Origin of the sequence: Labrenzia sp. R5_0 (assembly GCF_017743835.1) — a bacterium.
GTDB classification, from domain to species: domain Bacteria; phylum Pseudomonadota; class Alphaproteobacteria; order Rhizobiales; family Stappiaceae; genus Roseibium; species Roseibium algicola.
The window spans coordinates 1-91,297 of record NZ_JAGHRK010000011.1 but is presented as its reverse complement, the minus strand read 5'-3'; the positions used below and the strand labels follow the sequence as shown (position 1 = coordinate 91,297).

The window sequence follows — 91,297 nt, the reverse complement described above, 5'->3', positions numbered from 1 at the left end:
CCATCAAGCCCGGCCACTAGGACCAATTTTCTGGAATTAAGGTCACAAAACCCTGTCGCCAGCGACGTTGCCGCCGTCGATGAACCGGGTTATACGCAGACCAACCCAACCCGTCAACACCGGTTTTGATTTTTTTTGAAAGAAAATTCGCCCCACTTTCGTGGCAGTGGATATTAACCATTCGCTAACCATGAAATCCCAAGGATTTCCTCAATTTCATCCGATTGGCGCGTTTCCGAAGCCCATCAGCCGCTGCCCGGCATCCACCACCAGCGTGTGTCCGGTCACCTGTTTGGCCCCAACCAGATAGATCACCGCATCAACCACATCATCAGGCCCGAGGCCCGGCCCCATTGGCGTCAGCTTCTGCCTAGCGTCAAAGTTTTCCTGGGTCTGGTCACTCGGCAGGATCAGGCCCGGAGCGACCGCATTCACGCGAATGCCCCTGGGTCCCAGATCGTAGGCCGCCAGACGGGTCGCCCCGTCGAGCGCAAACTTTCCGCAAAAATAGCTGAACCGTTCCGGGGACGCCGACAGCATCTGGGTGTCGAGCATGTTCACGATCGCGCCGCCTTCCGGCAAGGGATCCTGGTTGGCGAATGCCTGCATCAGGAATACCGGCGCGGCCGCATTGACGTTCATCAGGAACTGCCAGGTATCGATCGTCAGGTCAGACAAGCTGTCTGTGTTGAATGCGGATGCGGAATTCACCAGCACCTCGACCGGTCCACCCAGTGCAGCGGCCGCGTCCTCGATCAGGCCACCGGCCGTTTCCGGCCGGCTCAGGTCTTTCCGCAAGAGTGCGGCCTTGCCGCCCTCGGCGATAATCTCGTCATGAAGCTCCTGCGCACCCTCGGCAGAAGAGTTGTAATGCAGGCCCATGGCATAACCCTCATTCGCCAGCCCCCTGGCGATGGCCTTGCCGAGCCGTTTGCCGGCCCCTGTCACCAGTGCGATCCTGTCGGTTGCCATATGCACTCCTCCGGTTGGCTCGGGTTTGTCTCGGCTTGCTTCTCAAGAAGCAGACTCTAGGAAGCGGCCTGCGCCTCAGGCAAAATCTTGCAGGTTCAGGACCGGCTGCACGCGTGGCACTTCATGGCTGCGCACCAGGTTTGCCCTCGACATGACGGCCAGAGTTGCCGCGCTGGTCTGCGCCACCCGAACTTCATCACGGAACAGATACACTGCCCCGGTCAACTGCACGGTCACCGGCCAACCGAGTTCCCGCAGGCGGAACGACTGGAGAATACTGTCGGTCTGATACCGGATCCGGTCCGGCCCGTCTGGCAAGTGCAGCGCAAAGCCGAAGCCGGGGTCAACCCACAGCCGCTCGATCCCGGCTTCCGTGGCCAGATGGACCCTCTCGCGGAAGAATGTGAGCTGGTGATCGAAGATATCTTCAGCCGGCGGCAGGTAATCGTCGGAACGGGCGTTCTTGCCCGGCGTGTAACACAAAACAATACCTGCTTGATGCTTCGCAATCGCCTCGTAGAAGGCCGGGTCGTCAACGCGTCCCGTAAGATTGACCACTCCTGCTCCGGCCTCCAGCAGGGCGACGCCCACTTCCGGATGATAGGTTTCAACGGAAACAAGAATGCCTTCGTCGGCAAGAGCCTTTACGACCGGACGCATGCGGTCGATCTGCCGCTCGGCCGCGACGATGTCCGCAGTCTCGCCGGTCGACTCCGCGCCGATGTCAACCATCGCCGCCCCCTCCAGCGTCATGCGCCGACCACGATAAAGCGCCGCTTCGAAGGTATGGCAGACCGTTTCGCGATAGGTGCTGTCCGGTGACAGGTTCAGGACGCCCATCTGATAGGTGCGGTCCTCGAACCGCCGGCCGAACTTTTCAAATTCGAAGGTTCGGATCGGTGCTTCGAGAGCATCGCGATATTTGAGCCAGAGAGGCAGCAGGCGATCGGCGGAAATCATGTGAGGCGGGGCTCCCGGTGTCGAACCTCTTGCCCGGAAATGCCGGGCGGGATCAGGCAGGTTTCAGGGCAGATAGGAAAATGCGGTGAGAGGGCAAGGTCAACGGGACGGCCGGCGGCGCTTGATGCGAATGCCGACACCCCCGGCTTCCTCAAAGATGTCCGGCTTGGTGACCTTCACGCTGACGCCTTCAACCAGCTCATTCGTCAAAACGAAATCCGCAACGGCTTCAGCCCAATCCTCGACCAGGTCGATATGACCGCCGGAGGCAGCCTTCTGCAGGATGAATTCGACCGCGTCGGCATAGGAAACAAACGCACCCGTTTCGCGCACAATCCGGCGATAGCCGGTAACGGTCTGCATTTCGATATCGAAGCAGACGGTTTGTGTCCGGTTTTTCTCGCTGTCCAGAATGCCGATCTGCGTCGCGACTTTCAGTCCTTCGATGAGGATGACATCGTGCCCGTCCTCTTCAAGGGTATCGACATTCTTTTCCATTCAGGTCTCCGGGATCTCGGGCATGACCGGTGCCATCGCCATTGCCGTGAAGTTTCTCAGCAGATGGATGTAATCGGATACCGCGCCCGGTCAAGGTTGTTGCCTTGCCCGAATGACCTATTCAGCCGCCGCTTCGACTGTGTCCAGAATATCAACCGCCCGGGTCACACCGCGCAGCTCCGCCAGTCCCCGCAACCGGCCGATCGCCGGATACCCGGGCGTCGAGGTTCCACTGAGATCGTTCAATATGCGATGCCCATGATCCGGCCGCATCGGGATCCACTTACCCGTTTGTCGTTCCATGCGCCGCAGTGCACGAATGATGGCGACCATATCGACGTCGCCCTCAAGATGCGCATCTTCGCGGAAACTGCGGGGATCCTGCTCGCGCCTGGTTGCCCTCAGATGGGCGAAATGGATCCGCTCACCCAATGCATCGATGATTTCGGGAATATTGTTGCCGGCACTGACACCAAGCGACCCGGAGCAGACGGTAAAGCCGTTTGCCATTGACGGGTTCATGCCGGCAATTCGCTGCAGATCACCGAGCGATCCGACAATTCGCGGCAAACCGAAGAGAGACCTCGGCGGGTCATCCGGATGGATGGCCAGGACGGCACCCTCCTCCTCGGCGGCCGGCACGACGATTTCAAGGAAGTTCTGAAGGTTCCGGAAAAGCTCTTCCCGGCCGATACCGCGATAAGACGCGAGGCGGTCCCGGAATGTCTCCAGCGTGTAGCTTTCTTCCGAACCGGGCAGTCCTGCAATGATATTGGCGGTCAGCCTGTCCCGCTCCTCGATGGACATCCGGGCAAAGCGTTCCTCGGCAAGCGCAATATCGGCAGCATCATAGTCCGCCTCAGCGCCCTCCCGCTGCAGGATGAACAGATCGAAAGCGGCATAGGCCGCGAACTCGAACCGCAGGGCGGTTGCACCGTCTTCCAGTTCGTAGTCGAGATCCGTCCGGGTCCAGTCCAGCACGGGCATGAAATTGTAGCAGATCGTCCTGATGCCCTGGCGCGCCAGGGCGCGAACCGTCTCCGCCCAGTTTACCGCCCACTTTTCCCATCCGGGCGCCCCGGTCTTGATGTCCTCATGCACCGGGATGCTCTCGGTGACGACCCATTCCAGGCCGGCTGCCTCGATCATGCGGCGGCGGGACGCGATTTCCTCTTCCGGCCAGAAGGTGCCGTTGGGAATGTCATGCAGGGCGGTGACGATGCCGCGTGCACCTGTCTGGCGGATATCCCTCAGGGAGATGGGGTCCTGCGGTCCGAACCAGCGCCAGCTTTCGATCATCGCCTGAAGTCTTTCTTGTTGTTATCGCTGCAGCGTTTTGTGTTTGGGGTCTTGCGTCTGGCGCACATGATGCCCGGCGTTCAGGGCGCGGCCTGTGCCGGGGTATAAAGGTAACCGTCGAAATCAGGGTCGCCGACGTCGGAAAGCTCAAGCAGGGTCAGGCGGACGTTTTCCAGGTGCTGCCACATGGCAAGGCGCGCCTTCTCGGAGTTACGGTGGCGCAATGCCTCCAGAATTTCGGCGTGATCATCCAGCCATTTGGCCCGGTAGCTGAGATCGAAGATGCGGTCATGCAGCCGAGCCCACATGGAACTGTTTTCACGCTTGTTCCAGAGGTCTTCCACCTGGTCCACCAGAACACTGTTCTGGGTTGCTTCGGCGATCTGCCGGTGGAACTGCCGGTCGGCGGTGTAATCTTCCTCACCGTGCTCGATCGCCCTGCGCTCCAGATCAAGCGTCTCCCGCAGATGAATGATGTCGCTTTTGGTGATCGTGTTGGCGGCAAAGCCGGCAATGCTGCTTTCCAGGAGTTGGCGGGCCTGCAGCAATTCGAAGGGGCCGTAGTCTGCTTTCGGAATATGAAGCGAAATCTTCTCGCCGGCGGCCACATAGCTGCCGGACCCCTTGCGCACATCGAGATAGCCCTCGATTTCAAGAACGATGAAAGCTTCGCGCACCAGGGAGCGGCTGATACCGAGTTCGACCGAAATCTGTCGCTCGGTCGGAAACTTGTCGCCGGGCCTGTAGCCCTCCTCCTCGATACGCCTTGCGAGAAGTTCGGCAATTTCCTGGTACCGGCGCTTTGCAGCATCGCTGGTCATGAGGCCTTCCTTGCACCCTCCCCGGCAGCTGCAATCTCGCGATAATAGTCGGCCAGGATATGGAATGCTTTTTTCTTGGTTTTCTTGTCGGCGGCAATCAGCCCCTTGTGGTTATAGCCGTTCTGGAAAATATTTTGGCGCCGCTCAACACGAAAATCGTAAAGTATCCACGGCGACATGCCTTTGATATATCCAAGTTCGCGCAGAGTTGCGATCTGCCTGATATAGACTTCGGCCATGTAATCTTCGCTGAAGAGGCCAGACTTCGGACCTTTCTCACCGATAACGCCGTCAGCACCCGTTTCCGAAATCACCACCGGACGGTCCGGGTCCGAGTTCTCCCCGATCGCGGCAAGGTCATCGAAATTCTCTTCATACCAGCCGTAATATTCGTTGAGGCCGATGATATCGATATGCGCCGCGAGCCTGTCCTCGATCCGGTTCCGGGCGTGGTTCACCAGACAGGCTGCGGAAGTCAGGCGGGTCGGGTCGAGACGTTTGCAGGTTTCGGCAAGGCCTTTCATGAAGGTAAGCCGGGCATCCGTGTCAGGATTCTCGTTTCCCACGGACCAGATGACGACACTTGCCCGGTTGCGATCCCGCTTGATCAGTTCCGACAACTGGTTTTCAGCATCGCGATAGGTTGCCGGATTGGCAAAATCGATGGCCCAGTAGACCGGGATTTCCTCCCACAGCAAAAAGCCGAGTTCATCAGCAATCTGAGCCGCCCGTTCGTGATGCGGATAATGTGCAAGACGCAGATAGTTGCAGCCCAGTTCGCGCGCATGGGCAAAGCGGCGGCGCAAATCATCCTCATTTGTCACCTTGCCGAGGATTGCATCGTCCTCGTGGACGGAAATCCCGCGAAGGAACAGAGGCGCCCCGTTCAGCAGAATATCCGTGCCGCGGCGCTCGATCTGGCGAAAACCGATCCGGTCGTACACACGGTCTTCGCCGCAGGTGACGCTGACATCATAAAGGACGGGCGTTTCCGGGCTCCATAACTGCGGCCGGGTTGAAATGTCGAGCGTTCCCTTGCCGTCCGCATCCAGCACAATTTCTTTTTCGATGCCAAGCCCGGGAATGGAAAGCGTCACATCACCAGCCGGCACACCGTCGACGGTGACTTCGGCTCGCAGCGTGGAATATGTGCCGTCCGGCACAAGGTGAAGAAAGAAGTCCTTGATAAGGGTCTTCGGTGTTTCGAAGAATGACACTTCCCGATAGAGACCACCGTAGTTGAACCAGTCGGTATTGCGCATCGGCACCCGGTCGCGTGTCCGGGTGTTGTTGACGCAGGCCATGATCCAGTTGCGGCCGGTCTTCAATTTGCCCGTCAGCTCGACGCAGAAAGGTGTCGACGCACCGTAGTGGTTGCCAAGGAACTCGCCGTTCAGGAAGATCTTGCAGTCATAGCTCGCGGCACCGAACCTCAGAAACTGGCGCTTGGAACTGTCCACCGTCTCCATGTCGAGAGCCCGCGTGTACCAGGCACTGCCTTCGAAGAAGTACCACTTCTCCTTCATCATCGCCCAGTTGGACGGAACCGGCACCGTTTCCCCCATGTAGGGATCATAGTCCCAGGGTTCAGTGCGGTTTTCCGGCGCCTCCGGCAGCATGGCGAACCATTTCTGCCGGAGGCCGGTGTCGAGCAGATCGACACAGAAAGTCCAGTCGCCATCAAGGCTTTCCGATGCCCGCCCACCCATGAAGATCAGGCCGTCATGACACAAGGACTGCGTGTTGAAGGGCACGTCATAGTCTTCGTCATGCAGCGCCTGCAAGGCGTTGTCGGCGAGATGGGAGCGTTCGAGCATCGGTCAGGTCTCCGGCGGGACTTTCAGGTGTTTTCAGATGTTATTGCGCAGCTGCCTTGATGCGCTTGATCAGGTCGGCAACGACCGGAGACTTGGCCGCCGCTTCCTCATGCATCGGCAGGACCGCTTCGATGAACGGGCCCTTTTCCACTTCAACGAATTCCACACCGAGTTCGCTCTTCGCGGTCTCGACCGCTTCCGCACTCATGGCATCCCACTGCTCGCGGTGGAAATCCATGGATTCACGTGCGGCCGTGCGCATGGCTTCCTTCTGCTCGTCGGTCAGATCGTTCCAGGAGCTGGTGGAAATCATCACGACGGACGGGATCATGGTGTGGCCGTCGTCGGAATAGAACTTGGAAACCTCGCCGTGACGGGCGGAAGTAAGCGCGATCGGGTTGTTTTCAGCGCCATCGACAACACCCTGCTGCAGGGCGCTGTAAAGCTCGCCCCAGGCAATCGGGGTCGGGTTGGCACCGAGCAGCTCAACCATGCGAATGGCGGACGGGCTCGGCTGAACGCGGATCTTCATGCCTTTCAGGTCGGCCGGGGAATGGATCGCCTTGTTGGCGTAGAAGGAACGTGCGCCCTCGATGTAATAGGCAAGGCCGATGAAGCCCTTGTCCTCGGACGAGGCAAGAATGTCCGCGCCGATGTCATTGGTCAGAACATCGTAGTAGTGGTCGGCACTGACGAAGATGTAGGGCAGGTTGAGCGCACCGTAGGATTCCTCGAAGGCCTCCAGCTCGGATGCGTTGGAACGGGCCATGTCCAGGGAACCGTTCTGCATCAGCTCCATGGATTCACGCTGGGTACCAAGCTGGGCGTTGGCATAGATGCGGATTTTCAGATCGCCGTCTGTCAGCTCTTCAACGCGCTCGGCCATGAACTGCATCGACTTGTGCAGCGGATGGTCTTCCGGGTTGTTGTGGTTGAGGCGCAGCGTCTTGGCGCTGGCGGCAGAACCCAGAGCGACGACACCCGCGGCAAGAACAGCCGCCAGCTTAACGAATTTCGACATGATTTCCTCCCAATTGCAGCCTTGGCCGCAGGACTTGCGTTCCGTGCCGGAACGGATCGGTTGGCCGCGGGACTTGCAAGGCCAGACCGCCGCGGATGAGGAATTGTTCGTCCAATTTTCAAAATCAGTCAACCTTTTTTGGAAAATTGGTTGACCAATTTAATTTCCTGACGCATGTCTTAAAGTGTCGGAGCCCACGCCGCGCCTGTTGCCGCGGCAAGAACGAGGCCTGCGCGGGAGGAATATCGTGACAGTCATCACCAGAGGCGTGGACATGGTCCTGCGTCTCGTCATCACCATCGCCTTCGCCGTCCTGGTTGCCTGTGTCGTCTGGCAGGTCGTCTCGCGCTACGTGCTGCAAAGCCCGAGCACGGTGACAGATGAAATGGCCCGCTTCCTGTTCATCTGGGTTGCTCTGCTGGGCGGGGCTTACACCTTCGGCCAGCGACGACACCTTGCCATCGACCTGCTGCCCGTCATCACCACCGGCATCCTGCGCCTTCTTGTCAATGTCGGCATCATTGCCGCCATCGCACTCTTTGCAGGGGTCGTGATGGTCTACGGCGGGCTCGACCTGGTCAGCCGGACGCTGGAAACCCAACAGGTATCCCCGGCGCTGCGCCTCCCCATGGGCCTCGTCTATATCGCGATCCCGTTCTCCGGGCTCTGCATTCTCTACTACTGCCTGACATTTCTGGCCGACCTCTTTCGCACTGGCCGCGGCCCGAACGAACAGAAAGGTACCGCCAGCGTCGGCGGCCCTCTGGACTGAAACCTGACCGGGAACGAGTAACTTCATGGATATCCAATCTGTCCTCGTCCTGTTCGGGACATTCGCCTTTCTGATGATCCTGGGCGTACCGATCGCCTTCGCCATCGGTCTTGCCGCTTTCGCCACCTTCCTGCTGTTCATGTCGTTCGACCAGTCGGTCTATATCGTCGCGCAGCAGGTCGCCTCCGGTCTCGACAGCTTCACCCTGCTGGCCATTCCGTTCTTCATTCTGGCGGGCAACATCATGAACCGGGGCGGCATCGCCATGCGCCTGATCGAGTTCGCCAAGGTTCTGGCCGGCCGCCTGCCCGGCGCGCTTGCCCACTGCAACGTCATCGCCAACATGATGTTCGGCTCCATCTCGGGCTCCGCCGTTGCCTCGGCCGCCGCTGTCGGCGGTGTGATGTCTCCGCTTCAGAAGAAGGAAGGCTACGATCCGGCGTTCAGCGCGGCGGTCAACATCGCCTCCTGCCCGACAGGCCTTTTGATCCCGCCGAGCGCAACCTTCATCGTCTATTCGCTGATTACCAACGGCACCTCCATCGCGGCCCTGTTCGTTGCCGGATACATTCCGGGCATCCTGATGGGGCTCAGCCTGATGGTCGTCGCCGGCATCATTGCCAAGCGCAGGGGATACCCGGTTGCCGAACGGCCCAGTGGCCAGGAAGTTATCGCCAAGACGCTGGACGCCATGCTGCCACTTGGCCTGATCGTGATCGTCATGGGCGGCATCATCGGCGGCATCTTCACCGCAACCGAAGCTTCAGCCGTTGCAGTTGTCTATACGCTCTTCCTGGGCGTGATCTGGTACAGGGAAATCTCGCCGCGCGAACTTCCGGGCATCATCCTGGAAAGCGCGGTGACAACATCCATCGTGCTGCTGATGATCGGCTGTTCCATCGCCATGTCGAAAGCGATGGCCTTTGCGGATATCCCCTATTCGATCTCCGACACGCTGCTGAGCCTTTCTGAAAATCCGCTCGTCCTGCTGCTGATCATCAACCTGGCGCTGCTTGTGGTTGGCACCTTCATGGACATGACGCCCGCATTGCTGATCTTCACCCCCATCTTCCTGCCGGTGGTGGAAGATCTCGGCATGGACCCGGTGCATTTCGGCGTCGTCATGACCTTCAACCTGTGTATCGGAATCTGTACACCGCCGGTGGGGTCGGCACTCTTTGTCGGCTGCTCGGTCGGCGGGGTGAAGATCGGCCAGGTACTCAGACCCATGCTCGGCTTCTACGCGGTGCTGGTCGCTCTCCTGCTGCTGGTCACTTACGTGCCTGCCCTCAGCCTGTTCCTGCCGCGCGTTCTCCTCGGCTACTAGGATCTGTCATGAAAGCCCTCAAAAACTGGCGTTACCTGGGCCGCTCCAGCGCCGGGATCGCACTTGAAGTCGAGAACCGGCACCGCCTGGTGGTCAAGGTTCTCGAAAATGCGCTCATCCGCGTTGTTCTTCTGAAGGACGGGACCTATCGTCTGGACCGGACCTGGGCCATCGCACCGGAAGGCGACGTGCCGTTCGACGGCCGCGCGCGCGACGACCTCGCAGGTTTTTCCTGCCCCGACTTCATGCTGGAAGAGCAGGGCGGCAGGCTTGTCTTGGAAACGGAAAACCTGCGCCTGACCATCAATACCCCGCTTGCCTTCGTCTGGGAAAGCCGGCCCGCTGCCGGCGAACCCTGGCAGGAGATCGCCCGCGACCGGCCCCAGGACGCCTACATGATCGGGCGCCGCGACCATCGCAATCATCATTTCATGCGGCGAAACCCGGATGAGCGTTACTACGGTCTCGGTGAAAAGGCCGGTGGTCTGGAGCGCACCGGCAGGCGCTTCGAGATGCGCAATCTCGATGCCATGGGCTACGACGCGCAAACCACCGACCCGCTCTACAAGCACATTCCCTTCACCATCACCGACAGGGGCCGGCTCGGCGCAGTCGGGCTCTACTACGACACGCTGGCTCCCTGCTGGTTCGACCTCGGCAACGAGAAAGACAACTACCACCTGCCTTTCCGCGCCTTCCGCGCCGCCGATGGTGACCTTGACTATTACTTCAGCTGGGCACCGAGCGTTCTGGATATCGTCAAGCAGCATCACCGGCTGACGGGCGGCACCGCCTTCATGCCGCGGTGGGGGCTTGGGTACTCCGGCTCGACCATGGCCTATACCGATTCCGAAAATGCACAGGAACGGCTGATGGAGTTCCTTGGCAAGCTGTCGGAAGAAGACATGCCATGCGACAGTTTCCAGATGTCGTCGGGCTATACAGCCATCAAGGGCAAGCGCTACGTGTTCCATTGGAACACCGACCGCTTCCCCGATGTCGAGACCATGACCCGGGCCTATGCCGAGGCCGGCATCAACCTCATCGCCAATATCAAGCCGGTGCTTCTGGACGACCACCCGCTATTCAAGGAAGCAGCCGAGGCCGGGCTCTTCATTCGCGACAGTGAAACCGGCACACCCGAGCAGTCACCTTTCTGGGACGGCTATGGTTCACACCTTGACTTTACCAACGAGGACACCGTCCGCTGGTGGCAACAAAACCTGAAGGACAAGCTCTTTTCCAGGGGCATTCCCTGCACCTGGAACGACAATAACGAATATGAGGTGTGGGACGACGAAGCGGTCTGCGCGGGTTTCGGAAAACCGATACCGGTCAATCTGATCCGTCCGCTGCACAGCCAGCTGATGACACGGGCCTCGTTTGAGGCCCAGGTTGCCCACCAGCCGAAAAAGCGGCCCTATCTGATTTCCCGCTGCGCCTGCCCCGGCACGCAACGCTATGCCCAGACCTGGACGGGCGACAATTTCACCAGCTGGGACACGCTGCGCTGGAACATTCCGATGGGCCTCGGCCTCAGCCTCTCCGGCTTCTACAACATCGGCCACGATGTCGGCGGCTTTGCCGGCCCGCGGCCGGAGCCGGAGCTGTTCCTGCGCTGGGTACAGAACGGCATTTTCCATCCGCGTTTCACGATCCATTCCTGGAACGACGACGGCACCGCCAACGAAGCCTGGATGTATCCGGAAATAACGCCGCTCGTACGCAACGCGCTGAAGTTTCGGGCGCAGCTGATCCCTTATCTTTACGGCCTGCTGCACCGTGCCGTGACCGAAGGCGAGCCGATGCTGCGGCCTCTGTTCCTGGATTATCCGAACGACCCTGCCTGCCGGGAGGCTGAATTCGACTTCCTGCTGGGCAGGGATCTTCTGGTCGCGACAGTGGTCGAGGAAGGCGCAACGTCGCGGCGCGTCACGCTGCCTGCCAACGAAGAAGGCTGGTGGGCCTTTGACGGCAGCAACTGGTATGAAGGCGGCCAGATGGTCGACGTTCCGGTGGCTCTCGATACCATTCCGCTGTTCGTTCGAGGCGGTACAGTGCTGCCGATGGCAGCCGAAAACCTGAGGTCGACACCGTCTTCCGACACCTTGCGCACGTGGCGTATCTACCCACAGCCGGAAGAAACATCGGACAGGCACTCGCAGTTTTATGACGATGACGGTGACACGGTGGACGCACTGGCTGGCGAGAGCTGTTTGACCCGGCTTTGCCTCTCCCGGACAGGGGTCTCAGTCCATCTGGATTGGCAAATATCCGGCAACTGGCAACCCGCCTTCGACAAGGTCACCCTTTGGCTGGCCGGTGCCGGCACGTTGACCGCCAACGGAACCGAGCGAAAAACGGGCGATACAATCGACTTCACGGTGAGCCAGTCATGAGCAGCGTCGGTCACTTGGTTGAAACGGTCGACTACGACCGGACAAAGCTGCGCATCCGACTGCTGCACATCGGCTTTGGCGCCTTTGCCAAGGCACATGTTCTGGTGTTTCACGACGAGATGCTGCGCGGAATAAAAAGCGACTGGGGTGTCGCGGTTGCCCGGCTCAACTCCGGTGCGGACGAACTCACCGGTCTTGACGAGGCGGACGGACTTTTCACTGTCGGCGAGATGTCCGGTGACGACCTCTCATTGCGCCAGGTCGGCGCTATCTGTGCGACGGTCCACCCCAAGCGTGATGGCGTCGATGCCTTGCCGAACCGGATCGCCGATCCGGATCTCGCCGTGATCACACTGACAATCACCGAGAAAGGGTATTGCCTGAAGGACGGCAGGCTGGATGAAGACAACGCCGGCATCCGGCAGGACCTTGCAACGCCAGATGCCCCTTCCACGGCCATCGGCGTGCTGGTGGAAGGTCTGCGGCGGCGACAGGCAGCAGGTCTCGCCGGTTTGACGATCCTGTCGTGCGACAATCTTCCCGCCAACGGCGAGCTGTGCCGCCGTGCGGTTCTGGATTTCGCCGCGCGGCTCAACCCGGATTTGGCAGAATGGATCGAAGGCAATTGCACTTTCCCCTGCTCCATGGTCGATCGCATCACACCGGCAATGACCGACAGTTCGTTCGCAACGCTTGACGACGCACTAGGTCACGCCGACCGGAACGGTATCCTGTGCGAGACCTTCCGCCAGTGGGTAATTGAAGACCGGTTTGCCGGCCCACGTCCGGACTGGCATCTGGCAGGTGCTGAATTCGTTGAAGATGTGGCGCCGTTTGAAAACATGAAACTTCGGATGCTGAACGGCAGCCATTCGTTTCTCGCCTATCTTGGGGCGCTGGCAGACAAGGAAACGATTGCCGACTGCATGGCCGATCCGGCCTTCCGGCAGGCAGCCCTCACCCTGATGCTGAACGAACAGGCCCCGACGCTGTCCGTGCCGGACGGTGTCGATATCAAGGCCTATGCCGAAGCCCTGATTGCCCGGTTTGAAAACACCGCGCTTCATCACAAGACCACCCAGATCGCTTCTGACGGCAGCCAGAAACTGCCGCAACGGCTGTTGGCACCGATCCGGCAACATCTGAAGGGCAACAGCCCCTGGCCGCTATCGGCACTCGCCGTTGCCGCATGGATGCTCTATTGCCGCGGTGTTTCAAGAACGGGCGCCTCGCTGCCGTTGAACGACCCCCTGTCCGCAAGGATTGGCACCATTGTGCAGGAAACGGACGGCAACGCGTATGTCGACAGGATGCTGTCGCTCTCGGAGGTTTTCGGCGACGACCTGCCAGGATCAGCGGCCTTTAGCAGCACAATCAGATCCGCTTACCAACGGCTGCAAACCTCGGATATAGCCTCAGTTCTGAAGGCCTAGAGACCTGCGGAAGAGCCAGGCGGCTTCTGCAGGAAACCGCCACTAGTCCCTGACGAGCCGCAGGGTCCTGGGCTGCTCGGCAGGTTTCAGTCCGGACAGTTCCTTGCAGCGCTCGGCAGCGGCTTCAACCGTGCGGCGGGCGAGATCCTGAATGCCGTTCTCGTCAGCCATGAACTCCAGCATGCCTGCTTCGGTCGTGCCGCCTTTGGACGTCACGGCGACGCGGAACCCGGTCGCATCCGCGTCCGGCTGCGCAAGCATGCGCCCGGCGCCGGCCACTGTGCGCACGGCCAACTCATGAGCAAGGTCCTCCGGCAGACCAAGGCGTGCCCCTGCCGCGGCAAAGGCCTCGGCCATGGCAAACACATAGGCAGGCCCTGCACCGGACAAGGCAGTAACCACCGGCAGCAGGTCTTCGTCCGGCAATTCAACAACCGAGCCGAAGGCGGCAATCAGCTTGAGGGCTTCCACCTTCTGGCTGGCAGTCAGCGCCTCGTTGGCAACAAAGGTCGAGACAGCAGAGCCGACCGTTGCCGGCAGGTTGGGCATCGCGCGAATGATTGGCGTTCCATCCGGGAATTGCTTTTCCAGCACCGAAATCGGTTTGCTGGCCGCAATCGACAGGATCACCGTTTCGCCACCCCCGAAGGAGCCGAGCGGTGCCAGAACCTTCTCCACGATCTGCGGACGAGTGGCGATGACAATCGCGGCCGGAGACGCCGGGAAAGGCTCGTTGATGTTGACGCCCGCCTGGCTTTGCAGCCAGCCGGATGGTCGGGGATCGCGCACGTAGATGGAACCGGCAGGCATTCCCTTTGCCAGCCAGGCTTCCACCAGAGCCTTGCCCATGAAACCGCAACCAATGAGGCAAACGCCTCTTTTCGCCAATTTGTCCATAATCATGCGTTCGCAAATATTCAGGTCTTTGCGCTAATAGAATGCTTTCCTGCACCACTCACAAGTCTTAACCGGTCGATACTGGTAATTTTTCCTTTCCTCCAAAATTCGCTTTAGAGGAATGGAGTTGAGGAATTCAGTTTACTTGACGTTTTTCCTTATAGACGAATGACGTAAGGAAGCTTGCCAGTAGAGCAATATCGATATTTATGACAAGCCCCGCTAGGGAAACACCCCAACAAGACCAGTCATTCTCTACGTCACCTCAGCCGACAGTCACGCACCCCAGGTGTCGCTGAGCTTGTAGCCGCCCGGCCAGGGGTCGCTTGGGTCGAGCATGTGTTGGTGAATGCAACTGAAGAGACAGTCTTTAGAATGCAAAGAAAAATAATCTTAATCGAGACACACCAGCATACTTTCGATGACCAGCTGCTGAAGTGGCTTATTGAGCATACTTGGCTGGCAGAGTGCCGTCTAATGCTTCGGCGATGGACAGAAAGGACGCAGCCTTGGCTTTAAAACTCATCTTGTTCGCCAAAATGTAAGCCTGTTTCAACGTGGCATGCGCATCGTCCACAAAACCTAGCTGAACCTGTTTTGCACCTATGCCGCACAAGCGGAAAACATCATAGCCAGTTCGGCTTGCTGTCCATTCGAAATTTCTGATCCTGTGATTGCTTCTGGCCCATTCATGCAGTTCATTTAGCAACCTGCGTGCTTCTGAAGTCGACGTTTTGCTGGCAACGGCAAAGACACCTCTTGCCCTGACAACCCAGGTATTTGCGCTTTCAGCGACTTGTTCAGCGCGTTCGAACTTTCCGGCTTCAATGTCTTTTTCGATAAGAGGCAACATCAGATCATCGGTAACATTGTATCGGCGCTCATTTGCATCAAGCGCAATGATCGCCTGATACATTTCCTCGTCGAATCCAGCATCGAGCAAAGGCTTCACTTCGGACAACAGAGATCGCTCAAAAGTCTTCTCTGTGCGAAGGATCCTGTAGATGACTTCCCGGTCGGATTGCGTGGCCTCACGAGGCCCGGCCAGAACCTTGTTAACATGAAATGCCATGCGGGCCTCCAGCCCCTTGGCACTTCGACCCAAAAGAAGTTGTTCAGCCTGCTCAAAGGCGGCACGCCCTTTATCAACCATGCCAGACCAAACGAGAAAGCGCCCCGCAACGGCCAGACGCCGAACTTTGTCATCATTGGGAGTCCCTGTTGTCTGCTTTGCTGCCCCAGAAGCTCTTAATGCCATAAGCTGAGCAGATTTCCTGTTGCCAAGCTTTAGCAGCAAATCTGCGGCCTCTACGAAGACTTCAAACTCTGTGTCTGTTGCCTCGTTGAGGTCGGGAATCATACCCATCGTTCGTTTTGAGGCGGTGACGTCCCCTGCTTCCAGCTGGCCACGCGCTATAGCGAGATAAGCCTTATAAGCACGGGGCAAAAAATGAGGATCAACCAGCGCCAAGGTTTTTAGCGAATGCGCCACTCTGAGTGCCGCCTCAAATTCCTTCCTGAAAACGAGCCTCACCAGGATTTCGCTCCGAACAACCGCTCTATGAAAATGGCGGGTAAGGTTGTCAGCAATTTTCAGAGCCTGCTCATGATTGCCGCGATCAAGCAGGTGCTTCACTATGATCAGATGAGCTTCCAGCCGCTCATTCCAAACATCGCCAAGGCTTCCAGCAGCCTGTATCGCCAGCTCGATTTCTCCCTGCTCAAGTTGAGCGAGTATCATTTGTTTTATGAAGGTTCCCCTCGGCGATCCGAACTCAAAGATCGTACTTTTATTGTATTCAAGAAATAGCTTTTCGGCTTCTGCCCATTGTCCGGCATCAAGCAGCGTTTCCACCGTTGGCGGGCTCATATCCCTGAGTTGCTCGGAGCGAATTTCGTCGTCTGCATAAATTCGCCAAAGGAACGCCTTGAACAGCTTGCTCGAACCGGTACGCAGGTCTTCCTCATGAGCTTGACCCAGTGCCAAAGTGTGCAGACAGTCTTTCGAGAGCGCTAACTCACATTGAAATCTGGCATCTTCAACCTCCTGAGCGAAAGGAGGATCAAAGTCCTTAGCCTGGACATGTCCGCAAACCAGACCGAGTGAGATGGCAAAAAATAGTGTCTTAACAAGTCGCATATTGCTTGCTCGGAAGAGACGGCACACCAACAGCTAATGCTTCAATCGAGCCAATTTGAGGCCACCGTCCGCAAACTGAATTTTCGGCAAACTCTCCGATCAATATTGGCACTCACGCTTCACCAGTCTTCAGCCGTCACGCACCCCAGGTATCGCTGAGCTTGTAGCCGCCCGGCCAGGGGTCGCTTGGGTCGAGCATGTGTTGGTGAATGCCGGTGACCCAGCCACGCCCGGAAACTTCCGGAACAATCCCGGCCCGGTCGCCCGCCATCTGTTGTGAAACGATGCGGCCGGTGAAGGTGGACCCGATGATGGAAACGGCTTCGAAGGTGTCGCCGACGTTCATTTGCCCCTTCGCCGCCATCAGCGCCATCCGGGCAGAAACGGCCGTACCCGTTGGGGAGCGGTCGACCTTGCCCGGCTGGATGGCAACAGCGGACCGTCCGGAGAGGCCCGTCGGCGTCTTCGACAGCGGGCCGCAGAAGGCGCAGAAGGAGATGTGGTTCCAGTCGGCATTTTCCGGATGGGAAAAGCCGAGCTGTTCGTTGGCTGCATCGGTGATCCGGACACCCAGGCGGGCAATGTCCTTGGCCTCGTCTTCGACGATCCCGAACCCGAGCGCCTCGGCGTCGACAACCACGAAACTGTCGCCGCCATAGGCGGTGTCGACTGTCAGCGTGCCGATGCCTTCCACTTCCAGCGGCACTGACAGTTTGTCGGCAAAGCTGGTGACATTCTGGACGAAGATGCGCTCCGCCTTGCCATTCCGGCATTCGGCCTTCACCCGCACCAGTCCACCGGGCGCTTCCAGAACCATCTCCGTGACCGGTTCGACCATCGGAACAATACCGCCGTCAAGCAGTACCGTGGAGACGCAGATGGAGTTGGATCCTGACATCGGCGGCGTGTCTTCCGGCTCCATGATGATGAAGGCGGCATCCGCCTCCGGATGTTTGGGCGGGACAAGCAGGTTCACATGACGGAACACACCTCCACGCGGTTCGTTCAACACGAAATTGCGCAGCGTCTGGTCCTTCGCGATGAAGCTTCTCTGTTCCCAGAGCGTTTCGCCCGGCGGAGGGGCGACGCCGCCGACGATCACGTCGCCGACCTCGCCTTCCGCGTGGCAGGAAATCACATGGATGGTCTTGCTGCTGCGCATGTCTCTGCCCTTGAGGTCAGCCGGTTCAGGAATAGCGAGCGACAGGTTCGCCCAAAGCATCAAAGATCGGCGTGATGCCGAGGCCCGGCCGCTCGGAAGCCGTCATGCGGCCATTGACACGCTTGGGTGCGCCTTCCGCGATATCAATCGTGCCGTAGCTGTTGAAGTCCGTTGCCGAGAAAGTGAAATCCGATGGGGTCGAGCGCGCCAGATGGGCGATCGCCGCCGTGACAATGTCCCCGCCCCAGGTGTCTTCGATCGTCATCGGAATACCGTGGGCAATGCAGAGATCACGCATCAGCTTGGCCTTGGTCAGGCCACCGACCTTCGAGATCTTCAGGTTGATGCAATCCATCGCGTCTTCGGAAATGCCGCGCACCAGCGTGTTCGGACCGTCGATCACCTCGTCCAGAACGAAGGGCAGCGCCGTCCGGCGGCGAATGGAGACGCTTTCCTCATATGTGAGGCAGGGCTGCTCGATATAGACATCAAGCGAGGACACTGCCCCGACGACGCGCGCGGCTTCATGCCGGGTCCAGCCGGTGTTGGCGTCGGCCACCAGCAGATCCGATTTCTTCAAAACTTCGCGTGTGGCGTGGATGCGGTCGATATCGTCATTGGCATCGCCGCCGACCTTCAGCTGGAACTTGGTATAGCCTTCGGCAGCATAACCTTCGATCTTCTTTGCCATGATCTCCGGCGCTTCCTGGCTGATCGCCCGGTAAAGCACCACGTCGTCCTGGGCTGCACCGCCAAGCAACGTATAAAGCGGCTGGCCCGTCGCCTTGCCCAGCAGGTCCCAGCAGGCGATGTCGATCGGCGCCTTGGCATAGGGATGACCGCGCAGCGCAGCATCCATCACCCGGTTGATTTCACCGATATTGAGCGGATCCTTTCCGATCAGGTGGGGCGCCAGTTCCTGAAGCCCTGACCGCACCCCAAGGGCATAACTCGGCAGATAGGCAGACCCGAGCGGGCAGCATTCGGCATAGCCCTTGAGGCCTTCATCAGTCTCGATCTCGACAACGGTGCTGTCGAAGACTTCCACGAAATTGCCGTTGGACCAGCTGTAGCGCCCTTCTTTCAGGGGAAGGTCGACCTGAAAGACGTTGATGGCCGTAATTTTCATGAAGTTCCTCCTCCAAAAGAGTTTAGAAGCGCCGCGCGGAAAAGGCGGCCATATCGACGGGGTTTTGTGTATCGGATACGAGATTGGCGACCAGTTCGGCTGTCCCCGCGGACTGCGTCAGGCCGAGGTGACCATGCCCGAAGGCATAGACGACCCGGCGGTCACCGGGTGAGCGGTCGATGACGGGCAGGCTGTCGGGCATTGAGGGCCTGAAGCCCATCCATTTCTTGCCGCCGTCCGTTTTCAGGGCAGGCAGGAACCGCCGGGCCTTGTCCAGCAGGATGTCGGCGCGCTTGAAATTCGGTGGAAGCGTCAGCCCGCCCAGTTCGACGGCCCCACCGACACGGACGCCGCCATTGATCTTGGTAACGACGAAGCCGTGACCGGAAAAGGTCAGGTGGGTTTTCAGGTCAAAGGAGCCTTCCGGCAGCGTCGTGTTGTAGCCGCGTTCGGTCTCAAGAGGGATGCGGTCGCCGATCGTCTTTGCAAGGCGGTGCGACCAGGCACCTGCGGTCACGACGACCTGTTTCGCCATCCAGGCTCTACCGGAGGCGTCGATCTGGACACTGTCTTCACTCGGCATCAGACCTGATACGTCAGCGCTTTCGATCCGTCCGCCCCGCTGCAGGAAGACAGACGTCAGATGCGCCAGCCAGCGGGCGGGATCACAAGTGTTGGCCCAGTCCGGCGTGAAGGCGGCATGAGTGAAGCGACGGTCAAGACCCGGCTGAACGGCGGCGATAGCCTCCGGGCTCTCAAGCAGTTCGAAGCGGATGCCATGTTGCTTGCGCAGCTCCCAGCCGGGCAGGCTGGCACGGAATTCCGCTTCGCCTTCATAAAGCTGCAGCTGCCCTTCGGCCTGGATCAGGGAGGCTGCTCCGGTGTCCGCAACCTGCCGGGCAAGCGCCTCCTGCGCCAGCTTCATCAAGGCGGCCTGTGCCGACATCGACGCCTGGTAGCGATCCGGCCAGCTTGCCCGCCAGAACCGCAGCATCCAGGGTGCGATCTTGAGGGCATAGGCGGGCGGAACGGAGAGAGGACCAAGCGGATCGAGCAACCATTTCGGTGCCTTGCGCATGATGCCGGGCGTTGCCAGCGGAACGATATCGGTAAAGGCGAAAGCGCCGGCGTTCATCTCCGATGCGCGTGCCGTTTCTGCCTGCCGATCCAGCACAAGCACCTGCCGCCCCCTTGCCTGCAGGGCAAGCGCGGAACTGATGCCGATGATGCCGGCGCCGATCACGATGATATCCTGGACGGTCTCGTCCGCCATTTTCAAAGTCTTTCAAAAAAGGCCTGCGAGGCAGGGCGAAGTGCCCCGCAGGCAGTTTGCTGCCCGTTGGCCACACTTTAGGGGAGCGTGTAGGCAGTCTTGACCGAAGTGTAGAATTCAGCGGCGTAACGGCCTTGCTCGCGCGAGCCGAAGCTGGATCCTTTGGTGCCGCCAAAAGGCACGTGATAATCGACACCTGCCGTCGGCAGATTGACCATCACCATGCCGGCCTCGGCATTGGCCTTGAAGTGGCTGGCATATTTCAGCGACTTGGTACAGATACCAGCGCTCAACCCGAATTCCGTATCGTTGGCGACAGCCAGCGCTTCCTCGTAATCCTTCACGCGAATAACGGATGCGACCGGGCCGAAGACCTCTTCGGTATTGATCCGCATGGCGTTGTCGGTTTCGCTGACCAGGGCCGGCGCCATGTAGAAACCTTCCGTGTCGCGGTTAAGCCGTTCCCCACCCTGCACCTTGCCGCCTTGCTTTGCCGCGATATCGACATAGGAAAGGTTCTGCTGCAGTTGCCGCTCATCGACCACCGGCCCCATCTGCACGCCATCTTCCAGGGCGTTGCCGACTTTCAGCGCCTGCATGCGCTCGGCAAGGGCTTCGACGAACCGGTCGTGAATGCCCTCGGTCACGACCAGCCGCGAGCTTGCGGTGCAGCGCTGACCGGTCGAGAAGAAGGCACCGTTGAGCGAAGCTTCGACGGCGATGGCAAGGTCGGCATCGTCCAGAACCACCATCGGGTTCTTGCCGCCCATTTCCAGCTGTACCTTCTTCAGGTGCTGACCACAGGCCGCAGCGATTCCCCGCCCTGTCGGCACCGAGCCGGTAAAGGAAATCGCCTTCACCTTCGCACTTTCCACCAGGCGCGGACCAATCTGCGAGCCGCGTCCCATCACGAGGTTGACCACGCCTTCCGGCAAGCCGGACCGGGACAGGATCTCGATGAGCGCATGCGCGCAACCCGGCACCAGTTCTGCCGGTTTCAAGATGACTGCGTTGCCGTAGCAAAGTGCCGGAGCAATCTTCCAGGCAGGGATCGCAATCGGGAAGTTCCAAGGTGTAATCAGCCCGACAACCCCGATCGGAAACCGGGTCACGTCAACTTCGATACCGGGCCTGACGGATGCCAGTCTGTCGCCAGCGAGGCGCAATGCTTCGCCGGCAAAGAATTTGAAAATCTGCCCGGCGCGCGCCACCTCGCCAATACCTTCCGGCAGTGTCTTGCCTTCCTCACGCGAAAGCAGACGGCCTAATTCGGCCTTGCGAGCCAGAAGTTCTGTCCCGACGAAATCCAGCACATCAAAACGCTGTTGCGGCGTCGACGCCGCCCAGCCGGGTGCTGCCTGATGCGCTGCATCGATGGCCTGGTCCAGCTGATCGACACCGGCCTTCGCCGCGTAGCCGAGGATATCGCTGATATCGGACGGGTTGACGTTGGGCGTGCTGTCGGTTGTTTCGAGCCACTGCCCGCCGACAAAATTCCTGTAATCCATGACTTGGTTTATCCGGGGCTTAAAGGCGTATCCCTGCGCGGTAGGGGTCCGCCGGATTGAAAATCAGGTTGGCATCGGACGTGACGAAGGCCTGTCCGGTGATGGTCGGAATAACGCCGCCGCCCGGGCCGGGCTGGTAGCTGATCTTGTAGGTGCTGCCGATGACGCTTTCCTGCAGATAGTCCTCATCCGGTGCCAGCGCACCATCGGCGGCAAGGCAGGCCAGCTTGGCCGAACAGCCTGTTCCGCAGGGCGAGCGGTCATACGCACCACCCGGGCACAGCACGAAGTTGCGGCTTTGCGCGGACGGGTCTTCGGCCGGCCCGAACAGCTCGATATGGTCGATCCAGGCACCGTCCTTACCGGTAACACCGGCCTTTTCCAGCGCATCGCGGATCTTCAGCGTGAGGTCGGTCAGCGGGCGAATATTGGCACCCGTCAGGGCAACCGGGCTGTTCTTGACCAGGAAGAACCAGTTGCCGCCCCAGGCGACATCACCGGTGACCGGACCAATGCCTTCGACCTCGACGGTGACATCCTTCGCCAGCCGGTAGCTCTCGATGTTGACCACCGACACCGTGTTGGCGTCGATCAGATCGATCTCGACCACGCCCACCGGCGTTTCGAACTTGTGCCGTCCCGGCCCGATCCGGCCGAGGTGCGCCAGGGTGACACCAAGGCCGATGGTGGCGTGGCCGCACATGCCAAGGTTCTGCAGGTTGTTGAAGTAGATCACCCCGGCAACACAATCCGGATCGGACGGCGGCACCAGCAGCGCACCGATAATGGCATCGTGACCGCGCGGTTCCAGAACGACGGAAGCGCAGAAATCGAGATGCTCGGCTTCCAGCCGGGCGGCGCGTTCCGCCAGTGTCCCCGATCCGAGATCGGGGCCACCATCGAGCACGACGCGGGTCGGTTCACCCGCGGTATGGCTGTCGATTACGCGCATTCGGCGATCACGCCGCCTTGCGTGCTCCAGTCGGCGTACCAGGTCTTGAACAGCTTGTACTGCGCTTCGACATAGTTGCGCTGCGCATCGTTGAGGGCATCGGTCTCGTTAAAGTGCAGCGTGTATTCGGTGTCGCCGTTCAACACCATCAGGTGCTTGTAGTAGAGCACCAGGTCCGGGCCTTCATCGAAACTGGACAGAACAGCCAGCGCCTCTTCCAGTTCCTTTGCCCGCAGTCGCGCTTCCGCATGACCTTCTGCGGCCTTCTTGCAAAGCGCCACCAGATGCAGGACTTCCTTGGGAATGGCATTGCCGATACCTGTGATCGCACCGGTCGCACCACAGTTGATGAAGCCGTGATAGACAGCGGTGTCGACACCGACCATCAGCGTCACCTGGTCGTCCTGCGAAGTGATGTTTTCAGCCGCATAGCGCAGGTCTGCAAGGCCGCCGAATTCCTTGAAGCCGATCAGGTTCGGGAATTCCCGGCGCAGGTCGAAGAACAGGTCGGCGCGGGTGGCGAAACCGTAGTAGGGGCTGTTGTAGATCACCGCCGGCAGGTTCGGAGCCGCCTTCAGGATATCGCTGAAATGGTTGCGCTGCGCCGACACGGAGATGCCGCGAGACAGAACGCGCGGGATGACCATGAGACCATGCGCGCCAACCTTTGCCGCATGAGCGGCATGGGCAACAGCGGATTTGGTGTTGACCGCACCGGTTCCAACGACCACCGGTACACCTGCCTTCACCAGACGCTCGACGCCTTCCATGCGCTGCTCGTCCGTCAGGAGAGGCCAGTCGCCCATGGAGCCGCAATAGACGACGGCGGACATGCCGACTTCGATCAGTTCCTTGCCCTTCTTCACGAGGGCATCGAAATCGGGCGAACGGTCGGCCTTGCACGGGGTCATCAGGGCAGGCATGCAGCCGGAAAAGATATTGGACGTCATCATTCACTCCTGGATGGGTCGGGCCTGTCGGTTGGCTCCCACGTGCGAAGCACGGGCCTTGAGGCCTGACGGTAAGGTCTAGTTGCGCCGGGTCAGCGCACGTTAGCAAGAAATTTTCGGGTGTTCTCGGATTCAGGCTGACCGAAGATCTGGGCCGGCGGGCCGATCTCCTCCATTACGCCCTTGTGGAAGAAGGCGACCCGGTCGGAGACGTCCCGGGCAAAGCCCATTTCGTGGGTAACGCAGATCATCGTCATGCCTTCCTCGGCCAGCAGGCGCATCGTGTCCAGCACTTCGCCGACCAGCTCCGGATCGAGAGCGGATGTCGCCTCGTCGAAGAGCATGTAGGTTGGCTCCATGGCCAGTGCCCGCGCAATCGCGAGACGCTGCTGCTGCCCGCCCGACAGATTGTTCGGATACACCTTCAGCTTGTCCGCAAGGCCGACATGGCGAAGCTGCTTTTCCGCAATCGCCTCGGCTTCCGCTTTCGATTTGCCTTTCACGATCCTCGGCGCCAGCGCAACATTTTCCAACGCGGTCAGATGCGGAAAGCTGTTCCATTGCTGGAACACCATGCCGAGCTTCTGGCGCAGCTTGTTGATGTCCGTCGTCTTGGCGTGAACGTCGGTGCCGTCGACCACCACCGATCCCTTCTGGATCGGCTCCAGGCCGTTGATGCAATAAAGCAGTGTCGACTTGCCCGACCCGGACGCGCCGATGACGGAAAGCACTTCGCCCTTTTCGACATCAAGGTCGATGCCCTTGAGCACCTGAAGAGCGCCGAAATATTTCTCAAGGCCGCGTATCTCGATCATTGGGCCCACCTTTTTTCCAGTTTTGCGGCATAGCGCGAGATCGGGAAGGACAGCGCGAAGTAGAACGCGCCGGCGAGGGAGAGGATCAGGAAGGGTTCCTGTGTCCGCGTGATCAGGATCTGGCTGGCCTTGAGCAGCTCGACATAGCCGAGCACCGACACCAGCGCGGAATCCTTCATGACGCCGAGCGCAACACCGACCCAGGCCGGAAAGACGGCCCGCCCGCCGATGGGCAACACCACGTAGCGCATGTCCTGCCAGTAGCTGAGCCCCAGCGAACGCGCCGCCCGGCGCATCGGCTTGCCGACAGCTTCGATGCCGCCGCGGGCAACGTTGGCTACCAGAGAAGCGGTGTAGGCGGTCAGGATCACCACGCCCGACGCAAACGGATCGAAATCCAGACCGACGATGGGCGCAAAATTGTAGAACAGCACAAGCTGGATAATCAGCGGCACGGAGCGGAACACATCCAGCACCGGCCCCAGCAGCAACGTCGCCGCCAGCCGGCCCTCGTAGAGCATCCAGCCGAACAGACCGCCGAGCACGGTCCCGATGGTAATCGACACAGCCGAGATCCAGAGGGTCCGGAGTGCAGCTTCACCGAGGAACCAGAAATCGTGAATGTTGAAGCCTGAAAAGAAGCTGATGGATTCTTTCATGTCAGCCCCCTCAGTACCGGAACAGGCGCATGGCAAGGAGCCGGGACGCCGCCAGGATGAATTTGACGATCACGTAGTAGATGACGGCCGTGACCGCGAAATATTCGAAGATGCGGAAGGTGCGGCTGGCGAAGAACTGGGTCTCGCCTGACAGTTCGCGGAACCCGACCAGCATGCCGAGTGAAGACATCAATACCGCCCAGACCATCTGGTTGGTGACCGGGTGATAGACGATGCGAAAAACCTGCGGGATGACGATGCGGGTATAAGCCTGCCAGGAGGTCATTCCCAACGACCGTGCCGCCCGCAGCTGTGTCTCGGGCACTGCCTGAAAGCCGCCGCGAAAATTCTCCGCCAGATAGCCGGCACAGTTGAAGCTGAGCCCGGCAAGTACGATGAAAAACGGCGTCAGGTGAATGCCGAAGGCGCCGAGCCCGAAGCCGAAGAAGAACAGCTGGAACAGCGCAGGCGTATTGCGCGCCAGTTCCACCCACGTTGTCGCAAGCCAGTAGAGTGGCCCCTTCAGCTTCAGCCGGATCAGCGCCAGCGCAAGACCGACCACGATGCCGATCACCATCGACAGGGTCGCGACTTCAAGCGTCAGCAACCCGGCCTCCAGCAGATCGGGCAGGCTTTTCAGCACCGGCCGCCAATGGAAATTATAGTCGAACATTTGTTACGAATTGCTCCGGCTATCCCGCCTTATCGGGGCAAGGCATACGCATTCGTGAGATCCCGTCAGACAAGAGCACTGCCGAGGTTGGTATTCCGGGTGTCACCCCGGACAAGCGCGGCGCAGATCCGGGGCCTTCTCTTGGTGAAACTTGCTGAAGCCGCGGATCTCTTCGCCGAGGATCAGCACACGCTTCAAACTTTCCGGGGGTGAGTGAGCCCCGGGTCTCCCTTCGGTCGCCCGGGGTGGCACTGTATTTGTCGCAAGTAGCAGGTGACCCCACGCTCATCCGAGGAGGATAGGATCACCCGTCACGGCATCACCCTCAGTACATCACGCCCGGGATACGCAGTTCCGGAGCTTCGCCACCGACATATTTGCCCCACAGCTCGGCATAGCGGCCGGAGCGGACCTGGTGGGTGACGAAGAGGTTGAGGAAGTTCAGCCAGGTCACGTCTTCGCGCTTGGCGACAACGGAAGTGTAATCCGTGGTCCAAGGCATGCGCGGGCCGGGCTCCAGCGTTTCAGACTGGTCGGTGACCGGCTTGACGGCGGTGTTGGTGGTCAGGCCGATATCGGCCTTGCCCTGGGCAACAGCAAGAAACACTTCGTTTTCGGACTGATAGCCCTGGTAGAGATGCTCTTCGCCCCATTCGGCCGCGATCTTGAGCCACTCCTGCTCCGGCACGGTACCGATGGCAGCAGCGACACGCTTGCCGCGAATATCTTCGAATGCGCTGATCCCGCTTTCCGTGTTGACCACGCCCTGCGCGTAATAGATCGCGTAAGGAATGGTGAAACCAACGGTACGGGCACGGGCGAGACTGTCGGAAGTTGCGCCGAACACCACATCCGCGCGGCCGGTCACGATCACCGGCAGGCGCTCGGCCCAGGTTACCGGATAGATGATCGGCTCGACTTCAAGCGCTGCGGCGAGGTCATTGCAATATTCCACGTCGAAACCGGCCGGCTCGTTGTTCTCGTCCCGATAGCCGATCGGCGGAAAGTCCAGCACGACGCCGCATTTCAGCTGACCGCGATCGACAACATCGTCCAGCGTGTCGGCTTTGACCGGCAGCGCGGCGGCGAATGAAAGGGCTGCGGCAGCCACGAATTTCCTGATCATGAGTTCCCCTCTTCCTTCTGAAGCATTCTGGCCCCGGTGCTTGCACGCTCCGGGTCTTTTCCTGCCCGGTCGGCGGGTTTCCCGCTCGATCCGGACCAGGTCTTTGCCCGGCAGCCTCCCGAGCTGTCGGGGTATTCCGGCTCAGCCGCCGGACGGCAGATGCGCCTCCCGTCGGACTTCGCTCATCGTGCGCCGGGCCTTACAGCCCTCGGTGCACCGCACCCGGACCTCGCAGCACCAGCTGTTCCGTCAACTGCTGCCTGCTGCGTTCCTTGGGCTCGAGATTGATAAACCAGATTGGATCCAATATTCAATATAAAATATTCGAAATCATTTTCGCTTCACCAATCAAGGGCGATCCCGTAAAAGGTGGCTTCAGGGAGAATTGGTCCTATGAAACTGAAAACGATGGATATTTCCGCGACTGCTTCGGCATCGTCGATTGTGTTCGACGCGCTGCGGAAAGCCATTATCGAGGGCCAGCTTGAAGAAGGCGAACCTCTCCGCCAGGACGAAATCGCCCGCCTGTTCAACACCAGCCGCATTCCGGTGCGCGAAGCGATCTCCCGCCTGGAGGAACAGGGCCTCGTCAAGACGCAGCGCTACAAGGGGGCCGTCGTCGCCGGTCTGTCACCCAGGGAAACGGCGGAAATCTTTGACCTGCGTGCGCTGGTCGAACCGGAAATCATTCGCAATGCCGTTCCGCTGATGTCGAAGGAGCTGCTGGCAGACGCAAGGCAAAAATGCGCGGCGTTCTCCTCGGCCACCGATCCGATGGCCTATGGCGACCTCAACCGCGATTTTCACGAAACACTCTACAGCGCCAGCGATCTGAAGTTCTTTCAGGAGATTGCCGACAACGCCATCGACCGGGTGGAACGACAGATCCGGGCCCAGCTGGTCATGTCCAACGGCATGGAACGGGCGGGACGCGAACATTTCGCCATCCTGGAAGCCTGCGAAAAAGGCGACGCGAACCTCGCCTCCAACCTCACCCGGGAACACATCCACGGGGCCAAGGCTTCACTCTTGAAGCATCTGCCGGAGGCCTGAAGCCGCCCGGCTCTTCCTTAAACGCGATTGATCGACTGGACGGTGCCGGCTTCGTCAATTACGCAAACCGCTTGCCCGCCATCGAAGGTCAGATTGACCTGATAGGCGTTTTCGCCCGAAGGCATGGAGCTGACGGGCAGAACATTGCCGCCGGTAACCTGCAGCTCTTCGGCGGCCTTCGAGGCACAAAGCAGTTGCAGGTCGGTTGGTGCGGTTTCGCCTGACGAACGCACGGCACCGGCGGTCGGTGTCTGGTTGGAGCTGGTGTTGCAGCCCGCGACGACGGAAAGACAAAGCCCGGCAGCCAGTCCCGCAGCAACCCTGTTCGATACCCTGATGTTCATTTCAAGTTTCTCCCACCCTTCACCGACAGGTCTCAGACGCCCTTGTAAAGGGCAGCCCCCTGCATCAGCACAATCACCTTCGCGCCAACTTCCACGCGGCTGTAAAGGTCCGCGACATCCTCGTTGTTCAGGCGAATACAGCCCGATGAGATATTGAGACCGATCGTCCAGGGCTGGTTGGTGCCATGGATGCGGTAGATGGAATCCTTGTTGCCGATATAAAGATACATCGCACGGGCGCCGAGCGGATTGTCGGGCCCGCCTGGCATGCCGCCCGCCCACTGGGCGGATTCAGGATCACGGGCAATCATTTCCGGTGGGGGTGTCCAGGTCGGCCATTCCTGCATGCGGCCGATCTTGACGATGCCGGCCCAGCCGAAGCCGTCGCGGCCCACGCCAATACCGTATCGGATCGCCTGAAAGTTGGGCTGAACCAGGTAAAGGAAGTGCCTGTCTCCATCGATGATGATGGTACCGGGCTTTTCAGCCGTGCGGAACGGAACCACCTGCCGCCGGAATTCTTCAGGCGACTGGCCATGCCGGTTATAGAACTTCGCCGCCGCGCGCGGGGTGTAGTCCACCCATTTGCGTGTCGTCGGATCGTAGATCTGCGTCTGGAAGGATTGCGCCAGCGCCACGCCGGCAAAGGCCAGCACCGCAATGGCCGGCACCCAGTTCAAGACAGTGCGAAATGCGCTCGGCAGCCTGATCATTTGGTCCACTCCCCGATCCTGTCCGCATTCGCGGCAATCCAGTCCCTTGCAACATCTTCTGCCGGTTTGCCCTCGACAACGACGGCATAGCTCATCCCGGTGACATCGGCCGGTGTCAGTTCCATGGCTGACAGGAACGAGGCCACTTCGGGCATGCCGCTTTCAAGGGAAGTCGCAAAGGCAATCTTGAAACTGGACGCGTCCCAGGCGGTGTCGGCGTGTGACTTTTCCAGCCAGTCGTTGTCCTGGGCGCGGGTGACGATTGTCCAGCGTGCCGGGTCGTACGCTGGCTCTTCCAGCTTCACGATGTCATGAAGTTCAAAAACATGGTGCGGTCCGTAGCAATAGAAGACCACGGGCTTGCCGAAGGACACGGCCGCATCAACGGCGGCCATGGCGACATCTTCCGGCATTTCCAGCAGCGTCATTGTCTGGTCGTAGCCGTAGGAATGCGCCCTGATCTTTTCGATCTCCGTTGACGACCAACTCGGGGCGCCAATCCAGATCTCGCCCTTGCCATCGCCGTCACTGTCGAATTGCGCGGCCATCTCGGGCTTCACGAGGTCAGCGACCGCCTTGATGCCGGTTTGTTCAACCGTTGCGCGTGTCGCGCAGATATTCTGCGTCGCAGCGACGCTCTTTGGGCTGAGCGACAGGACATGCTTTTCCTCGCTCAACCGCCCTGCCATTGCAGACAGGTTGGGGAACCAGACTTCCGGATGTACCTGGACCTCGCCCCGACCGATATCGGAGAGAATTGTCAGGGTGCCTCGATCACGCAGTTCCGTCTCTACACCGAGGCGCTCTTTGAGAATATCATCGATGATGTAGGCGGTGACCTGAGCCGAGGGCCAGGCGGGCACGCCGATCACAACGGCATCGGCCCTGGCAGACGTGACGGCGGCGACCGCCATGATCGAGGACATGAGAACAGAACGCCACACAGCCAGTACTCCCTACACACCTTGGCCCCTACCTTAAACACTGCGACAATTCTGACGCAACGGCAAATAGCAGAAACAATTATTTCCAGTGCCTTGCAGGTTTCGATATCGGCATTCATTCCTGCTGTACGGAAGCTGGGAGAAGGAGCGCTTGGCGATCGTTATTCCAGTTCAACGTCTTCCCGGTAGTCCGGCAACCAGCACGGCCAATCCAGCTCGCTCTCGATCCTGTAGCGCAGGGCGTCGGCGGCATCCGGTTCGCCATGCGTGATGTAGGTCATCTTTGGCGGCCGCTCGAAGTTTCCCAGCCATCGCATGATTTCGTCCGCATCCGCATGCGCTGACAGCATGTGCAGGTTGCCGACCTCAGCCCGAATCGGCACGTCGGAGCCATGGATCCGGACACTTGCCGCACCGGACGTTATCGCCGCGCCTCTCGTCCCCCCCGCCTGAAACCCCGCGAACAGGATCATGTTGCGATGGTCGGGCGCATAGTGTTTCAGGTGATGCAGCACCCGGCCGCCGGTCGCCATGCCGCTGGCAGAAACGATGACCTTGGGCATGCGATTGCGATCGAGATCCTTGGATTCCTCCACATCGGCCACATAATGCGCCGCCCCGTTGGACCAGTCGCATTCTTCCGCCGTCAACCGGTGGTCGTCCGGGTGCTTGCCATAGATGTTGGAGGCGCTGACGGCCATGGGACTGTCGAGAAAGATCGGCAGGTCGGGAATTCGGCCTTCTTTCTTCAGGCTCTGTATATGGAACAGCAGTGATTGCGCCCGGCCGACCGCAAAGGAGGGGATAACAACGGTGCCACCGCGCCGTGCGGTCTTGGTGATGGCTTCGGCCAGGATGTCCTCGGCATCAAGGTTTTCGTGCCGGCGATTGCCATAGGTGGATTCGACCAGCAGGTAATCCGCCTCGCGGATCGGCGACGGATCGAACATCGTCGCATCACCGTAGCGCCCGAGGTCTCCGGAAAAGACGATCCTTGTGCCACCCCAGGTCAGCTCCACAATCGCCGCCCCCAGAATATGCCCGGCCTTGCGGAAGGTAACGCTGAAAGCGCCCAGCATTTCATGCACGTCATCGAAGTCCACTGGCCGGAACCGGTCCAGCGACACTTCCGCATCCTTTTTCGTGTAGAGCGGCAGGGCCGGACGGTGCTTCGAGAACCCGTGACGGTTGGCGAATTCCGCGTCCTTTTCCTGCAAGAACCCACTGTCCGGCAGGAGGATCGTGCACAGATCCCGCGTCGCCCTTGTGCAGACAACCGGGCCCTTGAAGCCGTTGCGAACCAAGAGGGGCAGATAGCCGGAGTGATCCAGATGGGCGTGTGTCAGGATGACCGCGTCGATTGTTTTCGGATCGACAGGCAAAGGCGCCCAGTTCTTGAGCCGCAATTGCTTGTAACCCTGGAACAGGCCGCAATCGACCAGCACACGCGTGCCGTCTTTCTCCAGCAGATATTTCGAACCTGTAACAGTGCCGACGCCCCCGAGAAAAGTCAGTTTCACGCTCATTGCGCTGCATCCTCCCGATCGTCTGCACAAAGTTTCAGCCAAAACGACATCACCTGCCCGCACATTCCGGGAAGGCATCTGAATTCAGACATGGAATCAGGAACTTGCGCAAGTCTCCCTTTTGTCACGCAGACTTCGAAACATTGCATCGCAGCAGTACTTTCCCCGCGGAAGGCTGCCGTTTCTCACCGTAAAAGTCTGTCGAAACACGTGCACGCATTGAAAGATGCTGCATTGCAGCATATCTTAGTCTTCCGATGCACCGGCAGGCCGTAAAATGGTTTACCGCCGAAATCCGCTCACCAGCGGCCGGGCACGAAACTCAAGCAAAAAATATCACGAGGAAACGTTTCGGGGCTGGACACTACTTCGTGGAAAGGAACCCGGACCTTGAAACATACTGTTTCACATAGCGCCAAAGGAGCGCGCAGGACACGTGTGAACCTGGCGCTCCAGGGTGGCGGTGCCCATGGCGCCTTCACCTGGGGCGTATTGGACCGTCTCCTGGAGGAAGAGACACTCGAGATCAACGCCCTTTCGGGCACATCCGCCGGCGCGATGAATGCGGCGGCTCTGCTGACCGGCCTAATGAAAGGCGGGCGCGAAGAAGCGCGCACGTCACTGGAGGGCTTCTGGAAAACGGTTTCCAAACGAAGCCGGTTTACCCCCTTCAACATGACGACATCGAGAGCAGTGCTCGGTGGATTGGGAATAGATTTCGAAAGCCTGCCGTTTCTCTTCGGCGCGGGAATGAACTTCCTGTCGCCCTACGATCTCAACCCGGCAGGCTTCAACCCTTTACGGGAAATCATAGACGAAACGATCGACATCGACGCCATTGCCCGCTCGGCCATACCGCTGCATGTGACTGCGACCCATGTCGGTTCGGGTGAAGCGCGCATCTTTTCCAACGGCGCCGTCAGCACCAATGTGCTTCTGGCATCCGCCTGTCTCCCGTCCCTCTTTCACGCGGTCGAAATCGACGGCGAGCATTACTGGGACGGCGGCTATACCGGCAACCCCAGCCTGATGCCTCTGGTTCTGGAGCCGGGTGATGCGGATCTGTTGCTGGTCCAGACGAGCCCCACCGAACGAGCTGCCCTGCCGCAGGATGCCCAGCAGATCGCCGCGCGCGAAAAGGAGATCTCCTTCAATGCGCCTTTGATCAAGGAACTGCGGTTGCTGGCGGAATTGCAACATCAAGCTGGCGCTGGCACACAGTCGCCCCGGCAAGGTTTCCTGCCGAGCCTGACAGGCCTCAACGCCAATCGTGCCGCCAGCCCGGTTTCCAATCCGGTCGCCAACCTGCGGATCCACCGGATTGCAGGTGCCGGCATGAATGGCCGCAGCGGTCAATCCAAACTCAACTCCACCTGGCCGTTCCTGGAGGAACTGCGCGAGGAAGGCCGCACTGCTGCCAATGAGTTTCTTGAAAAGAACCGTGCAGAACTTGGTCAGCGGTCGACGCTGGATCTCGGCCACTGGCTGCAAAGAGCCGATCCCGCCCCTCTTCGCAAGGCCAAGGCATCCTGAAGCATCCCTCCTGAACGGTCAGCGTGGCAGCAGGCCGTTCAGGATGAGCTGGATCGTGTGATTGAGGTAGGTGCGAATATCCGACAGGCCCGTGATCATGTCGGGTGTCTTCGGGCGGAACAGCCGAGCCGCAATGAGGACATCCAGAAGATACTTTGCCGTGTCGCGCGAAGACTGGACCACGATCCGGCCTTTTGCGACCTCGTCCTCCACCCAGGCAGTCACCACATCATGCAGTTCGCTGCCGCAGTGTTTCCTCAAAAGCATGCCCAGCTCTTCGTTCGCGACGGCCTCCACGTAGAACAGACGCATTTCGGCAGCCTGCTGATTGTGTTTTTCATCGCTCTGGTCAACCTTGAAGACCGCCCTCAGGGCTTCTTCAAGGGTTTCGGCCTTTCGGCCTGCCGGCACATCAAGAAGATTGGCACGGTGGCGTATCGCGAGTTCCGCGAAGAGCTCGATTTTCGACGGAAACAACTCGTAAAGCGTCCGCTTGGAAATCCCGGCATTCTTGGCGACCAGTGCCATGGTCGTGCCGTTGTAGGAATGCTTCTGGAACGTGCCGAAGGCGACCTCGACAACGCGCGCCTTCAGCGTCGCCTCGTCATGAACCTTCTGCCGTCCGCGTTGCCGCTGCTCGTTACAGTCATCAAGTCCGCCTGGACAGGAACCCGTTTGCACAATTTTTGTTCTTGAAGAGCTCATTTTGTCTCCTCCCCGTTACGAACTGATACCGAAATTCGATTGACGAGGGAACCTTGAAGCGAATAATGGTACCCGAGAGTTTTCTAATACTCCACAGCATTCGCTTCCAAAGAGGTTCCTCCCGGAAATGACGTGTACCCCTCTCGGTTCGAGCACTGCGTACCTGTGCTCTACGAAGAAGCCGTTCCGTGCTTTTCTCATCGCTTTCCTGATTTCCACCAGCCTGGGGTCCGGCATTGCTCAAGCCCAGCAGATGCGAGGCGCCGCGCCCAAACCGGAAGTCGGCGTTGTCGAACTTGAGCCCGAGTCGGTCGCGATCACGGCCAAGCTTTCGGGCAGGATCGCAGCGTCTCTGGATGCGGAAGTTCGGCCCGAAGTCGGCGGCATCATCAAGGAACGCCTGTTCAAGGAAGGCACGGAGGTCACCGCCGGAGACGTGCTCTACCGGATCGAGGACGATCTCTACAAGGCAGCACACGACAGCGCCCAGGCAGCTCTCCAGAAAGCCGAAGCGGCCCTGCCGAGCGCCCAGACCAAGGTTGAGCGCTACGAGGAACTGATCACGCAGAACGCCGTGGCCAAGCAGGAGCTGGACGACGCCAAGGCGGCGCTCGCCCAGGCAAAGGCGGACATCGCCTCCGCAAAGGCCAGCGTGCAGACTGCAAGGATCAATCTCGACAACACCGTCATCAAGGCACCGATTTCGGGCCGCATCGAAGCCTCGACGCTGAACGTCGGCGCATTGGTGACCGCCAGCCAGTCGGCCCCGCTGACCATCATCCGTCAGCTTGACCCGATCAATGTCGACGTCACCCAGTCGAGCACCAACCTGCTGAAGCTGCGAAAGGCCGTGCGCGAAGGCCGGATCAAGTTATCCGGCGATAACGTACAGGTGCGCCTGCTGCTGGAAACAGGGGAGGAATACTCCGAAACCGGCAAGCTGGAATTTTCGGAAGCCCACGTTGACCCGACAACCGGCACCTACACGCTGCGCGCCGAATTCCCGAACCCCGATCGTTTGCTCCTGCCGGGCATGTACGTCCAGGCGATCGTCGAGGAAGGCATTGCGCAGAACTCGTTCCTCGTGCCGCAGCGCGCCGTATCGCGCAACGCCAGAGGCGAACCGACGGCATTGTTCCTCGACCAGGACGGCAAGGTGGAAGAGCGCGTCCTGAGGGTCGAAGGCGACATCGGCAACAACTGGCTGGTCAACGAAGGTATCTCGGAAGGAGACCGGGTCATCGTTGAAGGCTCGCTGTTCGTGCGGGCCGGCCAGGAGGCAACAGGCACTCTGGTGACCATTGACGAAGCGACGGGTGAGGTGGAAAGCCGCGGTGAGGCGGTGTCGAACACAAGTGAGACTTCCGACTGATGTCAGCTTTCTTCATCGACAGGCCGATCTTTGCCTGGGTCATTGCCATTGTCACGATGCTGGCAGGCGCACTGGCCATCACGACGCTTTCCGTTTCGCAATATCCGCAAATTGCACCGACCACCGTCAACATCAGCGCCAATTATCCGGGCGCCGATGCGGCGACGGTCGAAAACTCGATTACCAAGGTGATCGAACAGGGCATGTCCGGGATCGATTACCTGGACTACATGACCGCGACGTCTTCGAACTCCGGTTCAGCCCAGATTTCGCTGACGTTCTCCTCCAAGGCGGATCCGGACGTTGCCCAGATGCAGGTGCAGAACAAGCTGCAGCTCGTCTCCAGCCAGCTGCCGCAGATCGTCCAGAACACGGGCATCACCGTCACCAAGTCGACTTCCGGCTTCCTGATGGTGCTCGGCTTCGTTTCGACGGACGGACGCCTGACTTCCACCGACATTGCCGACTATGTCGACAACACGCTCAACGACACGCTGAAACGCGTCGAGGGCGTCGGTGAAACCCGGCTGTTCGGCTCCGGCTATGCCATGCGCATCTGGCTCGACCCGACGAAACTGCTGAAATACAACCTGATGCCGAGCGATGTCAGTTCCGCAATCCAGGCCCAGAACACCCAGGTTTCCGCCGGCCAGCTTGGCGGTCTGCCGCAGGCCGAGGGTCAGCAGCTCAACGCGACCATCACCGCCTCCAGCCGCCTGCAGACTGCACAGCAGTTCCGCGACATCATTCTGAAGAGCTCCGAAGACGGCTCTGTCGTTCGCCTCAACGATGTCGCCCGGGTGGAAGTTGCCAACGAAAGCTACAGCACCTCTGCCTTCTACAACGGCATGCCGGCGTCCGGCCTTGCGGTCTCGCTTGCGACCGGTGCAAACGCCATCGACACCGCCCAGCGGGTACGTGACACCATCGACCGGCTCTCCTCGACGCTGCCTGCCGGGGTCGACGTAGTCTATCCCTATGACACCACCCCCTTCGTGAAGCTCTCCATCGAGAAGGTGGTCCACACACTGCTGGAAGCAGTCGTGCTGGTGTTCCTGGTGATGTATCTCTTCCTGCAGAACCTGCGCGCGACCATCATTCCGACGCTTGCCGTGCCCGTGGTTCTGCTCGGCACCTTCGGGGTGCTTGCGCTGTTCGGCTATTCGATCAACACGCTAACGATGTTCGCCATGGTGCTCGCCATCGGGCTATTGGTGGATGACGCCATCGTCGTGGTGGAAAACGTCGAACGCGTGATGGCGGAGGAAGGTTTGCCGCCGCGTGAGGCGACCCGCAAATCCATGAACGAGATCACCGGCGCCTTGATCGGCATTGCGGTGGTGCTGTCCGCCGTCTTCGTGCCGATGGCGTTTTTCGGCGGCTCCGTCGGGATCATTTACCGCCAGTTCTCGATCACCATCGTTTCGGCCATGGTGCTGTCGGTATTCGTTGCGCTCATCCTGACGCCAGCGCTGTGCGCCACCATGCTGAAGCAGGGTGACCACGGCCACAAGCGTGGTCCCTTCGCGTGGTTCAACAAGGGTTTCGACGCAAGCGCAAACGGCTACAGGGCGGCAAATGGCGGCATCCTGAAGCGCGGCAAGCGCTTCCTTGTGCTGTTCATCGCAATCGGCGTTGCCATGGGCTGGATGTTCAATCGCCTGCCAAGCTCCTTCCTGCCTCAGGAAGACCAGGGCATTCTGATTGCCATGGTCAACCTGCCCGTTGGCGCGACCCAGGGCCGGACACTGACCGTGCTCGACAAGGTACGCACCCACTTCATGGAGAACGAGCCGGATGCGGTCGACAGCGTCTTCACCGTCGCCGGATTCGGTTTCGGCGGTCAGGGACAGAATGTCGGCCTCGCCTTCATCCGCATGAAGGACTTCACCGAGCGCGAAGACCCGCGGCTTGCCGCCCAGGCAGTTGCAGGCCGTGCCATGGGAGCCTTCTCGCAGTTCAAGGACGCCCGTGTGTTCGCCCTTGCCCCGCCTGCCATTCAGGGCATGGGCAACACCAACGGCTTTTCGTTCTATCTGCAGGACATCAATGGCGCCGGTCATGACAGGCTGATGGAGGTTCGCAACCAGTTGCTGGGCATGGCGGCACAATCCGGCAAACTGGCGGCGACACGGCCCAACGGCCAGGAAGATCAGCCGCAGTTCAAGGTCGACATCGACACCCAGAAAGCGCGCCTGCTCGACCTCGGCATCCCGGACATCAACGACACCCTGTCGATTGCCTGGGGGTCCGACTACGTCAACGACTTCATGGACCGTGGTCGCATCAAGCCGGTCTATGTGCAGGCCGATGCCCCGTTCCGCATGCAGCCGTCCGATCTGGACCTGTGGCACGTGCGCAATTCCAATGGCGACATGGTGCCCTTCAGCGCTTTCGCCTCATCGCGCTGGACCTATGGTTCCCCGCGGCTCGAGCGCTTCAACGGCGCGTCGGCTGTGGAACTGCAAGGCCAGGCGGCTCCCGGCATCAGCTCGGGTGACGCGATGGCGGAAATCGATGCGCTCGTGGCTCAGCTTCCGGCAGGCTTCGTTCATGAATGGACCGGCCTTTCCTATCAGGAACGGCTTTCGGGCGATCAGGCCGCATCACTTTATGCGATCTCGATCCTGATCGTGTTCCTGTGCCTTGCCGCCCTTTATGAAAGCTGGTCGATCCCCTTCGCGGTGATGCTGTCGGTCCCAATCGGCGTCTTCGGCGCCCTGGCGGCGGCCCTGATTTTCGGGCAAACCAACGACGTCTACTTCAAGGTCGGCCTGCTGACGACCATCGGCCTGGCGGCGAAGAATGCCATCCTGATCGTGGAGTTCGCCATCGAACAACAACGCCAGGGCAAGGACCTGCTGCAGGCAACACTGGACGCCGCTCGCCAGCGGCTCCGGCCGATCCTGATGACGTCCTTCGCCTTTATCCTGGGTGTGACGCCACTGGCGATTGCCACCGGGGCAGGTTCGGGTGCGCAGAACTCCATCGGCATCGGCGTCATGGGCGGCATGATCGCCTCCACCGTGCTCGGCATCTTCTTCGTGCCGCTTCTGTTCGTCACCGTGCGGCGCATCTTCAGCCGCAAGCAGACGAACGAAGCAGCCCCCGACACTTCAGGCAGCAAAGCCCATTGAGAGAGTTTCGATGACCCTTTTCAAACCTGAGACCGGCTCTGCCTGCGCCGTCCCCTCTCAACGCCGCAAGACCTGGTTGCGGCTGGGTGCGGGCCTGATGGCGGCGACCCTGCTGGGTGCCTGTTCCGTCGGCCCCGACTACCAGCGCCCGGATGTCTCCGTGCCCGGCAAGTGGCGCAACACGACAGGCGAAACGCCTGCCTCCGTGCCGCAACTTGCCAACTGGTGGACGCAGCTGGGCGATGCCCAGCTCAACAGCCTGATCTCGCTCGCGGTTCAGAACAACCTGGATGTCCGCACCGCCAAGGCCAAGGTGCGTGAAGCCCGGGCCAGTTACAAACAGGCCTCCTCATCGCTCTTTCCGAGCCTTGACGGTGCGGCCGGCGTAACCCGCTCCAAATCGAGCGGTTCCGACAGCGTCGGCACGCTCTGGAACGGTGGTTTCGATGCCGCCTGGGAGATCGACATCTTCGGCGCCAATCGCCGAGCAAAGGAAGCGGCCAAATACGGTCTTGATGCTGCCGAGGAAGAGCTGCGGGCAAGCTTGCTGACCCTGATTGGTGACCTTGCCACCAACTATGTCGAAGCGCGCGGCTTTCAGCAGCGGCTGAAACTGGCGCAGGACACCGCGAAATCGCAGCAGTCCTCGGCCGATCTCATCCGCAAGCGGTTCCAGGCAGGTTCTTCCTCCGGTCTCGACGTTGCCAACGCGGAAGGTCAGGCGGCGTCGACAGAGGCCAATATTCCGGCCCTGAAGACAGCTCTTGCCGCTTCCATGCACCGGCTGAGCGTTTTGACCGGTCAACAGCCGACTGCCCTTACCGACCGGTTGCTGGCAAGCAGCCGAATTCCGACACCGAAACTGCCGATCCCTGTCGGGATTCCGGCAAGCATCCTGCTGACCCGCCCGGACGTTCGCCTGGCTGAACGCCAGCTTGCGGAGGCAACCGCGAAAATCGGTCAGGCAACGGCAGCGCGTTATCCCTCCGTCAGCCTGACAGGTTCCATCGGTACCGCCGCAGCCGACATTGGCGATCTCGGCAAGAATTCCTCGATCAGCTGGGCCTTCGGCCCGTCGCTGTCCGTGCCGATCTTCAATGCAGGCAAGCTGGCGGCAGGCGTCGAGATTGCCGAAGCCCAGCGCGATCAGTATTTCCTCGCCTACCAGGCATCGGTGCTGACGGCGCTGGAAGATGTCGAGAACGCTCTTGTCGGCTTCACCCAGGAACGCAAGCGTGTCGCCAGTCAGCGGCGTTCGGCGGAAAGCTACAAGTCGGCCGCCGAGCTTTCCAGATCGCTCTACCAGACCGGCGCCGCCAGCTTCCTCGATGCCCTCGATGCTGAGCGCTCGACCTACTCCGCCGAAGACACGCTCATCCAGAGCCGTGTCCGCCTGACCACCTATTACATCGCCCTGCAAAAGGCGCTTGGTGGCGGCTGGACCGGCAAGGTGGAAACCGACAAGCCGGAAGTGATCGACAAGAACACCGGCCCGCATTTGTCGGTTGCGTACTGACGCGACCTCGGCGCCACGTTTCGGACTGGGCAAAGGCTTGAAACCCTTGCTCAGTCCGTCTTGTTTTTGAAAGCCTGAAGCAAGTCGGCGACCAGCGGGTTCGGGAAGCGCCGGTGCAGCGTGACGGCGAAGAACTCCTCCTTGAGCCCTTCCAGCCTGCCCAGCTCGATCAGCCGTCCCGAAGCAAGCTCGTCTCTCACGACGATCGGCGGAATGACGGCAAGCCCCGCGTGCGCACGCGCAAGCAGACGGATCATCGCCATGTCGTCGGCTTCCGCGGCAACTTTGGTGACGACACCCAGTTGCTCGACCATCGCGTCGAAAGATGCCCTAAGGGCCGATTCCGGCGTTGGCAGGATCAGCGGCTGCGAAGACAGAAGCTCCGGCAAGGGGAGCCCCGCCAGATCGACTGCGGTTGCGGGTCCGATCAGGCTGACCGGCTGTTCGGAAAGTCCATGTACGAGATAGGGACTGGAGGCATCGCGGGCGGGCACAAGGTTTGTCAGGACCACATCGATCGCCAATGCTTCCAGGGCCCTCAGAAGGTCTGCCTGAGCTCCGGAGCGCAGCACCACTTCGACATCTGATCGTCCGATCAGGGGTTCCAGGAAGCCGATCTGGAAATTTCGCGAAAGCGTTGCAAGTGCCCCCACCCGCAAAGCCTTGCGCTCGGTGCCCGTGTTGCGCAGGGTCGCCGTCAGGTCCTCGGCGGTCCGAAAGATCGCTTCCGCGTGATCAAGAGCGATCCGTCCGGCCTCCGTCAGCACCAGCCCACGTCCGCGTCGTTCAAACAGATCGTGTCCAAGGGAGGCTTCCAGCGTCTTGATCTGCGAGGATAGCGCCGACTGCGACAGGTTCAGCACCCTGGCAGCCCCCGTCAGTGTTCCATCCCGCGCAACTGCCCGGAAAAGCCGCAGATGATGAAGGTTCAGCACGAAAACACTTCCAAATTATAGAACGATTTCGATTATAATATGTAATTTTTTGCAAGAAAACGAGACGGTATATCCACGGCGTCTTTCAGCGTTCGTGAGGTTCCCATGCCGTACCTGTTCCCCCTGCCCCTTCTTGCGCCGGTGCTGTTGCTGGCTTCAGCGGCCGTTTCAACAATGTGTCCGGGCCGCCGCCCAGGGCTCTATCCCAAGGCTTCGGAAGCAAGTGCATTTATCGCCCTTGTGCTTGCCCTTGCCGGTCTGGTGCAGCTTCTGGTCTTGGGAGCAACGGAAGCAACCTTGTTCGAAGGTCCGTTTACGCTTGTCGTGCGGCTCGACCCCATCAGCGTGACGATGACCCTGTTGGTCGCCTTCATCGGCTGGGTGGTGATGCGTTACTCCCGGACCTACCTCGACGGTGAAGCGCGAGAAGGGGCCTTCCACGGCTTGATGCTCACGGCACTTGCGGCCGTACTGGTGGTCGTCCAGTCGGGCAGCCTGTTCCTGCTTGTCCTCGGCTTTGCCGGGATCGGCCTCTGCCTGCGCAGGCTATTGCTGTTTTACCCGCAGCGCGCCGCCGCCCAACGGGCCGCCACCAAATTCGCGCTTGTCTGGCATGCAGGTGACATCTCGCTGCTGCTGGCCGCCGGGCTGTTCATGGCAAGCGCCGGCACCGCACAGCTTGGACAGCTTTCTGAAACGGTCGGGCCTGATCTCTCCTTCGTCGAACATCTGGCTGTGGTGTTCCTGGTGCTGGCAGCCGTGCTGAAAACGGCCGCCTTCCCCCTGCACGGTTGGCTGACGGAAGTCATGGAGGCGCCGACCCCGGTTTCCGCCCTGCTTCATGCAGGCATCATCAACGCCGGCGGGTTTCTTCTGATCAGGACCGCAGATCTGGTTCAGGCCAGTCCTGGCGCCATGGGCACGCTCGTGGCTCTTGGTGGCCTGACCGCTCTCTTCGGGGCAGTGGTCATGCTGACCCAAAGCGCGGTGAAGACAGCCCTTGCCTGGTCAACGATTTCCCAGATGGGTTTCATGCTGTTGCAGTGTGGTCTCGGTCTTTGGCCACTCGCGCTGCTCCATGTGGTCGCACACTCCCTCTACAAGGCCCATGCCTTCCTGTCCTCGGGCGGAGCCGTACTGGCCGTTGCCAAGCTGCGGCGCCCCGGCCCGATCGCAATTCCCAGCGTTGCCAACGTGCTCCGGTCCTTCGCGATCGCCCTGTTTCTCTACGCGATAGTCTCCTTCGCCTTCTCGATGATCGCAGGCCCGAAAACCCCTCAGGCGCTTGCCATTGGAGCAATGCTCATCTTCGGTGTGGCCTATCTGGTGGCGCAAGGTCTTGCAGACGCGGCCCCCGCCGAACTGACGTATCGCACCTCGCTGGCCGCAGTCATCGTTGCCTTTGCCTATTTCGGCTTCCAGCAGGTTGCCAACCTTCTGTGGGGTCCAGCTCTGCCGCAGGCACCTGTCGCAGGCCCCCTCGAATGGGCGCTGATCGTCCTGGCGGTGCTTTCCTTCGGCATCGTTGCCGTTGCGCAGACGCTTTTCCCGCTCTGGTCACACCATCCGTCGACCGCCGGCTTGCGCGTTCACATCGCCAACGGCCTTTACCTCAACGCCCTCCTCGACCGCTTCATCGGTGGATACCGGGTTGCGAACTCCAAGTAAGACGAGGCACTTCAGATGTTTATCAAGCACACCCAATTCAGCTCGCTCCGGGTTTCGGGCATCCTCGAAGCAGGCACGTCAGCCATAAGGGCCATCCCGCCCGCCTTTCCGCTGGATGCAACCGTTGCCGTCAATCCGTTCCTCGGCCAGGTGGGAGAAGGCCTCGCGGAAGCATCCGCGCGCCTTGCCAGAACGAGCGGCATCAGCCTGACCCGGCCCAGAAGCAGCTACGGCGCTGAGATCGCCTGTGGCCGCATCTTGGATGAAGACCTGACGGCCGCCCTTGAGGCAAGCAACGCCGGCAACAAGCCGGCAGATGTCGCGCAGCTCAAGGCATTCGCCCAAATGGATGGACCGGCACCGGCAGCCGTACCAACCATTGCCGAACTCGCAGCTTCTGTATCCGGCATCGACTGGCCGTCGGTTATCGAAAAAACCGTTGGGCTGTGGGCCGCCGGTTACTTCGACCGCGGCCAGGCGCTTTGGTCTCCAGCCCCGGGCGAGGGCGCTTATGCTGCCTGGCGGTCCTGGGCGAGCCGTGACCTGACACCCGAAATTGCCGGACTGACGGGCTTCTGCTCCCATGTAACCACGTCTCCGGACACTTCCGAACAGGCAATCCTGCGGGTAACCGACCGGCTGGGCATCAGCGTTCCGGCTGCCGAAACCCTGTTTCACCGGCTGCTGATGGACCTTGGAGGCTGGGCGCAACATGCACGCTGGCTGCTGTGGCGTGCAGAACAGGACGGCACGACGGACGGCACGCTCGGCGACCTGCTGGCCGTCCGGTTGATCTGGGAAGAGGCGCTTTTCAACCGCTTCCCGGCTGTCGCCGACCAATGGCAGGCCACGCATCAGCTTCATGCCGCACCTCTTGTTCCGGATCGGGACCAGGTTATCGATGCCATTTTGCAGGACGCGGCAGAGCGGGCATACCAGCGGTCGCTCGACCAACAGTTGAAGGCGCCGACAAAGAACACCGGGGAGCGCCCTGCCCTTCAGGCGGCGTTCTGCATCGACGTGCGCTCGGAAGTCTTCCGGCGGGCGCTGGAAAACCAGAGCCCATCGATCGAAACACTCGGGTTTGCGGGTTTCTTCGGTCTTCCTGCTGCGCACAAGGACCACGGCTCCGATGTTGAAGAAAATCACCTGCCTGTCTTGCTGAAACCGTCCATGACCTCAACTTGCCACGGTTCTTCCAATGAGGAAAAGACGGCACGCATCGGTGCGCGGGCCATACGGGCACTGGACAGGTTCCGCCAGGCCGCTGTCTCGTCCTTCGCCTATGTGGAAGCTGCCGGCCCTCTGTATGTAACCAAGCTGGTGAAGGATTCCCTCGGCCGCCCCACAAGAAAGGTCTCAACGAGTGCCGCCCCCAGGCTCGACCCGGCGCTTGATGCCGAGACGAAATCAGCGACCGCCGCTGCGATCCTGAAAGCCATGAGCCTCACGAACAATCATGCGCAGGTGGTTCTGCTTGTTGGCCACGGAGCCAATGTGAAAAACAATCCGCATGAAAGCGCTTATCATTGCGGCGCGTGCGGTGGTCATTCAGGTGAGGTTTCAGCGCGGTTGCTTGCAAGCTTGCTGAACGATGCCGAAACCCGCTCCGGCCTTGCCGCTCACGGTATCGACCTTCCTGACGACACCCGGTTTGTCGCGGCGCTCCACGACACGACAACGGACGAGATCACCCTGTTCGACAAGGATCAATCCGGCACGGTGGATGAATTCGACCTTCTGCAAAAATGGTTGAAACGTGCGGGAGCCCAGGCACGGGCCGAGCGCGCCTTGCGCTTGCCGGGCACGAATGCTGCCTCCATTGCTGCCAGAGCATTCAACTGGGCCGAAATCAGGCCGGAGTGGGGACTTGCAGACTGTGCCGCGTTCATCGCTGCCCCCAGACATCTGACATCGAAGGCCAATCTGGAAGGCCGGGCCTTCCTTCACAGCTACGACTGGCAATCGGACGAGGACTTCAAGACGCTTGAACTCATCCTCACCGCCCCGGTGGTCGTGGCGAGCTGGATCAGCCTTCAATACTATGGCTCTTCAGTCGCGCCGGATGTCTTCGGTGGCGGCAACAAACTCATTCACAATGTGGTTGGCGGCATTGGCGTTGTGGAAGGCAACGGCGGGCGCCTGCGGCCCGGTCTGCCTGCACAGGCACTGCATGATGGCGAGAAAGGGATGCATACTCCTCTCCGGTTGTCGGTTCTGATCGAAGCCCCCGAAGAGGCAATATCTGCCATTCTGGATGCGCACCCGGATGTTCGGAACCTTTTCGAAAATGGCTGGCTGCATCTGTCCACGCTTCGGAACGGACGTATGGCCGCGCGCTACCAGCCGGATGGCAGTTGGGCAGAGGAAGAGATGACCAGCCTGACAGCCTGAACCTGAAAGGGCAGGTCCAGTGACCGGTGGTCGCTGGACCTGTAGGAGGCTCCGGCTATCCCTCTTCCTCGCAAGGCTCGGTTGCCAGGAAAGCACGCAGTCCTCTTGTCTCGTCGTCCTCGAAAACCGTGTTTGTGACACTCAGTTTTACGACACGATCGAAACGGAAGGTGCGGAAGGCCTGCCGCATTTCGCACCACGCACTGAACATCCACCCGTCTGTCATGTTCCAGATGACAAGCGGGCGGACGCTGCGCTCCGTGGGTTTTCCATCGGCATCCTCGTAACAAATATCGACAACGAGCTGCATCCGGATGGCCTCGCGGATCAGACTGACGGTCGGTGGGGCGCTGTTCTTGATCTGCAGGCTGAAATACGGTGCGTCGGCCAGCTTGCGTTTATCGGGATCCGGCATGCCGGCCTGGATCATGGCACGCACTTCATGTGCCGCCGATGCCAGCGCCGGGTCGCCCGTGCGCTCCACAAAGGAAAGGCCGATCGCCAGCGCATCGACCTGATCATGGGTAAACGTCATGTTGGGCAGATCGAAGCCCGGACGCAGCAGATAGCCGATACCGGCCTCCCCTTCGATGGGAAGGCCGGACGCCTGAAGGTGGGCGATGTCCCGGTAAATCGTGCTGAGGCTGACTTCGAACCGTTCGGCAAGTTCTGCGCCCCGGATTACGTCGCGGGTCCGCATCTCGTTGATGATCCGAAACAGTCTTTCCGCGCGTCGCATTCCGTTTCCTCACGCTCCAGAAAACCGGATGCAGCCGCTTCGAAGCTGCGTTCAGGTGTCGGGCCTCAGTCGGCAGCGATCGCTTCGATCTCGAACATGAGCGGAGGAAGCGCAAGCCGGCTCACGCCAAGTAGTGTCATTGGCGGCGCAGCGTCAAGGCGGCCGAACCGCGCTCCCAGGACGTCGAAATTCTTCAGGGCCTCGTCCACATCCGTTGTGTAGACCTTGACCTGAATGACGTTGGCCAGGGTCATCCGCGCTTCGGCCAGTACGGCTTCCAGGTTGTTCAGTGAAAGCTCGATCTGACCGCGCATATCCGCGGCATGCTGAGGATTTCCCTCCCCGTCGACAGCGGTCTGTCCGGCGCAGATCAGCTGCCTGCCCATGCCTTCAACAATTTCGGCCTGATTGTAGCCAAGCCTGAGCGACCAGGGCCAGGGATTGACGGGTGTTCTGTTCATGGGGCGTCCTTTCGATCTTCCAAAACAAGAGAACGCCTATCAACCACAGGCCTCCTGTCACCGTGGTGAGAGGAGAGTTTCTACCCGGTCCGAATTTTTCGAGAACGGGGCCTTGCCCTGCGCAAAAAGACATCCTGCGTTCTTGCAAACGCAGGATGCTTGCGCGCCGGTTTCCCCTGCCATGCAGGCGGGAACAGCAGGCAGGGAAATGCCGGCTTACTTCGCGAGCTTGGGGTCGATCTGCCAGACCTCGCTTGCCAGCTTGCCGCTCCGATAGGTCAGGACGTAGCGGACCGGGATCGTGTTCTTGCCGGAAAAGCGCACATTGGCGGTCACCGTCACGCCAGCTGGATTTGCGTTTTCCTGAACATTCGAGACATCCACCTTCAGCTTGCCCTGCGCGCCTGTGAACTTGGTCCAGACCGTGCCTATGTCTGCAGCACCGGTATAGACACCATCCAGCGGGCCACCGACCCATTCCAGCACGGCCTTGTCGGAATAGGACGCCTTGAGGGCATCGACCTTGCCGGTTGCGATGTTGTTGAAATGGGTACGTGCCAGGTCTTCACCCGGCCCGGCCAGGGCTGCGGATGCAAACAGAACCGTACCTGCGAAGGCAGTAGCGGCAAATTGACTGATCGGCTTCATTTCAGATCTCCATTCGTTCACTGTTCCAGATGCGATCGGCCGCATCCGGTGCTGTCCACGCAGGTGGTGGTGTTTTCCTTCCCGAAGGAGCCGAAATTTCTTTTTTGCCGGCGACGGAATAATTCGCGCAGCACAGGCGTTGGTGTCAGTAGTGTCCACGAGGAAGAGCTCTTGCCCGACAATACCCAAAACCTGCTCAGGGAGACGCCGGCGCTGCATCGATACGCGGTAACGCTGACCTGCGACCAGGCGGAAGCGGAGGACCTTGTGCAGGACTGCCTGGAACGGGCCTTGCGCAAATGGAGCCTTCGCCGGTCGTCTGTACCACTGCGGCCGTGGCTCTTCCGTATGATGCGCAATCTTCACGTCAGCCGCTGGCGGCGCTTGAGGCGCCATTCGAACCATATCGACCTGGACGATCTGGAAAACCAGCTTCAGGCGCCCGCCTCGCAGCAGGACAGCGCCGAGCTCAAACATCTGTTGAACCGCATGCTGGCCTTGCCCGAAGACCAGCGCGAAGCACTGTTCCTGGTCGGCGTGGAAGGCTTTACCTATGCAGAAGCCGCCGTAATCCTGAACGTTGCCGAAGGAACCATCATGTCGCGCATCAGCCGCGCCCGTGCCAGACTGAGAGAAGACCCCCGCGCCTCCGAGCGTCCCCATCTAAGGAGCGTGACATGAATTCCCAGACGGTGCCTTCCATCCGGGAGGAAGACCTCGTTCGATACGTCGACGACGAGCTGCCTGCGGACCGCAGACGCGAGGTCGAAACCTATCTTCGGGACAATCCGGAAGCTGCCGCCCGGGTTGAGGCGGACCGCCGGATCTCGGCAAACCTGAAGTCAGCCTATTCCCGCGTCACTGCAGAACCTCCCGGCCTGACCGCGCCTTCAGGGGGCAGATGGCTGCCGCGCGCCGGAATGGCCTCCTCCATCGCTGCGGCCCTGCTGGTTGGCGTCTTTGCCGGCTGGTCCCTGAAACCGGATGCAAGCCTGCCAGCGTATCAGCCCTTCCTGACCGACGCCCTGACGGCTCACCGAACATTCACCGTTGAGGTTGCCCATCCGGTCGAGGTGGCAGCCAGCGACCAGCGGCATCTGGCAACCTGGCTCGGCAATCGGCTGAACCATCCGTTCCGCATTCCCGATCTGCGGGTTGCCGGACTGACGCTGATGGGCGGACGCCTGCTGCCCAGCGGGGCGGATCCGGCAGCGCAGCTCATGTATGACGATGCGGACGGCAACCGGGTGACCGTCTATCTGCGCCGCGGGGTCGACGGTGAACCGAAATTCCAGTTCGCGGAATCCGGCACTGAACAGGCGTTCTTCTGGAGCGACACCGGGTTCACCTACGCGGTGACAGGCGACATGCCGCGCTCACAGCTTTTGAACCTTGCCCACCTGATCCAGACCCAGCTCGACCCGGCGCAACAATCGAACTGAAAGTCGCCAGATCATTCTGAAAGAGACCTCGCGCTTTCGTGACCCAGCTCTTGGGAAGACCAGGCAGCCGGCCAGCGTAGTCAGGTGCGGGGGCGGTGCAAGACCGCCTCCGGCGCGCATGCGTCACAAGCCAACAGAATTCAGGAATTCCGATATGAAAACCTCCCTTTGTGCTCTCGCGCTGCTGGTTTGCGCCGGCCCTGCACTCGCCCAGGAAAGCGCACTCGCCGATCCATCCATCAAACACCGCCCCGCCGACGGAGTTGTCAGGCTTTATGGTGCGGGCGGCCCGCACACGGCGTTCCAGAAAGTTGCAAAGGCCTTTGAAGAAAAAACCGGCAGCAAGGTCGAAATCACGGCCGGCCCGGAAACCACCTGGTCCGCAAAAGCCCAGGCGGATGCCGATATCCTCTGGGGCACATCCGAACAATCGATGACGGCGTTTCTGGAAACCTATGGCAATTTTGACTCTTCCCAGGTTCAGCCGATCTACATCCGGCCCGCCATCATCGCCGTGCGCGCAGACAATCCGAAAAAGATCGAGGGCTTTGAAGACCTGCTCAAGGACGGGATCAAGATCGTCGTGACCGAGGGGGCCGGTGTCGCCAACACATCCGGCACAGGTGTCTGGGAAGACATCGCCGGAAGGACCGGAAATCTCGGTGACGTGTCGGCGTTCAGATCGAACATCGTCGCGTTTGAAAAAGGCTCCGGTGCCAGTTTCCGGGCCTTCAAGGACCTTGAGGCCGATGCCTGGATCACCTGGCCGAACTGGCCTATCAACAACCCGGACGTTCTGAGCCTTGTCGAACTGGACGAAAACCGCCGTATCTGGCGCGATGTCAACGTCGTGCTCTCCCCCGACGCCGACCCGCAAGCCAAGGCTTTTCTGGACTTCCTCCAGACCCCGGAAGCCGCGACCCTGATGAAAACCGAGGGCTGGAAGCGCTAACACCGCGCTTTCCCCTTTTGCCAAGCCCCCTCCGCGCCCATGCCTCCCAAGGCGCGAGAGGGGGGGATGCAACGCCTTTCCGAAACGCGCTGAGCCTACCTTTCCCATTTTTCCGCTTGCCAACCTCAAACCGCACTGTTAAACGTTTAACTGTAAAACGTTTAACAGTGTTGGGAGGCGCTGGCAGATGTCCCGGAAAAAACCGTCCATCAAGGAAGTCGCCGCTCTTGCAGGCGTGTCGATCGCGACGGTATCGAACGTCTTTTCCGGGCGCAAACCGGTCAACGACGAGCTGAAGGAGAGCGTGCACAAGGCTGCGCGCGAACTCGGTTACCAGCTCGACCGGGCCGCTTCCCAGCTGCGCTCGGGCCGTACCCGTATCATCGCGGTAATCGTCCCCGACCTCACCGACACCTTTTTTGCCACCATCGTCTCCAGACTGGAAACCGCCGCATCAGCGGAAGGTTACGACGTGATCGTCGCCAGCTCACACAACGACCGCGCGGTGGAATCCTCACGTCTGAAGGCGTTGCTCGCATGGCGGCCGGAAGGGCTGATTGCCGTGCCCTGCTCAAGCACCATGCCGCCGGAACTGAAGGAAGCAAGATCCACCTTGCCGATGGTTCTGGTTGATCGTGTTGCTGCAGAAGGGGCAATTGCCGATACGGTGACCATCGACAACCGCGAGGCAGGCGAGATTGCCGCAAGGCATCTGCTGGAGCGTGGTCACCAGAACATTGCAATCGGCGTTTCCGACCTGGACCACCCTCCGATCCTGGAAAGAACGGAAGGGGCTGCCGCCATCATCGAGGCGCAAACCGGCAAACGGCCGACCATTCTCAATCTGGGTTCCGATATCACCGCAGGCACCAGAACTCTCCTTGACTGGATGGAACGCAATCCCCTGCCGGAAGCAATCATCGCGCTTACCAACGTCACGACACTCAGCGTGTTGTCGGCCCTCGCCGAACACCGGATCGACATCCCCAGCCGCGCGTCTGTCGTCGCGTTTGACGACTATGCCTGGATGTCCGCCCGCAACACCGGACTGACGGCCATCCGACAGCCGGTCGACAAAATCGCGGAAACCGCCTGGCGCCGGCTGCTGCAGCGGATCGAGGGTGACAGCAAGGCACCCGTTACACCGGCAGTGCTGAACGCGAGCCTGATCGTCCGTGCCTCGGTGCGCGATCTCGAAGCAGGCGAAGACATGCATTCGCAAACACACACCCCGGCACCGAGGGACAGCGCCTCGGCGGAAGGGCAGGAAAAGAAGATCCACTGATGCCATCCGCCAAAACTGGGCACGACGGCAGACAGGCGGCAAAGACCGCACGGACACATGGGAGGAAGAGGAGGAAAATCGGACTTCAGGATCAACGGACACTCAAACGCTATAAGTCCCGTTGATCCGGACGAGAAACGCGCGGAGTGCGGTGAGCAACCCCGCGCGTCGGCAAGATCGTCCTGAAATACCCACTAACCGAAGCGGCAGGTAGATCCTCTCATCCGCCGAAACCCGTAGAGACGCCCCGTGCCGTTGCACCGGCTAAGGCGTCAGGGTTTCTGCGCGGACTCGATCATGCTCGGCCAAGATTAGCAGTGGTCTTTCAGGAAACCAACCGGTCTTGAGCGCACCCGAGAACGGGGCCGACGGACCGTTTTATTGATGGAGGAAACTGAAATGAACCCGATGAACAAGAAACTTGCCGGCGCGGCCATCGTTGCCGCCGCCCTGCTGCAGGGAACCGCTGTCCAGGCTGCATCCGGCACCGTTGCATTCCTGATGCCAGACCAGGCATCAACCCGCTACGAGGAACATGATTTCCCGGGCTTCAAGGCGGAAATGGAGAAGCTTTGCCCGGATTGCACCGTCATCTACCAGAACGCGGATGCAGACGTGGCGCGCCAGCAGCAGCAGTTCAACTCCGTTCTGACACAAGGCGCCAAGGTGATTGTGCTTGATCCGGTGGATTCCAGCGCGGCCGCCTCGCTCGTCGCCCTTGCCCAGAGCCAGGGCGTGAAAGTGATCGCCTACGATCGCCCTATCCCGGACAAGACCGCCGACTACTATGTCTCCTTCGACAATGAAGGCATCGGCAAGGCAATCGCCGAGTCCCTGGTGCGCCATCTGGAAGAACAGGGCATCTCACCGGAGGCAGGCGGCCTGCTGCAGATCAACGGCTCGCCCACCGATGCCGCTGCCGGCCTGATCAAGGACGGTATTCATGCAGGTATCGCCACCGGCAAGTACAAGACCCTGGCCGAATTCGACACGCCGGACTGGGCACCGCCCAAAGCCCAGGAATGGGCCAGCGGCCAGATCACCCGCTTCGGCGATCAGATCGTCGGCATCGTAGCGGCCAATGACGGCACCGGCGGCGGCGCCATTGCCGCCCTGAAGGCTGCCGGCGTCGACCCGCTTCCGCCTGTAACCGGCAACGATGCCACCATCGCGGCCCTGCAGCTGATCATCGCCGGCGACCAGTACAACACGATCTCCAAGCCTTCTGAAATCGTTGCCGCGGCGGCTGCCAAGGTTGCCGTGCAGTTCCTGAACGGGGAAACGCCGGAAGCCAAGACAACGCTCTACGAAACACCTTCCGAGCTGTTCGTTCCGGCCGTGGTCACGCGCGAGAACCTGAAGGAAGAGATCATCGATATGGGCATCCAGACGGCTGAGGAACTGTGCACGGGCCGCTATGCCGAAGGCTGCAAGGAACTCGGCATCCAATAACTCCTCCTCCCAAGCAGGCCGCCCGACCCCAAGGGTCGACACCCGGAAGGCCGGGCGGCCATCCAGAGGACCCAGAAAACCATGAGCCGGACAAGATGACCGCCACTTCTCCCCAATCCGCCACGGATCGGCAGCCGATCCTGAGCCTCAAGGGCATTTCGAAGAACTTCGGCGCGGTGTCGGCATTGACCGATATCGAGCTGGACGTCCATCCAGGTGAAGTCGTTGCCCTTGTCGGTGACAACGGCGCCGGAAAATCGACCCTCATCAAGGTGCTCTCCGGCGTTCACGCGCCGACTTCCGGCACCATTCACTTCGAAGGCAAGCCGGTGACGATGCACGGGCCGAGCGACGCCCTGCACCTTGGCATCGCAACCGTGTTTCAGGATCTCGCCCTGTGCGAGAACCTCGACGTCGTTGCCAACATCTTCCTGGGCCAGGAACGCAGTCCCTGGCATCTGGATGAAGTGGCCATGGAAGTCCGCTCCTGGGAGCTGCTCAACGAGCTGGCGGCCCGCATTCCAAGCGTGCGCGAACCGATCGCATCGCTGTCCGGCGGCCAGCGCCAGACCGTCGCCATTGCCCGATCCCTGCTGCTCAACCCGAAGATCATCATGCTGGACGAACCCACCGCCGCCCTTGGCGTTGCCCAGACGGCGGAAGTGCTCAACCTGGTGGAGCGGGTCCGCGACAAGGGCCTCGGCGTCATCATGATTTCCCACAACATGGAAGACGTGCGCGCGGTCGCAGACCGCATCGTGGTGCTGCGGCTTGGCCGCAACAACGGTGTGTTCTCGCCGCAATCGTCCAACGAGGAACTGGTCGGAGCCATTACCGGCGCAACCGACAATGCCGTCACCCGCCGCGCCAGCAAACGGGCGGCCGCAGGCGCCACGGCATAAACAAGGAAACCACCATGAACGGCTCCGCTCCCGAACCCCGGCTGCTCGACCGCAGCGATACGCGCGTCAAGCATGCCAGCAGCCTGACCGACGTCATCAGCGCCTTCATCGATCGTGTGAAGGCAGGCGACCTCGGCTCCCTGCCCGTCATCGTCGGCCTCATCGTCATCTGGACGGTCTTCACCATTCTCAATCCGCTGTTCGTTACGCCGAACAACCTTGTGAACCTCTTGTTCGACTGCTCGACAGTCGGCGTCATCGCGCTCGGCATCGTCTGCGTGCTGATGCTCGGCGAGATCGACCTCTCGGTCGGCTCCATGAGCGGTGTCGGCTCGGCCCTGATCGGCGTGCTCTGGGTCAACCAGGGTGTTCCCCTGCCACTGGCGATCCTGGCGGCGCTCAGCACCGGCGCGGTCATCGGCTCGGTCTATGCATTGCTGCGCACTCAGCTTGGCATGCCCAGCTTCGTCTCGACCCTCGCCGGTCTGCTGGCGCTTCTCGGCCTGCAGCTCTACATGCTCGGCTCCACCGGCTCCATCAACCTGCCCTACGGCTCCTGGATGGTGAACTTCGGCCAGCTTCTGATGATGCCGGCCTGGGCCTCTCACGCAGTCGCACTGTTGCCTGGCGTCGCCATACTCGTGATGGGAATTCGCAACCGGCGCCAGCGCCAGGCAGCCAATCTCTCCGTTGGCTCCGTTGGCGGGCTTGTGTTCAAGGCGCTGTTCACCACCATCGCCTTCGAAGCCGCCGTCTTCTATCTGAACCTCGGTCGCGGCGTGCCCTGGATGTTCGGCCTCTTCGCCCTGCTCGTCGTTGTCATGAACTATGTCTTCACACGCACCCAGTGGGGGCGGTCCGTGAAGGCCGTCGGCGGCAACGCGGAGGCTGCGCGCAGAGCCGGCATCAATGTCACCTTCACCTACCTCACGTCCTTTGCGCTGTGCTCGCTGCTGGCGGCCCTCGGCGGTGTTCTGTCTTCCGCACGGCTTGCCTCCGCCAGTCAGCAGGCGGGCACCGGTGACGTCAACCTCAACGCTATCGCAGCCGCCGTTATTGGTGGAACCAGCCTGTTCGGCGGACGCGGGTCGGCATGGTCGGCGCTGCTTGGCATCATCGTCATCCAGTCGATCTCCAACGGGCTGACGCTTTTGAACATGTCGTCCTCGCTCCGCTACATGATCACCGGCTGCGTGCTCGCCATTGCCGTCATCGTCGACAGTCTCGCCCGTCAGAGCCGCGTGTCTCACGGTCGCGCCTGACCGGATTTCAATTCAAGGATTTCGAACATGACCGATGAACTCAAAGGCAAGGTCGCGGCCATTACCGGTGCCGCGTCCGGGATCGGCCTGGAATGCGCCAGGAGCCTGCTTGCAGCCGGCTGCCGGGTGGTCCTGATCGACCGTGCCGAAGACAGACTGAATGCGATCTGCCAGGAGCTCGGGCCGGACGCCATTCCACTGGTGGTCGACCTCATGGACGGGCCCGCTGTCGATGGCATGCTGGACCGGATCGTGGAAAAGACCGGACACCTCGACATCTTCCACGCCAACGCGGGAGCCTATGTCGGCGGCAGCGTCATCGACGGCGACCCGAACCAGTGGGACAAGGTGCTCAATCTCAACATCAATGCCGCGTTCCGCTCCATTCGCGCCGTGTTGCCACATATGGTGGAGCGCAAGACCGGCGACATCATCGTCACCAGTTCCATCGCCGGCCTTGTGCCGGTCGTCTGGGAGCCGATCTATACCGCCTCGAAATTTGCCGTGCAGGCCTTCGTTCACACGGTACGGCGCCAGGTCGCCGAACACGGGGTGCGCGTTGGAGCAGTCGCGCCGGGACCTGTGGTTACAGCCCTTCTCGATGACTGGCCCAAGGCAAAGATGGACGAAGCCCTTGCCAACGGCAGCCTGATGCAGCCCCGGGAAGTCGCTGATGCCGTGCTGTTCATGCTCAGCCGCCCGCGCGGCGTCACCATCAGGGACCTTGTCATTCTGCCGCAAAGTGTGGACCTTTGAGGCATGAGCAAATTTCTGATTGGTATTGATGTCGGCACAGGCAGTGCCAGGGCTGGTCTGTTCGACCAGTCCGGCAATCTGGTTGCATCGGCAAAACGTGACATCGCCCTCTTCAACCGGGGGCCAAACCTTTACGAACAGTCTTCCAACGACATCTGGCAAGCCGTAGCCGCCACCGTACGCGAAGCGGTTGGCACGGCCGGGATCGATCCGGGCGATGTGGCCGGGATCGGCATGGACGCCACCTGTTCGCTGGTGGTCATCGGCCCGCAAGGCAGCCCGCTGCCGGTGGGTGATACGGACCACCCGGAGCGCAACATAATCGTCTGGATGGATCACCGCGCTCTTGACCAGGCCGAACGCATCAACGCCGGTGGCCACGACGTGCTGCGGTATGTCGGCAGCCAGATTTCACCGGAAATGGAAACTCCGAAGCTGCTCTGGCTGAAAGAGAACCGGCCAGAGATCTTCGGCAAAGCCGAGCATTTTTTCGACCTGACCGATTTCCTGACATGGCGGGCAACCGGCAGCCTTGCACGGTCCATCTGCACGGTTACCTGCAAATGGACCTACCTTGGTCATGAACGCCGCTGGGACGCCGATTATTTCCAGTCCATCGGTCTTGCCGAACTCTGCGCGAATGATTTTGACCGCATCGGCACCACCATTGTCGATGCGGGAACGGCTCTGGGCAACGGACTGACGGCAGAAGCGGCGGCAGACCTGGGTCTGCGTGAAGGGACACCCGTTGCTGCCGGGCTGATCGATGCACATGCGGGCGGTGTCGGCACGGTCGGGTGGCAGGACCAGACAGAGGCGGGATCGGCGACAAGCCGGATGGCCTATGTCTTCGGCACCTCCGCCTGCACCATGACCTCGACAACAGAACCTGCCTTCGTGCCAGGCGTCTGGGGACCTTATTTCTCCGCGATGGTTCCAGGCCTCTGGCTGAACGAGGCGGGCCAGTCGGCGGCAGGTGCCGCCATCGACCATCTGGTCCGTTTCCACCCGGCCTCCACTGATGCCCTCAAGCAGGCAAGGGAAGCAGGTCTCGGCCTCAACCAGTGGCTTGCTGCTGAAGCCGAGCGGCTTGCACCGGAGGGGACAGACATTTCAAGGCTGGCAGACGGTCTGCATGTGGTCCCTGAATTTCTCGGCAACCGTGCACCGTTTGCGGATCCGGAAGCCAAGGCCGTCATTGCGGGCCTCGATATGGACACATCCGTCGCCGCTCTCGTCAGGCTCTATGTCGCGGGCATCTGCGGTCTCGGATACGGCCTCAGACAGATTGTCGAGGCGCAGTCCACAAAGGGGATCCGGACGGACACCATCGTCGTCAGTGGCGGTGCAGGCCAGAGCCCTTTGGTGCGCCAGCTTCTGGCGGATGCCACGGGCCTCGTGATCGCTGCTCCCAAAACCGCGGAACCGGTCCTTCTCGGCTCGGCCATGCTTGGCGCTGTCGCTGGTGGCCTGCAAAAGGACATTCCGGCCGCCATGGCCGCCATGTCGGCAGCCGGCGAAACCTATGCACCCGGCGGCGCTGAGGCCACATCCTACCACAAAAAGCGGTACGAGGCTTTCGAGCTGCTCCAGCAGGCCGCCCGCAAGATCCGCGGATAACGCTGCCCGCCATTCCAAACGGAAAGAGAGACATGAAGTTTTTTGTCGACACGGCGGATGTCAGCGACATCCGCGACCTCACAGAACTCGGCCTTATCGATGGTGTTACCACCAACCCGTCCCTGATCCTCAAGTCCGGCCGGGACATCACCGAAGTGACCCGCGAGATCTGCTCCATTGTCGAAGGTCCTGTTTCGGCCGAAGTGACGGCGACCGAGTTCGAGGCAATGGTGCGGGAAGGCAAGACCCTTGCAAGGATCGCCCCCAACATCTGCATCAAGCTGCCGCTGACGCTGGATGGTCTAAGAGCCTGCCGTGCACTGACTGCCGAAGGGTTCAAGACCAACGTCACCTTGTGCTTTTCCGCCAATCAGGCGCTGCTGGCCGCCAAGGCCGGAGCGACCTTCATTTCCCCGTTCATTGGCCGACTGGACGATATGGTCATGGACGGAATGGAGCTGATCCGCGAGATCCGGCAGATCTACGACAATTACGGCTTTGAGACCGAAATTCTTGCCGCCTCGATCCGAACGGTCAATCACGTCAAGGAAGCCGCGTTGATCGGCGCCGATGTGGCAACCGTGCCGCCGGCAACGATCAAGGCGCTGGTCAAGCACCCGTTGACCGACAAGGGACTGGAGCAGTTCCTTGCGGATTGGGCAAAGACCGGCCAGACCATCGCCTGATCGACTGATCGACTGAGAAGTACGTCCAGACAACTTGCCGGTTCCACCCATGGGCGGAGCCGGTAAATCCACTCGAATTGAACCCGATGACGGTTCGGGCGTTTCCAATGGAGAGACATCCATTGGAGGATAGTATGCGCCCGCATGAAAATGTCCGGACGATTGCAGCCCTTGCCACCGCACTGACCCTTGTGTGCGGCACCGCTCTTGCAGACGACAAGAGCGGCGACTGCAAGGTTGAACCCGGCGCAAAGTCGCAAGACAGGGTACCCACCGATACTGAAGAAACTGCCAGCCTCTCTGACTGCAACGGTGTTTTGACGCCAGCCCCGGTCGGAGACCGCGAGCTTGTCGAACCTGCCCCCGATGTCGGTGAAACGCCGGTCATCACTCCGGAGGAGATCCCGGATCAGCAGCCGGCGGACTGAGGCGACCGCCAGCCAGATCGATGATACTTAAGACCGCAGCAAACGCTTGGTGGACCCGACAGCGGTTGCGATCTGGGAATAATGCGTCTTGCGCTTTTCCGAGTTTCCGGCCGAACGCAGCAGCTTGGTGACGCTCTCGTCGATGGCTTCCGATGCTTCACGGCGGGCCTGGTCGAGATTGGCCGTGGAAACGGCCCGGTAGGTACGCTGACCCACGGCCGCGCGCGGAGCGCTCCGGTCCTGGTATTTTGAGACAATGCCATCGAGCTTGCGGGAAAGGCTCCGCAATTCCCGCGCCGCGTCGCGATAGTTTGGCCGGTTTTCAATTGTCGAGGCGGCGCGCCCCAGAACATTCCTCAAACAGTCGAAGCGGTATTCGGGCCGGATGGAATTACGGCACTCGTTGCTGCCGTTCTGGATGATCCAGATGACACCGCGGGTGACCCTTTCGTCGAGATCATAGGATGCGCTGAGCTTCGGGTCGCGTTCCTGCCGATCGACATCATAGGAAGGGCCAGACGGCTCGCTGCTCATGGAAGAGCTGTACTGGGCAAGCAGAAGCTCCTCCAGAACCGAACCCAATGGATCTGCCGGCGCAAGCGACTGGGCACCCGGCACGGCGACCGCATAAGCAGGCACACTGGCAGCCGTCACGACTTGTCCGGCGAGCACGGCAACGGCCACACCTGCGCAAAACCTGTTTCCAAACATGACTTCCTCCAATCAACTATTCAAACACATCGAACAAATCACCAGAGACAACTGATCGAACCGGGCAGCAATCACGATTGGCGCGACACCTGCTATCGGAAAAGCAGCAAAAACCTGCAATATGACTTAGAAAAACGTCTGCACTGTCTACATTGAAATCAGGGATTGATATTTCCCGAAATGTTTCTTTTGATTGTTCTTTTTCAATTTTAACCCCTTGGAATAAAAGAACAAGTCAAAAATTACCTTGCGTCATGCAACACGCAACAAAGGCTTGGGAAGGCGGAAATCGATCTCAGCCGGAAAACGCTTTGGCCCCTATTCGGAAAGCCCGTAAGCTTTGCGCAGACCTCTCTGGGTCTGCGGGCCGAACTGACCGTCGATGGTCCCGGTATAGAAAGAGCGTTCTGAAAGTTTCCGTTGAAGGGAGCGCCGTGTCGTGGCCTTGAACATCTTCGGGTTTTCCGAGAGCTGGCTCAGAACTTCCTCGTTGCCGGATCTCAAGGCGCGATAAAGATATTCTGCCGCATCGTCCGGTTCCTTGCCATCGACCACGCCGTCATCGATCAGGGCTGCGTAATTGAACATTGCTTCCGGGTGCCGCTGATCGGCAGCCTTTCCGAACAGCTCGATTGCCTTTTTCGGATCACGCGCGATCCCCAGGCCGCCCTGATAATAAAGGAACCCGAGATCGTTGATGGCATCCGCAAAGCCCTCGTCTGCGGACTTGCGAAACAGTTCCAATGCCTTTTCGACATCCTGTTCGACACCAATGCCGCGCTCATACATGCGGGCAAGCTCGAACATGGCTTCAGGATCACCCGCTTCCGATGCGGTTTCCAGAAATGCTGCCGCACGGGAGGGATCGTAGCGGTCCTCGCTCGGGTTGAGGCGCATGTAGGCAAGGCCTTTCAACGCCCTGCTGTCACCTTCCCTTGCCGCCACTTGCAACTGCTCTTCCTGGCTGACTTCAAGGCGCCCCCAGGCGTTAAGACGGTCTGCCGCCGCAAGCACGTTGACCTCCTGGCTGCCGCCCGCAAGGAAGTAGGGTTTGCCGGACAGTGAGCCGTAAGTGTGCGGCTCCTGCGCGTTGGCAGTGGCTTTCAGCACGGAATCGCGCACCTGCCGGAAGGCAAGGCCTATTTCCAGATCCCTGATCTTCAAGGTCTGGGCCAGTGCCGATGCAAACGGACTGTTTTCACCTGCCCCATCAAGTGCAACGGCTCCTGCTTCGGCGGCGTAGGCCACCAGCGTGCCGCGTTCGGGAGAAGGTGCTGCCAGCCCGCGGCCGTAAGCCCCCTGATTTACGGTGAGCGTTTCCTGCCCGCCCACATCGGCAAACGGGTCGTTCCGGCAGGAATCCAGGATCACGATCCTGAGCTGCCGCGCCTTGTCGACCGCTTCCAGAATGTCATCGAGAGAAATCGAGGTATCGGCAACCTGCTGCCGGCTGCCGGCCTTGGCGTCGGAGGGAACCAGGAAATTGCGTCCGCCGACTTCGATCCCGTGTCCGGCAAAATAGACGAGAGCCACATCCGCCGTTTCTGCCTCGAAGGCGAAACGGTCCAGAAGTTCCCGGAACTCCGCAAGCCCGATGTTGAAATGCTCGGACACTTCGAAATTCAGCTCGTTCAAGGTGTCCGAAATCAGCTTGCCGTCATTGGTGGTGTTGCTCAGATCGGGAGCGTTCTCATAGCCCGCAATGCCGACCACAAGCGCCATGCGCCGTTCCGCGAACGGGTCCGTCGCCGCGTGAGCTGACAGGCCCGTCAGCACCAGAAACATCACAACAGACCAGACAGCCAATCCGTTGATTTTAAAAGTCTTCAACAGCAGTTCGACCCGGTTTCGCATTTGGAGCAATCACATGAAAACCCTGTTTCCGGCTTGGTATAAGTCCTGGAAACACCGCTTTCATAATTGGCGGATTACCTTGCGAAAACAACCCCTCTTTTCGCCGCGTCACCTGACTGCAGCTATCCCACTTCAACCGGTACAATCCCAAAAAAGCGGCCGGTCCGCGACTAACGAACCGGCCAAGGCGGACATTGCCTGAAGACCACATCAGACAATCCGGGTTGATCAGCCACCGCATGCAATCCCGCGCAATCTTGCGCTGAAAAGCGGCCGCGGACCGTAAAATGCCTCCAGTTGCCTACTCCTCCCGGAAGGCACGTGACATGCTGTCGACGATCGGCTTGGTCAGATACTGCATGAAGGTTCGCTCGGCCGTCTGGATCATGATTTCCGCGGGCATGCCCGGGGTCGGAACGAAGTTCAGCACCCTTGTCAGTTCGCCCGGCGAGATATCGATGCGAGTGACGTAAACCTCACGCATGATGCCCGTGCTGTTGTCGGTGATTGCATCTGCAGACACATATTGCACTTCGCCTTCCAGCACCGGCGTGGTGCGTTGATTGAGGGCGGACAGGCGAACAGTGGCTTGCTGGCCGATATGAACGCTGTCGATATCGGTTCGCGAAATCAGTGCCTCGATGATCAGCGGTGCGTCGGACGGCAGAATCTCGACAATCGTCTTGCCGCTTTCGATAACCCCACCGGCTGTGTGGTAGTGCATGCGTACGATGGTGCCCGAAACCGGCGCCTGAATGACGGCACGCTCGAGAACGTTGCGCGCCTTGCGGGACTGCTCTCTTGCCGCATCCAGCTCGGCCTCGATCGATTGCAGATCATCAAGCACCTTCTCGTTATAGGCAGCCCGTGTCTGCTTGACCTGTTCCTGGTGTTGCAGGACCTGGGCATTGGCCTCCTGCATGGACGATGCCAGCCTCCCGATCTGCCCTTCCGCTTCTGCGATCGCTCTTTCCAGTGCATTCAGGGTCGGCTTTAGAAGAAGGCCTTTTTCGAAGAGAAGTTTCTTGCCCGTGTGTTCTTCCTGCAGGATCGCAAGCTGCCTGATCATGGCATCATGCTGTTCACGGTAGCCGTCGCGGCGGTGCTGAAGGGATTCGATCGTGCTCTCCAGAATCCTGATATCGCTCGTCAGCTTGGCCTGGGATCCGATGAAACTCAGCTTCTGGCCGGCGATGATGGTGGCAATTTCCTCATCGTCCTTCAGGTCCAGCAATGTTTGCGGGAATTCCACCTCCTTCAGCCAGAGATATTCGGCGCGCAGACGGGCGTTGATCGCTTCCAGCCGCGCCAGTTTGAGTCCCAGCTGTCGCTCGTTTGCGGATGCGACGGTTTCGTCGAGACGAACAATTGGATCACCTTTTTGAACGCGCTCGCCCTCCTGCACCAGGATCTCCTTCACGATCCCGCCTTCATAGTGCTGAATCTGCTTGTTCTGTCCGGTTGCGACAAAGGTTCCGCTTGAAATTACGGCGGCTGCCAATGGCGCGGTAAAGGACCAGGCGGCAAAGCCTCCAATAAAGAAGACCAGCATGAAAACGCCGATCAGCGTGTGCCAGAAAATCGATCTCGGCACTGCCGAATACCAGTCCATCGGTTCGTGATGTGTCAGAGCGTTGCTCATCTTTTCCCCCTGGCTTGAGCCGTCCCTGGCGGCTGCCAACGCTTATCCTTGTTGCTGAACCGCTCTTTGTTTCTTCCGGTCGGCAAGGAGTTCCAGCACCTCGTTGCGGAAACCGAACATGCTGATGGAGCCGTCGGCCAGAACAAGGATCCGGTCGACACATTTCAGCAGGGATGGCTTTTGCGTGATCGCGACGACGGTGATGCCTTCAGCCTTGGCATGTGCCATTGCCCGTGCAAGCGCTTCGTCGCCATTGGTGTCCAGATTTGAGTTGGGTTCGTCCAGAACGACGAAACGTGGATTGCCGAAGAACGCCCTGGCAAGCGCGATACGCTGCTTCTGACCGCCTGACAGCGGTGCACCGTCGGCCGCGACGACCGTTTCATAGCCGTGGGCCAATTCGGAAATCATGGCGTGCACGTCGGCCAGACAGGCAGCTTCGTAGATCTGCTCGTCCGAAGCATCTTCGCGCATGCGGCCGATGTTCTGTTTGATCGTGCCCGGGAAGAGCTGAACGTCCTGTGGCAGATAACCGATGTTCTCACCCAGCTGCCGCTGGTTCCAGTTACGCAGGTCCATCAGGTCCAGACGCACCGCGCCCGATGTCGGCAGGATGGATCCCACCAGCATCTTGCCGAGTGTGGTTTTTCCGGCTCCCGAGTTGCCGATGATCGCAAGAGAGTCCCCGGCTTTCAGCGAGAAGGTGATGCTGTTGAGCACGACCCGCTTGGTCCCCTGGGGCACGTAAAGCAGGCGTTCGACATCAAGCCGGCCTTGCGGCTTGGGCAGAACGAGACGTTCGGAGTTGAGCGGCGAGGATTTCAGCAGTGTCGAGATCCGACCATAGGAATTGCGCGACAGCAGATACTGGTTCCAGCCTTCGATCGCGCCCTCGATGGGCGACAGAGCCCGGCCGCCGATAATGGAGGCGGCAATCACCATGCCCCCGGTAAGTTCACCCTGGATGGCAAGGAAGGATCCCCACCCGAGCATCGCCACCTGCGTCAGGAGCCGGACCGCCTTGGTGATGGAGGCCGAAACAATGTTTCTGTCCTGCGCACTGACCTGCGCGCGCAGCGAAGCAGCCGTATCGCGCCCCCACAGGTGAACCGCTTCCGGGATCATGGCCAGGGCGTTGATGATCTGCGAATTCCTGGACATGGCATCCAGATGCAGGTTCGCCTTGCTCTGGTTCTGGTTGGCATCGCTGAAATGCCGGGACGTGATCTTCTGGTTGATCACCGCGATCACGAGCAGGATCACACAGGTGCCACCGACGATCATCCCGAGGTGCGGATGAATGAGGTAGATCGCCACCAGGAAAAGCGGCGCGAAGGGACCATCCAGAAATGCCATCATGGTGCCGGACACCAGAAAACCCCGCAATTGCTGCAGGTCGTTCAGGATCTGGTACTCCTTGCCGTTGCTGTTGAGCGAAGCTCGTGCGGCGGCTGCGAGGATGGGTGAACCCAGTTGCGATGCGAGTTCGACCGCCGTGCGCATAAGAATGAAGCGGCGGATGGCATCGAAGGCCGCCTGCAGCAGGACCGCCCCGACGATCACGCCTGTCAGCATGACCAGCGTGTCCAGCGAGCGGCTGGTCAGGACCCGGTCCGAGATCTGGAACAGATAGACCGGAATTGACAGCACAAGCACATTGATGACGCAGGAAAACATCAGCACGATGAGAAGATTGCGTCGAACGGCGGCGACGCCGTTTTCGAGTGCCTTGGAAAGATCGGGCGGTGTCGTCCGTCGGTGGAACTCGGGCTTTTCAGCCTTGGATTTGCCAGTGCCAGAGCCTGTGCCTGTGCCTGTCCGGGCGGACTTGCCGCCGTCCGCCGGTTTCGCTCTTGCGTCTCCCGACTTCAGGGTTGGTCCGCCCGCAGCGGCTGCTGCCTCTGCGCCGACAAGTCGTGCATCACCCTTTTTCGCATCGGGGCCCAGCACCTGCGGCTCACCCGCCCGGTTCGTCCGCTGCCCATCGGCAACATCATATGAAATGGTCATGAGCTGCCTCCCCTAAGCGACCATTGTCGCCATCGGATCGACACAGACCTCGTCCGGCACCTGGTTCAGGTTGACGGATTCAAGATCGTTGTCACCATTGGTCAGCATGCCGTCGGCCAGGAAGACAACGGCCTCCGACGCAAGACCCGCCCCGCCGTGATCAGGTTGCTCGACATCTGCGGTCAGGATCTCCGCCTGGTAAAGCAAAGCTTCCGAATAGGTGTCGCCACCGACGCGAACAACATTGTCCACGCTGGCTTCCTGGATCACCGCGGCATTGTAGAGAAGGTTTGAATCGCCGTTGATGCTGGTGCCTTCGCTTGAGACATCGACCCCAAGCGTGGCGATGCTGTCGCTGTCGCCCAGGATATTGACCTGTTCGAGGTAATTGATGTCGTAGACATCACCGGAGATATAAAGAACGTTCAGCTGGTTGAAAGGCGAGGTTTCCCCGCTGAAGAGCCCGGACAGGAAGTCATCGCCGAGATCCTCTTCACCTGCCGTTGCGAGCCGGTTCGCGCTTGCCGGATCCAGGTCGACGACGGAACTGTTGTAGTTGGAAACGATATAGGCCTCGTTCCAGAGCAGATTGTCGATCTGCCCGTCAGGCATCGGCATGGAAGCGTCTTGTGTACCTTCGGCAATGACCTGATCGAAATTGACCATGACGTTGGTCTGGCTGATCACATTGGCCGAGTAATAGTCGCCTCCGATCAGGATCAGATCGAAGAAGGTGCTCAGTTCCGTGAGGTTGAGCGCATTTGTCAGAATATTGCCACCGGACATGATCGTCGTGCCCGAGCCGTCTTCCTGGTAGACGATGGTATCGTTGTCGACCAGGTAGTTCTTCTGGGTCAGCCAGTTCACGAAGGTCATGTCACCGTCGTGGAAGGTGATATCCCAGAGTGAATGATTGCCGACCGGAGCAACATCCATGGGCAGATCCGAACCGGTGTTCATGATCGATGCGATGTTGTAGCTGCCGGTACTCGGATCCGTCGCCCACTGGCCAAGCCCCGCCAGATGCGGCGCTGCCAGAACATTTGTCTGGCTGATAATGTCGAGATCGTAATAATCGCCGGCCACAGCTATGGTCGCGGCCTTGCCCCAGACGTCCACCAGAATGGCCTGATTGATCAGTGTGTTGTTGCCGGCACTGATTTGCAGCGAAGCGGAAGTTCCGGCGGTGTCCACCAGCGAAGCGAACTCGCCCGAGACACTTTGCGGTCCCTCGAACACCACGTCATCGGAGTTCGCTTCGGCGTCATCGTCCGGAGCACGCCCCGTCAAATGCTTGATGACTTCGTCAAGACGGGCGGCTTCCTCGACAACGATACCGTTCTGATAGAGCTGCCCGGTGTCATCTCCGGTTGCCAGAACCTGTTGCCCGACACCGGGAGCGCCGGTTTGCATGGTTTGGGCTGTTTCCGTCCAGGCGGCGACGGTCGCGCTCAGATTGCCTGCCGGATTGTCTGCTTCCGTAAAGCTGAACCTGCCGGTGATCCCGGCAGCCTCGAGTGCATCGAGGAAGGAGAGGAGTGATGGTGCTTCGTAATCGAAATGATAGTGGAGACCCGTGTTGGACAGATAGTCGTTGTCCTCCAGCACGTTTTCGGACCGGGACACCACAGCGAAGCTGTTGGGCAGCACTTCGTGCTGGAACGTTATGAAGCGGACACCGCCTGTCAGCGCGATGGTGTAGGGATTGAAAGTCCCCTCAACCGGCGGCGGCATCAGATGTGCCCGCATGCCAATGCCATCCCACTCATAAAAGTTCAGGGCGGCGGGAACGTCGTCGTAGTAGCTGTAACCATCGAATTCGTAATGGATATTCGGATTGAGGTCGAGCAGCTGATAGTCCGGCCAGACTGTCGGCAGCGCCTCCATCGTCTCACCTTGCTCTGCCTGTTCGGCAGCAAGCTGTGCCGCGCGGAATTCAAGATATTCAAGGCGGGCGCGGGCCTCCTCGAGTGACATGGAAAAGCTTCCTACAAAATGCGAAATCGCTTCACGCGTAAGGTCATCATAAAAAAACATGTCAGCCCCCTAATCTGAATGAAGGGTCGTTTTCGCGGTCAAACTCACGCGAATCTAATAACGAGAGGCCGCGTTCAGCAGGCGCGGAGCAAGTGAGCTCCGCGCCTGCTGCTGTTTTCCGGAATTGAAAATCAATTCAGGAACAAACCGGATCAGCTCAGGGAGCCGAGGTCTTCACCGGTCATCAGGCTGTCCATGTTGCCGCCGACAATGGTCATGTCGACAGAGTTGTTCAGGATGTTTTCGCCCTGCACAAGCGTGTTGGTGAATGCCGATGCATCGTTGGAAGCAGATGCTTCAGCCGCATTCATGCCCTGGACGAGCGCATCGTCATCAGCAATGACGCTGACGCTGCCGGAACCGAGGTCATCGATTTCCAGATTGCCTTCCAGGTCGACCGACATGCCATGGAAACCGGCATGACCGAACCAGGTGCCGACATGGCCACCGAATGCCTGCATGTCAGCATCGACATATGCCGACCCGCTGGAGCCCCCTGCCGAAATACCGTCATCGGTTTCGGCATCGCCACCTTTGGCACTCAGGGTCTGGTTGAAGCCGGCGTTGTTGGTTGCCGTCGTACCGTTGGCCCAGTCGTTGTCTTCCAGCTGGTTGCTGTTGTTGAGCACGACACCGGCATCATTGCCGCCACCATTGAGGGCTTCGTTCAAAATGTCTTCAACGGTGATGTCGTCGCCCGGGCTGTAGTCGATGCCGCCGTTGACGCTCACGAGCATCTCGTCGACTTCAGCGCATTCTTCCAGGTCAATGTCCACGACATCGTCGTCGTCATAAACAAAACCTTCTTCGAAGTTCATCACGACTTCGGCCTTGTTGATGATCTTCGAGTCATCGACTGCATCGAAATCAGAGTAATTGAATTGAGTTCCACGCTTACCAGACATGATAATAGTCCTTGTTCATCGCGGCGAGCCAGGTTTCGCAAGACCGGCGTTCACACCGCATTCTGACTTGGAAACGGGCGCAGCTGGCGTTTCGGAAACAGGTTCGAAACAGAAAACCGCAGCGCCGATCGAACATCTTAGAGCTCGTCTTCACCAACGCTGTCGGTGTAGAGATCGCCGCCGACAATCGTCGTATCGACCGAGTTGTTGAGAATGTTCGCACCCTGCACCAGCTCGTTGACGAACGCTTCGGTTGCGTTGGCGGCATTGGCAGCAGCCATCACTTCACCAATCACCGTCGCATCATCAAGGGCATCCACGGTCATGGACGACCCACCGAAAGCCAGACCGTCATCAGCTTCCGCCGAACCGCCGTTGGCAGTCAGCTTCTGCGTGAAGGACCCTTCATTGGCGACAAAGGTGTCTTTTGCCCAGTCGTTGTCTTCCAGCTGGTTGCTGTTGTTGATTGCAATGCCGGTATCGTTCCCAAGGCCGTTCAGCGCATCATTGAGGACGTCTTCGACCTTGATGTCGTCGCCCGGGTCGAAGTCGATGTTGCCTTTCGCAATCAGAATGTCATCGACACTCGCATGGTCGCCGATGTCCAGGTCAATGTTGTCGACGTCCGAAGGACCGTTCTCGAAATCCACATTGATGACAGGATCGAAGTCACTGTCGACATACTTGAACACCTGGTTGTTCACATCCTGGGTGTTGTCGTCGTCCGAGTATTCCCACTCGTAGCTCTTCGAATTGTCGATGTTTATTTCGTGATTATAGTTGGTGTTGTACTCGCTGGAATAAGTCGGATTGAACGACTTATCGATGTTCAGCTCGTTTTTATGCCAAACGTATTCGCTCATGGTTCTGTCCTCAGATCGGACAGCTCGGCAGATCGTCTTCTATCGATTTGCATAGGGCTGTCGTGGTTAAGAGGAGCGTTACCGCCCCAGATCAAATGGAAAATGGCAAAAACAACCACTTCAGCTAATCAAAATAGATTTAGCTGCTCCATTTACTCTTCGGCTGGAAGTCAAGTTTGAGGATTGGGATCCACAAACCGAGGATTTACACAAATACGAGAATCTCCCAGCCGATGAAAACAATGACAGAACAGGGAGATTGCAATAAGCCGGAAATCTTAACTAAACATTTACCATTTAAGTTTCGCGGATATCTAGCGACATAGGTAAATCACGCGAGGTCAAAAAAAGTATTTAATTGCAATATCTTGAAGCAAAATCTGATCCGCGACTAAATCGAATTATTAATATAACCTAAGGTAAGTTTGTTATATACAAGTTATGGGTGAGGAGAAATTCAGACTAGGGGGTCACTGCACAAATCCCTGTTAATACTGCGATTTGGACGGCATGTTCATTTTCCGACAGCCACCCATTTCCCGCACCTATCCTTGGTCTGAACAAACAAGATAAGAAATTTTATTATTTTAAAAACCGCATGGCTAATGCCGACGGCAGAATAAGCCGGATGAATATTTACAAAAACACTTCTCCCAGGCCCTGTTTCTGGCAATTGCAAGTGAAAGAGAGTCCAAATTAAATTTTATCTTAGTTTGTAGGGGTGACAGTAATGACTAGCGTAAATTACGAGAATAAAGGTTCAATCTATTATATTGGAGCGTCCGAAAAGTTTCCGAAGGAACTGGAAGGAGTAATCGACCGGGAAATAGAAGATGGACGTTTTATCCGTATCACTCAGAAAATCGATCTTTATCGCTCGGAGCGCCGTGGGGAATTTTCAAAACGCCTTTTCCTGATTGACGAAGGCTTCAGCGCGGAGCGCAAGGAAGCTATTGCCTGCCTGCGGAAAAACTTCCCCGAAGCAAACCTCTGCATGCTGATCAATGACGATCTGTCGTTCCCCTCGATCATCAGCGATTATTTCCAGGAAGGCCTGATCAAGAGCGTGCTGCCGATGAACCTTCGGATCGATCTCTGGCTAGGCGCTATCCGTCTCATGCTCAACGGCGGCCATTATCTGCCGGCTGATGCCATCAAGTACATGGGAATGGAAAGGCCTTACGGCGCAGCCCCGGCCATGCATCAGCGCAGGCACCGCAGCCGTACCAGGAACCGCTTCGGCAAGCTGACGAAACGGGAAACCGAAGTTCTATGCCTCATCTCAGAGGGATATCAGAACAAGAACATCGCCGAAAAATTGTCCCTGTCGGAGCACACCATCAAGCTCCATATTCATCACATCATTTCAAAGCTCGGCGTTTCAAATAGAACGGAAGCAGCCGCGATCTACATTCAGACGGAACAACGACCACCCAACCTAGAGGCCTGAAGATGAGCGCGGCAGATGCGCCCACAATGGCGGACGAATTCCAGACGTTTCTCGCCCTCATGGGTCGGCTGAACTATACGTGGACCAACACGGAGAGCCTGCTGATCCACATGATCGCGGGCCTCGCCGGCGTCACCAAGGAAGTCGCGACGGTGATCTTCCTTACCCTCAACACATCGCGTGCCCGAATTGATCTGGTCGAACGGCTGGCCAAGCTCGACGCGCAGAAACCGGACTTGAGGGAAGAGGTGCTGAGCCTAACGCGGGACATGCACAAGACGTTGAAATTGAAAAACAAATATAATCACTGCATCTATTCGTTCGACAACGAGGGGCGCAATGCCTCAACCATCCTGATGCGCATCAGTGACCAGAAACACAAGATCGAATACGGCAAGTCCAGCCCGATCAATGCCCGGGAAATCACGCTCGTCAGGGAAACGATCCAGAAGACACAGACGCTGAACAAGTCGCTCTGGGAGTTCTTCAAGCAGCGCAGGTTTCCGGTGTGAGATCCTCCCGCGCTGCACGCAGCCTCGACAAAAAAGAGGCCGGATCGGTAAACCGAACCGGCCTTTCAGGGGAGGTAACAGGATGTTTGAGCAGGTTCGGATCGCTCTGATCCGGCCGACTGAACTCTGCCCTGGAGCGTGCCGCGTCTAACTGGAAAGATCTTGCATCACTTTTTGCGTCGAAATCCCCGATTTCAGGCGGTGAAAAGCGATTCCGATGAAACGCGACAAGTTCTAGCCGATCCTGGCGGCAATGCTTTTGGTCTTGCAGTAGCTCTTGAGACCTTCGAGACCTTTTTCGCGGCCGAAACCGGATTTCTTGTTGCCACCGAACGGCACCTCGATCCCACCGGCGAAATACTCGTTGATGTAGATCTGGCCGGCATCGATCTTGCGCGCGAGCTGATGGGCTTTTGCGAAATTCGACGTGTAGATGCCTGCGACCAGGCCGTACTGGCAATCGTTGGCAAGTGCCAAAGCGTGATCGGCATCATCAGCCACCTGCACCGTCAGCACCGGCCCGAAGATTTCCTCCTGCGCCAACTCGTCACGCGCGGCAACGCTGTCGACGATTGTCGGCTCATAGAACCAGCCCTTGCCGGTTTTCGGGTCAGTGGCTATGGCGCCACCCGTCACGATATCAGCGCCGCGCGCCCTTGCGCGGTCGACAAAACCAGCAACCTTCGCAAGATGTTCCGCAGAATTGACCGGCCCGACATCCGGGTTGCCAAGACCGTGCCCGAGTGTCAGCGATTTTGTGCGTTTCACCAGTTCCGCAACGAAGTCCGCGTGAATGTTCTTCTCGATCACAAGACGAGATCCGGCGGAACAGATCTGGCCGGCATTCTCGTAGATCGCACCGAGAACACCGGATAGCGCCTGTTCCCGGTCACAATCGCCAAGCACCACCACGGGCGATTTGCCACCAAGCTCCAGCACCACGCGGGTGATCTCGTCAGCTGCCGCCTTCATCACCGATTTGCCCGTCTGGACCGAACCGGTGAACGTGATGTGGTCGACATCCGGATGGGATGTCAGTGGAGCCCCGGTTTCGGCGCCGGTGCCGGTCACGACATTGCACACGCCTGCCGGCAATCCGGCATCATGCAGGATCTTCGCGAGCAGCAGCGCAGTGAACGGCGTCTGTTCGGCAGGCTTGGCCACAACCGTGCAGCCGGCTGCAAGCGCCGGCGCAAATCCGCGCGCAGCGGTGGAGATCGGAAAGTTCCACGGAATGATGTGGGCCGTGACCCCGACCGGCTCGTGAATGGCGTAACCGACATAATTCGGCCCAAGGGGAAAGCTGTCTCCCTGCAGCTTGTCGCAAGCGCCCGCGTAATACTCGAAAGTACGAGCCGCACCGCGCACATCGCCTTGAGCTTCCTGCAGTGCCTTGCCGCTGTCCAGCGTTTCGGCAACGGCCAGAAGATCGAGATTTTCCAGGATAAGCCTGGACGCTTGCAGAAGGATCCGGGACCGCTCCACCGGCGCCATGTCTCGCCAGACCGTCTCAAAAGCAACCTTTGACGACTTTACCGCCTGATCGACATCCTCGGCGGTGCCCGCCGTGAAGCGGGCGAAGGCTTCGCCCCGGCCCGGATCGAAACTTTCCATGGTGCGGTTATGGGACGGCTGCGTGAAGCTGCCGTCGATGAAATGGCCGAGGGGCAACGCCTTCAGCGTGCCCGTGGCCTGATATTCCGCGATGAGTTCGCTTGCTCCGGACATCGTTAGCCTTCCAGGGAACTGATCTTGTATGTGGATTTCGCCAGCCACTCCGGACTGATCTCGACACCCCACCCCGGCGCATCGGTCACCGTGGCATGCCCGTCGACAATCTCGTATGGCGACGCGGTGAAGAGGCCGTATTGCCAGGGATAATAGTCGGCTTCCTCGATGGAGAATTCGAGATATTTGCCCGCATTCGGGATCGCCCGCAGCAGATGCATGGTGAACAGCGTCACCAGCGACAGGTTGGCCGCATGCGGTGTGCAGGGAATGCCTGCCTCATGCGCCATTTGTGCCACCTTCATGGTGCGAACCATGCCGCCGAGATAACAGACGTCCGGCTGAATGATATCGACAACCCGGTCATCGATCATGCGCTGCCAGTCCACCAGCGAGCAATCCTGCTCCCCCCCAGTCACATCGATGTCGAGAGCGTCTGTCACTTGCCTGGTCTGGTCATAATGCCAGTAGGGGCAAGGTTCCTCGTAATGGGAAATGCCGTTGGCTTCCAGGAACCGGCCGATCTCGATGGCCTTGGCTGGCGAATAGCAGGAGTTGGCATCGACCAGCAGTGCGGTGTCGTCTCCAAAGGCCTTGCGCATGGTCGGCACGATTTCTTCCGTCCTGCCCGGCCATTCGTCCTTATCGCGGCCGCATTCGGCACCGATCCGGAACTTGAAGGCATCGAAGCCGTAAAGGTCCTGCTGCTTCTTGAGGCGATCCGCTTCGTCTTTCGCCGTGATGTCACGCTTCATCGACGACCCGTAGGCTCGCACCTTGCCCGGCGTTCCGCCGAGCAGTTCGCACACCGGCTTACCTTCCAGCTTGCCGCGAAGGTCGAACAGGGCAGTGTCCAGTCCCCCCATCGCCCGGCGCAGATAGGAGCCGGGAAACTTGTGCTCCCGTTCCGGGATGATCTCCATCAGGTGTTCAATGTCGAAAGCGTCTTCGCCCAGCGCATAAGGTGCAACCTGACGGTGGACGACCTCCGCGGTGATATCCGCGTAGTAAGGCGCTACCTGCCCCCATCCGGTCGCACCGTTTTCGGCGGTTGCACGAACGAAGCAGACAAACTCATTGGTAAATGTTTCTATTGATTGTATTTTCATTGTCTTATCCGGTCCTCGGACGGACGGTCCCGATGGATAGGGGTTGGCTCGTGAACCGACCCTTATCCAGAATTGGACTTGATAGAAGGTCCGTTTTGCGCAAACTCTCATACCAATTTGGGAGAACGCGATGAAACGGCATGCCGGCGCTGTGCTCTCGTCGATCAAGATCGACAAGACGGCCGAAAAGAAAATTTCGATCCAGCTCTACATGGCGCTGCGCGACCTGTTGCTGACGGGGGCATTGACCCCGGGTGACCGGATGCCGGCCACACGCACCCTGGCGCAGGAGATCGGCGTCTCCCGCACGACGGTAATCGATGCGACCGACCGCCTGATTTCCGAGGGTCTTCTGGAAGCAAGGGTAGGCGCTGGCACATTCGTCAGTGAAGCGCTGAACGCCCGCCTTGCACCGAAGCCGTCACAGGAGGCCAGCGACATCACCCCCGTCGTGCCGCGCCTTTCCCACGCAACCCGGCATGCCATCCCGGACTTCACCTTGCGCTCGCGCCTGCCACACAAATCGCAGGCCTTCGTCACCGCACTGCCGGCGCTCGACGCCTTTCCGATGGCGCAATGGGCAAAACTCTCCGCGCGGCACTGGCGCAAGGACCGCGACCACATTGCCGGCTATGGCGAGCCCTTCGGCTACATGCCGCTGCGCCGGGCGATTGCCCGTCAGCTCAATGCCTCCCGCGGAATCAAGTGCGACCCCGAACAGATATTCATCACCAACGGCGCCCAGCGCGCATTTTCCCTGGTCGGCGGCATGCTGGTCAATCCGGGCGAGCCGATCTGGTTTGAAAATCCTGGCGCAATTGGTGCGCGCAACGCTTTTGTTGCCATTGGCGCAAGGCCAATTCCCGTCGCCGTTGACGAGGAAGGCCTTTGCATCGAGGACGGCCTTGCCAAGGCGCCCTACTTTCGGCTCGCCTTCGTAACGCCATCGCACCAGCAGCCGCTTGGCCACGTCATGAGCCTTTCCCGCCGCCTGGCGCTTCTGAAAGCCGCCAATGAAGCCGACGCCATGATCGTGGAGGACGACTACGACGGCGAGTTCTATTTCGGCGACCAGCCACCACCAACGCTCAAGAGCATCGATACCCACGGCCGGGTAATCTATGTCGGCACCTTCTCCAAGTCCCTGTTTCCAGCCCTCAGGCTCGGCTTCGTTCTGGTGCCGGAAGGCCTGGTGGAAAGCTTCGAACGGGTCTGCCTGACCTGGCTTGCCGGTGTTCCGACCGTCACCCAGGCGATCGTTGCAGAATTCATGGATGAAGGCATGTTCGCAACCCACATCCGCACCATGCGCCAACTCTACAAGCACCGTCACGATACCTTGATAGCAGAAAGCGCCAGTCTTGCAGGAGACATCGACCTGCAGCCAACCAGCAGCGGCTTTCACGCTGTCGGCCTTTTGTCGAACCGATACGACGAAGACAGGATCGTCGCTGAAGCGGCCAAACACGGCATCACCACCGCCCCCCTGTCTCGCTACGCTCTTGGCCGGATACCGCAGCGCGGCATTGTCCTCGGCTTCGGCAGCTCTGCGCAGGATGACATCCGCAAAGGCATGAAGGTTCTCAAGAAAATCCTGCCTGTTTGCTGCACCAGCTAAGGTGCACCCTCGATCAATTGGACTGCTAAATTATCTGCAATGGATATATTTGGCAGGCCAATTCCAACCTAGGCTTTTTTCCGGTTAGTACGCTGAGTGCATTCAGGAGGACGTCATGCATTTGAAAACAACACTAACCGGCCTGTTGGCCGCAACCATGCTTGCCGGTGCCGGCTCTGCCCAGGCAGAGACCCTGCGCCTGTTGACCTGGGGGTCTTACGCTCCCGACGAACTGGTCCAAAAATTTGAAGAAGAATATCCGGACATTGATGTTGAAGTCACCTTCTCCAACAACGAGGAAATGATTGCCAAGCTGCGCGCCACTGGTGGTGCCGGCTTCGACCTTGCCCAGCCAAGCCACGACCGCATCTACGCGGCCCAGCTAGAATATGACATCTACAAGCCGCTGGATCTTTCAAAGATCGACACCGGCGCGATGGAAGCCAAGCTGCTTGACGGCGTGAAGGCAAACACCACGATCGAGGGTGAAGTCTACGCGGTTCCCCACCAGTGGGGCACATCCGGCCTGATGGCCGACAAGACAAAGGCTCCGGACCTTTCGAGCTGGGCCGACCTGTGCGACCCGGCCTACAAGGGCAAGACCTCGATGCGCCTGAAGCGCACGATCCTGCTCGGCACGGCCTTCTCGATGGGTGAAGACCCGTTCGCGGCCTACGCGGACCTTGAGAAATACCAGGGCATCCTGGACAAGGTCGCCGACAAGCTGATCGAGTGCAAGGACAACATCAAGGCCTACTGGAAAGGCGGCGACGACCTGTCCGCCATGATGCTGTCAGGCGAAATCGTGGCATCCGAAACCTGGGATTCCACCGCTTACAAGCTCTACGACCAGAACCAGAACATCGTCTTCGTTCCGCCGAAGGAAGGCGCGCTAGCCTGGATCGACACCTTCGCCCTGCCGCGCAAGGGCAAGGCGGATGATGCCGCCTACAAGTGGATCAACTTCGTGCTGCGGCCGGAAAACGTGACCATCATGTCCGGCAGCACCGGCGCGATTGCCGCGGTCAAGGGTGGTACCGACCTGCTGCCGGAAGACAAGAAGGCAGCCGTCAATGCGGCCTTCACCGCAGCCGACATCGACAATCTCAAGTTCTTTGCCAACATTCCTCCCGGCGTGGAAGACATGGAAGGCAAGACCCTCGAGAAGATCAAGGCAGCCACAGGCGGCTGATCAGGTTCAGGGCTGCCGGAACCATTCCGGCAGCCCTTTCCTTTTTTTGAAAAAATCAAAACACCGGAGAGAAGCAACCGGGAACACCCGGCGCTCCAAACCCCGATCCCTTCCAGTTGGCCCGCATTGATGAAACACACCTCACCCGCATACGATCTTGAATGCCTCGACCTTGCCAAGAGTTTTGGAGGATTTCGCGCCGTCAAAGGCGTCTCCTTCGAGATCCCGAGCGGTTCGTTCTTCTCCATTCTCGGTCCGTCGGGCTGTGGCAAGACAACCCTGATGCGCATGATCGCGGGTTTCGAGGACCCGACCTCCGGCGATATCAAGATCAAGGGCAAGTCTGTACTCGGCGTGCCGCCCAACCGGCGCAACGTCAAGATGGTGTTCCAGCATCTGGCGCTGTTCCCGATGATGAACGTCTACGAGAACATCGCCTATGGCCTCAGGTGCGCAGGCGTTGGCAATGCGGAAATAAAGCGCAAGGTCCAGGACGTACTGGAGCGGATCGCCCTGCCCGACGTTGGCGAGCGGGAAATCCACCAGTTGTCCGGCGGCCAGAAACAGCGCATCGCCATTGCTCGCTGCATGGTGCTCGATCCGGATGTACTCTTGCTCGATGAACCGCTCGGCGCGCTCGATCTGAAGCTGCGCGAAGCGATGAAGATCGAGTTGAAACTTTTGCAGCACCAGTTCAACACGACCTTTATCTACATCACCCACGATCAGTCGGAAGCACTGGTGATGTCCGATAACGTCGCCATCATGAACCAGGGCATTTTCGAACAGATCGGCACGCCGCAGGATCTCTATCATCACCCCAAGACCGCCTTCGTCGCCGGCTTTGTTGGCGACAGCAACCGCTGGTCCGGCACGGTGAAATCCGCAGATGGCACGGGTGGCAAGGTGGAAACGGACCAGGGCCTTTCGATGAGTTTCAGTGCCGGCGCGGATCAGACCATTCGTGATGGCGACAAGGTGGAGATTTTCGTGCGGCCGGAATTCATCCGCACGGTGCGCGCATCCGAAGCGGACCAGGCTGTGACAGAAGGCGACAACCAGATGAGCGGTGTCATCGACAGCCTGCTCTTCAACGGTGCCAACAGCCGTGTGCTCGTACGGACCGGCAGCGGCGAGCTTATCGAGTCCGATGTGACGGTAACCGGCAACAACGACCTGAAACCCGGAGAAGACGTGCGCCTGATCTGGTCGTCCCGGCAAGCCATGTGTTTTGCCCGCGCGGAGAGCGCATGATGCAGAACAAGGATATCAAACGGCTGTCGCTGATCCTGCTGTTTTCGCCTTTCGCGCTCTGGATCCTGCTGCTGATCATTCTGCCGCACATCGGCATGGTGCTCCTCTCCTTCCGCGAGAAAGTGGCACCGCGCGTCTATGAGTACAGCTTCGCCAACTATCTGGATTTCATAAACGAACCGATCTACTGGAACACGCTTCTTCGAACCGGATCCATGTCCCTGCTGGTCACAGCCCTGGCGCTGCTGATCGGCTTTCCCATTGCCTACTACATCGCCAAGATCGCCGGCCCCAGAGCGCGCGGTGGTCTGTTCCTGCTCTGCCTGATCCCGCTCTGGGTCAGCGACCTGATCCGTTCCTTCGGCTGGATCCTGCTGTTGCGCGAAACCGGTGTGATTTCGAATTTCCTGCTCTGGACCGGACTGGTCGGCCAGCCTGTCGAGTTTCTCTACAACGACATCGCGGTCATCATCGGCCTCGTCTACACCGTGATCCTGTTCATGATCGTGCCACTGGTTTCGACGCTGGACGGCATGGACAATTCAATGATCGAGGCCGGGTACAATCTGGGTGGCAGCGGCTTCACCGTGCTGCGCCGGATCATCATTCCCTACGCGATGCCGGGCATCGTGGCCGGCTGTATCGTCACCTTCATGCTGACGGCAGGTTCCTACCTGACGCCGATCCTGCTCGGCGGCAAGAATTCGAGCTGGTTTACCGAACAGATCTACAACCAGTTCATCACCCGCTTCAACTGGGAGGGAGGCGCGGCCTTCGGCATGCTGCTCCTGATTTTTACCTCCGTCGTGATCTGGCTCGGCCTGAAACTCTCCGGTCAGACCCTCGCCAACACCGTGGCCAAGAGCTGAGGAGGACAGACGATGCTTGCGCAAAAGAACTCCTCTCCGTTCCTGATGGGCTACCGGCTCTATGTCGTTGCCTTCTTCATCTTCCTGGCAGCGCCGCTGATTTCAGCCGGAGCCTTCGCCTTCAACGACAGCCTGTTCCCGGCACTGCCCTGGCAAGGTTTCACGCTGGACTGGTTCTTCAGCGACACCGAACCAAAACTCGGCATGTTCCATGACCGGCGTTTGCTGCAGGGGCTTTATTATTCCTTCGTCATCGCAATCTTCGTTGCGGCGCTCTCCGTCTTCGTCGGCACGACCAATGCGTTCCTGTTCGTGCGCGGCGAGTTTCCAGGCAAGAACTTCTTCTACATTCTGATGGTGGTGCCGCTGGTGATCCCGGGTGTCATCCTCGGCATCTCCATCCTGGTCCTGGCCAGCGACACCGCGAACTACATGGAAAACAGGTTCGATCTGGAGCTTGAGTTCCTGAGGCCAGGCCTCCTGCTTGTCGTGTTCGGGCAGTTTTCCTTCATCACCACCATCACCTCGCTGGTGATCACAGCCCGGCTGAAGAAATTCGACGCCACGATGGAAGAAGCCGCCTTCAACCTGGGGGCGAGCCGGGTCCGCGTGTTGCGCACCGTCACGCTGCCCTTCCTGCGTCCGGCGATGATCGCGGCCGGCATCGTTGCCTTCCTGGTCTCGTTCGAGAACTTCAACACCACGCTATTTCTTGTCGGCTCGGAAGCGCCGCTGACGATCACCATGTATGACCGGATGGCAAAGGTCGGCTCGACGCCGGTCCTCAATGCCGTCTCCTTCGTGCTCATGGTCGGGTCCGGACTGCTTGCGCTGCTATCGATTGCCATCCAGCGCGACAAGACCTCTCAATAGGAGCATTCATGGCGGAGTTCGACTTTGTCATCGTCGGCGCGGGCTCGGCAGGCTCGGTGCTTGCCGACCGGTTGTCGGAAGACGGCAAATACACCGTCTGCCTTCTGGAGGCAGGCGGCTCGGATCTCAATTTCTGGATCTGGATGCCGATCGGCTACGGCAAGGCTTTCTATAACCGGAACATCAACTGGATGTACCACACCGAGGCGGACCCGGGGCTCAACGACCGCTCCGGCTACTGGCCGCGCGGCAAGGTGCTGGGCGGGTCCAGTTCGATCAATGCCATGGTCTATATCCGCGGTCAGCATGCGGATTTCGAGGACTGGAAGGCCCTCGGCAACACCGGCTGGGGCTGGCAGGACGTTCTGCCCTATTTCAAGCGCTCGGAAACCAATTGCAACGGTGCCGACGACTATCGCGGCGGGGATGGCCCCCTTTATGTCTCCTCCATGGACAAGGACGTCCACCCGCTGTGTCAAAACTTCCTGGCAGCCAGCGAGGAAGCCGGCTTCAGCCGTAATCCGGATTTCAATGGCAAAAGCCAGGAAGGTGTCGGCCTCTACCAGATAACCGCGAAAAACGGGTTCCGCATGTCGACGGCCCGTGCCTATCTTTCACGCGCGAAAAAACGTCAGAATGTCTCCATCCTGACTAACGCACACACGACCCGGCTGATCCTTGAAAACGGACGGGCGACCGGTGTCGTCTACAGCCGAGGCGGCACCGAGCAGACCGTGAAGGCCCGACGGGAAGTGATCCTCAGTGCAGGTGCCGTCAACTCGCCGCAAATCCTCATGTTGTCCGGCATTGGTGATGGCGCGGACCTGCAGGCCAAGGGCATCACCTCCACCTTGCACAGTCCTGCTGTCGGCAAGAACCTGCAGGACCATCTTGGCCTCGACTATCTCTACCGGTCCAAAGTGCCGACGCTGAACCAGCAGCTTTATCCCTGGTGGGGCAAGCTCGCCCAGGGCATCCGCTATGTCCTGACCCGCAGTGGTCCGCTGTCGCTCAGTGTCAATCAGGCCGGTGGCTTCGTCAAAAGCAATCCGGATTGTGAACGGCCGAACATCCAGCTGTATTTCTCGCCCGTCAGCTACACCAAGGCGCCGAAGGGGAAACGTCCGCTGATGAACCCGGACCCTTTCCCCGGCTTCCTCCTCGGCTTTCAGCCGACACGGCCAACCAGCCGCGGCCATATCTGCCTGCGCTCCACCGATCCGTTCGACATGCCGGAGATCCACCCGAACTCGCTCAGCACCAACCGTGATCTCACGGAGATGATCGAAGGCAGCAAGCTGATGCGCAAGATCGCCGAAAGCCCTGCCATGCAATCGGTTATCGACGAGGAGATCACACCAGGCCCGGGTGTCCAGACCGACGAGGACATGCTGGCGGATGTCCGCAGCCGCTGTTCCACAGTCTTCCACCCTGTCAGCACCTGCCGCATGGGACCGGAGGCGAGCGAAAACGTCGTCGACACGCGTCTGCGGGTTTATGGGGTCGAAGGGCTTCGGGTCGTCGATGCCTCGATTTTCCCGACGGTCACGTCCGGCAATACCAACGCACCTGCGATCATGGTCGGCGAAAAAGGCGCGGACCTTATCCTGGAAGACACACGAGCGGCGTAAGGCACGTAATGACTCAGGCTCTTTTTGCGGACAACTACAAGACGACACCATACTGGCAGGATATCGCGCCCAAACTCGCACTGCCGGATACCGGTTTGCCGGCAGAGGTCGATGTGTTGGTGGTTGGCGGTGGGTACACCGGCCTGAACGCCGCACTGCAGACCGCCCGTGAAGGCCTCGGCACACTGGTTCTCGACGCGGAAGATCCGGGTTGGGGCTGCAGCATGCGCAATGGCGGCCAGCTTTCGACCAGCCTCAAGCCGTCCTTTTCCAACCTGGCGGGCCGATATGGCAGGGAGCTCGCCACCCAGCTTTGCCTGGAAGGCCAGGCGTCTCTTGACTACATGCACGCACTTTCAAGGGAAGATGGACTGGAGATGGGCTTACGGGAAACCGGCCGCTTCCACGGCGCCCACAAGCCCCATCTTTACGAGAGCCTTGCCAGAGACTGTGCCGCCGGACACCCCGTGTGGAAGACCGATGCCTTCATGGTGCCGAAAGGCGACATGGCACGGGAGCTTGGGACCGACGCCTATCATGGCGGTATCGTCAATCCGCATCATTGCAGCATCGATGTCAGCAAGTACCATCCTTCACTTTTGAACAAGGTGCTGGCGGAAGGCGCGATGGTGCGCGGCAAGTGCCGGGTGGTGTCGCTTGAACGCGAGACGTCAGGTTTCAAGGTTCTGACAACCGACGGCTCCCTCAAGGCACGCAAGGTCATTCTGGCGACCAATGGTTACTCCGGGCCCCTGTCGCCCTGGCTTCAGCGGCGGCTGATCCCGATCGGCTCTTACGTGATCGCTACGGAAGAACTCCCGAGTGAAACGATCGACCGGCTGTTTCCGACGGACCGGGTCCTCTCCGACACCAGAAAACTGGTCTATTACTACCGGCTGTCCCCCGACCGGAAGCGCGTGCTGTTTGGCGGCCGGGTCTCCTTGAGCGAAACGGACCCGCGCAACAGCGCGCTCAAGCTCCACCGCGATATGACGGCCCTCTTTCCGGAACTTGGCTCCGTGCGGATCAGCCATGCCTGGATGGGGTTTGTCGGCTACACCTTCGACACGCTCGCCCATGCTGGCGAAGACAACGGTCTGTTTCACGCGGGCGGCTATTGCGGGTCCGGGGTAGGTATGGCGAGTTATCTCGGCATGCGTATGGGCCAGAAAGCTACCGGCCGTGAAAAATCACTCTCCGCGTTCGAGAAGATCCCCTTCCCGACCCGGCCGCTATACCAGGGCAATCCGTGGTTCCTGGCACCATCAGTGCTGGTCTACCGACTGCGGGACAGGTTCGGCATCTGATTGGGGTCAGCCTCGCGGTGGATAGCCTTCTTGCGCTGCCCCCTTGCCAGCATTTCATACCGAAGACTGGGCGGGCGCCGGCACATCGGCAAGCAGGCGCACCAGCCAATCGACAAAAACGCGAACCTTGTTCGAAAGGTGCCGGTTGGGCGGGTAGACGATATAAAGCGGAATGGTGTCGGCAGACCATTCCGTCAACAGCGGCACGAGGTCCCCGCGCTTCAGCTCTTCCCGCACCATGAAGTCAGGCAGCTGCGCGATACCGTGACCGGCAACAGCCGCTGCCACATAGCTGCGGGCATCGTTGACCGAGCAATGATAGCGTCCGTCGACCAGAATTTCCTCACCGTCCTTGCGGAAGGTGAACGGGTGGGTGCGTCCGGTGGCGGCAACGAAATAATTGACGCAATAGTGGTTCGCCTTCACGTCTGCCGGGCTTTCCGGTGTACCTGCCCGCTCCAGGTAGGACGCTGCCGCGCAAGTGGTCAGGCCGACCTCCGCCACCCGCCGTGCAATCAGCGACTGATCAGCCGGAGCACCACCGCGCAAGGCACAATCAACATTCTCTGCCAGGTAGTCGACTGTCCTGTCGCCGATCCCGAGGTCGATACGGATATCCGGGTATTTTTCGTAAAAACCGCCAAGCTCCGGTATCACGAACCAGTCGGCAAAAGCCCCTGACATTTCAACGCGCAGCCGCCCACCCGGATTGCTCTGGGCCTGGGACAGGCTGGCATCAAGTTCGTCGACCTCCGAAACGATCTGAACGGCCCGCTCATAATAAAGCGCGCCGTCCGTCGTCACGATCACGCGCCGCGTTGTCCGGTTGAGCAATTTGGTCTGCAGATGTTTCTCGAGATTCTGGATCAGGTTGGTAACCGTCGCCTTCGGCATCTGAAGGGAATCGGAGGCTCGGGTGAAATTTCCTGTTTCAACCACCCTCACAAAGGCGCGCATGGCGGAGAGTTGATCCATTTCTGGGCGTCCTGATCAAAAAATAGGCTTATTATTCGAAAATTCGAATAGTGAAACCAATAATACACCCCTTATTCCAGAGTTGGAACAACAATACCTATCGGACATGCAAGAGAGCTGGTGTACCCAGTTCTCCCTCAACCAACAGACACGAAACGGCGCTGAAAATGACGGTGCAGATCAAGGATATGACACTCGACAAGGTGGCCATCGGCCCCGTGGCGGCACGTGTCTACCAGGGCGCCGAATACAGCAAGTCGCCGCCAGTCCTGATCTATTTTCACGGCGGCGCTTTTCAAGGCACCGTCCCGCAGGAAAGCGAGTTTGCGCATCTCATTGCCGAAACCGGCGCTATTGTCGTGATGCCGGATTACAATGTACCGCTTGGCAGCGTCTTTCCGAAGCCGCTGGAAACGGGGTTTTCGATCTTCTCCTATCTGGCGAAAAAGCGCGCCGGCCTTGGGAACCGGAAATCCCTGCTTCTTGTCGGCGGCGTCGAGGCTGGCGGCAACATCGCCGCAGCGGTCGCGCTGAAGGCGCGGGATCATTTCGCCGATGAACTTGACGGGCAGATCCTTCTGTCACCTTTGCTTGATCCTTTCATGGGCTCTGCATCGTTTGAGAAGGCCGGCGAGTTCGGCATGAAGGACATCTGGGCCGACGGCTGGAGCCACTATCTCAGCACCGGCATGTGCCACCCCTATGCGGCCCCATGCATGTGCTCACGCCTGACCGGCGTTGCCCCGGCGCTCGTTCTGTCTTCTCAGGACGATCCGCTCAAGGACGAAACACTCGGCTTTGCGACCTGCCTGAAAAATGCAGGCGTTGAAGTTCACCAGCATGTTCTCCCCGCCGGGACAGGCTGGCCATCACTCTACGGCGGAAAGACGGACGAGACCCCATCCTGGCAAGAAACCGTAAGCACGCAGTTTTCCGGTTTCGTGCAGTCCGTCAGCGTCCACTGATTTGATATCCAAACCCTTCTGAAGATTGTGTTTTCAGCAGGGTTTCCAAGGAGAGACCAATGACATCAAGAAGCAAGCGCTGGGCCCTGACGGGCGCCAGTCTGGCAGTTGCTGTCTCTGTTTCAGCCGCTGTCCTCATCATGAACCTTCCGGCAAGCAGCCCTGCAACAGCCGCGGGCGGCACAGTCGCCATCCCGGCGGTGCCGGTGACCGTTGCCGAGGTCAAATCCCGCGAAATAACCGTGTGGGAAGATTTCTCCGGCAGGCTCGAAGCCGTTGACCGGGTTCAGATCCGCTCCCGTGTGGCCGGCTCCATTCAATCCGTCGATTTCCGTGAAGGCGCATTGGTGGAAGCAGGTGACCTGCTCTTCACCATTGACCCGGCTCCCTACGAGGCCGCCGTCGCTCAGAGGGAAGGTCAGGTTGAACTTGCGCAAACGCAGCTCAACCTCGCCAAGCTGGAACTGGATCGTGGCAACAAGCTGATCGAAAACCGGACCATCTCCCAAAGCGTCCTCGACCAGCGCCGCAACACCTACGCCGAAGCACAGGCCAACCTCAGAACCGTCAAGGCAGCTCTCAGGTCGGCCAAGCTGGAACTTGGCTACACCAAGGTGCTGGCACCCGTGTCGGGTCGTGTCGGCAAGATCGAGATCACCGTCGGCAATCTCGTTGCCGCGGGCTCCGCATCGCCGGCATTAACAACCCTTGTCTCTGTCGATCCGATCTATGCAAGCTTCAACGCAAGTGAAGACCTGGTCTCGCGGGTTCTGGCCGAGTTGCCGCAGACAGATGCAGCGGTGCCGCCACTGGACATGATCCCCGTCGAAATCGAAACCTCGTCAACCGCCGGACACCCGGTGAAGGGCAAGCTGCAGCTGGTCGATAACCAGGTTGACGCCGTCAGCGGCACCATTGGTGTCAGGGCGGTCTTCGACAATCCGGGCGGCAGGCTGATCCCGGGCCAGTTCGTGCGTATCCGCATGGGTGAGCCAAGGCCGGAACAGAAGGTCCTGATCAGCGAACGCGCCATCGGCACCGACCAGGACAAGAAATATGTCTATGTCGTCGGTGACGACAACAAGGTGGCCTACAGGCCGATCGACCTTGGCAGGACCGCGGAAGGTGCACGTATCGTCGACAGCGGCCTCGAGCCGGGTGAACGGATCGTCGTCAACGGCCTGCAACGGATCCGCTCTGGTGCACTCGTCGATCCTCAGCTCGAAAACGACGTTGCCGCTGCAAACTGAGTGAACAGGTGGAGTGCAAGGCGCTCCACCTCCCCTCTTCAACAATTCAAGTCATGATTGCCGGTGGCGCCGCCACCGGCCGGGGACGTGTTGTCCCGATTTCCGACCGGAAAGGGCCTGGATATGAATATCTCGAGATTCTTCGTCGACCGCCCGGTCTTTGCCGGTGTGCTGTCTGTCCTCATCCTCATCGCCGGCCTGATCGGTCTGCGGGCGCTGCCGATCTCAGAATACCCCGAGGTGGTACCGCCATCGATCGTCGTGCGCGCCGCCTATCCGGGGGCGAACCCGAAGGTCATTGCCGAGACGGTGGCAACACCGCTGGAAGAACAGATCAACGGTGTCGAGGGCATGCTCTACATGTCCAGCCAGGCGACCTCTGACGGCGTCATGACACTCACGGTCACGTTCGAGCTCGGCACTGATCCCGATCAGGCCCAGCAGCTTGTCCAGAACCGCGTCTCGCAAGCCGAACCCCGTCTCCCGGCGGAAGTACGAAGCCTTGGCATAACCACGGTGAAAAGTTCACCCGATCTGATGATGGTCGTGAACCTGACTTCGCCGGACAATCGCTACGACATCACCTACCTGCGCAACTATGCCGTCCTCAACATCAAGGACCGGCTGGCCCGCCTGCAGGGTGTCGGCCAGGTGCAGGTGTTCGGTTCCGGCGATTACTCCATGCGTGTGTGGGTCGACCCTCAAAAGGCGGCCGGCCATAACCTGGCAGCCAGCGACATCACCAACGCCATCCGCCAACAGAACGTGCAGGCCGCGGCCGGCATTATCGGCGCTTCGCCGAACCTGAAGGGTGTCGACGTTCAGCTCAGCGTCAATGCGCAAGGTCGTCTTCAGACGCCGGAAGAGTTCGGCAACATCATTGTCCGTACCGGTGAAAACGGTGAGGTCACCCGGTTGCGCGACGTTGCCCGGATCGAGCTCGGTGCAGCCGATTATTCGCTGCGCTCCCTGCTCGACGGCAAACCGGCCGTCGCCATTCCTGTGTTCCAGGCACCCGGCTCCAACGCAATTGCCATTTCCGATGCAGTGGTCGAGACCATGAACGACCTTCAGGTCGCCATGCCTGACGGCGTCAAATACGAAATCGTCTACGACACCACAAAGTTTGTTCGATCCTCCATCGAGAAGGTTGTCGACACGCTGCTGGAAGCCGTGGTGCTTGTGGTTCTCGTCGTGATCCTGTTCCTGCAGACATGGCGCGCATCGATCATTCCGCTGATCGCCGTTCCCGTGTCGATCATCGGCACCTTCGGAGTCATGTATGTCTTCGGCTTTTCCATCAACGCTCTCAGCCTCTTCGGGCTGGTTCTCGCCATCGGCATCGTGGTCGATGACGCGATCGTGGTCGTTGAAAACGTCGAACGAAACATCGAAAACGGGCTGAACCCGCGCCAGGCAACCTACAAGGCCATGAAGGAAGTCTCCGGACCGATCATCGCCATTGCACTGGTGCTTGTGGCGGTGTTTGTCCCGCTCGCCTTCATCACCGGCCTTTCGGGTCAGTTCTATCGCCAGTTCGCACTGACGATCGCAATCTCGACTGTCATCTCGGCCATCAACTCGCTCACTCTGTCCCCGGCCCTGGCCGCCCTTCTCCTGAAGGATCACCATGCGCCCAAGGACTGGCTGACACGTTCGATGGACTTCCTGTTCGGCTGGTTCTTCAAGGGCTTCAACCGGGCCTTCGGCGCCGGTTCCAACGCCTATGGCAAGAGCGTCGGCGGCCTGTTGTCCCGCAAGACCATCGTCATGGTGGTCTACATGGCACTTGCAGGGGCGACCTACAGTCTCTTCACAACGGTCCCCGGTGGCTTCGTGCCGGCACAGGACAAACAGTATCTGATCGGCTTTGCCCAGCTTCCCGACGCTGCCACGCTGGACCGGACCGAAGACGTCATCCGCCGGATGAGCGAGATCGCCATGGAACAGGAAGGTGTCGAACACGCCATCGCCTTCCCGGGCCTGTCGATCAACGGCTTCACCAACTCTTCCAACGCGGGCATCGTCTTCGCCACCCTGACGGATTTCGAGGAACGCAAGTCTCCGGAATTGTCCGGCGACGCCATTGCGATGCAGCTGAACCAGAAGTTCGGCACGATCCAGGACGCGTTTATTGCCATGTTCTCGCCGCCGCCTGTTCAGGGCCTTGGCACCACTGGCGGGTTCAAACTGCAGATCGAGGACCGGGCAGGTCTCGGCTACCAGGCACTTGACGCGGCCAACAAGGCCTTCCTGGCGAAAGCCTATCAGACGCCGGAACTGGCTGGATTGTTCTCCAGTTTCCAGATCAATGTGCCCCAGCTTTATGCGGATCTTGATCGCACCAAGGCGGAACAGCTCGGCGTATCGGTAACGGACGTATTCGAGACGCTGCAGATCTATCTGGGTTCACTTTATGTCAACGACTTCAATGCCTTCGGTCGCACTTACAGTGTCCGGGTGCAGGCGGACGCCCAGTACCGGGCGCATGCCGACGATATCGGCAAGTTGAAGGTTCGCTCTGCCACCGGCCAGATGATCCCGCTCTCCGCCCTGTTGAAGGTGGAGGCCACCACCGGGCCGGAACGGGCAACCCGCTACAACGGTTTCCTTGCGGCTGACATCAATGGTGGCCCGGCTCCCGGGTTTTCCTCCGGCCAGGCCCAGGCAGCGGTCGAGCGGATTGCGGAAGAAACCCTGCCTAAAGGCATTGCCTTTGAGTGGACGGACCTGACCTACCAGCAGATCCTTGCCGGCAGCTCCGGGTTCCTGGTCTTCCCTCTGGCCCTGCTTCTGGTCTACCTGGTGCTTGCCGCCCAGTATGAAAGCCTGATGCTTCCGGTGGCGATCGTCATGATCGTACCGATGGGTGTCCTTGCGGCCCTGACGGGCGTCTGGCTGACCCATGGCGACAACAACATCTTCACCCAGATCGGGTTGGTGGTGCTGGTCGGGCTTTCGGCGAAAAACGCGATCCTGATCGTGGAATTCGCAAGGGAACTGGAATTTGAAGGCCGCACGCCGGTTGAAGCGGCAGTCGAAGCCAGCCGGCTACGTCTGCGCCCGATCCTGATGACCTCGATGGCCTTCATCATGGGTGTGGTTCCGCTGGTGCTTTCCACCGGCGCCGGTGCGGAAATGCGAGCCGCGATGGGCATCGCGGTCTTCTCCGGCATGATCGGCGTGACCTTCTTCGGGATCTTCATGACGCCGGTGTTCTACGTGCTGGTCCGCAAGCTCTCGGGCAATCGCCCGCTTGCGCAACACGAGGAACCAGCAGAGCAGCCGCAAGCTCAGAACACGGCCGCTTGAACCTGGACCAAATGACAAGAAAAACGCCCTGGAAGCATTCCTTTCCAGGGCGTTTTGTACTTGGGCAGCCCTTCACGGGCGTGGAGAGTGCGACCAGCTGGCATCGGTGTCGACTGCACGCACGCTCCATGCGATCAAGGTAAGATCTGAACGCCTCCCCCGATACCCCCCGTCACGCAAGGTCGCCGCACTCAGAACACCCCTCACATCCCTGAGATGCAATGCCGGCAACGACACCCAAATTGCGAGTTCCCGCAAATGGATTGCGTGAATTGACCTGTCATATTTGGTTTCTGGCCGCGTAACGTGACGTGCCTGGCGTTGGCTAGCCAACTTGTGGCGATGTATGTGGGAGGAAAACATGCAATCGAATAATTATCACCAAGACACGAAAGCGCTGCGCGGCGGTGTGCAATTTCAACACCTTGCAGCACGCATCAAACAATCTGTGACTGTGGAAAGACGTTTTGCGCATCTTTCGTCGCTGAAGACCGGAATTCTAACAAGCTTGTTTGCCCTGTCGGTCTTTACAGCACCGACCGCCGCAACGGCAGCCGACTACAACTGGACCTTCCAGACCTCGGAAACGGCCGGTGAGCCCGGATTCATCAACAAGCAGAAGTGGGCTGAAAACGTCGAAAAAATGTCCGGCGGGCGGATCGAGATCGAAGTTTTGCCGATTGGCGCCGTTGTCCCGCATACCGATACGCTTGACGCCGTTGGCTCCGGTATTCTTCAGGGGCATCTGACCGATCCGAGCTATTTCGCCGGCAAGGATCCCGCCTTTGCGATGATGGGCAACCTGGTCGGTGCCTGGAGCGATCCGTTCGAATTGATCGGGTTCATGCAATCCGGTGGCGGTCACGAGCTTTACGCCGAATTGGTCGAGCCCTATGGCGTCCATTTCATCGGAGCGGCAGCAACTGAGCCGGAAGCTTTCGTCTCCAGTGTTCCGATCCGCTCAGTGGAAGACCTGAAGGGCGTCAAGATGCGCGCACCGGAAGGCATGGTCTACGAGATCTTCTCCAAGGCAGGTGCCTCTCCGGTTGCGCTTCCCGGTTCAGAGGTCTTCACGGCTCTCGACAAGGGCGTTGTCCAGGCGGCGGATTATACGGTTTTTGCAACCAACCAGTCGCAGGGCATGAACGACGTTGCCCACTATCCGCTGTATCCGGGCTTTCATTCCCTGCCGCTGATCGACATTTCGATGACCAAATCAATCTGGGATGAACTTCCGGACGACCTGAAGGCCGTCCTGAACGCCTCCGTTGACCAGTTCATTTTCGATCACGTTTATTCCGTACGCAAACTCGATGCGGCCGCAGTCGAGGAAGCCAAGGCAAACCCGGAGATCGAAATTGTCAACTGGTCCGGCGACGAGCGAGCGAAGTTCCGCAGGATCGCGCAGCAGGAATGGGAAAACTGGGCCGGCAAGAACGACCTCACCCAACGCTACTACGATGCGGTGGTCGCTTATCTGAAGGGCCGGAACCAGCTCTGATCTGACCAACGTTCCGTTGACGCAGCCGCACCCGGACCGAAAGGTCCGGGTGCGGCCTGACCTTGTTTCTATCTGTCCATAACGGGTGAAACGAGATGCCGGTGCGTGGCCGTCAGCCAAGATTGATTGGCCATCCCCTATTTCCACAACAGCTTGCCAACTGCGCGACGGGAGAAGAATCCATGCCGGACAATCCGGATGTGAGTGACCTGGAGGACAATGGCCAGGCGAACCTGCGAACCGGCCTCGACCGGTTCATTGCCGGGTCCGCGAAGCTCTTTGCCTGGGCTATCTTTCTGGCGTTTGCCATCAGCGTATATGAGGTTATCGCCCGCTACGTTTTTGATAGCCCGACGTATTGGGCTCACGAGAGCACGACCTTCCTCATAGCAGCCATCTTCCTGATCGGCGGTCCCGTAGCGCTCGCTCGCGACAAGCATATTCGCGTGCGCATGATTTATGACTCGGTTTCGCCCCGGGTGCGTCGATGGCTGGATATCGTCAATTCCTTGATCGCGATGATCTTCTTTGCAGGACTGGGATACGCAGGCGCGACGATGGCCTGGAAGGCGACCCACCGACCCAACGGCGATATCCATCTGGAGGGCACGGGTACCGCGTGGAACCCGCCAACACCGGCACTGCTGAAAATCATTATTCTGTTCTGCGTTTGCCTGATGTTCGTTCAGACCCTGATGCACCTGATCAAGGCGATCCGCGGCGATGACGCTGCCTATATCGAACGCGGAGGCCAATGACATGGGCCTCAACGATCTGGGTATTGAATACGGTACAATTTTGCTCGTTGGCAGCATCTTCGTCTTGTTGCTTACAGGTCAGCCTCTCGCCTGGGTGACGGGGCTCGTAGCCCTGGTTTTCACGTTCGGCTGGTTCGGAGGAAATGCGCTGCCGCTGGTTACGGCTCGCATCTTCGGCTTCATTACGGAATATTCCCTCGTCGCCATTCCGATGTTCATCCTGATGGCGGCGCTCCTCGACAGATCAGGAATCGCGAAGGACCTCTTCAACGGAATGAGGGTGCTTGCCGGACGGTTGCCAGGTGGTGTCGCTGTCCAAACGCTGATCGTCGCCACCCTGATGGCCGCCATGTCCGGCGTCATCGGTGGTGAGATCGTTCTACTGGGAATTCTGGCCTTGCCCCAGATGCTGCGGCTTGGATATGACCGTGACCTTTCGATAGGCGTCGTTTGCGCCGGTGGTTCGCTTGGGACCATGATGCCGCCCTCGATCGTTCTGATCATTTATGGGCTGGTGGCAAGTGTTTCCATTGCCGACCTCTTCGTTGCGGCAGTCACACCAGCCCTGATGCTGCTCGGCTGCTATATCGCTTATGTTCTTGTACGCTGTTTCCGAAACCCGGACCTCGGGCCACCAATTTCGGCGGAAGAACGCGCCGAAGAAACAATAGGAAGTGCGATCCGGTCCCTGATCGCCCCTGTGTTCATCGTGGTAGCAGTTCTGGGTTCCATATATGGAGGCATCGCCTCTATCACCGAAGCAGCTGCACTCGGGGTTTCGTCAGTGCTCATCATCGCACTGCTCCGCAGGGAACTTAACGCCCGTATGCTTCAGGACAGTCTGGTCCACACGCTGGAAACCTGCGGCATGATCATCTGGATCGGGATCGCCGCAGCCGTGCTCGTCGGTGTCTACAACCTCATGGGGGGCAACCGCTTCGTCTCCGCGGTCATGCTTGGTCTCGACGCGTCGCCCGTGGCCGTCATTCTGATCATGATGCTGATCCTGCTAGTGCTGGGCATGTTCCTGGACTGGATCGGGATCGCCCTTTTGACCTTGCCCATCTTCGTGCCGATTGTCGTTCAGCTGGGATATGATCCGATCTGGTTCGGCATCCTGTTTGCAGTCAACATGCAGGTCTCCTACCTGACACCCCCCTTCGGTCCGGCTGCCTTCTACCTGAAAAGTGTCGCCCCACCGGACATTACACTTGGCAACATTTACGGAGCTCTGCTTCCGTTTATCGTGCTGCAGCTCTTTGTTCTCGCAATCTTGCTGTTCTTCCCTGGCATCGCGACCTGGATGCTGTAACTCAAAGGCGTGTCGCGTTCTTTCAATTGGATGCGGCACGCTATTACACATGAACGCTTCTTTGCCTTTTCAGCAGGCTTGCCGATCCGCGTTACAGGGGACATCATCGCGCTTTCCCCGCCTTTGATTGTTGAGGACGGTATGATTGAGGAGATGGCGTCGACGTTGGGCGGTGTTTTGTTGTCGACGGCTCAGGTTTGGTTTTTGGATCAGAGATACCCGGAGCCCCTGCCAGTAATGTTGGCGGGGCTTTTGGATTTTTGGAGCGGTTTAGGTTTGTTTCCGGCGCTTCTTTTGGGCTTTGCCGTTCGGGTGTCCCTGGAACGGTTCCGGTCGAGATGCGTTAGGCAACAAAAAACCCCGGTCAGGATATCTGCCGGGGTTATTTGTTTGTTTTGGTAAGTGGCTCTGAGAGTTTTGTGGCCTTGGGCGTCGGGCATAGCGCTTTTTGTGGGGGCGCTGGTCAGTTTAAAATCTGTATCCGTTACCGAATACGACAAAGGCCGCCCTTTTTGGGCGGCCTTTTGTTTATTTGGTTGCGGGAGCAGGATTTGAACCTGCGACCTTCAGGTTATGAGCCTGA

Annotated in this window: 75 protein-coding genes; 37 read left to right on the top strand and 38 right to left on the bottom strand. The window is 59.5% G+C overall.

The window, feature by feature from the left end:
* Positions 1-216 precede the first annotated feature (216 nt).
* From J7447_RS30225 to J7447_RS30195, 7 genes are all read right to left on the bottom strand, one after another.
* Complete coding sequence (locus J7447_RS30225; RefSeq protein WP_209171741.1) at positions 217-972, bottom strand: SDR family oxidoreductase; 756 nt, start codon at positions 970-972, stop codon at positions 217-219.
* 75 nt (positions 973-1,047) lie between these two features.
* Positions 1,048-1,932, bottom strand: coding sequence for a dihydropteroate synthase (locus tag J7447_RS30220; protein ID WP_023000157.1), 885 nt, complete (start codon positions 1,930-1,932; stop codon positions 1,048-1,050).
* Between the two features lie 99 nt (positions 1,933-2,031).
* A complete protein-coding gene (locus tag J7447_RS30215) occupies positions 2,032-2,430 on the bottom strand; it encodes a dihydroneopterin aldolase (protein ID WP_209171740.1) in 399 nt (132 codons plus the stop codon).
* A 117-nt stretch (positions 2,431-2,547) separates the two neighbouring features.
* Complete coding sequence (gene uxuA, locus J7447_RS30210; protein ID WP_206911101.1) at positions 2,548-3,729, bottom strand: mannonate dehydratase; 1,182 nt, start codon at positions 3,727-3,729, stop codon at positions 2,548-2,550.
* A gap of 80 nt (positions 3,730-3,809) precedes the next feature.
* The gene (locus J7447_RS30205) at positions 3,810-4,550 is read right to left on the bottom strand and encodes an FCD domain-containing protein (protein ID WP_062486875.1); all 741 of its coding nucleotides are present in this window, start codon (positions 4,548-4,550) and stop codon (positions 3,810-3,812) included.
* Positions 4,547-6,367: a glycoside hydrolase family 2 TIM barrel-domain containing protein gene (locus tag J7447_RS30200; RefSeq protein ID WP_209171739.1), complete on the bottom strand. Its 1,821-nt coding sequence runs from the start codon at positions 6,365-6,367 to the stop codon at positions 4,547-4,549. The genes J7447_RS30205 and J7447_RS30200 overlap by 4 nt, the downstream gene beginning before the upstream one ends.
* Positions 6,368-6,407: 40 nt before the next feature.
* Positions 6,408-7,388: a TRAP transporter substrate-binding protein gene (locus J7447_RS30195; RefSeq protein ID WP_031269012.1), complete on the bottom strand. Its 981-nt coding sequence runs from the start codon at positions 7,386-7,388 to the stop codon at positions 6,408-6,410.
* Between the two features lie 247 nt (positions 7,389-7,635).
* On the opposite strand from J7447_RS30195, the gene J7447_RS30190 reads away from it, so the two are divergent.
* Genes J7447_RS30190 through J7447_RS30175 form a run of 4 tightly spaced genes read left to right on the top strand, consistent with a single transcriptional unit; the run spans position 7,636 to position 13,319 of the window.
* Positions 7,636-8,160: a TRAP transporter small permease gene (locus tag J7447_RS30190; RefSeq protein ID WP_209171738.1), complete on the top strand. Its 525-nt coding sequence runs from the start codon at positions 7,636-7,638 to the stop codon at positions 8,158-8,160.
* Positions 8,161-8,185: 25 nt separating this feature from the next.
* Positions 8,186-9,487, top strand: a complete 1,302-nt coding sequence (locus tag J7447_RS30185) for a TRAP transporter large permease (protein ID WP_023000150.1) — start codon at positions 8,186-8,188, stop codon at positions 9,485-9,487.
* A gap of 8 nt (positions 9,488-9,495) precedes the next feature.
* Positions 9,496-11,886 (top strand): TIM-barrel domain-containing protein, encoded by a 2,391-nt coding sequence (locus J7447_RS30180; protein ID WP_209171737.1) that lies wholly within the window; start codon positions 9,496-9,498, stop codon positions 11,884-11,886.
* A complete protein-coding gene (locus J7447_RS30175; protein WP_209171736.1) occupies positions 11,883-13,319 on the top strand; it encodes a mannitol dehydrogenase family protein in 1,437 nt (478 codons plus the stop codon). Before J7447_RS30180 ends, J7447_RS30175 begins: the two co-directional genes overlap by 4 nt.
* A 42-nt stretch (positions 13,320-13,361) precedes the next feature.
* Here the strand turns inward: J7447_RS30175 and proC are convergent, their stop codons facing one another.
* From proC to J7447_RS30115, 12 genes are all read right to left on the bottom strand, one after another.
* Positions 13,362-14,216, bottom strand: coding sequence for a pyrroline-5-carboxylate reductase (gene proC, locus J7447_RS30170; protein WP_267480473.1), 855 nt, complete (start codon positions 14,214-14,216; stop codon positions 13,362-13,364).
* 442 nt (positions 14,217-14,658) lie between these two features.
* Positions 14,659-16,356, bottom strand: a complete 1,698-nt coding sequence (locus J7447_RS30165; protein WP_209171735.1) for a hypothetical protein — start codon at positions 16,354-16,356, stop codon at positions 14,659-14,661.
* Positions 16,357-16,492: 136 nt separating this feature from the next.
* Complete coding sequence (locus J7447_RS30160) at positions 16,493-17,518, bottom strand: proline racemase family protein (RefSeq protein ID WP_209171734.1); 1,026 nt, start codon at positions 17,516-17,518, stop codon at positions 16,493-16,495.
* Between the two features lie 25 nt (positions 17,519-17,543).
* A complete protein-coding gene (locus J7447_RS30155; RefSeq protein WP_209171733.1) occupies positions 17,544-18,647 on the bottom strand; it encodes a cis-3-hydroxy-L-proline dehydratase in 1,104 nt (367 codons plus the stop codon).
* A 22-nt stretch (positions 18,648-18,669) separates the two neighbouring features.
* Positions 18,670-19,920, bottom strand: a complete 1,251-nt coding sequence (locus J7447_RS30150) for an FAD-dependent oxidoreductase (RefSeq protein ID WP_209171732.1) — start codon at positions 19,918-19,920, stop codon at positions 18,670-18,672.
* 77 nt (positions 19,921-19,997) lie between these two features.
* The gene (locus tag J7447_RS30145; protein ID WP_209171731.1) at positions 19,998-21,428 is read right to left on the bottom strand and encodes an aldehyde dehydrogenase family protein; all 1,431 of its coding nucleotides are present in this window, start codon (positions 21,426-21,428) and stop codon (positions 19,998-20,000) included.
* 19 nt (positions 21,429-21,447) lie between these two features.
* Positions 21,448-22,380, bottom strand: coding sequence for a proline racemase family protein (locus J7447_RS30140; protein WP_209171730.1), 933 nt, complete (start codon positions 22,378-22,380; stop codon positions 21,448-21,450).
* Positions 22,371-23,330 (bottom strand): dihydrodipicolinate synthase family protein, encoded by a 960-nt coding sequence (locus J7447_RS30135; RefSeq protein ID WP_209171729.1) that lies wholly within the window; start codon positions 23,328-23,330, stop codon positions 22,371-22,373. Before J7447_RS30135 ends, J7447_RS30140 begins: the two co-directional genes overlap by 10 nt.
* A gap of 92 nt (positions 23,331-23,422) precedes the next feature.
* Positions 23,423-24,145 (bottom strand): amino acid ABC transporter ATP-binding protein, encoded by a 723-nt coding sequence (locus J7447_RS30130; protein ID WP_209171728.1) that lies wholly within the window; start codon positions 24,143-24,145, stop codon positions 23,423-23,425.
* Entirely contained in the window at positions 24,142-24,804 is a 663-nt protein-coding gene (locus J7447_RS30125; protein WP_023000138.1) for an amino acid ABC transporter permease, read from the bottom strand. Before J7447_RS30125 ends, J7447_RS30130 begins: the two co-directional genes overlap by 4 nt.
* Positions 24,805-24,814: 10 nt before the next feature.
* Positions 24,815-25,477 carry an amino acid ABC transporter permease gene (locus tag J7447_RS30120; protein WP_055661559.1) on the bottom strand — a complete coding sequence of 221 codons (663 nt, stop codon included), beginning with the start codon at positions 25,475-25,477 and terminating at the stop codon, positions 24,815-24,817.
* 325 nt (positions 25,478-25,802) lie between these two features.
* Positions 25,803-26,603: a transporter substrate-binding domain-containing protein gene (locus J7447_RS30115; RefSeq protein WP_209171727.1), complete on the bottom strand. Its 801-nt coding sequence runs from the start codon at positions 26,601-26,603 to the stop codon at positions 25,803-25,805.
* A gap of 393 nt (positions 26,604-26,996) precedes the next feature.
* Here J7447_RS30115 and J7447_RS30110 point away from each other — a divergent pair, with 393 nt between their 5' ends.
* Positions 26,997-27,656 carry a GntR family transcriptional regulator gene (locus J7447_RS30110; protein WP_152505438.1) on the top strand — a complete coding sequence of 220 codons (660 nt, stop codon included), beginning with the start codon at positions 26,997-26,999 and terminating at the stop codon, positions 27,654-27,656.
* Between the two features lie 17 nt (positions 27,657-27,673).
* Here the strand turns inward: J7447_RS30110 and J7447_RS30105 are convergent, their stop codons facing one another.
* From J7447_RS30105 to J7447_RS30090, 4 genes are all read right to left on the bottom strand, one after another.
* Entirely contained in the window at positions 27,674-28,000 is a 327-nt protein-coding gene (locus J7447_RS30105) for a hypothetical protein (RefSeq protein ID WP_055661556.1), read from the bottom strand.
* Positions 28,001-28,032: 32 nt separating this feature from the next.
* The gene (locus J7447_RS30100; RefSeq protein ID WP_023000133.1) at positions 28,033-28,713 is read right to left on the bottom strand and encodes a L,D-transpeptidase; all 681 of its coding nucleotides are present in this window, start codon (positions 28,711-28,713) and stop codon (positions 28,033-28,035) included.
* Positions 28,710-29,657: a glycine betaine ABC transporter substrate-binding protein gene (locus J7447_RS30095; protein WP_228932626.1), complete on the bottom strand. Its 948-nt coding sequence runs from the start codon at positions 29,655-29,657 to the stop codon at positions 28,710-28,712. Before J7447_RS30095 ends, J7447_RS30100 begins: the two co-directional genes overlap by 4 nt.
* A 161-nt stretch (positions 29,658-29,818) precedes the next feature.
* Complete coding sequence (locus tag J7447_RS30090; protein WP_286189706.1) at positions 29,819-31,183, bottom strand: MBL fold metallo-hydrolase; 1,365 nt, start codon at positions 31,181-31,183, stop codon at positions 29,819-29,821.
* Positions 31,184-31,573: 390 nt separating this feature from the next.
* On the opposite strand from J7447_RS30090, the gene J7447_RS30085 reads away from it, so the two are divergent.
* Positions 31,574-32,716 carry a patatin-like phospholipase family protein gene (locus J7447_RS30085; RefSeq protein WP_209171726.1) on the top strand — a complete coding sequence of 381 codons (1,143 nt, stop codon included), beginning with the start codon at positions 31,574-31,576 and terminating at the stop codon, positions 32,714-32,716.
* Positions 32,717-32,734: 18 nt separating this feature from the next.
* Here J7447_RS30085 and J7447_RS30080 read toward each other — a convergent pair whose 3' ends face one another.
* Positions 32,735-33,421: a TetR/AcrR family transcriptional regulator gene (locus J7447_RS30080; RefSeq protein WP_077291668.1), complete on the bottom strand. Its 687-nt coding sequence runs from the start codon at positions 33,419-33,421 to the stop codon at positions 32,735-32,737.
* A 253-nt stretch (positions 33,422-33,674) separates the two neighbouring features.
* On the opposite strand from J7447_RS30080, the gene J7447_RS30075 reads away from it, so the two are divergent.
* From J7447_RS30075 to J7447_RS30065, 3 genes are read left to right on the top strand one after another with little or no spacing between them, the layout of a single operon-like run.
* A complete protein-coding gene (locus tag J7447_RS30075) occupies positions 33,675-34,793 on the top strand; it encodes an efflux RND transporter periplasmic adaptor subunit (RefSeq protein WP_205838739.1) in 1,119 nt (372 codons plus the stop codon).
* Positions 34,793-37,930, top strand: a complete 3,138-nt coding sequence (locus J7447_RS30070) for an efflux RND transporter permease subunit (RefSeq protein ID WP_075283609.1) — start codon at positions 34,793-34,795, stop codon at positions 37,928-37,930. The genes J7447_RS30075 and J7447_RS30070 overlap by 1 nt, the downstream gene beginning before the upstream one ends.
* 10 nt (positions 37,931-37,940) lie before the next feature.
* The gene (locus J7447_RS30065; RefSeq protein ID WP_209171725.1) at positions 37,941-39,446 is read left to right on the top strand and encodes an efflux transporter outer membrane subunit; all 1,506 of its coding nucleotides are present in this window, start codon (positions 37,941-37,943) and stop codon (positions 39,444-39,446) included.
* 50 nt (positions 39,447-39,496) lie between these two features.
* Here the strand turns inward: J7447_RS30065 and J7447_RS30060 are convergent, their stop codons facing one another.
* On the bottom strand, positions 39,497-40,381 hold the full coding sequence (locus J7447_RS30060; protein WP_077291667.1) for a LysR family transcriptional regulator: 885 nt from the start codon (positions 40,379-40,381) through the stop codon (positions 39,497-39,499).
* A 105-nt stretch (positions 40,382-40,486) separates the two neighbouring features.
* Here J7447_RS30060 and J7447_RS30055 point away from each other — a divergent pair, with 105 nt between their 5' ends.
* Together J7447_RS30055 and J7447_RS30050 are read left to right on the top strand one after the other, a co-directional pair.
* The gene (locus J7447_RS30055; RefSeq protein WP_209171724.1) at positions 40,487-42,049 is read left to right on the top strand and encodes a proton-conducting transporter membrane subunit; all 1,563 of its coding nucleotides are present in this window, start codon (positions 40,487-40,489) and stop codon (positions 42,047-42,049) included.
* A 15-nt stretch (positions 42,050-42,064) separates the two neighbouring features.
* Positions 42,065-44,443: a DUF2309 domain-containing protein gene (locus J7447_RS30050; RefSeq protein ID WP_209171723.1), complete on the top strand. Its 2,379-nt coding sequence runs from the start codon at positions 42,065-42,067 to the stop codon at positions 44,441-44,443.
* A gap of 55 nt (positions 44,444-44,498) precedes the next feature.
* Here the strand turns inward: J7447_RS30050 and J7447_RS30045 are convergent, their stop codons facing one another.
* The 3 genes from J7447_RS30045 to J7447_RS30035 form a co-directional block, all read right to left on the bottom strand.
* Positions 44,499-45,182, bottom strand: a complete 684-nt coding sequence (locus tag J7447_RS30045; RefSeq protein WP_209171722.1) for a YafY family protein — start codon at positions 45,180-45,182, stop codon at positions 44,499-44,501.
* 65 nt (positions 45,183-45,247) lie between these two features.
* Positions 45,248-45,643, bottom strand: a complete 396-nt coding sequence (locus J7447_RS30040; protein ID WP_077291663.1) for a RidA family protein — start codon at positions 45,641-45,643, stop codon at positions 45,248-45,250.
* 216 nt (positions 45,644-45,859) lie between these two features.
* Complete coding sequence (locus J7447_RS30035; protein WP_055661544.1) at positions 45,860-46,291, bottom strand: nuclear transport factor 2 family protein; 432 nt, start codon at positions 46,289-46,291, stop codon at positions 45,860-45,862.
* A gap of 171 nt (positions 46,292-46,462) precedes the next feature.
* Here J7447_RS30035 and J7447_RS30030 point away from each other — a divergent pair, with 171 nt between their 5' ends.
* The 11 genes from J7447_RS30030 to J7447_RS29980 all read left to right on the top strand — a co-directional run bounded on the left by J7447_RS30030 (position 46,463) and on the right by J7447_RS29980 (position 57,076).
* Complete coding sequence (locus J7447_RS30030; protein WP_286189705.1) at positions 46,463-46,972, top strand: sigma-70 family RNA polymerase sigma factor; 510 nt, start codon at positions 46,463-46,465, stop codon at positions 46,970-46,972.
* Positions 46,969-47,733, top strand: a complete 765-nt coding sequence (locus J7447_RS30025) for an anti-sigma factor (protein WP_209171720.1) — start codon at positions 46,969-46,971, stop codon at positions 47,731-47,733. Before J7447_RS30030 ends, J7447_RS30025 begins: the two co-directional genes overlap by 4 nt.
* Positions 47,734-47,887: 154 nt before the next feature.
* Positions 47,888-48,685 carry a substrate-binding domain-containing protein gene (locus J7447_RS30020; RefSeq protein ID WP_209171719.1) on the top strand — a complete coding sequence of 266 codons (798 nt, stop codon included), beginning with the start codon at positions 47,888-47,890 and terminating at the stop codon, positions 48,683-48,685.
* A 187-nt stretch (positions 48,686-48,872) separates the two neighbouring features.
* On the top strand, positions 48,873-49,970 hold the full coding sequence (locus J7447_RS30015; protein ID WP_023000116.1) for a LacI family DNA-binding transcriptional regulator: 1,098 nt from the start codon (positions 48,873-48,875) through the stop codon (positions 49,968-49,970).
* Between the two features lie 399 nt (positions 49,971-50,369).
* Complete coding sequence (locus J7447_RS30010; RefSeq protein WP_062491318.1) at positions 50,370-51,422, top strand: sugar ABC transporter substrate-binding protein; 1,053 nt, start codon at positions 50,370-50,372, stop codon at positions 51,420-51,422.
* A 95-nt stretch (positions 51,423-51,517) separates the two neighbouring features.
* On the top strand, positions 51,518-52,324 hold the full coding sequence (locus tag J7447_RS30005) for an ATP-binding cassette domain-containing protein (protein ID WP_055661540.1): 807 nt from the start codon (positions 51,518-51,520) through the stop codon (positions 52,322-52,324).
* Between the two features lie 14 nt (positions 52,325-52,338).
* Positions 52,339-53,586, top strand: coding sequence for an ABC transporter permease (locus tag J7447_RS30000; protein ID WP_075283601.1), 1,248 nt, complete (start codon positions 52,339-52,341; stop codon positions 53,584-53,586).
* 27 nt (positions 53,587-53,613) lie between these two features.
* Entirely contained in the window at positions 53,614-54,342 is a 729-nt protein-coding gene (locus J7447_RS29995) for an SDR family oxidoreductase (RefSeq protein ID WP_209171718.1), read from the top strand.
* Between the two features lie 3 nt (positions 54,343-54,345).
* Complete coding sequence (locus J7447_RS29990) at positions 54,346-55,962, top strand: FGGY-family carbohydrate kinase (RefSeq protein ID WP_209171717.1); 1,617 nt, start codon at positions 54,346-54,348, stop codon at positions 55,960-55,962.
* A 32-nt stretch (positions 55,963-55,994) separates the two neighbouring features.
* Entirely contained in the window at positions 55,995-56,648 is a 654-nt protein-coding gene (gene fsa / locus J7447_RS29985) for a fructose-6-phosphate aldolase (RefSeq protein ID WP_075283599.1), read from the top strand.
* A 134-nt stretch (positions 56,649-56,782) separates the two neighbouring features.
* A complete protein-coding gene (locus J7447_RS29980) occupies positions 56,783-57,076 on the top strand; it encodes a hypothetical protein (RefSeq protein ID WP_075283598.1) in 294 nt (97 codons plus the stop codon).
* Between the two features lie 27 nt (positions 57,077-57,103).
* Here J7447_RS29980 and J7447_RS29975 read toward each other — a convergent pair whose 3' ends face one another.
* From J7447_RS29975 to J7447_RS29945, 7 genes are all read right to left on the bottom strand, one after another.
* Positions 57,104-57,787: a hypothetical protein gene (locus J7447_RS29975; RefSeq protein ID WP_209171716.1), complete on the bottom strand. Its 684-nt coding sequence runs from the start codon at positions 57,785-57,787 to the stop codon at positions 57,104-57,106.
* Between the two features lie 318 nt (positions 57,788-58,105).
* Complete coding sequence (locus J7447_RS29970; protein ID WP_208984792.1) at positions 58,106-59,617, bottom strand: caspase family protein; 1,512 nt, start codon at positions 59,615-59,617, stop codon at positions 58,106-58,108.
* 325 nt (positions 59,618-59,942) lie between these two features.
* Positions 59,943-61,283: an HlyD family type I secretion periplasmic adaptor subunit gene (locus tag J7447_RS29965; protein WP_031269001.1), complete on the bottom strand. Its 1,341-nt coding sequence runs from the start codon at positions 61,281-61,283 to the stop codon at positions 59,943-59,945.
* 42 nt (positions 61,284-61,325) lie between these two features.
* A complete protein-coding gene (locus J7447_RS29960; RefSeq protein WP_209171715.1) occupies positions 61,326-63,293 on the bottom strand; it encodes a type I secretion system permease/ATPase in 1,968 nt (655 codons plus the stop codon).
* A 12-nt stretch (positions 63,294-63,305) separates the two neighbouring features.
* Positions 63,306-65,270: a hypothetical protein gene (locus tag J7447_RS29955; RefSeq protein ID WP_209171714.1), complete on the bottom strand. Its 1,965-nt coding sequence runs from the start codon at positions 65,268-65,270 to the stop codon at positions 63,306-63,308.
* A gap of 212 nt (positions 65,271-65,482) precedes the next feature.
* Positions 65,483-66,235 carry a hypothetical protein gene (locus tag J7447_RS29950; RefSeq protein WP_023000103.1) on the bottom strand — a complete coding sequence of 251 codons (753 nt, stop codon included), beginning with the start codon at positions 66,233-66,235 and terminating at the stop codon, positions 65,483-65,485.
* Between the two features lie 137 nt (positions 66,236-66,372).
* On the bottom strand, positions 66,373-67,098 hold the full coding sequence (locus J7447_RS29945) for a hypothetical protein (protein WP_209171713.1): 726 nt from the start codon (positions 67,096-67,098) through the stop codon (positions 66,373-66,375).
* A 730-nt stretch (positions 67,099-67,828) separates the two neighbouring features.
* On the opposite strand from J7447_RS29945, the gene J7447_RS29940 reads away from it, so the two are divergent.
* Both J7447_RS29940 and J7447_RS29935 read left to right on the top strand, forming a co-directional pair.
* Positions 67,829-68,548, top strand: a complete 720-nt coding sequence (locus tag J7447_RS29940; protein WP_023000101.1) for a response regulator transcription factor — start codon at positions 67,829-67,831, stop codon at positions 68,546-68,548.
* 2 nt (positions 68,549-68,550) lie between these two features.
* Positions 68,551-69,060, top strand: a complete 510-nt coding sequence (locus J7447_RS29935; RefSeq protein ID WP_286189704.1) for a hypothetical protein — start codon at positions 68,551-68,553, stop codon at positions 69,058-69,060.
* A gap of 234 nt (positions 69,061-69,294) precedes the next feature.
* On the opposite strand, the gene J7447_RS29930 is transcribed toward J7447_RS29935, so the two are convergent.
* A complete protein-coding gene (locus tag J7447_RS29930; protein WP_209171712.1) occupies positions 69,295-70,788 on the bottom strand; it encodes an aldehyde dehydrogenase family protein in 1,494 nt (497 codons plus the stop codon).
* A 2-nt stretch (positions 70,789-70,790) separates the two neighbouring features.
* Positions 70,791-71,897: a mandelate racemase/muconate lactonizing enzyme family protein gene (locus J7447_RS29925; protein ID WP_168688118.1), complete on the bottom strand. Its 1,107-nt coding sequence runs from the start codon at positions 71,895-71,897 to the stop codon at positions 70,791-70,793.
* Between the two features lie 130 nt (positions 71,898-72,027).
* On the opposite strand from J7447_RS29925, the gene J7447_RS29920 reads away from it, so the two are divergent.
* The 7 genes from J7447_RS29920 (at position 72,028) to J7447_RS29890 (ending at position 80,641) form a co-directional block, all read left to right on the top strand.
* Positions 72,028-73,515: a PLP-dependent aminotransferase family protein gene (locus J7447_RS29920; protein ID WP_209171711.1), complete on the top strand. Its 1,488-nt coding sequence runs from the start codon at positions 72,028-72,030 to the stop codon at positions 73,513-73,515.
* Positions 73,516-73,630: 115 nt separating this feature from the next.
* On the top strand, positions 73,631-74,707 hold the full coding sequence (locus J7447_RS29915) for an extracellular solute-binding protein (RefSeq protein WP_023000096.1): 1,077 nt from the start codon (positions 73,631-73,633) through the stop codon (positions 74,705-74,707).
* A gap of 129 nt (positions 74,708-74,836) precedes the next feature.
* Positions 74,837-75,961: an ABC transporter ATP-binding protein gene (locus tag J7447_RS29910; RefSeq protein WP_055661527.1), complete on the top strand. Its 1,125-nt coding sequence runs from the start codon at positions 74,837-74,839 to the stop codon at positions 75,959-75,961.
* Positions 75,958-76,830 carry an ABC transporter permease gene (locus J7447_RS29905; protein ID WP_023000093.1) on the top strand — a complete coding sequence of 291 codons (873 nt, stop codon included), beginning with the start codon at positions 75,958-75,960 and terminating at the stop codon, positions 76,828-76,830. Before J7447_RS29910 ends, J7447_RS29905 begins: the two co-directional genes overlap by 4 nt.
* A gap of 12 nt (positions 76,831-76,842) precedes the next feature.
* Positions 76,843-77,703 carry an ABC transporter permease gene (locus J7447_RS29900; protein WP_055661526.1) on the top strand — a complete coding sequence of 287 codons (861 nt, stop codon included), beginning with the start codon at positions 76,843-76,845 and terminating at the stop codon, positions 77,701-77,703.
* Positions 77,704-77,711: 8 nt separating this feature from the next.
* Entirely contained in the window at positions 77,712-79,334 is a 1,623-nt protein-coding gene (locus tag J7447_RS29895) for a choline dehydrogenase (protein ID WP_209171710.1), read from the top strand.
* 8 nt (positions 79,335-79,342) lie between these two features.
* Positions 79,343-80,641, top strand: coding sequence for an FAD-binding oxidoreductase (locus J7447_RS29890; RefSeq protein ID WP_209171709.1), 1,299 nt, complete (start codon positions 79,343-79,345; stop codon positions 80,639-80,641).
* 54 nt (positions 80,642-80,695) lie between these two features.
* On the opposite strand, the gene J7447_RS29885 is transcribed toward J7447_RS29890, so the two are convergent.
* Entirely contained in the window at positions 80,696-81,616 is a 921-nt protein-coding gene (locus J7447_RS29885; RefSeq protein ID WP_209171708.1) for a LysR family transcriptional regulator, read from the bottom strand.
* Positions 81,617-81,783: 167 nt separating this feature from the next.
* On the opposite strand from J7447_RS29885, the gene J7447_RS29880 reads away from it, so the two are divergent.
* The 6 genes from J7447_RS29880 (at position 81,784) to J7447_RS29855 (ending at position 90,714) form a co-directional block, all read left to right on the top strand.
* Complete coding sequence (locus J7447_RS29880) at positions 81,784-82,581, top strand: alpha/beta hydrolase (protein WP_209171707.1); 798 nt, start codon at positions 81,784-81,786, stop codon at positions 82,579-82,581.
* Between the two features lie 59 nt (positions 82,582-82,640).
* Positions 82,641-83,831 (top strand): efflux RND transporter periplasmic adaptor subunit, encoded by a 1,191-nt coding sequence (locus tag J7447_RS29875; protein ID WP_023000087.1) that lies wholly within the window; start codon positions 82,641-82,643, stop codon positions 83,829-83,831.
* Between the two features lie 123 nt (positions 83,832-83,954).
* A complete protein-coding gene (locus tag J7447_RS29870; protein ID WP_055661520.1) occupies positions 83,955-87,143 on the top strand; it encodes a multidrug efflux RND transporter permease subunit in 3,189 nt (1,062 codons plus the stop codon).
* A gap of 361 nt (positions 87,144-87,504) precedes the next feature.
* Positions 87,505-88,644 (top strand): TRAP transporter substrate-binding protein, encoded by a 1,140-nt coding sequence (locus J7447_RS29865; protein WP_209171706.1) that lies wholly within the window; start codon positions 87,505-87,507, stop codon positions 88,642-88,644.
* 182 nt (positions 88,645-88,826) lie between these two features.
* Positions 88,827-89,402, top strand: a complete 576-nt coding sequence (locus J7447_RS29860; RefSeq protein ID WP_209171705.1) for a TRAP transporter small permease — start codon at positions 88,827-88,829, stop codon at positions 89,400-89,402.
* Complete coding sequence (locus J7447_RS29855; RefSeq protein ID WP_209171704.1) at positions 89,368-90,714, top strand: TRAP transporter large permease subunit; 1,347 nt, start codon at positions 89,368-89,370, stop codon at positions 90,712-90,714. The genes J7447_RS29860 and J7447_RS29855 overlap by 35 nt, the downstream gene beginning before the upstream one ends.
* Positions 90,715-91,297: the final 583 nt, after the last annotated feature.

Coding starts and splice junctions, on each gene's coding strand:
- J7447_RS30225 (WP_209171741.1), bottom strand. CDS start 972: ATGGCAACCGACAGGATCGCACTGGTGACAGGGGCCGGCAAACGGCTC.
- J7447_RS30220 (WP_023000157.1), bottom strand. CDS start 1,932: ATGATTTCCGCCGATCGCCTGCTGCCTCTCTGGCTCAAATATCGCGAT.
- J7447_RS30215 (WP_209171740.1), bottom strand. CDS start 2,430: ATGGAAAAGAATGTCGATACCCTTGAAGAGGACGGGCACGATGTCATC.
- uxuA (WP_206911101.1), bottom strand. CDS start 3,729: ATGATCGAAAGCTGGCGCTGGTTCGGACCGCAGGACCCCATCTCCCTG.
- J7447_RS30205 (WP_062486875.1), bottom strand. CDS start 4,550: ATGACCAGCGATGCTGCAAAGCGCCGGTACCAGGAAATTGCCGAACTT.
- J7447_RS30200 (WP_209171739.1), bottom strand. CDS start 6,367: ATGCTCGAACGCTCCCATCTCGCCGACAACGCCTTGCAGGCGCTGCAT.
- J7447_RS30195 (WP_031269012.1), bottom strand. CDS start 7,388: ATGTCGAAATTCGTTAAGCTGGCGGCTGTTCTTGCCGCGGGTGTCGTC.
- J7447_RS30185 (WP_023000150.1), top strand. CDS start 8,186: ATGGATATCCAATCTGTCCTCGTCCTGTTCGGGACATTCGCCTTTCTG.
- J7447_RS30180 (WP_209171737.1), top strand. CDS start 9,496: ATGAAAGCCCTCAAAAACTGGCGTTACCTGGGCCGCTCCAGCGCCGGG.
- J7447_RS30175 (WP_209171736.1), top strand. CDS start 11,883: ATGAGCAGCGTCGGTCACTTGGTTGAAACGGTCGACTACGACCGGACA.
- proC (WP_267480473.1), bottom strand. CDS start 14,216: ATGGACAAATTGGCGAAAAGAGGCGTTTGCCTCATTGGTTGCGGTTTC.
- J7447_RS30165 (WP_209171735.1), bottom strand. CDS start 16,356: ATGCGACTTGTTAAGACACTATTTTTTGCCATCTCACTCGGTCTGGTT.
- J7447_RS30160 (WP_209171734.1), bottom strand. CDS start 17,518: ATGCGCAGCAGCAAGACCATCCATGTGATTTCCTGCCACGCGGAAGGC.
- J7447_RS30155 (WP_209171733.1), bottom strand. CDS start 18,647: ATGAAAATTACGGCCATCAACGTCTTTCAGGTCGACCTTCCCCTGAAA.
- J7447_RS30150 (WP_209171732.1), bottom strand. CDS start 19,920: ATGGCGGACGAGACCGTCCAGGATATCATCGTGATCGGCGCCGGCATC.
- J7447_RS30145 (WP_209171731.1), bottom strand. CDS start 21,428: ATGGATTACAGGAATTTTGTCGGCGGGCAGTGGCTCGAAACAACCGAC.
- J7447_RS30140 (WP_209171730.1), bottom strand. CDS start 22,380: ATGCGCGTAATCGACAGCCATACCGCGGGTGAACCGACCCGCGTCGTG.
- J7447_RS30135 (WP_209171729.1), bottom strand. CDS start 23,330: ATGACGTCCAATATCTTTTCCGGCTGCATGCCTGCCCTGATGACCCCG.
- J7447_RS30130 (WP_209171728.1), bottom strand. CDS start 24,145: ATGATCGAGATACGCGGCCTTGAGAAATATTTCGGCGCTCTTCAGGTG.
- J7447_RS30125 (WP_023000138.1), bottom strand. CDS start 24,804: ATGAAAGAATCCATCAGCTTCTTTTCAGGCTTCAACATTCACGATTTC.
- J7447_RS30120 (WP_055661559.1), bottom strand. CDS start 25,477: ATGTTCGACTATAATTTCCATTGGCGGCCGGTGCTGAAAAGCCTGCCC.
- J7447_RS30115 (WP_209171727.1), bottom strand. CDS start 26,603: ATGATCAGGAAATTCGTGGCTGCCGCAGCCCTTTCATTCGCCGCCGCG.
- J7447_RS30110 (WP_152505438.1), top strand. CDS start 26,997: ATGAAACTGAAAACGATGGATATTTCCGCGACTGCTTCGGCATCGTCG.
- J7447_RS30105 (WP_055661556.1), bottom strand. CDS start 28,000: ATGAACATCAGGGTATCGAACAGGGTTGCTGCGGGACTGGCTGCCGGG.
- J7447_RS30100 (WP_023000133.1), bottom strand. CDS start 28,713: ATGATCAGGCTGCCGAGCGCATTTCGCACTGTCTTGAACTGGGTGCCG.
- J7447_RS30090 (WP_286189706.1), bottom strand. CDS start 31,183: ATGAGCGTGAAACTGACTTTTCTCGGGGGCGTCGGCACTGTTACAGGT.
- J7447_RS30080 (WP_077291668.1), bottom strand. CDS start 33,421: ATGAGCTCTTCAAGAACAAAAATTGTGCAAACGGGTTCCTGTCCAGGC.
- J7447_RS30075 (WP_205838739.1), top strand. CDS start 33,675: ATGCGAGGCGCCGCGCCCAAACCGGAAGTCGGCGTTGTCGAACTTGAG.
- J7447_RS30070 (WP_075283609.1), top strand. CDS start 34,793: ATGTCAGCTTTCTTCATCGACAGGCCGATCTTTGCCTGGGTCATTGCC.
- J7447_RS30065 (WP_209171725.1), top strand. CDS start 37,941: ATGACCCTTTTCAAACCTGAGACCGGCTCTGCCTGCGCCGTCCCCTCT.
- J7447_RS30055 (WP_209171724.1), top strand. CDS start 40,487: ATGCCGTACCTGTTCCCCCTGCCCCTTCTTGCGCCGGTGCTGTTGCTG.
- J7447_RS30050 (WP_209171723.1), top strand. CDS start 42,065: ATGTTTATCAAGCACACCCAATTCAGCTCGCTCCGGGTTTCGGGCATC.
- J7447_RS30045 (WP_209171722.1), bottom strand. CDS start 45,182: ATGCGACGCGCGGAAAGACTGTTTCGGATCATCAACGAGATGCGGACC.
- J7447_RS30040 (WP_077291663.1), bottom strand. CDS start 45,643: ATGAACAGAACACCCGTCAATCCCTGGCCCTGGTCGCTCAGGCTTGGC.
- J7447_RS30035 (WP_055661544.1), bottom strand. CDS start 46,291: ATGAAGCCGATCAGTCAATTTGCCGCTACTGCCTTCGCAGGTACGGTT.
- J7447_RS30025 (WP_209171720.1), top strand. CDS start 46,969: ATGAATTCCCAGACGGTGCCTTCCATCCGGGAGGAAGACCTCGTTCGA.
- J7447_RS30020 (WP_209171719.1), top strand. CDS start 47,888: ATGAAAACCTCCCTTTGTGCTCTCGCGCTGCTGGTTTGCGCCGGCCCT.
- J7447_RS30015 (WP_023000116.1), top strand. CDS start 48,873: ATGTCCCGGAAAAAACCGTCCATCAAGGAAGTCGCCGCTCTTGCAGGC.
- J7447_RS30010 (WP_062491318.1), top strand. CDS start 50,370: ATGAACCCGATGAACAAGAAACTTGCCGGCGCGGCCATCGTTGCCGCC.
- J7447_RS30005 (WP_055661540.1), top strand. CDS start 51,518: ATGACCGCCACTTCTCCCCAATCCGCCACGGATCGGCAGCCGATCCTG.
- J7447_RS30000 (WP_075283601.1), top strand. CDS start 52,339: ATGAACGGCTCCGCTCCCGAACCCCGGCTGCTCGACCGCAGCGATACG.
- J7447_RS29995 (WP_209171718.1), top strand. CDS start 53,614: ATGACCGATGAACTCAAAGGCAAGGTCGCGGCCATTACCGGTGCCGCG.
- J7447_RS29990 (WP_209171717.1), top strand. CDS start 54,346: ATGAGCAAATTTCTGATTGGTATTGATGTCGGCACAGGCAGTGCCAGG.
- fsa (WP_075283599.1), top strand. CDS start 55,995: ATGAAGTTTTTTGTCGACACGGCGGATGTCAGCGACATCCGCGACCTC.
- J7447_RS29980 (WP_075283598.1), top strand. CDS start 56,783: ATGCGCCCGCATGAAAATGTCCGGACGATTGCAGCCCTTGCCACCGCA.
- J7447_RS29975 (WP_209171716.1), bottom strand. CDS start 57,787: ATGTTTGGAAACAGGTTTTGCGCAGGTGTGGCCGTTGCCGTGCTCGCC.
- J7447_RS29965 (WP_031269001.1), bottom strand. CDS start 61,283: ATGAGCAACGCTCTGACACATCACGAACCGATGGACTGGTATTCGGCA.
- J7447_RS29960 (WP_209171715.1), bottom strand. CDS start 63,293: ATGACCATTTCATATGATGTTGCCGATGGGCAGCGGACGAACCGGGCG.
- J7447_RS29955 (WP_209171714.1), bottom strand. CDS start 65,270: ATGTCACTCGAGGAGGCCCGCGCCCGCCTTGAATATCTTGAATTCCGC.
- J7447_RS29950 (WP_023000103.1), bottom strand. CDS start 66,235: ATGTCTGGTAAGCGTGGAACTCAATTCAATTACTCTGATTTCGATGCA.
- J7447_RS29945 (WP_209171713.1), bottom strand. CDS start 67,098: ATGAGCGAATACGTTTGGCATAAAAACGAGCTGAACATCGATAAGTCG.
- J7447_RS29940 (WP_023000101.1), top strand. CDS start 67,829: ATGACTAGCGTAAATTACGAGAATAAAGGTTCAATCTATTATATTGGA.
- J7447_RS29935 (WP_286189704.1), top strand. CDS start 68,551: ATGAGCGCGGCAGATGCGCCCACAATGGCGGACGAATTCCAGACGTTT.
- J7447_RS29930 (WP_209171712.1), bottom strand. CDS start 70,788: ATGTCCGGAGCAAGCGAACTCATCGCGGAATATCAGGCCACGGGCACG.
- J7447_RS29925 (WP_168688118.1), bottom strand. CDS start 71,897: ATGAAAATACAATCAATAGAAACATTTACCAATGAGTTTGTCTGCTTC.
- J7447_RS29920 (WP_209171711.1), top strand. CDS start 72,028: ATGAAACGGCATGCCGGCGCTGTGCTCTCGTCGATCAAGATCGACAAG.
- J7447_RS29915 (WP_023000096.1), top strand. CDS start 73,631: ATGCATTTGAAAACAACACTAACCGGCCTGTTGGCCGCAACCATGCTT.
- J7447_RS29910 (WP_055661527.1), top strand. CDS start 74,837: ATGAAACACACCTCACCCGCATACGATCTTGAATGCCTCGACCTTGCC.
- J7447_RS29905 (WP_023000093.1), top strand. CDS start 75,958: ATGATGCAGAACAAGGATATCAAACGGCTGTCGCTGATCCTGCTGTTT.
- J7447_RS29900 (WP_055661526.1), top strand. CDS start 76,843: ATGCTTGCGCAAAAGAACTCCTCTCCGTTCCTGATGGGCTACCGGCTC.
- J7447_RS29895 (WP_209171710.1), top strand. CDS start 77,712: ATGGCGGAGTTCGACTTTGTCATCGTCGGCGCGGGCTCGGCAGGCTCG.
- J7447_RS29890 (WP_209171709.1), top strand. CDS start 79,343: ATGACTCAGGCTCTTTTTGCGGACAACTACAAGACGACACCATACTGG.
- J7447_RS29885 (WP_209171708.1), bottom strand. CDS start 81,616: ATGGATCAACTCTCCGCCATGCGCGCCTTTGTGAGGGTGGTTGAAACA.
- J7447_RS29880 (WP_209171707.1), top strand. CDS start 81,784: ATGACGGTGCAGATCAAGGATATGACACTCGACAAGGTGGCCATCGGC.
- J7447_RS29875 (WP_023000087.1), top strand. CDS start 82,641: ATGACATCAAGAAGCAAGCGCTGGGCCCTGACGGGCGCCAGTCTGGCA.
- J7447_RS29870 (WP_055661520.1), top strand. CDS start 83,955: ATGAATATCTCGAGATTCTTCGTCGACCGCCCGGTCTTTGCCGGTGTG.
- J7447_RS29865 (WP_209171706.1), top strand. CDS start 87,505: ATGCAATCGAATAATTATCACCAAGACACGAAAGCGCTGCGCGGCGGT.
- J7447_RS29860 (WP_209171705.1), top strand. CDS start 88,827: ATGCCGGACAATCCGGATGTGAGTGACCTGGAGGACAATGGCCAGGCG.
- J7447_RS29855 (WP_209171704.1), top strand. CDS start 89,368: ATGACGCTGCCTATATCGAACGCGGAGGCCAATGACATGGGCCTCAAC.